The sequence below is a fragment of the Sphingomonas abietis genome, assembly GCF_027625475.1.
GTDB lineage: Bacteria > Pseudomonadota > Alphaproteobacteria > Sphingomonadales > Sphingomonadaceae > Solisphingomonas > Solisphingomonas abietis.
Window position 1 is genome coordinate 1,952,672 of sequence record NZ_CP115174.1, and the last position, 115,343, is coordinate 2,068,014.

The following is a 115,343-nucleotide window of genomic DNA, read 5'->3' on the forward strand; positions in this document are numbered from 1 at the left end:
AACAAGCGGGCTGCAAAGTTCCAACGCCCGCCCCACATCTCCGGTGACGCTGGCTTCGCTCGCTCGGGTGCGAATCGACAGCTGAGGCGTAGCCGACGTGGAGCCACGCGCGTTTTGCGTCTCGAGCCCAGCGCATCCGTGGAAGATCCACGGCAAGAGGCGGTGATTGTCTCCCGGACGCGGCTCGGGCCACCGATTTGGTGACGTTTGATCCAGACATCGCTGGACTGCCCGCACTTTCTTAAAAAGGGGAGTGTCGGCAATGACGCGGTGGAACCTGTCACCATCGCCTGGCCTTGTTGAAAGGCCAGTCGAGGCGATTGAACGGCTGTGCGATCCGGGGCAGTTCGCCTGGGAAATACTCAGACGGCGTCGGGACTATGAGGGGGAGCCGGTGACCACATGGCCTTTGCGCGGCGGTTCGGCACCGGTCGCGGTCGTCGAGGCGAACACGGGCAGAACTCCATGGGGATTGCGCTTTCGCGGAAGACCCGTCGCGGCCCGCCTGTTCAGCGAGGTTGTTCTGGGATGCCGATCATGATCCGCGTGTGATCCGGGCGCGGGCGGAGCCGACGCGCACCGACGACCGGTTCGCCTTCGATCTGCTGTCTCAGCCGGTGACGGCCACGCTGTTGATCGAGCCCGGGGGGGCCCAACAATTGCTCCTCGCCGAAGGCGTCCGTTCGATCCGGATTGCGCTGAACAGCGGCACCCTCCTCGAGGGGCCCGTCCGCCTCCACAACGATCTGCCGGGCGATGAACATTTGGACCGGCGTCTTCTTGCCCTTGGACGCTGGTCTGCATTCATGAAGCTCGGCCGCTTTCCCAGGCGGCTATATCCTTTGATGCGCCGAGGTAGGCGTTGGAACGATGTTGTTCGGACCGCCAATGCGATGGCGCGATATGCGTCCGCGATCGATGTCGCCGTTGATCTGATGGGACGCGACATCGTTGCGGCCGACTGGGATCACGAGTCCGACTATCTGCGCGCACGGACCCGCCGGCTCATGAATTCCACACGTCGGTTGGCTGGTGGCGGCTATCTCGATCTGTTGACAATGTAAAAGTTATTTTTTTGGAATAAATGCTCAATATTCCGTTTTGCGGCGCTTCATCAGTCGTGCGAGCATGTCCTGCATGCTGATCCGTCCTTTTCTTCCCTCGATCCAGCGCCTGATGAACTTGTCTCGATCCAAGCCCTTCGACTCGATGTCCTCGAAGATCTTCTTGAACGCTTCGATTAATAGAACGGGATCCAGATAAGCAATATCCACTCCGACTTTCTCGATGAAGTCCATGAAGGACATGATCATGATCATCGGAAATTTGGTGTCGGTGGTCTCGACGGCCAGTTCGAGCGACTGGAAGATCTCGCCGAGGATCAGGCCGAACGGGTCGCTATCGGTTGCTTCGGCGAACAGGAAGAGGCGGGGAAGAGACATCGGCCCGCGGCCAGATTCAAAATCTTCATAGGTCCGGGGCTTCATTCCCATCCGTTCCGCGAGCACTGCGGTCGTGAGAAGCCGTCGATTGCGGATCTCCTTCATCGCCTGCGGCAGGATCGTCGACCCCGCCCCGAATTCCAGCGTCGGATCCATCTACACGACCCCTGCGCAACCCCACTGAAAGGCGATGATCGGTAAAGCGGATCGAAGCCCTATAGGTACGATATAGGGCAGTCGTGATTGTCACCAACCCGTAACAAAGCCCGAATCGCATCCGGAGCGCGATTATCGTGGATGGCCCGCAGAATCCTTGCGGCAGTACCACGGGCACCGTGGGGTTCGCGGCCCTTTGGACGGCCAACACGTATTTGGGCGCGGCCCATGCGACCGAGATGCTGGACAGCTCTCAGAAACTGCAAAAGGTTGCGGTGGAGGAGGTGCACTCATGCCCGACGTGGACCATGTGAGATCGGCAGACCGGCTGTTCGAAAGGGTGCGTGAGCAGCTCGCTCAAGGGCGGTATCGTCCTGGTCAGCGCATCAATATCGCAGGCGGTGCCAGCGAATTCGGCACCAGCGCCACGCCGATGCGCGAAGCGCTATCGTACATGGTCGGTCGCGACATCATGCACGAGCGCCGTGGCGAGGGATTCTATCTTAATCTCCTCACCGCCAACGATATCGCCGTTCTCTACCAACTTCATAGGCGCTGCATAAATCTTATCCTGCGTAGCCCAATGCGGCTGGCACCGCCGCTACAGCCGATTGCGGCCGGCGGGATATGGTCTATTTTTGCCCACCTGGCGTCCCTTTGCGCCAACCGCGTTTTGTTCGATCTGCAGCGCTACCTCGATGATCGTCTTACCCTGACACGGCACGTCGAGAGGTCGCAGATTATCGGGATCGATGAGATGATAGCGGATCTATGCTGCGCCATCGACCACGTCGATAGGGTAAGCATGCGCCGAATATCGAACCAATTCCATCGGCAGTGCTTCGACAAAGTTAATGAGTTCATGCAGATAATAACAAGATGACTCTATATGACCAATATAGAACTCATATAGCTTGGATGTATCTCGAAGGCAGTTTCATATGCTCTAACCTCGTCGATTCGCGGCGAGGCTTATCGAGGAAGTGAGTCATGAAAAAGCGTAAGGACATCCAGCCCCGTATTGTCGTGCTCGGTTCGGCTCGCAAGCTGACCAAGGCGTCCGTCGCGGGGACGCGCGTCGAATCCAACATGATTTCGCTCTACAGCTGAAATCGACCGGCACCGGCTTCTGTCGGTGCCGGCTTCGTGCTGACGGATACGATCATGACATCGGCAGAACAGATGGGACCGGCTCACTCCGTGCAGCGGACGATCTATGCGGCACGCTCGGGAGATGGCTGGGTGTATCTCGATCTGGAGCAGGACGTGTACAGCTGTCTCTATCAGCCCGAGCCGGATCATGGCGGTTCGACTAATGGTGCGCCGCACCTTTTCGGGCCGAACCTGAGGGAGCCCCAAGCAGCCCGACGTGAGCAGGAGGGGGCAGTCAAGCTCGATTTGAAACCGCCGGCACCAGCTTGGCGAGATTTGGCCGGAGCCCCGATGCCATCGGTCTTCCTGCTCTTCCGGTTCTTGCGTACCTTGCCTATAGCTGCGTGGACGTTCCGAGGGCGTTCGGTGCGCCAACTCATCCAGCGCGTCAGGATGAAAGACGTCCGGCACCCGAGGTCGGCGCGCCACCATGAGATTAGCGCCGTTGTCCAGGCGTTCGAAACCTTGTGCCTGTTTCTGCCTTTTAGGCCACAATGCCTCTTCCGCTGCTATTTCCTTCTTCAGATCCTCGAACGCTACGGTCATACCGCCGATTGGGTATTCGGCGTGACACTGTTTCCGTTCGAAGCCCATTGCTGGTTAGCGCAGGGCGACGTGCTCATCGGGGAGGATGCGGCGCGGGCTGTTCAATATGAGCCGATCCTCATTTCACCGGCATCAGGGCTATGACATGCTTTGTTGCGGTTCGCTGGCAACCTGGCGAGCCAATGGCGGATTTGCGCGTGAGGCTTGTCCGAGGCCGACTCGCAGAGGATGCAAGAAGTTGGTCGATTCAAATCGACCAACCGGGATGGCTGGTGGCCGAACGAGGGCGAAGTGTCGGTCGACGTCAGCCAATGGCGGACGGCTTCACGATCGTCGGGTGCATATTCGAGCGGTCGAACGGGGCGGTGCAGGAAGCGGGAGTTTTCCCGGATCTTTCGGGAATGCGTGATTTTGAAAGACTGTGCCAGCACCTCGTCCATTCAGCCTGGGGCGCCTATGTCCTGCTGGGAAGGGGTAAGGAACGCCCGGGAGGCGTCGATGTATTCCGCGACCCGATCGGCATGCTGGATGCCTTCACCTGGCGGTCAGGCAGCGTCCGGCTGATTGGGTCGCATCCTGAACAATGGCTCGACATTTGCCCTGCCGATGACGTTGCCATCGATTGGCCCCGGATCGCGGAGCTGCTCGCGTTCCCCGGTTCGGTGGCGGAGGCGTCTGCGTTGCATGGCGTGGATGCGGTCCCCGCCGGCGTGCATATGCATATGGACACTTTTGGTGCGGGCCGCTCCCGCCGTTTCTGGTCTCCGGTTGATTATTGCCAGTCGCGTAGCGTGGATGCGTCGGCAGAGGCGCTAGCAGACGTGGTCGACAGTTGCGTCGGTCGCTGGCGAAGAAGTTACGATATGATCGCCAGCGAGGTGTCAGGTGGGCTCGATTCCGCGATCGTCGCGGCGAGTGGAGGCCGGAACGCGCCGCGCATCCAGGCAGCCTTCAACTTCTTTTCCGGCGACGCTGGCGGTGACGAGCGCTCTTATGCTCGCGCGGTATGCGAATATCTGAGCATCTCCCTGCGCGAGACGGAATGCGATGTTCGCGGCTTCAATGTCGACGACGTTTCTGACATGCCGATCGGCGTCCGCCCGGGTCTCGGAAGTGTCAGCCTGTTCCACGACCGTAAATTGGCGCGCGAGCTCTCCGAGTTTGGTGCTGACGCGATGCTGACGGGGCAGGGAGGAGATGCGGTCTTTTTCCAGCCGGCGACGCCCCTCGTGGCGTCCGATCAGGGCCTGACCCGCCTGCTGAGCTCTCCCACGACGCTCATGGATATCGCGCGCTGGACGCGTGTACCGGTCTGGCCATTGTTAAAGCAGGCCCTGAGAAGTGCCGCGGCCCATAAGGCATTTTCAGTTCCACCTAATGGGATGCCGGCGTGCATGCCCGTGAAGCCCGGCAAGCCTCATTACGACTGGTTATCAGGCGCTGAACATCTCCCCCCCGCTAAGCAGCTGCAGATCTGGGCGCTGATCAACAGTCGGGCGGCCTTTGGCCCGTCATGGTGTTCCAGCGTCGTTGAAGTCATCCATCCCTTGATGTCGCAGCCGCTCGTCGAACATGTCCTTGGGCTATCGACTCTTCAATTGACAGAGGGGCGCCGCAATCGTGGTCTTGCACGCCGTGCCTTCGCCGGGCGGCTTCCCCGAGTTGTGATCGACCGGACGGGAAAGGGGGCGCTCACCTTCCATTTCGGACGGCGGCTGGCGCGGAGCAGCCGCTTCCTGCGAAGTTTCCTGCTCGATGGTTTGCTGGCGGCGAAAGGTATAGTCGATCCTAATGCTCTTGAGGCGGTGTTGACGTCGCAGGCACTCATGCAATCCGATGTCTATTCCGAGCTCCTGACCATGATCCTGCTCGAACAATGGGTGCGCACCTGGCAGGCCCGACTTGAGGACATATCCTCGCGCTCGTGGGGATCATGCGGAAGCGCCGCTGATCGCGTGTCTCGTAGATGGGCATCGAACCAGTGAAAGGCTCGGTCGTAAAGATCGCGGATATTTCCCGGGCTTTGCACGACATGCCCTTCGCCCCAGTACGTCAGAAGTTCCGCGTCCTTGTCCTGGAGATAGAGCGCCGAGAACAATTCCTCCGCCTGCGGGACAGGCGTGACATCTCGGTCCCCAGCGACGATCATCATTGGTGTCTTGATCAGATTGGCATGGAAGATCGGGCTATTAGCGATGTAGCGGCCGGGATCAGACCACGGCGCTACGTGGAGCCCCGCTTGCCCGGTTTCCGACCATCCGGCCCAGGCAACCGCCGAAAGCCCGTATTCGGGATGAACTCGCGTGAACGGTGCAAAGGCGCCGCGCATGCTGGTTACGTCGTAGACACCGGAGGATGCGATGATCGCCTTGAAGCGATCCGTCTCGGTTGCCACGGTAGCGGCCGTAAAGCCGCCGAAACTATGGCCCCAAAGGCCCAGTCGATTGGTGTCGACCAGATCCAGCGTGGCGGTGGCATCGATCGCCGCCATGATCTGATCGGCAAACGGAAAGGCTTTTGTCGCGGATGAAGCGAGAATTGGCATGCTTGGAAGCAGCACCGCATAGCCATGGCCGACGAGCATTTGTGCATTGGCGTAGAGCCGCCCGCTGTCCGGGGCTTGGCTCGCTGGGGGCGTATTGCCGAAGACGTCTCCGGGGTAAGGGATGACGATCAACGGCGGCTTGATGCCGGCCACAGTCCGGGGCGGGAGATAGAGCCAACTCGTGAGCATCCTTCCGTCCGGCGTCTTATGGCGAACGGGGATCGTGCGGCCGGAATCGGTAACAGCAAGCCGTCTGTTGATCGTGAGAAGCGTGCGCATGCTGCCGTCAGCACGCGCATGCAGCAGGCGGGTGACGCCGTTCGGTTGCGTCTCGCGCAAGATGACGCTGGCTTGGGCAGCGCTAGCGACGACCGGCGTGGCGAGCAATGTCCCGGACAAGTCAAGGTCGCGGACGTGGCGTCCGCGTAGGACGACATGGAGATGATCGCCTTCCCGTTTCCATCCCCAGATGCCGCCCTGCCGACCGTCAAGATCGGCATGGACCTCGTCCATGCCCGTGAGCAGCGCGTGCGGCCCTTGCCCGCCAATTGTCCATGCCTCGCCACCGCCGATTGCCGTGGCGCCCCGCCGCCGATCGATGGCGATGTCGGGTAGGGCGCTCACGAAGCGCGGCGGAAGGGCCTTGCCGCGTCCGCCGACCTGATACCAGCCCGCATGATCGCCGTTCGTCCCCTGCGCATAGGCGTAGATAAGCGCATCGGCGCCAGACCAGCCGGTTCCTATCGCCTGCCAACCGCCTGCTACCCCCCTAACGATCGGCGTCAGCCCCGGCGTCGGGATCGCTCTTACGGACCGTTGCACAGGATCGGCCGACCAAAGCCTTCCAGTTGGCCATTCTTGCCCTTGCGCCCGAGCGAAAAAGGCGAGGGTTGATGACGTGGACCAGGTCAGCGAGGTCATGTTGACATCGCAGTCAGCACATGGTCGCCAGCTATGGCCTGCGAGGTCGAAGACGAGGAGACGCCGCCGTTCGATGTCGGTATCTACCGTGAGGCGTTGGCCTGGTCGGGGATGAATCGGGCTGGCAGTCTCGACAACCGCAACATGCTTCCCGTCGGGAGCCGGGTTGAGATCGGTGAACAGTCCTGTCGCGAGAGATGTGAGCCGGTCATCCAACGTATCGACCAGCACCAGGCTGTCGGGCACAGGGCGGGCGGTGAGGTCGAGGAAGTGGCCGCTTCCGACGAGCGTGACGGAGGGGTGCCCCGCACGCGTGTCGTCCCACCGTCGGGGAAGATCCGTTTCGGCGGCGCCATCAAATCGCAGATACCAGGGCAGTTGCCCTTTTGGAGCCGCGAGCAGGATGAGCTTACTGCCGGAGAGCCATGCGATGCTTTGATGATAAGGACTGTAGTCCGGCGCGACATCGAACCACCTCGTGCTGCCGCTTGCGATGTCCGTCACGCCCAGTTGCCATATTCCGGACTTTAGGCGCCCGATCGCAAGACGCTGGCCGTCGGGCGAGAAGCCGAGCGCGATCATCCCGCTCTGCTGGTCGTCAGACAGCAGCGGCTGGGCTTCATTCGGACGACCGAGATCGACCTTGAGAAGTCGTGTCCGCAATATCGCTGTTTGATATGGCGTATCGAAACGTGGTGCGTCCGCAACGGCGCCACTCCGCTCGATTACCAGCCAACGTCCCGTCGGATCGACCAGCGTCTGTCCGACCGCTTCGATGTGCAACAGATCTTCTATTCCAAAGGGACGCGTGGCGGCAGCCCTCGCGGCTCCCCAAGAGAGCGCTAGAGATAGGCAGGCCGACAATGCGGCCTTCTGAATTTTGTACGTCATGGGTTTTACCAGCGTTTGCTGAGCTGCAGGGCAATATACCGCCCCTGGGCGTCGGCGTTGGCGGCGTCATATCCTGCGCCCACGCGAGAATCGTAAAAGGGCGGAGCGCGATCGAACAAATTTTGCGCGGTCAGCGTGGCCGCAAAGCCCTTGAGCAAGCGGCTGTCCGACGTTGGCTGCCAGGAGAGGCTGAGGTCGAAGGTCGACCAGGATCCGATCCGGTTTCCGTCAAGATCGCGATAATGGTTCACATAATTCATGCCAAGCTGAGCGCCCAGGGCCCCTCTACTCCAACCGGCCGTCAGCCGGCCCTTGAGGTGCACGGGCTCGCCTGCCAGGTCGAGTTGATCGACGGAGGCGGATGTCGGCGTAAATTGCTGGCGGTAACGAAAAAGATAGCTGCCATTCGCGCCAAGATCGAAGTGGCTCGAGCCAAAGGCCAAGGCATAGCGCATGGTGAGATCAAGACCGCTGACATCCTCCTTGCCGGTGTTGACGTAGCGGGTGTCGACGACCGCACCTATCGCAGTTGCCGGATAGCTGTTGCCGGCAGTCGCAGCCGGGCTGGCGAGAAGGCTGGCTACATAGGCAAGGTCGGCGGCGCTGGTCGCGGGCGACACCCCCCTCACAAAAGGAGCGAGATCGCCATCGGTCAATGCTTCGGAAAATTGAGCGAGGGCCGGTGTGTCGATGCGGTGCTGGAACACCGTTCGAAAGACGGTCGCATTCAATTGAAAACCCGGAACGGCCTTTGGAGAGAAATCGATGCCGACGGTCCAGGAACGGGCGGTCTCCGGTTTGAGGGCCGGATTCCCGCCGGAGAGCTGGATAACCGGGACCAGCGCACCGTCGGCGCGTTCAAGTGTGGTCGTCGATATCGCTTCGCTCTCGTTCAGCTCCCGCAGATTGGGCGCGCGAAAAGACGTGCCGTAGGTTGCGCGCAGTGCCACCCCGCCGACGGGTGACCAGGTCAGTCCGAATTTCGGGTTCATCGTCGTGCCGAAATCGTCATAATGCTCGGCACGGACCGCAGCAGAAACATCGAGCGAACGAATGCCAGTCAGCGCGTTTCCAGCGCCGACCAGCGGAAGATGCAACTCCGCATAGGCGGCTTCGATAAAGCGGGATCCTCCAGTGCGCTGCAGAGGGTCGGGGAAGGCATCCTCGATGAAGTCGGTGCCGCTGGTCACAAACTGTTCCCGTCGAATATCGGCACCGGCGGCAAGTCTCACCATACCGCCGGGTAGCCGGAGCAGGGGGCCATCGGCTTGGATATTACCGCTATAGACGCGGCTGAAGATGCGGGTCACCGTATAGCCACTCCCTACGAACGACAGGATGGCCGCCGAATTGGATGACCCGTCGCCGTAGGGATTGAAGTAACCGTCGTTCGCCGTCGAGAACCCGGTTGAGGGGTCGTCGGGCGTCGTCCCCAGTGCTTCCGACAGGAAGGCGTCGTTGACGATATTATCGGTCCGCGCAAAATCGCGCTCTTGAGCCATTCCGCCATAGCCTCGAATTTGCCAGGTGTGACCGACGTCCGCTACGACGCTGCCGGATGTGGACAGAGCCTCGGCATAGCCGTGGTTGCGTGAGGCACCGAGCTCGCGACCGAAAGAATAGGCAAATAGATCGGATGAGGCGCCGTCGGGCGAGACGAACCAGGGATTCGCGGTAGTGATCGTTCCGATCGTCGCCGACGCGATGCTGGCGGCGTCGAAGGCACGGTGCGAGTAACGACCGTCGATCGAGAGGTGAATGTGATCGCTCAGGTCCTGTGACAGAACCCCATAGACGCTGTGGCGCTCCTGTCTGGGAGTGAGATCGACACCCTCACGGAAATTCTCAAGATTGACGACGCCGGCTTCGAAATCAGACGGAGACAGCGCCTTGCCGTTTTGGCCACCTGGAATCGCATAGACCGGGCCGAACGCCCCGGTGGCTGGATTTACCCCCAGGATGTTGCCGGGGAGGCTCAGATAATAGCGATGGTCGGTGCCGCCGAGCGACGTCAGATCGGCGGATCGAGCGAAACGTCGATCGGCCGAAGCGAGCGGCGTGCGTAGGTCATATTCGTAGGAGACCATGAAGCCGCCATTGCTCCACTGCTTGCCGATGGTCTGATCGATCTGCCATTCGCGGGCGCCTCCGTTGGTGACACTTCCGAACCGGGCTCGGGTCTCAGCGCCATCGAAATGATCCTTGAGGATAATGTTGACGACGCCGCCTACGGCATCGGAGCCATAGATTGCCGATGCGCCGTCCAGAAGTACTTCAACCCGGCCGACGGCACCTGTTGGGATACTTGAAACGTCGCTGAAGTCCCCCATCAGGCCGGAGCCGGCGAGACGATGACCGTTGACGAGGACCAACGTCGCATTGGCACCAAGCCCGCGCAGATTGACGCCGGTTGCCAGTGTTGCATTGGAGCCGGTGCCGTCGACGAACGCCAGCGCGCTTTGTTCTGTCGCGGTCCCGCCGAAATTGGCGGGCAGAGCGGCGAGCGCCTGTGCGACGGTACTGTAGCCGTTTCGCTCCATGTCTGCCTGCGTGAAGCTCTGGACAGGCGAGGCGCCATGGCCGCCGCCCCGGATATTGGAGCCGATCACGACGATCTCGTCCTCGACATGCGTCTCGCTTGTCTCGCCTGGCGAGCCGGGAGCGAAGACGATGGACGGGGTGGCGGCGCGGGTCTGCTGAATAGGTGGAGCGATCGTGGTACCGCCGCCGACGACGGGGAGGTGCGATATGGGTGTCACGGCATTGAGAATGAGCAGGTGCGGATTGAGGCGGCGCGATCGAAGGTTGGTCCCCCGGAGCAATATCTCCAACGCTTCGTCTGCCGTAAAGCGTCCGCGAAGTGTCGGGACCTCGCGATGCGCGACAATCTCCGCCGAATAGACGAGTTGCTGGCCGGTCATGGCGGCGTACGCGACAAGAGCATGCTGCAGGGTACCGCTATCGATCGAGAACGCGTAGATATGTGCCTGGGACGTAACTGCGCTGGCCATCACCGACGCTGGCAAGCTCGCTATTACCGCCATTGCAGAAAAAACGATCCGCCCGCCGTGGTTTCGCTTTGTAATTCGATCCGTGCCCATCGTTCTTGGTCCCCCAGACCTCGCCATGTCGGCGAAGGATGGAATGCCGCTGTCAGCATCCCTGCGTGGTGGAGCGGACGCGCCAGGGGGCCAGTAACCCTAAACGGAGTTAAAGATTTTTCTTCGGCGAGCTTTTTGCGGGTACGAACAGGCGCGTCGTGCCGTCCTCGAGCCGCTCGGCATGGAGGGGAAGTAGGGTGGTTACCGCCTCGACGAAACTGGACACATCGCCAGCCTCGAAGGATCCGCCGATCCTTTCTTCTGCATAGTCGGCGGCCTCAAGCCGAACGGGGTGAGCAGCGTAGCGGTTCACTTCGGCAATCGCCTCCCCGAGCGGCATGCCGTCGAGGACGATTCTCCCTTGGGTCCAGGCCGTGGCCTGCATTGTGTCGACCGCGCGGACTACCGGATGCTCTCCAGGTCTGACTGTCCATTGCTGCCCCGCGACGAGATGCGTCGGTGCTGCCCTGTCGATCTGGACCTGGACACCTCCCTGGACGAGCGTGACGGCAATGGTGGGACCCACATGCCGGACATCGAAACGTGTGCCGGTAGCGGTAACCGAAGCACCGTCGGCAGTGACCGAGAACGGGCGGGACGTGTTATGAGCCACGCTAAAAAAGGCCTGTCCCCGCGACAATTCCACGCGTCGGCGCGCGTGACCGAAGCGGACGAAAATCCTGGTGTCGGCGTCGAGCCTTACCTGCGAGCCGTCCGCCAATTCGATCAGGCGTCGCTCGCCAACGACCGTCTGGTAGGTTTGCCCGGAAAAGACGTTTCGCACGCTAAAGCTCCCGACGAGAAGCACGCACAGGCACAGTGCAACTACGGCGTAGCGGGTCCGGACGACGCCAAATCGCGGGCGGACCCTGCGGCGCTTCAAAGCAGCCCGGGTCTCGGCGATGATCCGCGGACTGTCTGCTATCTGCCCAACATCCTCCCAGAAGCGTTCGGCCTCGGCAAAAGCCGCCGCGTTGGCATCATCCCGGCGCCAGCGGAAGAAGCCCTCGAGCGTCGCCCGTGAAACGGGCAGCGTTCGAAGGCGCACGAGCCATTGTGCTGCTTGCGCGCGGGAGTCGCCGCTGAGATCCTCTTCGTCGCTTACCATCTGCCGCTTATCCCTGCAGCCTGGCCGTGCAATGCTCGACCGCTTTGCTGATCCGCCATTCAACGGTCTTAACCGAGATGCCAAGAAGCGCAGCGATGTCTTTGTGACTCTTACGCCCAAAACGGCTCAGCACGAAGGCCTCCCGATAGAGTTCCGGTATCCCGAGGACTAGCCGCTCCAGCTCGACCCGCGTCTCCTGTTCGCTGAGGCTGCGGCTGGGGTCAATTGGGGCGTCATGAGAGGCACCTGCGCGGTGCTTCGCGCGTACGGCGTCTCGGCGCCGCTGATCGCGGAAAAGGTTGAGCGCGATCCGGGAGAGAAGGGCTTTCGGGTGTTGGATGGCGCGCGCCGGCACGTCCATCAGGCGAAGATAGGTGTCTTGAACGATGTCCTCCGCTTCGGCGTTCTGCAGCCGGAGGCGGTGGCGAAGTACGCCGCGCAACCAGCCTGCGTGGCTGGCATAGAGCCCGTCGATGGTCGCAACATCGTCGTCTTCGGCGATTGCCGTCTGCCGTATCATGCCGTCCCATCCGGCCATCGCCGTGGCTCCTACGCCAAGGTAGGGACGATGGCATTGGCCAAATAGGAACGCCTATGCGCCCGGCGTCACGCTGCTTCATGCACCGCGGCCAAGCCAATGGGTCGCCCGACGCCGGATCGGCCGGAGGGCGGACATTTTTTGCATAGGGGATTCCACGCCCCTGCCGTCAGCCTTCCGACGGCATCATCAGGCTGTCGCATTCGCAGCGCGGAAGCAAGTCCGAAGATGAACGTAGGGGGCAGGATGGAAGGGGCGGGTGTTGGAATCCCTATGCAAGGAACCCGTTTATTCGGCCGGGCGCACATCAGCGCTGCCACGCCCCTTCCGACATTGAAGCCCGGCCTATTCGCGGCACCGTGATGACGGTAGCCGCGCGATCCCGGCCGAGCAATACGGCGACGATCATGTCACCTGCAGACGTTCCTCGCAGATGATCTTGGTCAGCCGCTGGAGCTCGTTAATCCGCTCGGTCAGCCAGTCCAGCTCCTCATCCGTGATCCTGTAGAAATCAAAATAGCGCGCTTTGATGTATGCGGCGCGGAGCAGTTCGTAGCAGCGTTTGGCGAACTTGGAATTCTGATTCCAGACACCCATGAGGCGGGAGTCGAGCTGCTCGCAGCGCTTTGAGAGGAAGTTGAGGCTGTGTGATTTCGGTTTGTAAAGCTTGAGGACGAGCAGCACGCAATAATAAGCCCGTTCTGTCGCTTGGTGTAGATTGAATGCGGCCTCATTGCGCCATTTGGCCTGCTCATTTGGATCATCGGCGCGCAAAGCTTCGCCGCGTTGGAACGAAGCTGTTCGGAGAGAGCGATCAATGCCTCCGAAATCATTCTGGTAATAGCGTTTTGCTTCTTCCCGCGCATCTTCGTCGGACAAGAGGAGAGGCTCGGCAAACGGATGGCCTGGCTGCTCGAACAGCGCGACGCCGTCCTTGACGATGTCGATGAAGAAATAGCGACCCCGGCGTAGCTGGTGGTTGATGTCGTCGATGGTATGCACAATGAGATTGAGGGGCTGTGGCCAGAAACGTCGGAGCAGCATTTCGACCATGCGGTCCTCGGCGGTGTTCCAGTATTCCGCCGCGTCGGTGAGATCCTCATGGTCCACGACAACCAGGATATCGTAATCGGAAAAATACCGACCGATGGGATCAACCACCTGCCTACCGCGCGCATACGAACCGAACAGAACAATCTTGAGGATGCGGCCATTGCGCAGATGCTCCGCCCGACGGTCTGCAGTGGCCTTGGCAAACTCCTCGCGGAGGATATCCACTGCTTGGACCAAATCGCGTCGCGCTCGGGCCGGTAGCCGGTCGATGCTGGATTTTGATGCGCTCATAGGCCGAGTCTTGCCGGCGTTGAGTAGAAACGCAAGCGTCAACGGACGCCTACAAGTTGCTCTGTGGACGATTGCTGCGACATTGGCGGCGATGACCTTGCTGTGGAAGGGTGCGAAGCGATCGGAGACATGGGTGTAGAACAGCACGCCCGGTTCGCTGGCATAGCGGGCGTTGTGGTCGGCGCGCGCCTCGCCCCGCCCGCCTGCACGAAAGAACTGCCCGTCCGATGACGAGGTGTCGCCCGGTCCCCATAGACGGCTGAGCGGATGGGCATGGTGATGGTCGACGATCGCGGCGAGCGCGCCGGCATAGGTCTCGTCACGGATATGCCATTCGGCGGTCCACAGCAGCCGGGCATGGGTCAGGCCACGCGAGCTTTCCGCCATGCGGGCAAGGCCGAGGTTGGTGCCATCGGCGAGGATCGCGCCCATCAGAGCGGGTCGCTCGCTCGCGGGAATTCCAGTGCGGGCATGGACGAAGCGTTCGGCAAAGCCGGTCCAGGCGGCGACCTCGGCGAGCAGGTCGGTGATACGGATGCGTGGCAGCAGCCCATAGAGGCGGGCCTTTAGTTCATCCGCTTCGTCCGGGGTGGAGCGCCGCAGCGGCGAGATGGTCAGGCGACCGTCCTCGATCGCGGCATCGGGCAGCGTGCCTTCGGCCGCGGCGCGCTCCACCTCGTCCATCCGCTGGCGAAGCCGATCCCGGTGGGCAGCGATCCATTCGGGTGCGCTCATATCGACCGCCAGGCCAAGCTGCCCTTCGGCGCGCATGATCGCGAAGGCCTGGGCCGGGAGAAGATAGTCGTCGAGGGTGCGATAGGCGCGGCTGCCATCCACCCAGATCGCGCCCGACGCGAGCCGGTCGCGCAGATGGACCAGCACCGCGATCTCCCATCCACGCCGGTTGAATACGCCATCCGATGAGAGGACGACCCGACGCCACTTGGGCTTGAGAAACGACATGGGCGCTTTGCGTGGCAGGATGGTGCGACCTTCGGCGTAGAACGAGCGCAGCAACTCAACGGCGCCGAGCAGCGGATCACCCGCGCGTGCGGTCCGGAAGCGGAACGCGGCGACGAAGGTCGGCAGGAAGCGGCGGACCGCCTGATAGCGCTCCACCACCTCGTCGAGACCGTCCTCACCAGGGCGGGTCAGTTCCTCCGCCGCGCGTACGCTCTGCTCGAGTGCCGGCCACCCGATCCGCTCATCGACCAGCGCCAGTGCATTGCTGCCTGTGCTCCGCGCATCGAGCAACGTCCGCCCGAGGCGGATATGCAGCCGGGCCGTGTCGCGGAACAGCCGGGCTTGGTCGATGAGGCGTTCCGACCGGGTGCGGTCGGCACGTCGGAACATGCCGCCCACTAGCTTCTCGACCATCAGGATGGCGGCGTCGGTCAACGCCACCTCCATCTCGATCGCGAAGGCGACGAGCGTGGCAAGGCGACGCCGGTTTTCGAGCCGGGTCAGGTGCTGGGCGGTCATGATCGCGGCCTCGCGCGCGATCACCGCATAGCGACTGGCATGGATGCGCCGCGCCCGTTCCGCCTCGATGCCGAGGCCACGGACATGATCGAGCCGTTCGACGATCGCCTTGAGGTTGCCGGCGCCGGGCGCTTCCGGCCAGTCGCGTATCCACGCCAGGAGCGAACGGGTGGGTGTTCCCCCGACCCGCAGCATGGCATCGAGCCGCTCGACCTGATCCGGCGTCAGGTCGCGGCCGAGCCGAGCGAACGCCTGCCGTCTGGCCTCCGCGCGGGCGACCAGCGCGATCCGTTCGAGCACGGCCGGCAGCGGCAGCACGACGCCCGCCCCGCGCAGCCGCTCGACCATGGCCGCGACGATGGCATCGCAGCGGTCGGTGGACGTCGCCACCTCGCTGGCGGTTGCGAAGACCGTCCCACGGTCCGCACGTTCGAAGGCGCGTAGGCCGAGCCGGCGCTCGATCGCGGCACGATGCTCGCGCAGCGTCGTGTCGCGCGCGGCATAGTCGGCAAAGGCGCCGGGTGCGCAGCCGATCTGGGCGGCCAGCACCGCGAGCATCGCCGCAGGCGGCACCTCACCGGGTTCGATCGCCCGGCCGGGATGGCGGAGGTAGCCGAGCTGCACCGCATAGCCGATCCGGTTGGCGGGACGCCTGCGTCGGAACACCTCGACCAAATCGTCGGCGCCGAGCGTGTACAGCCGCTCGATCGCGGCGGGGTCCGATGGCGGATCGAACAGCGCGGTGCGCTGTGCCGGCGACAGGATTTGCGCGACCATCTTGACCTGCTCCCCTTGCTGTCACACAACCACGTTGTGATGACGTTGACGCGACATAGTCGGAGTGACTGGTTAAGTGACAGCAAGGCGCCGCCTCGCGGCGATGCCATCAACTGTCACGTGGACGCACGTTAAAGTGACGGCGCTGATCGGCTATGCGCGGGTGTCGAAGGCGGACGGCAGCCAGGTCATCGACCTCCAGCGCGACGCGCTGGCGAAGGCCGGCGTCGATCTGGACCATCACCTCTATACTGACGCCGCATCGGGCAAGCGCGACGACCGGCCGGGACTGGATGCGTGCATCAAGGCGCTGCGGCATGGCGACACGCTGCTGGTATGGAAGCTCGACCGGTTGGGGCGCGACCTGCGCCACCTCGTCAACTTGGTCGGCGACCTGACGAAGCGCGGCATCGGGCTGAAGGTGCTCACCGGCGAAGGTGCCTCGATCGACACCACCACCGCTAACGGCCGGCTCGTCTTCGCGATCTTCGCCGGGCTGGCCGAGTTCGAGCGCGAACTGATCGTCGAGCGGACCAAGGCCGGCCTTGCGGCAGCGCGTGCCCGGGGACGAAGCGGCGGTCGCCCGTTCAAGATGACGCCTGCCAAGCTACGTCTTGCCCAGGCGGCGATGGGCAAGCCCGAAACCAAGGTCGCCGAGCTGTGTGCTGAACTCGGCATCACACGCCAGACGCTCTACCGCCACGTCACGCCCAAGGGCGATATCAGACCAGACGGCGAAAAGCTGCTGGCAAGGAAGCGATGATCTGCCATCACTGATGTTGCACGCTGCCGTTCGACACGATCCAGCCCGGCGAAAGCTTGAGGCTCCACCCGGCTCCGACATATTCACTGCCACGCGCGGTGCCGGGACCGGCGACCGATGCCGACTTCCAGTCCTTCGCGATCAGCACGCCCTGCTCCACCGTCAGTGTGCCCCATGCGTCGCGGATAGTGGCCGTCGGATAGACGGTGCCCGATGGCGGCAGCGCGAAGACGTTCTGCGGATTGAACTGGATCTGTATGTCGATCAGCGGCAGCCGCATGACCGGACCATCGATCAGCATGGTTCGCCAGTGCGCGGCCTGGCGGGCATGAGCATCCGCCTTTGCCGCTTCTTCCGACCGGATGCCGGCAAAGCCGTAACGATCGCGGACCGCCTCCACCGGGGGCAAGGCAACGTCACCAATGGCATGATGCAGCAAGGCCCCCAGATCGCTGTCCGGTCGCAAGCCGTTCCGCCACCCTGGAGACAGCCGGTCGAGCAACAAGCCATAGGCGGGACCGGACGCATAGGCGAAGCTGCGAACATAGCCATCGTGCCGGTCGTAATCGGCCAAGGCACCGATCGTCGAAGCCACGGCGTCCTTGCCGGCACCGAGGCGCTTGCCGGTATACTCGGCGATCCCTTCGTTGATTTCCAGCGCGTTCTCCCGGCCAGTCGCCTCCGTCGCCATACTGCGCCGGAGCGCGCGAAAGGCCAGCGCATCACGGATCGCCGTCCGTTGCGGCACGCCATCCGTTCGCAGTGCCTGAGCCAGCGCTCGCCATTCGAGACGCAGGAGCAGGCGCCCGTCGAGCGTGTCGAGGTGATCCGGCAAAGATGCCACGGGTGGGGGAAGGCGATCGGGCTGGATGCGGTGGAAAGCCTCGTGCATCAGCAAGGTATCGCGTTTGTCGCGATCCGAGGGGAGTGGCAGCAGAACCATCGTCCAGCGGGTGCCTGCCCAGTCGATCGCGGTGTTCGCCATGCCGATGTCCTGGGGCAGCGTTCCGATGAACATCGCGCCCGAGGGCCGGAGATCATGGCCGATCGTATTCCTGTCGGCGTAGATGGCTCGCGTCTCGCGATCGACCAGCATGATCGGCCCGCACAGGCTCTTGCCCCACAGTCGTCCGCCATCGCGATGGCACAGGACACGATATTCGGTGATGGCTTCACCTGCGGCCTTGGCTTGTTGGGTAAATAGAGGTTGCGTCGTTGCCGACGTGGTAAGGAAGCAACCCGCTATTCCGCCGATCGTCAGCCACAGACTGCGATGATGCTTGTTGGGCATTGCTTCCGATCCCTGCCTTTACTGCGAGGCGGGCTCTATGGCGGGCGAAGGTATCGCCTTCATGGCCTCTTTGTATCCTGGACAGCGTTCAGGACATGAACGCGATACGATCCATCGATAAGGGAAGGCATGGCGAGCAGTGTGGCGCGGATCATCGTAGTGGAGGACGACGACAGCGTGCGCGACGCGATCGTCGGCTATCTGTCGCGGCATGATTTCGACGTCACGGGCGTACCCGATGCGCGGAGCTTCGATGCGTTGGCGGACGGCACCCGTGCCGACCTTATCGTTCTCGATGTGATGCTGCCGGGAGAGGACGGACTGTCACTCTGCCGCAGATTACGCGATGCTGCTCCTCCCGTCCTGATGCTCAGCGCGCTGGGGGATACGACGGACCGTATCGTCGGGCTGGAGATCGGTGCGGCGGATTATCTGGCCAAACCATTTGATCCGCGCGAGTTGCTCGCCCGCATCCGCGCGATCCTCCGGCGCGAAGCCCCGCCGGTCACGCAACCGCCGCTGTCCTATCACTTCGACGGATGGCTGTTCGAGCCGGATATCGCACGCCTGATTGCGCCGGACGGCACGCCGGTATCGATGACGGCAGGCGAACTGCGGATGCTGCTCGCGTTCGTCCGGCACCCGGCGCAAGTTCTTAGTCGAGACAGGCTGCTCGATCTTACCCATGGCGCGGATGACGGTCCCTTCGACCGGGCGATCGATCTGGCGGTCAGCCGATTGCGACGGCGATTGTCGGATACGGGCGGGACGAGCCTGATCGAAACCGTACGTGGGCTCGGCTATCGATTTAGGGCCGCGGTTAGCCGTCGATGAAGTGGTCGCCATCTATCCTGGCCCAGGTCGCGACGTTGGCGCTCACCACCCTGGTGCTCGCATTCGCTCTGAGCCTGGGCATCGTATTGATGACACCTACCCCTGCGCCGGTGCGGATGACAGTTCGTGATGCGGCAAGTGTATTGGAGGGCAAGCGGAGCGGTGCCTTCGGTTTGACGATCCGGTCGGCACCGCCCACCCCGCCCCGGATCGTGGAGGTCGAGGCTTCACTGGCGCGGATGTTGCGCGTCCGCCCCGATAAGGTTCGCGCGCGCTGGCTCGACAGCGATGGCGCCGGCAAGGGAAAAGCGACAGGGCAAAGCGTCATTCTGGTCGGTAACCGGACGTTGCTCGTCGACAGCGGTGCCGGCGGGTTTCGGATGCGATATGGTGCCGATGTGCGGATCGGCCCCGATGTGGAAATGCCCGCGTTCGAAGCAGCCGTTCGGCAGGACGATGGCCGTTGGCGAACCGTCATCCCGACCGATCGGCAACTTGCGGCGTGGCGACTGCGGCTGTTTGTGGCGTTCGGCTTGACCCTGATGCTTTCCGCGGTGCTAGTATGGATCGCAGCACGTCGGCTGTCGATTCCAGTGCGCAATCTGGCGGAAAGCGCGGCGCGAAGCGACTTGATTAGCGAACCGCCGTTTCGAGACGAGGGTCCGGCCGAGATCAGAGCCGTCGCCGCAGCGATGAACGCCATGCACCAGCGCCTTGCCGATCAGGCGGAGGAACGCTTCCAGGCGTTCGCCGCTATCGCCCACGACCTCCGCACCCCGCTGACCGGACTGCGCATCCGCGCGGAACTCGTTCCGCTAGGCGAGCGCGAACGCATGATCCATGATCTCGACCGGATGGCGGCGATGATTGGCGAGGTGCTCGACTTCGCGCAGATCGATCGGCATCGCCTTTGTCCGAAACACACCGATCTTGTCGCCTTTCTCACCGCAATCCGGGATGACCGGCGTTCGCTGGACCAAGATGTCGATCTGGCCAGCCAACTCGATGACGGCTGCGCCATGGTAGACAAACCTCTTCTGTACCGCGCCCTCGACAACCTCATCGACAATGCCGTGCGCTATGCGGGGAATGCCATCCTGTCGGTCGAGGATCGAGACACGCAGGTGTGCATCCATGTCGATGATTCCGGGCCCGGCATCCCTCTGAACGACGTCGGTGACATCGTCGCACCGTTCAGGAGGCTCGAACCATCGCGAAGCCGCGTGACAGGTGGGGTAGGCCTCGGCTTGGCGATCGCGGATCGTATCGCCGTCGCGCATGGCGGCAGGCTGATATTGGACAATCGGCAACCGCATGGCCTCCGCGCCACGCTCAGTCTGCCGTCACGCCCTTTCGCTTAGCGTACGCTCGTGAAGATATTCTGCGATGACCCCTATTTGTCTGGCACGCGTGCTCCGCCGGAGCAGCGCCGCAGGATGATCCGGAAACTTGCTTCGTCTGACGACCCGAATCTCCGACAGCGGGCGCACGAAGCGCTCGACGCTATGCTTGAGGCCGTGCATTTTTCGACACCGCATGATTTCGATTTTGGGGCGCGGTCACGTGATTTCGGCTGGGAACCAAACTTTCAGAGCGACATCGTCGACTGGTACGTCCAGGCGGTGATCCTTGCCGTTGAGCTCAAGGACAGGATCGATGCGAAGGGCGCCATCGCGCATCACGCGCGCGGCCTTTGGTGGGCAGGCGGTTGTCAGGATGCGCTTGAAGCAGCGGCGCTTCGCTTTGCCGAGGATGGGGTCTGGCTGGACGGTTGGATCGCGTTCCGTACGGCATTGCGCTTCGACGGGCCGGGGATGCCAGAAGACGTCCGCGTTCAGCTCTCTCGAATCATCGATCGGCTCAAGCCGGTCGGATTGGTCGAGCGCGTTCACGCACTCGTCTTGGAACGATCGCAGGGAGGCTACAGCCTCGAAGATGGTGAGGAAGATGATGTCGACGACGTTGCCGACGGCTACCGCCGGATTGCCGAGGCAGCGATCAGCATCGGGGAGGAGGCGACGGGATCACCGGCAGAGCTGAAACGGCTGATCGACGAGATCTCGGTTTCGCCGCACGCGCCCCGCGCCTTCGAGTTCGGAAGGGGATTGGCCCGAGGGGCCAAAAAGCTAGACGAGATGTGGACGGTGCTGGCGAGCGCCTATTTCGGTGCTGATCCAGCCACAAGGAATTCCGTCATGTTGGGAGGGTTCCTGCAGGAAGCGTATCAGCGCGACCCCGTATTCGGGGCTGCTCTTCTCGACCGAGCGATTGAAGATCCGACACTCGGCCCGATGTTTCCTTATCTGCAGGCGAGAGCCGGCATTGAAGGCGCTGCCGTCACCAGACTACGTCGTGCCGCCGCTTTCGGTCTTCTCAACGGCCGTGCCTTCGAGGTCATCGGGGGCCATGCAGCGGCGGGTATCGATCCGGGGGATGTTTGTGCCCTCTTGGAGGATATCCTTCCCCTCCCAAGTGGTGCGGAGGCGGCGCTCGAGATCCTATATATGTGTCTCATCACGCGGCGGGATAAGCAGCTGCCGATCGATCCGAGGTTCATCGCGCTCGGGCGGACGCTGCTCGTCGAAATCGATTTTCGGGAGGAGAAGACGCGCAGACACGGTGCGGCCGTCCTCATCCGTGCGTGCCTCACTGGCGGCTATTCAGATGCTGCCGCAATCACGATTCGTGGGAATGTGTGTGCCGCGCTCGAGGCTGACAGCGGACTATATCGCCATCTGGGCGAGGTGATCGACAGTCTGTTTAAGGTTCGGCCGTTCATTGCGCTCGACATCTTTGTCTTAGGCGTACAAGCGTCGCAAAACCGCCTTTTGCGATCCTATGGCTTCGATAAACCCTCATTGGTCGGGAAGCTCGACGTCGACGTCCTGATCACCTGGGCCGACCGTGATCCCGAAATCCGCTACCATCTCGTTGGCCGCGGCACATCGATGTTCGAGACGGTGGCGGAGGAGGCGGGTCAGGAGATCATGCTCTCGGACCGTTTTCTAAGGCTTTTGTCCTGCGCTCCCGATAAACTCGCCTTCCTCGGTAATTTCACTAATCGCATGCATCCGCAGGGTTGGTCAGGATCTTTGGCGGATGTGCTGACCGCGCGAGTTAAGGCAGTGCAGCCTCTGAACGGGCACGACGACGCTTCGGTGCGCAAATGGGTGGCAGATCTGGAGGAGCCGATGGCGAGTTGGATCGCTGGTGAGAGGGGACGCGACCGGAGGCAAGAGGAAAGTTTCGAGTAGAGCGGGGTAATTGGCGACGTTGGCTATCACCCCTCCGCAAAGATATGGGCAAACCAATCACGCCTGGGCGGAGCGGAGGCCCCCATTCGCCGATCGACTGGATCAACATGATCGGCGTGCCGGCGATTTTGTTACCTGGCGGCTTCTATGCGGATGGGCTTCCGTTCGGCGTCGAGTTCAGCGCCCGGCCATGGCGCGGTGGGGATCTACTCTCCTGGGCGTACGACTACGAGCAGCGGACGAGGCATCGACGCCCGCCAGTGTTGATCGATCGGGAGACGCTGGGCTCCGCCAGTCAGCCGCTCGAACCAGCCGACGGCCCCGATCCGGGGGCGGGACGCCGACGCATACCGGCTTTCGATAAGCGCGTGACGCAGTTAGGGTGGCGACGGGTTCTACTAGGGGGTGCGCGTGACTGATTTTGGACAGATGCCTTTCGGAGCGGCTGAATTCGCAGAGAACCCGGAGCCGCGCTGCCCCTGTCTTCTCCTCCTCGACACGTCGATGTCGATGAGCGGCGCGAGGATCGACGAGCTCAACGCCGGTTTGGCGGCTTTCAAGGACGAGCTGGCGGGTGATACGCTGGCCGCCAAGCGGGTCGAGGTCGCGGTCGTCACCTTCGGGCCGGTTCAGGTCGTTTCGGACTTCACGACGGTGACGAGCTTCTATCCGCCCACGCTCCGTCCGGAAGGCATGACGCCGATGGGGGAGGCGATCCAGCAGGGCATCGAACTGCTTCGCCGGCGTAAGGCCGAGTACAAAGCCAACGGCATCTCCTACTACCGGCCCTGGATCTTCCTGATCACCGACGGCGCTCCGACGGACTCGGTCGTAGCGGCCACCGCCGCCATCGCTGCGGGCGAGGCATCGAAGGAGTTCATGTTCTACGCCGTCGGCGTCGAGGACGCGGACCTTGGCGCGCTCGGGAAGATGGTCACGCGCGCGCCCCTTAAGCTGCGCGGTCTGGCGTTCAAGGAGCTGTTCGCCTGGCTGTCCGCTTCGTTGAGCTCGATGTCGAAGTCCAATCCCGGAGACGCCGTGCCGCTGACCAATCCCACTGCTCCCGACGGTTGGGCGGTGGCTGGCTGACGGTGGCCAGCTGGGCGTGGGCGGGAGCGTCCTGCCGGGGCGTATCCCATGCGAAGGCGGGAACGAGGCGGCAGGACGCGTTCAGCGTCTTCGCCGTCCGGGACGGATCGACGCTTGTCGCGATCGTGTCCGACGGCGCGGGAAGCTCCAGCCATGGCGGGGAGGGGGCGTCCGTCATCTGCCGGACGTTCACGACCAGTCTTCGCAGCCATTTTGCAACGGTCGCGGAAATGCCGACCGATGACGATCTGTGGGGATGGCTCGATACGGCGCGTGACCGGATCGCGTCGTCCGCGGACCGTCTCGCGCTTCGGTTGCGCGACTTCGCCGCCACGGTCGTGATCACGGTGACGGACGGGAAGGACACGCTCGTCGCCCACGTCGGCGACGGCTCCTCCGTCGTCCGGTCGAGCGAGGCTGCGGATTGGAGGGTGACGAGCTGGCCCGCGCAGGGTCAGTACGCGGCCACGACTTTCTTCGTCACCGACGAGCCGGAGGTCCGGATGCGCATGGTCCGGTCCGACCATGCCATCGACGCCGTCGTCGCGTTCACCGACGGGATCGAGCGTCTTGCACTGGATTTCGCCAGCGAGACGCCGCACGTCCCGTTCTTCGCGAAGATTATAGTGCCCCTCGAGCAAAGCGGCGCCGTCGGTTCGGACCGTGACCTTTCGGAGAAGCTGGCGGCCTATCTGAACAGCGATGCGATCAATGCTCGCACCGATGACGACAAGACGCTGGTGCTCGCGGTCCTTCGATGAGCCCGCCTCCCCTCTTCGCCGGCAACCGGCCGATCCGGATCGGAGCTCGCATCGGGAAGGGGGGTGAGGGGGAGGTCTACGCGATCGAAGGCGTCGCTGGCCATGCGGTGAAATTCTACACGGTCGCGGACGTTCTCGATCGTCAGCCGAAGATCGTCGCGATGATCAGGGCGGGACTGGCCAGCGGGAGCGATCGCGTCGCCTACCCGAGCGAGGTGGTGTCGGACGCGAGGGGTATGTTCGCCGGCTTCGTCATGAAGCTGGTGAGCGGTCATCAGCCGATCCATCACCTGTATTCGACGGTCGACAGGAAGACGCATTTTCCGAGCGCGGACTACCGCTTCCTTGTCCGCACGGCGGTGAACGTCGCTCGCGCGCTCGCGGAGGTTCACGCCAGAGGCTGCGTGATCGGCGACATCAACCACAGCGGCATCCTCGTGTCCGATCGCGCCACGGTCGCGCTCATCGATGCCGACAGCTTCCAGCTGTCCGAAGGCGGAACGCAGTACCTCTGCGCCGTCGGAACGCAGGAATACACGCCGCCCGAACTCCAGGGCGCCAGTCTAACTGGTATCGTCCGAACGCCGAACCATGATGCCTTCGGGCTGGCGGTGATCCTCTTCCAGCTGCTGTTCATGGGTCGGCAGCCGTTCAGCGGTTCCTATCAGGCGGCCGGGGAAATGACGCTCGAGAAGGCGATCGCCGAATACCGGTTCGCCTATTCGTTGCAGCGGGCGGTCGGGATGCGCCCGCCACCCGCGACGCCGCTTCTGTCCGACTTCCCACCGCCCGTGGCGCAGGCGTTCGAGACCGCGTTCGATCGCGGCACCAAGAGGCCGACGGCGGTGGGATGGATCGGCGTCCTCGAAAAGCTCGAAACCCAACTGAGACGGTGCCCGGACAACGACCTGCACTACTATCCCGGATCGGCGGCCGCCTGTCCGTGGTGCAGAATGGAGCGCGCGAGCCCCGGCCTCATCCTCTTCCTTCCGCCGTTGCCGCCCCAATCCGCCGCGACCGCGACGTCAACGCCGGGCGTCTTCGACCTGCGTTCGGTCTGGGCGGCGATCGAGGCTGTGCAGCTGCCGCCCGCGACGCCGCCCGACCCGCTGCTACCCGACATGGACGCAGTGGCTTCGGACGCCGCGGTCGCGGCGGCAGGAACCGTGACGGCTCGAAAGGGCTGGGCGATAGTCGTCCTGGCGGGATCCGTCATCGGCACGGCCGTGGCCACGCCGGCTCTGATCGTCTGGCTCGGTCTCGGCCTCGTCGGGTTAATCATGCTGTTCGGGCGACCGAAGGCCGCCCGGGCGTTCCACGATCGGGCGCTTCAAGCAGACAGGCAGTGGACCCAGGCGCTCGCGGACTGGGAGCGGCGTTGCGGCGGACCCGAGCTCGCAGCGAACAAGAAGGCGCTTGGCGAGGCTCGCAGGCAGCTCGAGGCGCTGCCTGGCGAGCTCCGTGCGCAGCTCGCGAACTACGATGCGCACAGGCGGGACTTCCAGCTGCGATCCCATCTCGAGAACCACCGCGTCTCCGCGGCGAAGATACGGGGCGTCGGTCCGGGCCTGAAGGCGGCGCTCGCATCGTGGGGCATCGATAGCGCCCTCAATGTCAGCTATGCCGCCGTCATCCGCATCGACGGCTTCGGTCAGGCGAAAGCGACCGCGATGGACGCCTGGCGTCGGCAGGTCGAGGCGCGCTTCGTCTACGATCCGAGACCGAACGCCGCGGACACGCGCGAAAAGGACCGGATCAACCGCGAGGCCAATCACAAGGGGGCCCAGCTCCGGGAGAAGCTTGGGCGCGGGGCCAACGACCTCCGCGTGGCTTCGCAGACGGTCCTGATGCGGTGGAAGCTCGTCGACCAGCCGCTGGTGCGTGCGCAGGCGGAACGGCTGCAGGCGCTGGCCGACGACGACATCGTCAACCCGACCGTCGGTGCTCGCCTAAAGCGGATGAGTTCGCTGGCGTGGACGGTCCTGATCATGGCGATGATGGCGGCCGTTTTCGCCATGTCGAGGATCCAGATGCCCGTCCCGCATCCGGAGGCGCCCCCGGTGGCCGGGAGCACCCCGGAGCTTCCGGGCATGCAGCGGTTCGATCCTCCGAAAGGCTTCGTGGTGGCGCCGAAAGCCGGCATTCCGACCGTGAACGCGCGTGAGGCGCCAGATGGCGATGCGGTCGTGGAGAAGCTGAAGAAAGGCGCCTCCCTCCTCGCCATCGGTCGCTCCATCGCATCCGATGGCAGCGGATGGATCGCCTTCACAGGGTCGAACGGGACGACGGAATTCGTATCCGAGAAGGTCTTGCGGCCAGCGGATTCCGGCGCGGCGGACGCGGCCGGCGCGTGCGCCGGGAAGAGCGGCGTCGCGGCGATCCTCTGCATAGATCCGACCATTCGGAATCTCGACGATCAGCTAAACGACTCCTATCGCGAGATGCGTAGCCGGACGTCCGGCGACGAGCGTCGGCGACTTGTCGTTGGCGAACGCGACTGGCTTTCGCAGCGCGACGCGTGCGCGGGTTCACCGGACGCGGTCCGGTGTCTTGCGGAAGCGTATCGCAATCGTCTTGCGGAGCTTTCCGCGACGGCCGCTGTGCCCGCCCCCCGTCAGGGCGCCGCGACGCAGGCGCAGGATCCCGTGCCGGTCGTTGCCCCTCCGGCGGCCGGCGCACCCTCAGTCCAGGCGCCGCCGAGACCGAGGGGCGGTCCGGGAGGATGGATCACGCCGGACGACTACCCGCCGGGCGCCCTCCGTGCGGGCGAAGCCGGTCGCGTAACGTTCACCTTGCATGTGGAGCAGTCCGGTGCGGTCGATGGGTGCGACGTCGTCCAGTCTAGTGGCTTCGCAGATCTCGATCAGATGACCTGCCGACTCGTCCAGCGGCGCGCGCGGTTCGCGCCTGCCAGCGATCCGACAGGGCAGCCGATCGATGCGTCATGGACCAGCTCCGTGGATTGGAGGATTCCTGGCCAGTAGCTTACGATGCTGACGGACCGAAGCAACGACTCGGTATTGATCGCCACGGGATAGGGATCATCATACACCGTAACGCTTGTTGCCTCCGCTGGTGATGCAGTAGCGGCCTCCGCGAGGGCCGATGCACACACCTCCTCCGCCGCACGAGCAGCCGCTCGCCGACGTCCCGCGCGGGTGGTGAATGACTCGATGTCTGTGCAGGGCATAGCTGCGGGCGCCGGCCGCGCCGAGCGGGGCGGCGTTGCGCGCCAGACGGGGGCCATGTCCTCCGCTCGCCCGGGAATTGCCCTGGTAGGGTGTCGAGATCGGAGCGTCGGTTGATAGGAACCGGGACAGGGCCCAGCAGTCCGCTGTGCCGGGGCTGGAGACCTTGCTCCATACGCCGGAAGCGGCGCTCGCCGTCACGGCGGTGCCGCGTTCGAGCGTCCTGACGACGGACCCGCCGGAACCGGGCGCGGAACGGCAGTTCAACGAGAGTGTGTTGACAAAGGACGGCGCCTGGACCGCCTGCGGCGCCGTTCCCGGAGCGGTCCGGGGCGACGCGGAGTAGAGACCGACGGCACCGAGCACGATGACAGCCCCGATGCCGGCGATCCATCCCGCCCCGTTCGATTTCGTCTGCTGTCCAGCGACGGCTCCCGGCAGATGAGGCGCATGCGGCGTCAGCGTTGAATAGGACAGGCCGCTGCCCGGAATGCCGATCGTGGTGCGCGTGCCCCTCTTGCTCAGGTTCACGGTGGCCCCGTGGCCCCCGATACTGGTGCTCACGCCCGATTTGCTGAAGTTCAGGCGGACACCGGGAACGATGCTCATCGACTTTCGGAATCTGAACCCCACACTGTCGCCCCTCTGCGCTGCGGACATCCTGATGCATCAGGATGTCTTAATCCAGCGCTAGGTGGTGTGGACACTTACCGCAGCCACAGGGCGATGGCAGCGAGTGTGATGACGGCGCGGTAGTTTCGGGCCGTTTTCTCAAAGCGGGTGGCGACGCGCCTGAACTGCTTGAGCTTGGAAAAGCAGCATTCGACGAGATGGCGTTGAGCGTAGAGATGTTTGTCGAGCGGATGCTTGAACGTGCGGGAGGGGTTGTTCGGGATGACGGCCGTAGCGCCCTTGTCGGCGATGGTCTGGCGTAGGGCGTCGCTGTCGTAGGCGGTGTCGGCCATGACGATTTTGGCTGGCAGTCCGTCGACGAGGCCGGCCGCTTGCGGCGCATCTCCCTTTTGTCCTGCGGTCAGCGTGAACCGCACGGGACAGCCAAGTCCCCGGACGGCCATGTGGATCTTGGTGCTCAGGCCGCCGCGTGAACGGCCAATGGCCTGATCTTCAGACCCCCTTTTTTCGCCCCGGCAGCGTGCTGATGGGCGCGAACGACGGTGCTGTCGATGATCAGATATTCGAAGTCCGGGTCATCCGACATGGCCTCGAAGATCCGCCACCATACACCCTTCGCACTCCACCGGCTGAAGCGGCGAAACGCGCTGTTCCAGTCGCCGAACACCTCGGGGAGATCGCGCCAGGGCGACCCCGTCCGCACAATCCACAACACCGCCTCGACGAACATCCGGTTGTCGCGACCGGTCGACCCCTTCTGATCAGGCCGCCCGATGATCAGCGGAGCCATCCGCTCCCAGGCGCTGTCGCTCAACACCAGCCGATCCATCACACCCAATGCCGCCTCCTAAAAGCAGCCTTGAATCATGCTTCAACGCAAATGGGAATCCTTAGAGTCCACACCACCTAGAGGAGCGCGGACGCGGATGCGACGGGCCGCTCGTCCATTGGGTTTCGGCAACCTCAGACGTTTTACGTTCCGCGCAGGGATTTCTAGGATGTCCCACGAGCTTCCGGCAGCACCCGACCAACTCAAGACATTCAGCGTCGTTGATGCAAGCGTCGGCTTCTGCTGAAACCTGATGGGGTGGACGCCCCCCGACGGCATCGATGTGCCAAAGTGGAGGTGTTGATCACCACTTGAGGGAGGCGTCCGTGTCGCAAGCTAGCACAATCGGTCTGGATATCGCCAAGAGTTCGTTTCACGCGCATGGCGCCGACGAACGCGGAGAAGTGGTGTTCAGCCGCAAATTGACCCGCAGGAAGCTGCTCGACTTCTTCGCTGCTCAACCAGCCTGCCTTATCGCGATGGAGGCCTGTGGTGGCGCTCATCACTGGGCACGCGAACTGACGCAGCTTGGCCATGAGGTGCGGCTTATCCCGCCCGCGTATGTCAAACCGTTCGTGAAGCGACACAAGAACGATGCGGTCGATGCAGAGGCGATTTGTGAAGCGGTACAGCGACCCGGTATGCGCTTCGTCGCGATAAAGACGGAGGAGCAGCAAGCTGCTGGCATGGTTTTCCGGACCCGCGACTTACTGGTTCGTCAACGGACGCAGCTCATCAATGCCTTGCGCGGCCATCTGGCCGAGTACGGCTGGGTAGCGCCGCGCGGCAAGGCTCATATAGCTATGTTGGCCGACTTGCTCGATGAGGATGAAATGGCCTCATCCTTGCCAGAGGGGGCACGAGCCATGTTCAAGATCATGACCGATACGCTTGCCGAGCTCGGCGTTCGGATCGCAGACCTGGACAAGGAAATTGTCCGTCGTGCCCGCGAAGACGAAGTTGCGCGACGGTTGATGACGATTCCTGGGATCGGGCCGATCGCTGCTACCGCGATCGTGGCGCTGGCACCGCATGCCACCACGTTTAACAAGGGGCGGGACTTTGCTGCATGGCTGGGTCTAGCGCCCCTCCAGCACTCCACAGGAGGCAAGCAGAAGCTCGGTCGGATCTCGAAAATGGGTGAGCGAACTATCCGACGGCTGCTGATCATCGGCGGCAGCGCAGTCGTGAGGCAGGCAACAGTACATGGTGCGCCTGCAGGCTCGTGGCTCGAAGGGATGCTGGCGCGCAAACCTCGGATGCTCGTCTCGGTGGCGCTCGCCAACAAGATGGCGCGTACGGCCTGGGCACTCATGACCAGGCGAGAAGATTACAAAGCTCCGGTCGTCGCTGAAGCGTAAAGCTGCAGCGCAGGGCCAGAGGTCGTCGGAGACGTAGGCGGTCGAAGGAGGGTATGGCACAACAGTCGGTAGACGGGGTCGGAAAACCAGTGAACGGCGTGGCGCTAGCCAAGCGCGCAAACCCGATGTGGATCCGGTCCGCGAACTCCCATACAGGCCAGCAGCTCCAAGTTGCTCAACAGGCCGGACAGACGAGAGCACCTGACTACGTTGCCACACCTCATTTAACGCTTGCATCTTTAGGGGCGTCCACAGACGCCGTTCGGGTCGCTCAAATCAGCCCGTCGGCTGTGCGCCTCAAAAGCGGTCATTCCGGCGATCGACGCAGCTTACCAATAGCGGCCGGTCAGCTCGGGCGCAGAGAGGTGCCCAGCTAACCACCGAATGTGATGGGAAGCGCATGGGGAGGAGCCGCGTGAGCCAATCTGCCCCGCCGTCGCATCAGATTTGAACCCTGCTGAATGCACGTCACCCTACGGCTTTTCCGCACTATATAATTGCGGGCCCGATCATTGCGAGCAGCGATCCGCCGAACAAGGTCAGCTGCAAGCCGCTGGCGCTCGCGGAATCGGTCGCGGCTGCGGGCCGTGAGCACCCCGCTACCTTGCGGTAGCGAGGTGCACGTAATTCTCGCTAGCCGTCGAGATCCGCGTCGATCGCCGCATAGGCGCGAGATCGCAGACCATCCGGTCCCTCTTCGATCGTCGCGGTCGGGATCGTCTCGATCGCGAGGTTTGAGTTAGGCGGCCAGATAAAGGCGGTGCGGAACCGCTTGCGATACTCGATGCGGTAGCCACGATAGGTTTCATAGAACGACATTTTCGGTCTCCATTCTGAAGCGCGTCGGGATTTGACGCGGACTAAATTAGTCAGCGGGTTTCGTGCTCGGGCTTGCAGCCGATACGGCGGATGATCCGGACGCCCGTGGGCCGAAAATTGAAGAGGTATGCTGCCGTCGTGACTCGCGCAATTACGTCCGCTCGTCGATTCCAGGAGACGCTCCCGCAAGGCTACGCTGCGATCGTCACGCTCGTCCCCACCGGCCTCGATACCCAGGATCCGCTGCGCGAGCGCCATGACGATCGCTCGATCGATATCGACAATACCATGGGCTCGGTCTGGATCGATGTGGTGGATCCTGAGAACGATGCGGTGGTCGCCACGGCGGTCTTCGCCGCCGATGCACAGGCGGTGCGCTGCGATACCGTCGATGTGATGCTACCTTATCGCGAGAAAGGTGTCGCGACCGCCCTGTACAGAATTGCCAGCCGCGTCTTCGACGCGCCGGTGGTACCGAGCGGCCTGCTGTCGGACGAGGCCCAATTATTCTGGGGCGTGAAGACGCAGATCCGCTGGCCTTGATCGCGTGCGCATTATAGCCCAGTCGACCCGTGCCTTAGTCTGAAGCTGCGGCTAGAACCCCGATCATGCCACGCGACAACTTCCTGATGCCGGTCAAACGCGAACTTGCGCTGCGCTCTGCGCACTTCTGCTCGAACCCCTATTGCCTCAAGCTAACCGCCGGGCCCCGGCGCGGCTCCGAGCGCGGACTTGGCACCGGCCACGCCGCACATATCGGCGGCGCGGCACCGAACGGTCCGCGCTACGATCCAGGGCAGTCCGAGGCCGAGCGCGTCGCCGTCGAAAACGGCATCTGGCTTTGCCGCGAGTGCGGGGACATCGTCGACAAGGACGAGGAGGGGCATCCCGCCGAGCTGCTGCGCGCGTGGAAGCGCGATCACGAGGCGATGATCGCCGAGGTGCGGCAGCAAGGCTATTCGCGCAGCCTCGAGTTGCTCCGCTCGAACCAAGCCCAGCCCGGTCTCGCTCGCGACATTATCGCGCTTTTCGAGGACCGCCGGCTGTTCTGGGCACGGTTCGATGCCGAGTTCCCGGACCGGGTGCGGTTGTCGCTCGACAATCTGCGCCATGACCTGACCCGCCTGCGCGAACGTTGCGCCGCGGGCAGCCCGATCGACGTAGTGCTGGTCGCGCTCGGGCGGACAATCCGCCATTTCTTCGACGCGGTCGAACGCTTCGATCTCGTGACCTTGCGCTGCGATTCGAACGACCCGGACTGGCGGGCGTTCGAGACTGCACTGCGCGTGCTGCGCAAGGCGATCGGCTACCAGATCGCCGCGCTGGCCGACGCCTATCAAATTTCGTTGAGCGGCGAATTCGCCGACCAGCTTCCACGCTACGATGGTGGCGAGGTCGCCGAGGATGGGGAGGGCTAGCCTTGTCCGAACCCACTATTGACGGCCTCGACGATGACGAGGCGCTCCAGCTGATCGCCGAGCAGATCAACGCTGCTGGCGATCATGGCGATATGGCGCTGGCCTCCACTGGCCTGGCGCTGGCCGATGCACTTGAGGCGCGCGGCGTGCCGGGCGAGGATCTCGCCGTGCTCGACTATTTCCGGGCCAACGCCTGGGATGCTCGTTACCGGCAGCGCCTCGGCGACCGGGCACGCGTCTGGGACTGGGATCAGCCCGAAGTGCGCGAGCAGATTTTCTTGCTGCGCAAGGCGCTCAACAATCCGACTTTCGACACGCTGCACCCGATGTATCGCTGCCAGATCCTCACCAACCTCGCCAACCGGTTCGACAAGATCGGGCGGTTCGTCGAGGCGCAGGCGATCTGGACTCGCGCGCTCGGCATCGATCCCAATTTCTGGATGGCGCGCGCCAATCGCGGCAACGGTCTCATGTACTATGTCGGCGCGCTCTACGATCCCGGTCACCAGAGCGTGCTGGCACTTCATGCCCACCACGATCTCACCGACGCCGTCGAGCAGATTTCCCGTTTTCCCGAATTGGGCGACGTTCGCCTGGCGCCGCAATTCGCCAGCCATGCGGGGCAGATAGCGAGCCACTTCGACCTCGAGGCCGTTCGCACGCATCACGATCCGGAAGGCTGGAGCCTAGGCGAGACGCCCGAGGAGCAGAGCTATCGCCGCTGGTCCCTGCAGCGCGTGCTGTTCCTCAACCCACTCAATGATGTCGAGCGCAAACCCGTCGCCGCTCAGGACATACTCGGGCTTCCCAGCTTCACGCTCGATCTCGATTCACCCCCGATCGTCATCGGCATGGCCAATGAGCTGAAGCAGGGCTTCGCTTCGGCGCGCTGGCTTCTCTACGAAGGCACGCACAGCGATGCCGTGCATTTTTCCGACCGGGACGTGCTCCTCTTCAACACCCTCGATTACCCAGCCCATGGCCTGTCGGTCGAGAAAGTAAAACTCGCCTTCCGCATGGCTTATTCGACCCTCGACAAGATCGCCTATTTCCTCAACTTCTACTTCGAGCTCGGCATCCCCGAGAAGAAGGTGAGCTTCCGCACGATCTGGCGCGAAAAGGAGAATGCGCCGGTTCGCGATGTGTTCGTACAGTCGGAGAATTGGCCGTGGCGCGGGCTGTTCTGGCTCGGCAAGGACCTGTTCGACGAGGATATGCGCGAGACTACCGAGCCCGATGCACGGGCGCTTGCCGAATTGCGGAATCATCTCGAGCACAAATATGTGAAAGTCCACGACATGGGCCCGCCGCGCGGAAGCCCGGGCGATCCATTCTTCGACAGCCTGGCCCATGCGATATCGCGGACCGATCTCGAGCAGCGCACGCTCAAGCTGCTCCAGCTGGTCCGCGCGGCGCTCATCTATCTGCTCCTCGGCATGCACCGCAACGAGCGCGCGCGGGCGAAGGGCAGGACCGGGCGCCTTGGCGCCATGCCCCTCGATGCGTGGCGAGACGAGTGGAAGCGCTGATCCGGGGCTGATCCGGCGCGCGGTCGGCCGCGTCGCGCTTGCCTCGTATTCTAGTTTTCCGCCGCTTGCGTGTCTTACACTGGTGGCACGGTGGGAGAGGGTGGCGCAGTAGCTGTGCCACCCCGGCGCCGTGGACGTGCGCGGAAGCGAAACGATCCCTATATTCTTGCGGATGCCAAAACCGTCCGCCTCATCCGCCGCCGTGTGTCAGCGACCCCGAAGAAGAAGAAGCCGGTGAAGCGTGCGGTTCCCTATGCCGAGGTTGCGGCGGCGCTGCTCAGCTTGCCGGCAACGCGAGAAGGATTCGAAGGTCTGACGGCAACGTTGATCGATGCCGCGACCGGCGGGACCCTGCGACTGCTTGCCTCGGGCGACCAACTGGGCGTCGACGGTATTGCCGATCCGGTGGGGCCGGGGCCGCGCCGTGCGATGCAGTCCAAGAGCTACAAGGCCTCAACCTCACTCGACCGCAACGGATTGGTCGGCGAAATGGCATCCGCACATGAGGCCTGGCCCGGCATAGACTGCTGGATTCTCGTGTCGACCAAGAGCCTGCAAGGAACTGCCGCGCGAACGGTGCGCAACTTCGCCGAGACCCTCGGCTGGGGCTTCGTCGCGCTCGACTGGAGCGAGATCGCGCCGGGCTTCCCACGGCTGGCGACGCTTTGCGCAGCCTATCCGGATCACGCCAGCGCATGGGGAGAGATGGCCGCGGTGCGAGCCTCTCTTGACGCAATCGCGGCCGCGCCGGGCTTCAGTGCCGCTCGCGACAAGGTGCTCGCAGAGCTGCGCGCTACGGATACCGGCTTTGTTGCGGCACGCGAAAATGCCGTCTCCGATCTGAACCGACTTTTTGCCGATGCGGAGGCCGCGCGTGCGATCGTCGGTCCGTCTCCCGCCTTGCTCGTCTCGGCACCGCCGGTACCGCGCATCGCGCTTCGCGCATCGGTCGCGACCTGGTGGTCGACCGACTCGCAGGCTGCGGTGCTGCTCGGGCTCGAAGGCATGGGCAAGACCTGGGGCGCGCTGGACGCGTTGCGCGCCCTTGCCCTCGCCGAACATGGACCGCTCCCGATCGTGATCGGCGCGGCTGCCGCTGTCTTGGCGGCCAATGGTCTCGACGCGGTGATCGCCGCGCTGGGGCGGATCGGAGAGGAGGCGGGGCTCAGGGTAGCGGACCCGCCGCGCTTCTGGCGCCGCCGCCTGACGCTCTGGGGGGAGGGCGCTGGTGAAGCGGGTCAGCCGCGGCTGCTCGTGCTGGTCGATGGGCTCGACGAAATTGCCCCATTCGATTGGCCGGCCTGGCTGGCACCCCTGCGCGTTGCCGAGCGCACCGGCCTGATCCGCCTGATCCTGACGTGCCGCGACGACGAATGGCGGCATCGTGTCGCACCCGGTCTTGCGCCCGCACCCTCAGTGCTGCCCGTCGGCCGCTTTTCTACGGCCGAACGTGACGCCTATCTGCGCTCGCGTGACGTCGATCCGGGCCTCGTCTCGGCGGTGGTGCTCGCCGCAGCGCTCCATCCGCGCACGGCATTTCACCTGACCCGTCTCGCCGACGAGATCGGCGATCTCACCCGGATCACCCGCGAGCAGCTGTTGCTGCGCGACTTCCAGAATCTTTGTCTGGTGAAAGGCGGCCCGGCGACGCCCGCTGTGTTCGAGGGGCTGGTGCGCGAGATGGCGACCCAGGCGCAGGCCGCCGCACTACGTCAGCAGGCCTATAGCGTCACTAGCGGCACGGTGCTCGACACAGCTGCCGAGCTGAGTGGCGACACGCGCGACCGCATGCGGCGCGTCTTGGGCGATCTCGTGTCCGGCGCGTGGCTTGAGCGCGACGCCGACGATCCCACCCGATTCGGTTTCACCGATCGCGGGCTTCCAGATGCCGTCGGCCTAGCCCTGGCCCGGCTTATCCGCCGGCTCGATGTTCCTGCGGCGCTCGCCGAAATCGACCGGTTCCTCGAGCCCTGGGGGGCAGATGACCTGGTGGAAAAGGTTCTGCGCACTTGCGCGACTGCGCTGATCGTCGACCCGCAAGTGCCCGATGCGCTTTGCACGGCGGTGCTCGAGCGCTGGCACGCCCATCCCATGCATGGCAATGGGGGTCAGGATTTCTGGCGACGCCTCCACATTTTCCGTCCGACAATCTTCCTCGATGTGTGCGAGCGCCAGGCGCTTCGCGGTGACTGGCTGCTCGCCTGGGGCGTCGCCTGCCTTTGGGAAGATCACCCGCGCATGCGCCTGATGATCGCTGCGCGCTTGCATGCCTGGCTCACCCCTATTCCCGTGCCGGAGGTGCAGTCAGCGAGCCGGCCGCAGGATAGCGATACGCTCAATCGCACTCGCGCGCGGCAGCTGCGCCGGCTCCGCGCGCTTGATCGCCGCCTGCCCGGGGTCTGGGAAGCGCGGATCGGCAGGCCGGCATCCGAGGTTCCGGAAGGGCTGGGCCGCCTCGCCGCCCGCGTGATCGGCTATCTCCCACGCCTTCCCTTCGTGTCGATCCTGCGGGACTGGGCGCTCCACTGCGCCGCGGCCGGGCGGCAGATCCATGTCCATGAGGTCGAAGCCCTGCTGCGCGACGATCACGCCGAGGACGCCGAAGCTGTCTTTGTCGCGGTTCGCGCCGTCGCCGAGGCGCTCGCCAGCGAGGGCAGAGATGTTGCGCGCACGGCGGCGGCGCTGCTGCTGCGCTGCGCCGGTGATCCTGACGATGCCGCGCGCGCGGAAGCGTGGCTGCCGGCAGCGCCCGCTCGGGTAAGGCGCTATGCCATCGAGCGGATGTCCGACGACGCGGGGCCGGTACTGGTGCGCGGGCATGATCGGATGCTGCGCCCGCTGCAGCTGATCGAGGCGCTAACCGGGGAGGTTGGCGATCCTGCGGTGACGCTGTCCGAACCTCTCGCCGACGCGCTGCAAGCTGCCGTCGACACCCTTGTTCCAGCTGATATGGTCGAACTCTTCTCGCAGGATGGACGCCCCGCGACCGTATTGCTGCGCTGGCATCCGGAGCGGTTCTTCACGCTGTGGCGGGCCTATCTCCTTAACCAGCCCGTGCCGGAGGACGATCATGATCGGGCCGACTATCGCCGCATAGCACAGGGCGCGTTGCCTATCCTCACGGAGGCGGAGCGGGCGGCGCTCGCCGCTCGGCTGGAGGCGAGCGCCGCGCCGGACGGCACCGGGCGCGGCGCGGCCACCGCCCTTCGTATGACGCACGCGCCGCTTGCCGATCAGATCGCGCTGCTGATCGTCACACCGCTCGCGCAGTGGCCCGCCGCCTACCGCTACCTGCTCGACCCGCCCGCCAGCGATGAGCGCGAGCAGCTAATCGCTCAGCTGGATTTCACCGCCGAGCCGGATCTCCTGCGTCGCAACCTGATACTCGCAGTCGCGCTGATCGAGCGGTTCGGCCAAATCATGGTGTCCCGCGACTGGAGCGGCGCTTTTACCCTCGCCGATCCCGATGCGCAGCGCGACGCCTTGCGCATCGCCCATTATGCTGGCGGGGAGGCCGCGGCAGAGGCTTTTGCGCCGCTCGGGCAAAACTCCGCCAACGCCGCCAATCCGGTCCTCGGCTTCGAGATCAGCGGCCTGCTCTCCAATCTGGGCGATGCTGCGCTTCGTCCGAACCTGGCGCGCCTCGATGCCGAGACGCTCAGCCATGTCTATCTTGGGCGCCCCGCCCTCTGCGACGAGGTGCTGCCGCTCTGGCGCGCCTGGATGGTCGATCGCATCGCGGTCCCGCGCAGGTCCCACGGCTTCGGCGCCGACCGGGCCTATTATGTCGACCGTGACGAAGCCTATGCTGCCTATGTCGTCGCCGAGCCGGACCAGGCTACCGCGCTGCTACGCGGAGCATGGGACGACGCCAAGACCCGCCAGAATATCGTCTTCGACCATGGCGGCGGCCCGACCTGGCCGCTGCTACAGGCGCTTGCGCCCTCCCATCCAGATCTCGTCAAGGAAATCTGGCGCGGCGTCGCAGGCGAAGGCGGGGTCATGTGGGCGACCGACGATCAGGCTTTTCCGGCCAAGCTGCCCGCAGGTACCATGTTCGATGACGTACGCGCCGAGATGCTGGACCGCCCGACCAAGGACGGCCGGCTGTTCGACATGGTGCGCGCGCTAGAGCGAGGCGGCCACCTGGACTTCCTGATCGGCTGGATCGAGCGCGGGCTTGCGGCTGTGTTGCCGGCGACACGGGCGCGGGTGATCACCGTCGCCGGATTCCTCGACGCCAGCGATGCCGCGGTTGCGCTATGGGACGGGCCACTTGCAGCGCGGCCGGCGGCCGGCTGGCTCGCCGATGTATATGACGTATCAGCCAAATGGTTCAGCTGCGCGCGGGTCGCGCGGCACTGGTATCTCGTTATGCGCGAGGCAACGACCGAGCCGGAGGCGCTTCGCGCGTTCTGGCTGCTCAACCGCGTCGCGGATACCCGGATGTGGCTCTTCAGCCGCCAGGAACCGTACAAGGTCCCGCACGACAGCTTCCGCGCGCAGTGGCTCGATTTCTTCCGCGATGGCGTGAAGGCGGCGCGCGAGGCACCGGCCAAGGAGATCGCCCAGAGCTATTTTCATGGTCCTTCGCTCGGCGACGTCATCGACGCCCACTGAGCAGCGCGTGCGTTTAGCCGCCGGTGGAGGCCGGTTCTGGTTCGACCGGCGCCGCCGCAGAGGGGAAATCGGCGAGATGATAGCCCCGAGCGGCCCTGGGACTTGGTCGCGCAAGGTCGGTGCGAGCTGTCCGTCCCGCACCGTGTCGCGCTCTGGTATGGCGGGTTCACCAGTACCGCGCCGATCATCGAACTGGCGGGCTGGATTGCGGGGACGACACGCTGCTGGGTAGCGTGTCAGCGTCCTGATCTGGCCGGGCTATTGGCGTTGGTCTGTCGGGTCAGACGGCCGGCTTGGCGGCGCTGTCCGGTGTACCCGCGACGCCTTGTGGCTTGTGGAGCGCGCTGGCCATCCGCTCCGAATAGGCGATCGCCAGCTCGCGCTGGCCGAGCATCTTGAGCTGTTCAACGTCCTTGGCGTTGGACATGAATTCGAGCAGCTTCTCGCGAGGGGTATGCTGATAGGTCTCGAACAGCCAGTCGCACCAGTCGACGAAGCTCTCGCACTTGCCGCCGGGCTTCAGCACCTCGCCGAAATAGGTGTCGGGATATTGGGAATATTCCGCCAGCTCTTTGGGGCTTAGCGCGTCGGCTGCGATGATGTGACGGCCATCGTCGAGCTCGAAGGCGCCGTGCATTGTGCCGGATCTGGGATCGACGCTGGCATTGTAGAAGCGCCCCGCCTGTAGCGCGCCATTTTCGTCCGATATGGCGTAGCGCTCGCCGAACTTCAGCCGAGGCGGCCCGCCGCCGGGGGTGAGCGTGCTTGGCAGCTCGCCGTCGAAGGTGGCGGGGATCTGATAATGCGTCTTCATCGACTCGATCAGCGCTGTCATCGGCGCATGCTTGGCGCGCGCCGCCATCACGCCGGCAAAGCCCTGGTAGCGGACATCGGGCCCGAAATCCGGGATGCGATAACCGGCGGCGAGCGCCTGGATATTGCCGCCGGTCCCGGCAAGGTCGTTATGGAAGGCGTGATTGGTGACGAACACATAGGCTGGCGGCAGCGGCGCGCCGTCCTTGTCGGTCGCGCCTTCATTGTCGCGGATCTGCTTGAGCGCGGCGGCCGGCCAGCCCTCCAGGGTGCCGCTGGCCTTGAGCTGGTCGGACACGTTGATCTCGATCATTACAACGCGGGTATGTGCCGCGGCCTTGCTGAGCGCCTTGGCGAGCTTGGCCCCGACGCGCAGGCGCTTGACCTCGTCGACTGGGCCATCGGGCGCCTCGAGATGGGCGGTGTGGACGCGTGATTTTACTTCGACTGAGAATTGCTCGCCGGTTTTCGGCCAGGTCGCGACGAACTCGACGCTGGAATGCGATTTGGGCTTGGTCTCCTCATAGCTGAGCGTGAAGCCGGCCTTGAGGAACGCGGCGGCGGCATAGGTCTCGAACAGCGCGCCGATGAACGCATCGTCTCGCGTGCCTCTGAGCCGCTGTAGATAGATGTCGGCCATCGCCTGGCCGTCGCCATGATGCGCGATCAGGTAGATATTATAGGCGAGGTTGAGGAAGGCCTGGATTGCGCCGGTCATTGGCCCACTGGTAACGCCGTCCGGATTGGTGAACGGCTTGGCATCGGCAACGGCCTGCGCGTACCATCGCAGGATCTGGTGTCGCTGCTCGACCGGCTTGGCCTGCTCGGCATTCGACCAGTCGGCGCCGAGGCTGCCGAGCAGATAGTCGCGCAGGAAGTCGTGGAACGTCACCCACTTCCGCGAATGGTACAGACGCTTGCCGACGACCACCACCCGTTCGCCGCTGACCGGGGCAGATAGGATCGGGCGCCCTAACCCTTGCTGTTGCAGCCGACGCGTCCGCAATCCCTCCGCCTGGCGTCGCGCGCGATCGATAGCGGCGATGTCGAACGGGGATGCGCGGTCCGTCGGCGCGTTGCGCGGATCGCCGCAACACTTCTTGTATTTCTTGCCGCCGTTGCACGGACAAGGCTTGTTTCGGCCGATCCCCGCCATGATACCAATATCGAAACGATCGCGCCGATTATCAAGCGGTGCGCGAGGATAGAAGGGCGGTGCCGGCAACTCGGGCATCTTGCCCGCCTTGTTGGAAGGACTGGCTTTTTGGGACTGCAGATGCCCGCGCAGTGGCGCTTTCGCTCGCCCGGCCCGATCGACATGCAGGCGATGAACGCGTTCAATTCACTGGTCCACACCATCGCCAGCCAGAGCGAATCCTCCTGGGGCATCTTCGAGCTGTTCAAGTCGAAGTTCGGCGGGAGCGGCTGGAGCTCAAGTGAGAGCTGGGCGATCGGCGACCTGCACAGCCTTATGGCAGCGTCGGCGGACAACGCGCCCGCCTTCATCGCGGCATTCTGGGACGGTTGCGAGGAGGTGCGTGGCCAGTATCCCGAGGTCGGCTTGCCCGATGTCGATATCGTCAACGGCATTCTGTTCGACCACGGCGTGCCCTACGAGATCCGCCCGCCCGAGCTGCTGCCGCGCAACCCCCAGACGCCGATCCCGGTCCAGGCGCCGGAGAAGTCGATCGGCGAGTGCGCGGTCGAGCTGATCCACGCCTCGCTCGACCAAGCCGACCGGCTGTTGCTCGAGCAGCGCCCGCGCCAGGCCGTGCAGGAGATCCTCTGGCTCCTTGAGACCGTGTCGACCGCGTTCCAGGGGATCGACACCGGGACCGGCACGGTCGCGGGCAAATATTTCAACGACATCATCCGGGACTTGCGCGCCAAGCACCCCGGCCGCACGCTGGCCGAGGCGCTGGGCTGGATGACCAAGATGCACGGCTTCCTGTCCTCGCCCCCCGGCGGCGGCGTACGGCATGGCACCCAGCTCGCCGCCGATGTCTCGCCGACGCTCAAAGAGGCGCATCTCTATTGCAACCTGACCCGCAGCTATATCGGCTATCTGCTCGCCGAGATCGCCGACTTGAACAGCGCATAGGCCGAACCACTGCGGAAGCAGCCTGGTTGCGCCATATCGGCGATCCCATACGCTGATCGAAGCGTTACGGCTCGCGACGCGGGAGATGCCGACGCTCTATGACCGGCAACCCGCAATTGCCTGGCCCCAGGCCACTGACTAGACAGGTTGCGATGGCACGGATCAACCTCAAGAAATTCATCGCCGAGCATTACAAGGGTGGCGTCACCGCCCGGGACGTCATTCGCGAAGGCGTGACCAATTCGATCCATGCCGGTGCCGATGCCATCACCGTAGATCTGTGGTTCGATCGCCAGCCCGGGCTGTTCGGCGACGAAGTGCGCAATGTCCTCGAGAAGATCACAATCACCGATGATGGCGAAGGCTTCACCCAGGACAATCTCAATTATTTCGATGAGATCTGTACCGGTCACAAGGACGATATCGGCGGCAAGGGAGTGGGCCGGCTGGCTTTCCTGAAATATGCCAACCGCGTCGAGGTCCGCAGCCAGCTGGCGAACGAGCTAGTCGAATTTCGCTACACGCCGGATTTCACCCTAGACGACGTCCAGCGGACCGCTTCGGCGGGTCGCCGGGAAACGACGATCACCATCTCGGAGCTCAAGGAGAAGATCAACACCCAGGTCACCAAGCTCGTCAATGCGATGTGCGACGATCTCCGGCTGCTGTTGTTCCTCAAGAAGCAGGCCGGGCGGACCATAGCGATCCGGTTCACGCACAACAGCAAGCAGCCGTTTCCCGACGACTTCACCTTCTCTGGCGAGGCGATCGAGGCGCAAAAGACGCGCTCGTTCGAGCTGCAGGGCGAGACCTTCGACTGCTATCTGTTCCGCGACGAGGCGCCGCGCCGGGGCATTGTCGCGATGCTTTGCGCCGACGAACTGTGCGTCGAGGAATATCAGATCAGCAAACGTTTCGACATCTGCCGCTATCTCATCTCGATCACCTCGACCTATCTCAACCGAAGCTCGAATATCGAGCGGCAGAAGCTTGAAATCCCCAAATCCGATGCCGATGCCGACATGGCTTCGCCGATCAGCCGGGAAGCGCTGATGCCCTGCATCCGTGCGGAATGCCTGGCGATGATCAACGAGGCGGCGGAAGGCGATATCGAGGCGTTCAAGCTCGCGAACGTCGACAAGCTCCGTAAATATTACCCATTCATCCAGATCGAGTCGCTCAGCGGCGAAGCCGCGATGCTCGATGCCGACGAGATCGTGCGCACCTACCGCGCACAGCAGGCGCGGCGCGAAGACCAGCTTGTGGAAGCGCTGGAGGAAGGCCGCAGCGTTGCTTTCGACGACATCTCGCATCTCGCGAGTGACGACCTGGCGCGCTTCATCGTCCACCGCGCGCTGGTCATCGACTCGCTTGCCAAGATGCCGCGCGATTCGGCCGAGGACGTCCTGCACAACGCCATCCTGCGCAAGCACAGCGATGGCAGCGACATCCGCGAGAACAATGTCTGGCTCGTGGACGACAAGTTCCTGTCCTACAGCAACATCTACAGCGACGAGACGCTGGCGCGGATCGTTCGCGAGGTCGGGGTCGAGACCGAGTCGAAGCAGCGGCGCAAGCCGGACGTTGCCGCGTTCTTCTCCAAGGATAACGAGGGCCGCCCGAACAAGCTCGTCATCATCGAGTTCAAGAAGCCAGGCGCTGACATCTTCGAGAACAACAAGGCGTTGGTGCAGTGCCGGCTCTACGCGAGCGAGCTTGTCGATCGCATCGCCACCGTGCGGGAGGTGTTCGCTTTTTCCGTCGTCGAGATCGACGACGAATTTTACAAGGATATGAAGCGCACCGGCTTCAAAGACGTGTTCTCGCTTAGCGAGCGCGTGGTCTATGACGATTTCGTCATCGGCGCCTCGGACGATATCCCGCTGCACCTCTATGTGATGCCGGCCGCCTCGCTTATAACGGATGCCAAGGCGCGCAACCGCGTATTTGAGGAAGTGCTGCGGTTCAGCATGGACAAGGAAATGCCGGCCACGGGCGGGTCGAGGTCGAGACGTTCGTGCGAGACGGACTCGCAGCTGTGATGGAAGAGCCGGATATTCGCCATGCGCCAGAGCACCGTTCCCTCTGGTCTAGATGGGCGGAATAGTTTTCAGTCGCGATGCCGCGATCGAACATCGGCATTGTCCATTTTGAACAATCGCAATCCTGACAGCGGACAGTCTGGTAACGGCCCGATCCCTGTCTTTCTGTGATCTCGTTCGGATGGGCGCCGGAAGTCAGCTGCTGGCGAAACCTGCCGTTCGAAGCGCCACTTGGTAAGGGCAGGAATGTCCCACTTGGCGACCATCGGGTATCGGCAACGTCGATCATCGTCAGCAACGTGACCAGGGCGCTCGTCGCGAGGATACTATGGAATCACTCCGTTACGGATACGAACCAAGTCCGATAATGGTCGTTCTGATAAGTGCCTGAGCGACAGGATAGGCGGTCTCTGGGACTTTGCGGTCATTCTCTGGCCGCCGTCGAAAGGGCGGCTTACAGTCGAACACCGGACGTTCTAAAAGAAAGCAGATGACTGCAGGAAGCGGGAGGGACGGTCCGGTTAGGGCCAGGCCACGTGACGTGACGTGACGTGACGCTACGTATCGCATAAGCACGATAATCTATTGAGAATCACTACTGCGGCTGACGAATGACTCCTGATATTGATTTTTCGAAAATTCGTGCGGAACACGGCGATCAGAGAGAGGGCTTCGAAGAATTCTCCGCCCAGATTTTCCATCGTTACGCCGTAGCTGCGGGCTCGCGATACGAGCGGTATCGCGGCGCAGGTGGCGATGGCGGCGTCGAGGCGATCTGGCGCCTCCCCAGCGGGAAAGTCATAGGCCTTCAATCAAAATATTTCCTGCCATTGAAGGCAGGGCATCTCGCGCAACTCGAGAAATCGCTCGACACCGCGCTCGACAATCATACCGATCTCGAAACTTATATCGTCACCCTGCCATTCGATCCCACACCAACGATCAAGGCGCGTTCCGGCGAAGGCCAGGCGGAGAAGCTCGAGACCTGGCGGAAAAGCCTGATCGATCGTGCCGCCAGGCGCGGCGCGACGATAACGGTCGAGTGGTGGCATGAGAGCGAGTTGAAGTCGCGGCTTCTGGGAATGGACAATTCCGACGGCCGGATATTGTACTGGTTCGGCTCGTTAAACGTGAACATGGCGACGCTTGAGAGCGCCGCGACCGTAGCCGAAGGCGTTGCCGGGCCTCGATATTCGCCCCTTCTTCGGGTCGGAAACGACGCCGGTAATACGATCAAGGCCTTCGGACTCGATCCGGGTTGGCCAGCGGTGCATGAGGGCTGGGGTGCGCGGTTGCGCAAGGCAGTTGGTGTCTGGAATGCTTTGTCACCCAAAGCGCATCCAGGTCAGTCTGCGCAGTTATTGGCGGCCTTGAGGGATGCGAACCTTCGCTTTGCCGCTGTCGAGGATCTTTCCTTTAAAGAAGCCGACCGCGCAGCGCTGCAAAAGCTCGCCAGTCAAACGCTTCCTATAGTCCAGTCCCTCGAAGACGCGGTCAAAGACGCATTCGACAGCACGCACGGCGAGGAAAACGACAACATCCGTTGGCGGCAATGGCAGGCCGCCTTTCAGGCTGCATTCCCTGCGGCGGATCTCGATCGCGCTCGCGATGCTTGCACGCTCCTTCGCGACGTCCTCTCATTTGCAGAGAGCCCAGCTGCGATCGCGGCCGGAGCAGGCACCCTGCTCATGCGGGGGCCTGCCGGTATCGGAAAAACACACACTACGATCGATGCCACCAAAGGACGGATTGCTGCCAGACGCGGCGCGTTGGCCGTACTCGGGCAGGAAATAACGTACGGCCAAAACCTGTGGAGCGTGGTGGCAAGCAAGCTGGGCATCGGCCCGACGGCGAGCAAGTCCGAGATTCTCGGCGTGTTGGCCGCGTTCGCCGAAGGCACCGGTGCGCCGTTCCTGCTCTGTGTCGATGCAATCAACGAGACCCCTGATCGTCAGCAATGGCGATCCTGGCTCCCCCAGCTCAAGGCCGATATCGCAGGGCAGCCGATCAAGCTGCTCCTCACCTGCCGGGACATCTTCATCGAGGATACGCTTGGCGCTGCAGCCGACGACCTGCCCAGCTTTACGCATGCGGGCTTTGCCGGCCGCGAATATGACGCTGCATACGCCTTTGCGGCATTCTACAAGGTTGGCCCGCCCGCCGAAGTCGTCGCGCAACCCGAGTTCGCCAATCCGCTGTTCCTGCATCTGGTCTGCCGGGCGGCGGTGACTATGAAGTGGGATCGCATTCCAGGTGGCCAGATCAGCCTCACCAAGCTGATTGCGGCAATCCTCGACGGCGCGAACAGGAAGGCGGCCGAGCTGCTCGACTTCGACGTCCGCATCGAGAATCCGGTGAATGACGGCGCCCTGGCCCTTGCTCAGGCAATGGGACAGAGAGGCGTGCGCCTTTTGCCGTTGGCTGATGCCCAGACGATTCTGGCGGGCGTTCGGCCATCGCAGGGCGCGTCGAGATCCTTACTCAGGGCGATGGAAGAGGCCGATCTGGTATCGGTCGCGTCCGACAGTGGCGCCTCTTTCCTGCGGTTCGCCTTTGAGCGTCTGGGCGATGTGTTGATCGCGCAATCAAGCATCGCTGACCAGAACAAGGCGGCCGTGTGCGCACGGTTCCTTTCGGGAGACTTGGCGGCGCTCGTGGCGACGCCCGACACGGTGTCCGAGTATGCAGGCCTCATCCAGGCCTATTCGATCGTCCTGCCCGAACTGCACGGCATCGAGATCGCCGACCTGCTCAGCGGAACTGCGACCCACCTGGAAGTGACGATGCTGGCACTGGACGTACTCGCCTGGCGGGATCTCGCCAGTTTCACCTGCACGAACTGGGTGCTGCACCACAGAAGGTTCGTCGATCTTATCGAGGTTCTCGACAAAGTACTCGCGGTCACAGCGGTGCCCGGGCATCCGGTAAATGCAGAGTGGCTGGACTCGCGGCTCCGGAGCTATCAGCAACTCGACCGGGACGCCATGTGGACCTCGGCGCTGAAGCAGGCCTGGGAGCAAGGGGGGGCGGGCCACCAGCTCGTCAGTATCGCGCGGGGTCAGGACCTTTCGCACCTGTCGACGGAATCCGCCGTTCTTCTCGGCATTGCCTTGGCCTGGTTCACCGCCAGTGCCGACCTGCTCATTCGCGATGAGGCGTCCCAGGCGCTGACACGCCTCATGGTCGCACAGCCGATATCGGGCGAGTTGCTCGACTACTTCATCCTGTGCGACGATGATTTCATTCGCGAGCGCGTGCTGAATTCGGCGTATGGCGCAGGCCTGCTGAAGCAGGATCCGGCCTATTGGGGCGAGATCGCCGACATCGTGTTCGACAGCTTCTTCGCTTCGGGCATGCCGCCCGAGAATGTGCTGCTCAGGGATCTGGGGCGGCTCATCGTCGAGGAGGGCATCGCGGCAGGCACCATCGCGAGCACACCGGTTCTAGCATCTGTGCAGCCACCCTATGCAAGCGCGTGGCCGCTTCAATTCACATTTCCGGATTGGCCGGCGCTTGATGCCACGCATCCCGACCTGCCGGCGAACCTGAAACTGGGGCAACAGTCGTGGCAGCCTGACTTCGCGGGCTACGTCGTCAAGCCTGCCGCCAAGGATTTCGGCCTTGCTGCCGCCGGACTGACGCTTGCGCACCTGAACCAGTGGATCGTCGAGCAGATCCTGACTCTTGGCTATGATGGCCCGAGCAAGTTCGCGCTTGCGTATGACTGGAAGCTCATCGAGGAACATGGCCAGGAACGCGGCGTACCCAATCGCCATCGGCGCGTTAGCAAGAAGTATCAGTGGATATTCCTGGCGCGGCTACTGGGTCGGCTCCACGATCACGTCCCCCATAATCCGCCCTCATGGGGAACGCCTCGAAACCCTAGCGATTTGCAGGCAGTCGAGCTTCGCACGCTCGATCCGACCGACTTGTCGGAAGATCGCACGGCGCCCGTCCCAGGTGTAAACACCTCCGATTTTTTCATCGCGCCGATCGTCCGGCCGGAGGCACGCAACCCCAGGGATTGGGCGGCCGAACTGTTCATTGACCGGGACATCGAACTGGTTGGCGAGAAGTGGCTGCTGCTGGCCGGCTATCAGATTTGGCGATATCAAGACGAGGTGAGCAAGCGTTATTTGATCGCACCCCGGCGCGTGGCGGCGATGCTAGTTCCCGATAGCGAGATGGCCGCGCTAAAGAGGTCCTTCACCTCGTCCATTCCAGACGCGGACATTCCCGAACTCCGCAAGTTATACCAAGGCGAATTCCTTGGAAGTGTCGCCCTGCGTACACATTCTAGCCAATGGGGGCTCGACGGCAAGTTCGGCATCCCAGCATCTGTGATCGTCAGTCACTTCGATGACTCAGAGACTCCGGCACATTCGCTCTGGGTACCGGCTTCGGACCTTATCACCCATAATATGGCCAAGTGGGACGGTGCGCGTAGCTGGATGGATGCATCCGGCGAGGTGATTGCGGCACAGATCGGCCACGGCGATGATGTCGCGCTGGTTTTCGACAAGGCGAGATTGCTAGCATATCTGACGGCGACGCAGTCTCGGATCGTATGGGTCTTGTTCGAGGAACGGCATGCTGCGATCGCATCCGAGCCTTTTGCTTCCAACGACCTGCGTCAAGCATGGTCTTGGAGCGGTAAAAGGCTAGCCAAGCTCGCCGAAGAACAGGAGGACTTCATTGAGCTGGGCAAGGCCGAGGACACGAACAACGTAACGGATGACGATGGTTAGGCTGGCGGGGCGATCTTGCGTTGCGAATGACTGGTTTTGTCTGTCCTAGACGTTGCTGCTTCGTCATAGGAGCGGCTTATGTTGGTCGCTAGCGGGCATAGCCTTGGTGCCTTCGTCTGTCAGCCAAGCCTTGTGCGATAGGCGTGGTACCGTAACCCCGAGTTTTTGCGATCAAGATCCGCGGGGGCAGAATGGCGGTTGTGGGATGAAGCGCCGAATAAAAAGATTGCACGAATTTGTCGAGTTGGGGTGCGAGAAAAGTCTCGACCGCAAGAACTGATTCGGATTTGCCAGGCATATCCGTGTGCGAAGTCATGTGCGGAAACGTATCTCGAGCGTGCTTGAGCGTATGTAAAGGCCGTAACGCTTTCCCCCCGAGCATCCGATCATTGCACCGAGACGCATCGCCTTCGCGGTGCGTAATTCGGGATGCGGCGCATGACACCCACCAAGCTTCTCATCGGCCAGATCTTCGTCGTCTTCTCAGTCGTGTTGCTCGGCGTTTGGGCGGCGACACAATGGGCGGCGTCGATGCTCGGCTATCAGGCCGAGCTGGGCAGTCCCTGGTATGTCGTGTTTGGCATGCCGGTCTACCGGCCGTGGCAGCTGTTCGGTTGGTGGTACCATTATGATGCTTATGCGCGCACTGTCTTCGACAAGGCCGGCGCGCTTGCGGCGGCGAGCGGATTCCTCGGCTGCGCGGCTGCCATCGTCGGTTCGCTGTGGCGTGCGCGTCAAAACAGCCAGGTCACCACCTATGGTTCCTCGCGCTGGGCCTCGCGGCGCGAGATCGTCGGTGCCGGATTGTTGGGCGACGCCGGCGTCTTCCTCGGCAAGCTCGGCCGCAACTATCTGCGTCACGACGGCCCCGAGCACGTCATGGCCTTCGCGCCGACCCGTTCGGGCAAAGGTGTCGGTCTGGTGGTACCGACGCTGTTGTCGTGGACAGGCAGCGCCGTGGTGCACGATATCAAGGGTGAGAACTGGACGCTGACGGCAGGTTGGCGGCAGCGCTTCTCGCATTGCCTGCTGTTCAACCCGACGGATCCGCGTTCGGCGCGTTACAACCCGCTGCTCGAAGTCCGCAAAGGACCCGACGAGGTCCGCGATGTGCAGAATATCGCCGACATCCTCGTCGATCCCGAAGGTGCGCTCGAACGCCGTTCGCATTGGGAAAAAACCAGCCACAGCCTGCTCGTCGGCGCGATCCTCCACGTGCTCTATGCCGAAGAGGAAAAGACGCTGGCGCGGGTCGCCACCTTCCTTTCGGATCCCCAACGGAGCTTCGCTCATACGCTGCGGCGAATGATGGAGACCAACCATCTGGGGACGCCGGAGCAGCCGCAGGTCCATCCGGTCATTGCCAGCGCCGCGCGCGAGGTTCTGAACAAGAGCGAAAACGAGCGCTCCGGCGTGCTGTCCACCGCCATGTCCTTCCTCGGCCTCTACCGTGATCCCACGGTGGCGCTCACGACTGCGGCCTGCGACTGGCGGATCGCCGATCTCGTCGACGGACCAGTGCCGGTGTCGCTCTACCTGGTCATCCCGCCGTCCGACATTTCCCGGACGAAGCCGCTGGTCCGCCTTGTGCTGAACCAGATCGGTCGCCGTCTCACCGAACGACTGGAAGGCGATCCAGGCAAGAGCCGCAAGCACCAGCTCCTCATGATGCTCGACGAATTCCCGGCGCTGGGACGGCTCGATTTTTTCGAGACCGCGCTCGCCTTCATGGCCGGCTATGGCATCCGCGCTTTCCTCATCGCCCAGTCACTGAACCAGATCAGCAAGGCTTATGGCGAGAACAACGCCATCCTCGACAATTGCCATGTTCGGGTGGCGTTCTCCTCGAACGACGAGCGAACGGCCAAGCGCATCTCCGATGCGCTCGGTACCGCTACCGAGTTGCGCGCCCAGCGCAATTATGCCGGGCACAGGCTCGCCCCCTGGCTCAGCCATGTCATGGTCAGTCGACAGGAAACCGCGCGGCCGCTGTTGACGCCAGGCGAAGTGATGCAGTTGCCGCCGGCTGACGAGCTGGTCCTCGTCTCGGGGCTGGCGCCAATACGCGCGCGCAAGCTGCGCTATTACGAAGATCGCAATTTCACGTCGCGGGTGCTGCCGCCACCCAGCCTCGACAGTGACGATGGCACTTATGCCGATCGTCCCGACCCGCGGCCCGATGACTGGGGCGGCGAGATGCGGCAACCCAATTTCCAACTCGCCGCGCAAGCTGGTGAAGAACAGGCTGTTACGCCTGAAGACGAGGGCGGTCTTCAGCAGCAGCGTCATCCAGGCCTTGAGGAAGAACAGGCGAAAGCCGCGTCCGAACCGGAACAGGCGGCAACGCCAGACAATGATGATGATGGCGATTCCACCGCCGATCAGCGGGCCATGGACCAAGCACGCGGGCTCGGCGCGATTGCACGGGCTCGGGCGATGAACAGCGGCGTCGAACAGGACCAAGCCGACCCTGACCACGATCCGCTGCCGAGCTTCTGAGGACGATCCGATGAAACCCCGCCATCATGTCTATCTCGACGACGAAATCAGCGGCCAGCTCGACGCGCTGGCGGCGCATCCGGGCACGTCCAAATCGGCGATCGTCGCGGATGCGCTGCGCTCCCATTTCCGTCGCCGCGGCATGCGCGAAGTCGATGACCTGCTTAAGATTCGTCTCGATCGCATCTCAACGGATCAGCGCCGCGCCGCCCGCGACATGGAGGTGCTGCTGGAAAGCCTGTCTCTGTTCATCCGCTACCAGTTCAGTCTGACCGCCCAGATCCCCGAACCCGATGCTGCGGCTCGGGCAATCGGACGGGACCGGTTTGAAAAATTCATCGATCAGGTCGGTCGTCACATAGCGAATGGCGATCGCCGCGCAGCCAACCCGGCCGGGGAGAGCGCGCGATGAGCGGCCCGGAGCATCCCGAATCCCGCAACCGCCGACGCGCCATGTTGCGTACTGCGATGGGACCGGCAATCGGCGCGGCGCTCGCCGACTCCCGCGTGATCGAGATCATGGTCAATCCGGACGGCGCGCTGTGTCTCGACCTGTTCGGCGAGGGGCGGGTGGATACGGGCATCCGGATGGCACCGGCCGAGGTCGAGCGGATCATCCGACTGGTGGCAAGCCATGTCCGCATCGAAGTTCATACCGGGCAGCCGATCGTCTCGGCCGAGCTCCCCGAAAGCGGCGAACGGTTCGAAGGGGTGCTCCCACCCGTTTCCCCTGCACCCTGTTTCGCGATCCGCAAGCCCGCGGCGCGCATCCACACGCTGCTCGACTATGTCGCCGATGGCATCATGACCGCGGATGTCGCGCGGCTGCTATCGATCGCGGTAGTCGAGCGCCGGAACATCGTGGTCGCGGGCGGCACATCGTCGGGCAAGACCACGCTCGCCAACGCGCTGCTCGCCGAGATGGCGCATCTCGGCGAGCGTGTGGTCCTGATCGAGGACACCCGCGAGCTTCAATGCGCGGCGCCCGACACGGTGGCGCTGCGCACCAAAGCCGGCGTTGCCGGCATGGCCGACCTCGTTCGCTCGACGCTGCGGCTGCGGCCCGACCGGATCATCGTCGGCGAGGTGCGGGGCGGCGAGGCGCTCGACATGCTCAAGGCCTGGAACACTGGCCATCCTGGCGGCATCGCCACCGTCCACGCCAATTCCGCCCGCTCCGCGCTCTACCGGATCGAGCAGCTTGTCGCCGAGAGCATCGTCACGGTGCCCCGCCGCCTCATCGCGGATGCGATCGACATGGTGGTGTTCATCACCGGACGTGGCTCCCGAAGACGCGTCGAGACCTTGCTGTCCGTCACCGGCCTCGATGCGGACGGCGACTACGCCGTCGCCGATCTCGAACTTCCCACACCCTCGAATGGAGAATGACCATGCGTGTTGTACCTCATGCCCTTCATCCGGTCCGTGCGCTCGCATTTCTCGCTGGCGGGGCGCTCATGATCCCCACGAGTGCCTTTGCAGCTGGCACCGGCATGCCGTGGGAGCAGCCGCTCCAGCAAATTCTGGACAGCGTGCAGGGGCCGGTCGCCAAAATTGTCGCGGTCCTCATCATTGTCAGCACCGGCCTGGCGCTCGCCTTCGGCGAAACGTCTGGTGGATTCCGCAAGCTGATCCAGATCGTCTTCGGCCTCTCGATCGCCTTCGCCGCGTCGAGCTTCTTTCTGAGCTTCTTCAGCTTCGGTGGCGGGGCGCTGGTCGCATGACGGGCGCCCCTCCCATTGGCGACAATCCTGTCGCAGGCTTCGAGGTGCCGCTGCACCGCGCGTTGACCGAACCGATCCTGCTCGGGGGCGCTCCGCACGGCATCGCGATCATCAACGGCACGCTCGCCGCGGCAATGGGACTTGGCCTCCAGCAATGGATCGCCGGCGTATTGCTCTGGGTCGCCGGCCACAGCTTGGCGGTGTTTGCCGCCAAACGGGATCCTGACTTCGCACCCGTCGTCGTCCGTCACCTCCGGCACAAGGTGTGGCTGTCATGTTGAACCTGACAGAATACCGGCCCAACGCGGACCGGCTTGCCGACCATCTGCCTTGGGCCGCGCTGATCGCGCCCGGCACCGTCCTCAACAAGGACGGCGGCTTTCAGCGCACTCTTCGGTTCCGCGGGTCTGACCTTGAATCCGCGACCGAGGCCGAGCTGGTGTCGGTTTGCGCACGTGCCAACAACGTCCTTCGACGGCTCGGTAGCGGCTGGGCGCTGTTCTTCGATGCCGAGCGGATCGAGGCGCTCGGCTATCCGGACAGCGATTTCCCCGATCCCGCCTCCTGGTTGGTCGATCAGGAAAGGGCTGGCCATTTCGACGGCCGCCGGGGCCGTCACTTCGAGAGCCATTATCATCTGACACTCTTCTATCTCCCGCCCGTCGATCAGGTAGCGCGGGCGGAACGGGCCCTGTGGGACCGTGAAGACGACGGTCAGGCGCGTGACTGGCGACAGGAACTGCGCGCCTTCATCACCGAGACCGACCGGGTGCTGGATCTGCTCTCCGGCCTCTTGCCCGAAGTCCGCGCGCTCGACGATGCCGCCACGCTGACCTACCTGCACGCTATCGTCTCGACACGCCGGCATGATGTTGCCGTGCCCGAAACCCCGATGTATCTCGACGGGCTGCTGGTCGACACTGCGCTGTCCGGCGGTATCGAGCCGATGCTGGGCGACCGGCATCTGCGCACCGTCACGATCCTGGGATTTCCGAACGCGACGCGCCCCGGCATCCTCGACGCGCTCAATCATCAGGATTTCGCCTATCGCTGGTCAACGCGCTTTATCGCACTCGACAAGACGGCGGCGAACAAGGCGCTGACGAAGATCCGGCGCCAATGGTTCAACAAGAGGAAGTCGATCGCGCAGCTGATGCGCGAGGTGATGATGAACGAGGCGGTGCCGCTGACCGACAGCGATGCCGACAACAAGGTCGCCGATGCGGACCTCGCGCTCCAGGCGCTCGGCGGCGACCATGTGGCGTTCGGTTATCTGACCACGACAATCACGGTGTCGGACGAGGACCGGACAGCGGCCGACGAGAAGGTTCGCATCGTCGAGCGCATCGTCAACGGCCTCGGCTTCACCTGCATCCGCGAAAGTGTGAACGCCGTGGAGGCGTGGCTGGGAAGCCTGCCTGGTCATGTCTATGCCAATGTACGCCAGCCGCTGGTACACACGCTCAACCTTGCGCACCTGATACCGCTGTCGAGCGTATGGGCTGGCCCGGCTCGCAACGCCCATCTCGACGGGCCGCCGCTTCTCTACGCGGAAACCTCTGGATCGACGCCGTTCCGGCTATCCATCCATGTCGGCGACGTCGGTCATATGATCGTGGTCGGCCCCACAGGGGCGGGCAAGTCAGTGTTCCTAGCGTTGCTCGCGCTGCAGTTCCGGCGCTATCCCGACAGCCAGATCACCATCTTCGACAAGGGTTTCTCGGCGCGAGCCGGCGTGCTGGCCATGGGCGGTACCCATCATCCGCTTGGGTCGGACGATGGCGAAGCGCTCGCGTTTCAACCGCTGCGCACGATCGATGACGATGTCGAGCGGGCCTGGGCATCGGAATGGATCGCTAGCCTCTTCGCCCACGAAGGCGTGGCTGTCACGCCGGAGGTCAAGGAGGCGTTGTGGTCGGCGCTCACCAGCCTGGCCAGCGCGCCACCACGGGAACGGACGCTAACCGGGCTGTCGATGCTGCTCCAGTCTAATGCGCTCAAGGCGGCGCTGATGCCGTGGACGCTGGAGGGGCCGTTCGGCCGGCTGCTGGACGCCGCCGAAAACCGCCTCGCGCTCGGCGACGTCCAATGTTTCGAAACCGAGGCGCTGATGCGCACACCCGGCGTCGTGCTGCCGGTGCTGACCTACCTCTTCCATAGGCTGGAAGAGCGGTTCGATGGACGCCCGACGCTGCTCATCCTCGACGAGGCCTGGGTGTTCCTCGACCATCCGCTGTTCGCGGCGCGCATTCGCGAATGGCTGAAGGTGCTGCGCAAGAAGAACGTCAGCGTGGTGTTCGCAACGCAGAGCCTCGCGGACATCGCCGATAGTTCGATCGCGCCCGCGATCATCGAGAGCTGTCCGCAGCGTATCTTCCTTCCCAACGAGCGGGCGCTCGAGCCGCAGGGAAGGGTGGCCTATGAGCGGTTCGGCTTGAACGCCCGGCAGATCGAGCTGATCGCGCGCGCGACACCGAAGCGGCATTATTATCTTCAGTCCTTCCGGGGAAACCGGCTGTTTGACTTGGCCATGGGGCCGATCGCGCTTGCGCTGTGCGGCGCCTCCGATCCGGCCAGCCAGAGGCTCATCGATGAGATGCTCGCGGTCGAAGGGCGCGATGGCTTCGCCGCGGCCTTCCTGCGCGCCCGTGGTCTTACGTGGGCCGCCGATCTCCTCCGCGATTTTCCGAACGCCATTCCCGTCCATTCCCTCCAGCAGGAGCTTCCGCTATGAAACCGCGCACCATCATGGCGGCCTTTGCTGCCGTCTCGCTGTTCACTGCCATGCCAGTTCGGGCGCAGTTCGGCGGGATCGTCTTCGATCCGCACAATTATGCGCAGAATGTGCTGACCGCGGCGCGGTCGCTTCAGCAGATCACCAACCAGATCCAGTCGCTCCAGAACCAGGCGACGATGCTGGAGAACATGGCGAAGAATCTCAGCCACCTGAATTTCTCCTCGCTGAGTGCCATCACCAACGATCTTCAGCAGATCAGCAATCTGATGAACCAGGCCCAGCGGATCGGCTTCCAGGTCCAGTCGGCGCAGACGTCATTCCAACAGCATTTCATGCCGACCTATGGTGCTGGCACCACGATCCCGCAGATCGCCACCGACGCGCATACCCGCTGGCAGGATGCGATGAGCGGCTATGGCCAGGCGATGACGGTCCAGTCTCAGATCGTCCAGACCGTGCAGTCCGACAGCACGAAACTCACCGCCCTCGTCAGCGCCTCGCAGGGTGCCACCGGCAGCTTGCAGGTCGCCCAGGCCGCCAACCAGCTCATGGCGCTGTCGATCAAGCAGCAGCTCCAGATCCAGAATCTGGCCGCGGCACAGGGGCGGGCGGACGCGCTGGAGAAGGCGCGCACCGCAGCAGATGAGAATGCCGCCCGGACCGCCTTCACGCAGTTCATCGGCACCGGCAACGCCTACAGCCCCCAATAGAGGGCGCGCCGGTCAACCCCAAGACGGAGTCAGTCGATGCGTATCTTCTTTAGCAGGAGCAACTCCCATGGCTAATGGGGTAGGCGCCGACCTCAACGTCATCGATCAGTTCATGACGACCTTTACCCGCTATATCGACAGCGGGTTCGGGCTGCTTGGGCCGGACGTCGGCTTTCTCACAACGGTGCTGATCGGGATCGACATCACCATTGCCGGCCTGTGGTGGGCGATGGACGGCGACAGCGACATCCTTGCCCGCCTGCTCCGCAAGGTGCTCTATGTCGGCAGCTTCGCGCTGATCCTCAATAATTTCCAGCATCTCAGCGAGATCATCTTCCAGTCCTTCGCGGGGCTTGGGCTTCATGCCAGCGCGAGCAGCCTCACCGCGGCCGACCTCCTCAAGCCCGGCAAACTGGCGGGCGTCGGCTTCACGGCCGCCTGGCCTTTGTTGCAGCAGGCCAATTCTTCCGTGGGTCTGAGCCTTTCCAGCCTCGCCACCGCAGCGATCCTGCTCATCGCGTGGCTGATCGTCGTGCTCGCCTTCTTCATCCTCGCCGTGCAGCTCTTCATCACGATCCTCGAATTCAAGCTGACCAGCCTCGCCGGCTTCACGCTGGTGCCCTTCGCGCTGTGGAACAAGACGTCGTTCCTTGCCGAGCGCGTACTGGGCAATGTCATCTCGTCCGGCATCAAGGTCATGGTGCTTGCCGTCATCGTCGGCATCGGATCGAGCTTCTTCTCCGATTTCACGTCGGCGCTGCAGGGCCAAGCGCCCGATACTGGCCACGCCATGTCGCTGGTATTGGCATCGCTCGCATTGCTCGGGCTCGGCATCTTCGGTCCCGCGATCGCGACCGGCCTCGTGTCCGGCGCGCCGCAGCTCGGTGCCGGCGCCGCAATCGGCACGGCAGCGGGCGCCGCGGTCGCGACGGGCGGCGCCGCATTTCTAGGCGCGCGTGCCGCCATGGTCGCAGCATCGGGCGGCATGGCCGCGATCCGCGCGGGCACTGCGATGGGCTCCGCTGCATCGAGCGCCTACCGGCTCGGGCAGGAGACGTCGGGCAGCACCGGCGTCGGCGCAGGTCTCGGCGGCATCGCGACCGCCGCCCGCGGCGCTACGCGTGAGGCAGCCCGCTCGGCGGCGGAACGCTTCACGGGACCGATCCGAGCGAGTGCCGAGACGGGTCGGGACTCCGCATGGCGCGCGGGTTCTCGGCATGCCCCATCGGCCGCCGATCCGGTGAGCGCTCCAACCGGTGCTGACGCACACACTGCCGCGTCCGGATCAGACGGCGCTCCCGGCTGGGCGCGCAAGCTGCGGACCGAACAGGCGGCGCGGCAGCACCGCCACACAGCGATCCAGACGGTGAAGGAAGGCGACCGTCCCGGTGCCGCTGCCAACCCCGACCTCAGCCACAAGGAGGACTGATCGATGAGTGTCTTCAAACGGAGCCTCCAACGTTACGGACAAACGCCCGAGCCCGAGACCCCCTACAGCCGAGCGGGCCAGCTCTGGGACGAACGCATCGGGTCGGCTCGCGTGCAGGCGCGCAACTGGCGACTGATGGCCTTTGGTTGCCTGGCCATCTCTGGAGGGCTCGCCGTCGGCAACGTTTGGCAGTCACTGCAAAGCCGGGTCACTCCCTATGTCGTCGAAGTGGACAAGCTGGGCGAGGCGAGGGGTGTCGCGCCGGCCCTCCAGAATTATCAGCCGAGCGATGGGGAGATCGCCTGGTATCTCGGCCGCTTCATCACCGACATCCGCTCGGTCTCGACCGACCCGGTGCTGGTCAAGCGCAACTGGCTCGAAGCCTATGACTTCGCGACCGAACGGGCGGGCCTTTTCCTCAACGACTATGCGCGCTCGACCAATCCATTCGCGGCGATCGGCGAGCATAGCGTCTCGGTCCAGATCACCAGTGTCGTGCGTGCGTCCGACACCAGCTTCCAGGTCAAATGGACCGAGAGCGCCTATGATCGCGGCAGCCTTGCCGGCACAACGCACTGGACCGCGATCCTGACGCTGACGGTACGACCTCCGAAAACGGCGGACGCGCTGCGCAGGAACCCACTCGGCATCTTCGTCAATGCGATCGACTGGTCGCGCGAGCTGGATCCGCCATCGGCGGTTTCGGCCAGTCAGTCCGCATCAACCCCCGCGCCGGCGCAATCCTCTTCCCCGTCGGTGACGCCGATAGCGGCCCAGCCTGCACAGATGTTCGCGGATCCCAGTGAGAACCCGGTCCCAGACGAGATGGGTCCGGTCGCAAACGAAGGAGGCAATATCCAATGATACGCCATCTTATCCTGTCGCCGGCCGTGTCCGCGCTGGCGCTCACCGCCTGTGCGGGCAAGTCCCGGCCACCCGTGATCAGCTACGATCCGGCCAGCTTCCATGTCGCCAAGCGGGAAGCCGAGCCGCCCACGCCGGTCCGGATCGTTACGATCCCTCAGCCGCTCCCGCTGCCAGGTCAGCTTCAGCCGCCACCCTCTGTAAGATCCGATGTCAGGCCTCCGACCGTCCGCGTGGAGGCCGCCAACAAAGCGGCTACGCGGGAACCCAGCGCAGCCGGCTATGTCAACGCCGTACAAATCTATCCGTGGAGCGACGGCGCTCTTTACCGGCTCTACACGGCCCCCGAGCGGGTAAGCGACATTGCGCTCCAGCCCGGAGAGCAGTTGGTCGCGGTCTCGGCCGGCGACACCGTGCGGTGGGTGATCGGTGACACCGCGAGCGGGACGGGCGAGGGTAAGCAGTCGCATGTGCTGGTCAAGCCGTTCGCCCCGGACCTCCACACCAACATGGTCATCACCACCGATCGGCGCACCTATCATCTGGCGCTCGACAGCACCGATGCGACCGCAATGGCGGCCGTCTCCTGGACCTATCCACAGGACCAGCTCGTCGCGCTCCAGCGACAGAACGCGCAAGCCGACGCGGCGAAGCCAGCGGCGATCGGCATCGATCTCGACGATCTCCACTTCCGCTACGCGATCACTGGCGACAATCCGGCCTGGCGGCCGGTCCGCGCCTGGGATGATGGCAGCAAGGTCTACATCGAATTTCCTGACCGGCTCGACCAGGGCGAGGCACCCCCCTTGTTCGTCGTTGGGCCGCTCGGTGATAGCGAGCTCGTCAATTACCGGGTGAGTGGTAATCATTATATCGTCGATCGGCTGTTTGCCGCCGCCGAGTTGCGGCTTGGCGAGAAGCCGCAGCAGGTCGTTCGCATTTCGCGTACCGATAGCGAGACCGCCGATCGGAGGCGGCCATGAACGAGGACAAAGCCACCGCCCCGGCTTCCCCGCCATCGCAAGCAGCCGCCAAGCCGCCGCGCAAGGCGCTCCCGGAGACTCTGGCGCTGCGGGGCACACCGCGTCGGGTCGTCCGCTTCAAGCGTAGCGTCATCATCGGCGGGGCCGCGACCGGCGCGATGGTCATCAGTGGCGTCGCCTGGTTGGCGTTCAGCCACCATCCGCTTCATGTTGCCCTGCCCGTCGACCGGCAGGAGAGCGATCGACAAACGCCGGCCGACGCCGTCGCCAATTTGCCAGGCGACTATAGCAAGGTGCCGCAATTGGGGCCGCCGCTACCTGGCGATCTTGGCCGCCCGATCCTGGAACGCCGGCGGGAGATGACCGGGCAGGGTGTATCCTCGGTGCAGACACTCGAGCAGCAACGCGAAGAGGCGGAACGCCAGCGTGTCGCCCAGCAGGCGGCACAGGCGCGGGAAGCCGGCGTGATGGTGCAGTCGTCGGCGCGGCCGGCGACGTTAGGCGCTGGGAGTGCCGATACGGGTGCCGCAGCCGCGACAACGACGCCAACCGATCAAGGTGAAAAGCTCCCGGTCGATCCTGAGCACGACCAGAATGGTCAGCAGCGCAAACTCGATTTCGTGAGCCACAACACCAGCGACAGCATCTATGACGCGCATAGTTTGCAGACGCCGGCGTCACCTTATGAGGTGATGGCCGGCAGCATCATCGCCGCCAGCCTGATCACCGGCCTAGACTCTGACCTGCCCGGTGCCGTCATCGCACAGGTTACCGAGAATGTGTTCGACACGGTGACGGGCCGCATCCTGCTTATCCCGCAAGGATCTCGGTTGATCGGCAATTACGACAGTGTCGTCGCCTTTGGACAGAAGCGGGCCCTGCTAGTCTGGCAGCGGATCATCCTGCCCGACGGGTCTTCGATCCAGATCGACAGCCTGCCTGCAACCGATGTCGGCGGTTATGCAGGGCTTCAGGACAAGGTGGATTTCCACACTTGGCAATTGCTCAAGGGCGTCGCGATGTCGACGCTGCTCGGGATCGGCACGCAGATCAGCATCGGCAGCGATCGCAGCGACCTGATCCGGGCGATCCGAGAGTCCAGCCAGCAGTCCGCGTCGGAAGCCGGCCAGCAGATCGTCAGCAAGCAGCTGAATGTCCAGCCAACCCTCAAGGTTCGGCCCGGATGGCCGCTGCGTGTGATCGTTCACAAGGACCTGGTGCTCCGGGCGTGGAGCGGCGTGGCGAAAGGAGACACCTCATGGCAGAATTGAAACTGGCGCGGCTTCCCGACCGTACCCCGGTCAAGATTTCGATCACGGTGACGCCCGATCTCGATGCCGCGCTTCGCGATTATCTGGCGATCTATCGCAGCACCTACGCGGACAGCGCGACGACGATTGCCGACCTCATCCCGGCGATGCTCGAAGCCTTCCTTGGAAGTGACAAGGCGTTCGCCAAAGCGCGGAAGTCGCATGGCGGGGAGGGGTGAGCCATGTCGTTCGCCGCCGGCTCCTCCGTACTTTTGCCGCCCCGCCAGCGTTTGCTTTTCCGACACGCTGCGGACGAGTGCCCTCAGTTCGACGGGAACCGGCGTAACGGGGCGATCTCGCTTACGTGGCGAGAGATGGCATGAGTTCGCGCGATCATCCCGGAGACAGTGCCGATCCGGCCAACGACAATGGGACCGCGGACAGCGCGCCAGCCGATCCACGCATCCTGCGCATTGCGGCTGCGATCGGGCGACAGATCGCGCGCGAGCAGATCCGGTTGTGCCGCTCGGTGAACGACAATGACAGGTCCACGCCGGAATGACGCCACGGCCGTTTCGATCGACGAGGGCATTATCGGTGCCATAGTTTTACTTGCAGAGCGGCACGGCAGATGCTATTATAGACAATATCACTACAAATGGAATGCTTGCCATGGAACAGGCCATCTCGGCAGCCGACGCCAACCGGAATTTCTCCGCCATCTTGCGCGCGGTGCGCGATGGCAACAGTTATGTCGTCACCAGCCACGGCAAGCCCGTTGCACGGATCCTCCCGACCGGCCGGCATGAAACGATCGGGTCCGCTGCGCGGAGTCTGCTTCTCGACCGGCTTGCCGGACAGTCCGTCGTCGACGTCGGACGCTGGTCTCGCGACGAACTCTATGAGGACGAGCAGGGGTGAAGCTCGCGCTCGATACCAATATCCTCGCCTATGCGGAGGGTGTGAATGGGGCTGAGCGGCACGAGCAGGCGATGGCCTTGATCGCGCGCATTCCCAACGATGCCGGCGTGATACCGGCGCAGGCGCTCGGCGAGCTTTTCAATGTGCTCGTCCGCAAGGCCGGGCGTACCAGGGCGTCGGCACGAGATTCACTTTTGGCATGGCGGGATGCGTTCCCCGCGGTGGAAACATCGGCGGATATCGTGATGCTCGCAGCCGATCTCGCGGCCGATCACAAACTCGGCATCTGGGACTCCGTGATCCTGGCGACCGCCTCGCAGGCGGGATGCCGGCTGCTGCTGTCGGAGGACATGCAGGACGGTTTCACCTGGGGCGGCGTTACCGTCACCAATCCATTCTCGTCCACCCGTTCACCCATGCTCGAGGCTCTGCTGGGAGATTAGTCATGACCGCCGTCGCCCTTTACGCCCGCTATTCGTCGGATCAGCAGAGTGCATCCTCGATCGAGGATCAGTTCAGCATCTGCCGGGATCAGGCGGCGCGTGAGCGGTGGCGCGTGGTCGAGACCTACCAGGATGCCGCCATCTCCGGCGCCAGCGTGACGCTCCGCCCAGGCGTACAAGCGCTGTTACGGGATGCCCAGGCCGGCAAGTTCGGAGTGATCCTCGCCGAGGCGCTCGATCGCGTGTCGCGCGATCAGGCCGACGTCGCGACACTCTACAAACATCTTCAGTTCGCCGGCGTGAAGTTGGTGACGCTGGCCGAAGGCGAGATATCCGAGCTGCATGTCGGTCTGAAGGGCACCATGAATGCGCTCTTCTTAAGGGATCTCGCGAAGAAGACCCATCGCGGCCTGCGTGGCCGCGTCGAGAAGGGAAAGGCGGGGGGCGGCCTCTGCTATGGCTATGATGTCGTAAAGCGGCTCGATAGCGAGGGCGAGCCGGTTCGGGGCGAGCGCCGGGTCAACGAGGCCGAGGCGCTTGTCGTCCGCCGTATCTTCCGCGAGTTCGCGTCGGGCAAGAGCCCCCGCGGGATCGCCGGCGATCTGAACCGCGCGGGCATTCCGGGGCCGTTCGGCAACCAATGGTGCGACACCACGGTGCGCGGCCACGTCTCCCGTGGCACCGGTATCATCAACAATGAATTGTATGCGGGTGTGCTGGTCTGGAATCGCCAGCGCTTCATCAAGAACCCCACCAGCGGAAAGCGCGTCGCCCGGCTGAACCCGGAGGCCGAGTGGATCAGGACCGAAGTGCCCGATCTGCGTATCGTCGATGATGCGCTATGGCAGGCCGTGCGAGTCCGGCAATCGGAGCTGGCGTCAAAATATCAGGCAACGACGCTCGGCGTTCTCGCGGCGCGCGAGAAGATGTTGCACGAGCTTCGGCGCCCCGTCTTCCTCTTCTCCGGTCTGCTCGAATGCGGCTGTTGTGGTGGACAATACGGCATCGTCGTCAACGACCGTTATGGTTGTCGCAGCCATCATCGGCGTGGGACGTGTCGCAATGCCCGGACGATCCGGCGCGAGCAGATCGAGCGCCGTGCGCTCGTCGGGATCGCGGAACGGTTGGTGTCGGCGGAAGCCGTGCGGGAGGCGGTCGCTTCCTATGTCGACACGATCAATCAGCAGAATCGGGATCGCCGCGCCCAGGCCGAACTGGATCGGCGTGCGCTGGACAAGATCGAGCGGGGGATCGGCGGTCTTATGGCCGCGATCGAGGACGGCATGTATCAGCCTGCGATGAAGGCAAGGATGGCTGACCTCGAGCGGCAGAAGGGTGAGATTCTCGTAAGGCTGGGGGAGACGCCGGCCGATCTGCCGGATATCCATCCTAACATAGCGGAGATCTACCGGCGGAAGGTCGCTCGGTTCACGGAGTCAGTGGATGATCCCGATCTGCGCGCCGACATCGCGTCGGACGTTCGCTCGCTGGTCGGCCGGATCATTCTGAAGCCCGGTGAAAAGCGCGGCCACATCGAAGCAACATTATGCGGCGAGCTGATGGGCATCCTGGATTTCGCAAGGGATGGTAAGCCGCCGCCTGGCGGCGGAGTTATACCGAAGGTGGCTGCGGGTCCCCGCAACCACTGAACGCATAACCCCCGGCTCACCAGAGCCGGGGGTTTTCGTTTGTCCGGGCGCCAGCCGGCCAACCCACTCCAGAATCGCGCCGAATTCGCCGTGCAGCATGGCGTTGATCTCGCCGCGCTTCGCGCCGGGGGTGAGGATGACGCGTTCGATAAGCGCCCGGATCGCGTCTGCCGCTTCCGCCCGCTCGGTCGGTTGATTGAGCGCCTCAGCGAGACGCTCGACTTTCTTGCGGTAGACCTCGGCTATGTTGGGCAGGATGTCCGGCGTGTCGAACGGCGCTGCTGCCATCCGTGCGCGGATGGCGTCTTCTTCCGTCTCCAATCTGCGCAGTTCTTCGGCGACGGCGCGCGAGCCGAGCCCTTCGCCGATCATGTCGAGGTTGGACCGGATCGCTTTCAGCACCTTGGCGAGTTCAACTTTGTCGGTCGCGCTCGCCACACGACGTGCGTGGTTGAGGCGGTTGGTTTCCTCGACATAGGCTTTGACGGCTTCGGCTGCCGTATCCGGGGCCATGAGCCGTTCGCGCAGGCCATCGAGCACACGGGCCTCCAGCGTCTCACGGGAGATGCTATGGCCGTTGGCGCAGCTCTTGGTGTCGACATGGTTGGAGCAGGCGAAGCGCCCCTTGAGGCGGAGCGCGTAGGGACCACCGCAGATGCCGCAGGTCACCAGACCCGACAGCAGCGACTTCGGGCGATGCGTGCTGTTGAGGCGGTTGCGGCTCGAGCGCGTGCCCTCCATGGCGTCGGCAAACTGGATGGAGAGCGCCTGTTGACGGGTCTTCACCGCCTCCCACAGCCCCTCATCGACGATGCGGAGGTCCGGCACGTCGGCGATGATCCATTCGGATTCGGGATTGATGCGCGACACGCGCTTGCCGGTGCGCGGGTCCTTCACATAGCGCTGCCGGTTCCAGACCAGTCGGCCGACATAGAGTTCGTTGTTGAGGAAGCCGGTGCCACGCTTGGCATGGCCGCGCAGAGTAGTCGCGGTCCAAAGCTTGCCGTCGATGCCGCGCACGCCGTCTGCATTGAGCCGCTCAATGATGGCCTGCGGGCTCATGCCGTTTGCGAAATCACGGAACACCCGACGCACGATAGCGGCCTCGCCCTCGTTGATGGTCCGCTCGCCGCGGACCGGCTCACCGTTGCCGTCGAGCCGCTTCACCACGTCATAGCCGTAGCAGAGGCCACCGCCGGCCTTGCCCTTCTCGACGCGGCCGCGCAGGCCGCGATGCGTCTTCTTTGCCAGATCCTTCAGGAACAGCGCGTTCATCGTGCCCTTGAGGCCGACATGGAGTTCGCTGATTTCGCCTTCGGCGAGGGTGACGATGCGAACCCCGGCAAACTGAAGATGCTTGTAGAGCGTGGCGACGTCGGCTTGATCGCGTGAGATGCGATCCAATGCCTCCGCCAGCACGACTTCGAACCTGCCGGCGTGAGAATCCTGCAGAAGCGCCTGAATGCCGGGACGCAGCGTCACGCTCGCTCCGGAGAGCGCCGCGTCCTTGTACGAGCCGACCACCTGCCAGCCCTCTCGCGCCGCCTGTTCGCGGCAGATCCGCATCTGGTCGTCGATCGACGACGCGCTCTGCTGGTCCGAGGAGTAACGGGCGTACAAGGCTGCGCGGGTCATCGGGCGTCTCCGTCTAGGTCATACCTTGCGAATGGGGCCGGGATAGTCGCCGACATGCTCGTCGGCCGTGAGCAGGATAATACCCTCGACCATCGCCTGGGCAATAAGGAGACGGTCGAAGGGATCACGGTGGATCGGCGGCAAGCCGTCCACCGAGACGGCATGCTCGCTGGTGATCGGAAGCTCTTCATAGCCATTGTCGAGCAACCCACGGCGCAGGAGTCGGGGATCGACCTTGAAGTCGTCCCGACCGAGCCCGCGCTTGATCGCGATTTCCCAGATGCTCGCCACGCTGAATAGCAGCGTGTTCTCGACGTCCTCGATCAGGTCGCGTGCCGCCGCCGGAAGCTTGTCTGGTGCAGATGCGGCCCAGAGCAACAAGTGGGTATCGACGAGCAGTTTCACGCGTCACCGCCGAAAAGAGCGTCGATCTCCCCATCGCCGATGCGATCGAAATCGTCGGGCACCTGGACCTGGCCGCTCATGAAGCCCAGGCGGCGCACCTGGCTGCCGGTCGGCGCGCCGATCGGCGTCACCTTCACCATCGGCTTGCCGGCCTTGGCGATGATGAAAGACTCGCCCCGCGATGCGCGCTCGATGAGGCGCGACAAATGGGTCTTGGCCTCGTGGATATTGACCGTCTGCATCACCCGCTCCATCGGACTAAGATGAGTTAGTCTATCACGATCTGTCCTCGATCTCAAACGCGATCGAGCCCTATGGGCCATTGTCGTTGTCGGCGCGTCCGGGCTTAAATGACTCACGGGCGATCTGGCGGCCGATCAGTCGGGCGATACGGGCCAGAGCAGCGTCGATCTTCGCGCTGTCGATCGACGCTGGCGGACTGTCGTTCGTGGCGACAAGCCGGCTAGGCGGGGCTGTCTCATCCCTTTCCATGGCGGGCGCCTCCGCCCGACTCCATCGTGTCGTTGGCGACCTCGTAGAAATAGGGATTGGCGAGCCATTCTCCGACCGCGGCTTCTCGCCAACCCACGCAGCGCGTGCTGATGGTAATCTGGCGGGGGAAGGTTCCCGCCTCCAACTTTCGATAGAGCGTCGATCGGGTAAGTCCTGTTCGGTCGAGGACTGTCGGAAGGCGAAGGATACGATGCGGCTGATCTGACATAAGCACTCCTGCGGGCAAGAGGGTGGTCAACTAGCAATGGGGATTTTGATTCGAGCCGCAAGAGTACCGAAAACAGTGCCAAATCGCGGTGTCGTCCGCAGAAGTGTCTAGGCGTCCACCTGCGTGTCATTGATGGCGGAAATATTTTTCGTGCTGCTAAAACTCTCCGCTAGGGCGGCTTCGCGCCAAGTCCGGTCGTAGACTTGGGTTGAGAGCATTCGTTTTTTCTGAAAGTCCGCTTTTCGGTCTCCCATGTCGGAAGAGCCGTCGCGGCTCCTCCGACGAGATCATACGGGGGCGGGCCCCTCATTGTCCGAGGAAAGCACGCAGCGCGCCATGCAGCCAAGGATAGAAATCTTCGGCGCGGCCGCTCAGCCTAGATTTCAGGTCGCGTGTCTGCTCGTCCGCAAGCACCTCAAGCGCGCCGGATGCAATGCCGTCATAGGCTTGGGCGACGACGATGGCCGGACTAGTCTTGGGCACATCGAAATGGGCCGCCATCGGCGTGTCGATCATGCCGACCAATAGACCCATCACATGGGTGCCCTGGGCTTCCAGCGCGAAGCGTAGTCCGTTCGTCGCGGACCAGGCCGCAGCCTTCGACGCGGCATAGACCGTCGGGAGGCTGACCCAGACGGAGGACGAAAGGATATTGACCAATGTGCCGCCGCCATTGGCTGCCAGGATCGGCGCGAAAGCGTTGGCAACGCGCAGTGTCCCGAAGAAATTGGTCTCGAAAATGCGATGGGCCTCGTCTTCCGGCCCAAAGAGGGTGTCACCCGTCGGCGCGATCGCGGCGTTGTTGATGAGCAGATCGACGTCGGGCGCCGCTACGGCGGCCTGTGCGACCGCGTCCGCATCGATGATGTCCAACGATAGCGGTTCGACGCGCGCGTCGGACCAGTCCCGCGGTTTGCGCGCCGCCGCATAAACCTTTGACGCACCGCGTTCGAGCGCTTGCAGCACGAATTGCTCACCCAGCCCGCCATTGGCGCCCGTGACCAAGACGGTACGACCGCCGAGCGAGAGGGGCGGCTTGCTATCGGGTGCGTTCATGATCTACTCCGAATCAAAGTGGGGGGTGGCCCCGTATTTATCCGGGGAGAATCCCCACATCGTCAAGGTTGAATCCATGGGTGTCGATCTTAGTGCCCCGCCTTCACGTCCCATGCGGGCGGATGCTCGCCGCAACCGCGAGGCCATTTTGGCTGCGGCGCGTGGTGCCTTTGCCTCGGAGGGAGTTCTCGCCTCGCTTGATGGGATCGCGATCAAGGCTGGCGTAGGAAACGCGACGCTCTACCGTAACTTCCCGACGCGCGAGGATTTGCTGGCGGCAGTGATGGAAGCCGATCTTGCCGACGCGCAGGCTCATGCGGCGACCTTGCTGCGCGACCATCCGCCGCGCGAGGCACTGGCCGAATGGCTGATCTGGCTCACTTGGCACCTGCGTATTTGGCACGATCTGCCGCAGTGCGTAGCCGAAGCTCAGACAGCGACCGGCGCATCCAAGAATCCTGCGGTATCCCTTCTTGTCGAGGAAACCGCCAATCTGGTTGAGCGCGCGCGCGCCGCAGGCATGGCGCTCAATGCAGTTTCCGCTAATGAGGTGTTCGAACTGATCACGGCGCTGTCATGGGCTGTGGACCGTTTCGGTGATGACGAGACCGCAGCGCGTCGGCGGGTTGAGCTGGCGACAGTAGGAATTTTCACCTGACGGCGCTGGCGGTTGGTTTTCTGCCTTTCGGGAGTGCGTCCAATGCCGGCCGTTCCGAAAGCTATCAGGCGGCTTCTATAGCTGCCCTTAGTTCATTCGCTTGCGATCGTCATTCGGCGCGCAGATGAGGGCGATAAGCGCTGCGTGATCGATGTCACGCCGGACCGCTCCGAGCCGCGACGTCCCCGCCTGCCCCGCTAGCAGCGTCGCCCGCGGCCTGCGCCGGAGCGGTCCTTCGACCATTCCGACGATTGACTCTCTCGCAGGCAGCAAGCGATTGATGCCATGCGTCGGTGGGGACCGACCAACCTATGGGGGTTTCATGAAGACGATGTTGGCGCTGGTCGCCGCTGCGACGCTAGCGAACCAGGCCGCCGCGGCCGATTTGATCCTGTATCCGGTGCAAACCGGATCGGAGACCATCCGCTATCGCACGGGCATTCCGACGCTGAACATCGAGACATCGAGCGGATCGGTGACCGTCACGCCGCTGCCGCTCGATCATAATCACGCAACGTTTGGGGTCGCGGTCTACAACAAGGGCGACAACTCGGTGAACTTCGGCATCGAGAATGTCACCGCGTCCATCGGAACCCAGACTCTGCCGGTGCTGAGCCGTGAGGAACTGCAAAAGCGCGCGAAGAGCCGGGCTGCCTGGTCAATGGTTGGCCTCGCCGTGCTCTCAGGCGTGGCCGCGGCTGCTGTGTCGACCGCGCACACCACCGATCACTCCTACGGCAACGTGCGGACGCCGCATGGCACCTACTCATGGTCAGCAAGCTATCGCGACAACTCGATCGGCGCGGCGGCGGCCGGTGCCACCATCGCTGCGGGGACGGCGGGGATCATCGGTATTCAGAACCGACTCGACTACACCCTCGGAACGCTGGCGACCGACATTGTCCAAACGACGACTATCGACCCCGATAACACCTATGGCGGCATCGTTGTGGTCGAGAAGCCGTCGGGCATGGGACTACCCTACGACGTCACGCTCACGATGCACTTCAACGGGACGGATTATCCGTTCACGTTCCGCATGACTGAGCAGGGCAAGAACAAGCCGCCTGCGTTCACCGATGCCGCGCTCGGCAACCGTCCGCGGCTACAGCAAGCGACGGCAGCGCCCGCGGGACCAATCGCAGCGCCCGCAAGCAAGCCCGCGTCGTAGCCTCAGTCGGTCGCGGTTTCCGGCAGTCGACCACCGCCGGCTGCGTCGAGTTCGTAGGGAAAGCACTTGCGTCCAACCATGCGCGTCCACTTTGCCGCAGCCTTCTTGTTCATGGGATGCCGGTAGTGAATTCCAATATTCCGATTGCCGTCGACATCCGTGATGTCAAAATAGAGCGTCGGATGTCCCATAAAGATCGAGTTGGGATACTTGATAGTTTCGATGGAAAGTCCGCCCGTGCCGATCGGCTCCGTTTTAACGACCATCGACCCCATCTTCTTCTCAATACACGAAATGAGCACATCGCCTGACTGAGCCGACGGGATGTTGAGCCCCGTTTCGTGCGGCGGCGGCGCGTCGGCTGACAGGACCGCTCCAGCAACGATTGCAAATGCTACGATTTTCTTCATGACCCCTCCCTGCGCCGGATCCCCATCCGGCCTCCCTGTTCTGGCTGATAGCATTATCAGCCGTCAATCGCCGGAATCTTGCTGGCAGCTTAGGCTCATGCCAGCACTGTCCGGGGCAGAGGGATCGCAGGTGGCACCATGAAGGAACCAGCCGGATTGATGGATCGCCTGCGCGATGGTCGTCCAAGCGCCGCCGACCTTGCGTTCGTCGAACATCGGCTCAGCACAGCCACTAGTCACAGCGAGATCAAGGTGCTTGATCGATTGAAGGCGCGGATCCGCGAAACGATGCAGAGAAGCACGGACGGCGGACGACCGCGGTGAAACACCGGCTGATGAAGCGATGGATCCAATTCGCGTCGGTTGCTTTAGCCTTTATCGCCTTCTGGACGGCATGGCTCTCGCTCACAGGTTTGGTGGCGATCATTCATGGCGATTGCTGGGTAGGGCAGTCCGGTCATCCAAACATTATCCGCGCGTGCATTAAGCAGAAGCAGGCGCTGATAGGCATGACATTGCTCATCGACGTAGCCGTCTATGCCGGAGGTCTAAGGTTAACCCGGAGAAGCCGTCCCTAGCTGCGGGCTTGCTATCGTCGCTCTCTCTGCCACGCCTTCAAAGCCAGCTCGATACGCCACCGTGGTGCGAACAGGTCCCCTGATGGTGCTCGCTGAAGCTCCACGATCCATCACCACATCGGGCGCTAGCGCCAGTCGGCCGGTTTGACGAACGCACGGGGCGGTGCACCCGGTGGCCGCTTACATTGGTGTAATAGGCGTCGCCGTAGCCATAAGACGCGACGCTATGACTCCGCCGCGCCATCGAGCCGGTGGCCGGGACGAGCGCCACAACGAGCGCAACCGCGGTCAGCAATTTCTTCATTATGCCCCCCTATCTGACGAAGCCTAAGCTCTCGGCGGCTTCAGCGTCAAACCCGCCGCAATCTTACGTTCCGGCCGAGCCAGTCGCCCCCACCACCACTGCCACGGTTGCCGCTGGCGCGACCGATGAGCAGAAGGCGCGCGAGCGGACGTCCGAGAGCCTTTCGAATAATGACCTGAACTGGTCGAGTGTCGCCGATATGAGCCAGCGGGGGCAAGGGCAGCAGTGCGCCCATTGCCGTCGTTGCCGCGCCCCGTGGTGCGTCCTAACTGCTGACCGTCTGCTTCACACCCATTGGCCGCACGACAACGGCTTCGGCATGATCAAACTTGGTGGATACCGGACTGACAGTTTTGGAACGCCCGCCTAGAATAAGCGGTCGTTCGTTCGGACGCATACGGCCCGAGTCGGCCATCTGCGCCGAGGTGTTGCGCTGGCTCAACCCATCGAAGAAGAATAGTTGAAGCGGCGCTGAAGTCGTAAGTTCTGACGGTTCAAGCGGCGATCACGCTCTCGGCGGACGCCTGCGCCGCCTCGACTGTGCGCATGACCGGGCCTTCGCGGCTCCAGCTTTCGAAGACTATGGTCATCATGCGCTCATCTGGTCGCACCGGCCGCAGCTTGCGCTGGAGCAGGCCGACGAGCCGCTCCTCGTGCGTGGAGACGATGATCTGCCGGTGGGCGCGGAAGCGCCGCATTACGTCGACAAGCCCCAGCAGGTTGATCGAGTCCAGGCTCTGCAGGGGGTCGTCGAGGATTGTCACGCCTAACCGGAGACTGGGGAGGGCGAGGTTCATGGCGAGGAAGAGAGACACTGCGAACGAGTTCATCTGCGAGCTGGACAGCAGCGGACCGGCGTCATGAGAGGGCGCGCCGGCGTCGGGATCTGCGATGCCCACGTCCAGCTTGCCGTGACCACGCTCCATTCCGGCGACGATCTGCGTCACGCGGAAGGTGGGATGCGGGTCGATGCGGCTGTAGATCCTCTGGAACAGCGGAGCGATCTGGGTGATCTGCCTGGCCGTTACCGCCAGCGAAGCGTCCCGCAGGCCATCGATGATCTTGCCGGAAAGGACCTTTGTGGCCTCCTCGCCGGCGATCCGGCTGTTCGCCGCATCCAGCCGTCCAGTGACCTGCACGCGTTCCGCGGCGAGTTCTTCCCGCTGGCGCTGCTCGCCCAGCCGCAGAACCTGCAGGGAGAGGCGCTCGCCATCGGCGATCAGCCCGGCCATGATCTCAAGCGTCTCTGCGATCGCGCCTGCGCGCTCGCGCAGGGCAGCGGCGGCGTCACTGGTGCCGTCTATCCCGAGATCCGAAAGTCTGGCCGTCATTATCGAGCGCCGAGCCTCTCGCTCGCGTACATCGTTTTCCAGGCGCCTTAGATCTTCCCGAACGAGGTTCAGCAGGACCTGGACCGCGCCGCGCTCTTCGGTCAGTGGGGCCAGCCGGTCGGTAACGCCGGTCTGGGCGACGTCCGATACGGCTTCGATGAGCGCGTGCAGATGCGCGATCGTATGTCCGACGTCGTGGGTCTGTTGGCACACGGGGCAGTGGTCGCCGAGGTCCTGAAGGGCAAGCCTCGCCATTGTCGCTGCGCGTTGCGCGCGATCGGCTGCCTCGACCTGCGCCTGACGTTCCACGGCAAGCCGGGCGTTTTCCGTTCGGATGGCCTTCTCAGCGGCGTCCAGCTGCCCGATGAGATCGGCCTCATCTCGACGCAGCTTCTCGACGCCCAAGTCGGATGTCTCGACGACAGAGAGTTCGGGAAGCTGCTCGACGAGGCTGCGGGTCGTGCCGAGATCGCGTTCGAGCCTGTTGCGCTCGGCCTCCAGCGTCTTGATGAAGCGATCCAGCCGGGCAGGTGTCGTCGGCGCGCCGTCGGGACCGAACCTGGCCTCGCCCAGTAGCGCGACTGCCCTCTGGAAGAGTGCACTCGAGGCCTGGCGCGCATCGTCGCTTGCGACGGTGCCCCCGTCGGACAGGCGGGTGATGTGTTCATCGATCTGCGCGACCCGCAACGCCAACGGTTCCACCTCGTCCCGTCGGAACGTGGTGGTACTTGCCGACCAGGACCGCCGGCTCTTCTCGAGGGCAGCTTGGAGTTCGATCACCGCACCCGCGCCGATCACCTCGCTGACGAGGGCGAAACGCTCCGCCGCGCTGTCGTCGTCGATGAACTGGCGGACGAGATCCTGTTGGAGGTAGACCCCGCGCGTGAGCACGCGATTCAGTGCGTCCCGGGCGCCGACCCGATCCTTCAGGTGAGGGAGGAGCAGGTTGCAGAGCTGCTGTACGGCAGCCGCCTGCTCGTAATCCCCATCGCCGATCCGAAGCCGCACGAAGTCGTCCGACCCGCCGTCCGTCGCACGCGTCAGAACGACGTCGCCATCCTCGCCGGACATGGTCAGTTCGACGCGCGCACGTCCTTCGCGTGCATACATCGAGACGGGCGTGCCACGGTTTGAGAAACGCGCGATCGTGCCGGCCAGCGCCCAGAGGATGGCGTCCAGGAGCGAGGTCTTGCCGACGCCGTTGGGCCCCTGGAGGAGGATGACGTCGGCGTCGAGATCGATCGTCGCCTGACGGCCGAACGCCCTGAACCCCTCGATCGTGATCGACTTGAGTCTCATCGTCCGCCGCCGCTTTCGTGAAGCCGCTCCAGCGGCGGTTCGCCATCGCGGTACGCATCGACGACGATCTTCAGCTTGGCTCGATCGACCGTCTTGGCCATGAGTTCCGGCAACGCGTCGAGGACGTCCTCCAGGGCCGCCAGGTCGCCCGGCAGCTCGAGCGGGAGCAGAAGGTCCAACACGCGCGCGACGTCGGCGCTGGTCCGGAGCCTTCCGCCCGTCGCGACGATCTTGCGCACCCTGGAGGTATCGCGCTCGATCCGGTCCGCGTCGAGGCGGTCTGCGGGCTCCCCGGCGCACAGGAGGACAAGGTAGCCGTCCCAGGCCTTTGGGGCGGAGCGGGAGAGGCGGCGCGCCAGCAGGTCGACGAGGTCGGCCTGAGCTTCGGCCCAGTCCCTTTCGACCTGTTGCCAGGTCTCGAATGCCACGACGGAGACCACGCTGTAGGCGTCCTCGGCCAACAGGGCCTGGTCCCCGAGCCTCTTCATGTCCGTCATGTCGCGCACGACGCGGTAGCCGTTGAGCGAAAGGGTCTCGCTGGCCAATGCGATCATCGACGAGGCGGACAGCGAGGAGCCGTCAAGCGACATTCAACAGCCCTCCGATTCGATCGATGTAGTGAGGATCGTTGGCCGAAACCAGCAGCGGGCCGACGAGGCCGCCGATGATGTCGTCTGGCTCTTCGTCCGCAATGAGATCGATGTGATCGAAGGCCGGGGCGGCGTCGATCAGGCCCCCGATCAGCACGATGTCGACCGGCATGGGTGAATTGTCGGCAATGGCGGCGCAGATCGTCTTTGCGCGGGTCTCGACGGCGGCCATGCGCCGAACGCCACGACCAGAGGCGAGCACGAGCTGTGCGACCGGCTGGCCGTCTCGCCGCAGCGTCCAGGTCCCGGCGGGTGTCGGTTCCGCATCGAGGCCGAAGTTTTCGGCGGCGCGAACCAGCCGGAGCATTGGCTCAGAGATGAATTCGTCGTCGTGATCGGAGTGTGGCCGGTAGAGCTTGTCGCAGTCCAGATCGGCGAACGCGCGCATCTTGCCGAGCGTTAGCAGCGAATGGCCACCGAGCTTGGCGGCCATGCCGGCGAACCGCTGGAGGTCATCCTCGTTGTGATCGTTCTCCGACAGGAGGGCGTGGCCGTTATACGAAAGCGCGTCGACCTGGCGGGCGGCGATGCGCTCCGCAAGCCTCGTGACCACGGCGTCCCAGGATCCCTGGATGTAGCGCTGTGCGGCTATGCCGAGTTGAGCCGCGAAGCCGCTCTGGGCGAAGGGGACGACGTCTGCTTGGTAGAGAGCCTTGTTACCTCCGAGAGCGCCTTGGATCATCGCCATCGTCGCCGTGAGGACGGGAGCCGCCGATCCGAGGCCGGCGAAGAGGACGGTCGGCGCCGCCAGGACTTGCTGGGCTACGACTTGATGCCATTGACCGATCCACTCGCCGTCCATGACCTCCGTCCGGAGGACGAGCTGGTCGGGGGCGCTGTTCGCGTTCCCGTGAAGTTGAACCAGCGCCGCACGGATGGGCACCGGCTCGTTCACAGTTGCCACTGTTGCGATCGCCACACCGAGTTCGGCAGCGGCGTTCTGGACTGCGAGATCGAAGTTCAGTGACAGGACGTGGCTGATGGCGCCTTCGGCCATCAGTGCCACCAGCAGCTTGTAACCGGGATTGGGCTTGGCAAGCCGCATTCGGGTAATCGGGAAGCATTGGACCAGTTCGGCTTGGCTGTTGCCGCACAGCTGGAAGACGAGCGTGGCCAATGCAGCCAAATCACTGGGATCTTGGCATTGGTTCGCCTGAAGGCGGCCGTTCAGCACCAGTTGGTGCTCGACATCCCGCGACAGCTCTCCGGCGAGCGGGATACTTGTCGGGGCGCCCCTCGAACAGCCGGCACCGATCACGAGCGCGACCTGTCCGCCGCCGGGGGCGGACAGACTTTGCAGCAGTTCTGCCGGTACTGTGGCCAAGGAAAATCCGGAAAGATGGGGACGACGACTTCGTAGCGTTGTCCGGCGCGGTGTGCATCCTGAATTTTGCCCGAACTCCTTCCGACTGTTTGCCGCTCCGATCCTCGTCTCCTCCAATCAGATCGATGCCCGGAAACATTACCGCTCAGCAAAAGACGGTCGATCCGGAGCCCCGCGTCCCGCACGTACGACGGGGTGGAGCATCAAGCCACCAGGCGGTCGCGTTGCAAAAAGCTGGCTCCGTTCATGAATGAATGGTCGAAGTCGAGGAACCGCAATTGGCCGGCGAGCGGCAGGAAGTGGGTCATCACGTCAGCGGCAGGCATCATTGGCACTGTCGCGAAGCACATCGCCAGCGAAGGCGCGAACGGCCGCTATCCTGAATCGCCCTGGCAAGAGCAGTCAGCCAGCAATCGGCCAGGTCCGGTCATCGGAACCCGCGCTAAGGCCGGTCGCTATTCGTCTTTCAGTGCGCCATCCAGCAGGCGCCGGACGGCCTCTGCGCGAGACGGTAAATCCGCCTGCTTCCGACGCCAATTGTCCACCCGCGCGAGCAAGCTAGGCTCGGCAGAGAAAATGAAGCGGACGGATTTCAATTCCACTGACATAACTGATGTCAGCCATATCAGACCGGCATTGACGAACAATAGATAGCACTGATATCAGTGATGCGACCAAGGGGAAGGGTTAGGCTCCTTCCCCCCGGTCTGACCGCAACCACCTTCTGAGAGGTGACTCGGCTATGAAAACTCTATTGGCCGGCGAGCGCCGGGCCAACCCCATGCGCGCGGCTACTGGTGGGGTGCTTTGGAGTCTTGGCGCTACGCGAACCAGACCTGAGTCTGAAATGCTCAGCCGGACGCGCTCTTTCGAGAGGGGGCGGCGATGATCGAGCCGCAGATCCTTTACGACGAGATCTACAGTTCCGGACTGGTGATGGCGCGCGTCGGTCATCTGGATCGGAGCAAGCGAGAGGATATCGAGCGGATCACGCGGATCATTCGGGAAGGCTTCGACGGTGCGGGTGTGCTGCACCCGAAACCCCGAATTACCCGGATCATGCTGGTCGGTCCCTACGCCCGTCGACTGTGGAGTGGGGAGGGGGAGGCCATCGCTGTTCCGGCCTATGATTTTTGGATCATCATCAGCGATCGGCTTTTGACCCACAAGCGACTGTGGCAGGCGACCGAAGTACGCATCGCGCGTGAACTGGGCGGCCGTTGCACGGTAAGCCTGTCGCTCAACTCGGACGCAGGCTTCAAGGCAGGGAAGCGAAAAGGCGACGAGTATGTCTGTGGCAGGCTGAATTGCTCGATCACGCTATACCATGCCAAGCGCGATGACCCGCTGACAGGACGCGGAACAGGGAAAGCCGTCTGGACCGAAGCGCTGATGCGGTTCGATGCTGCCGAAGCGGCATTCCTGCCGGCCTCCATGGCCTTTCGAGATGCGGAACGGGCCTATTATGCGATCCGCGCCGAGCGCGGCAGCGGTCTGTCTAACGAGGACGACGAGGCACTCCATCGATCGACCGGTCTCGATATCGCGATCATCGACGAGCAGCGTCTCGGAGCCGCGCGGCACGAAGCGGTGATGGAACTGCTGCACACGCCGGCACCGGACCTTGCCGCCATCATCCGCAAGCTCGAACTGGTCCGCGACGAAGGAGACGGCGACGACCATGTCATCGTCTCGATCCTCGCCGACGTGCGGTGGATCGCCCGGCGCATTGCTCGCTGTGGTAGGCCGTCATGAGCGAAGCGGCGGCACCGACGCTCGCAGCGTTGACCGAGCGGCACCGGACCATGGCGCGCATCGGCCATCTTGTCCGACGCAAGCAGGTCGAGATCGAGCGAGCCGTGCGCTTGCTCCGTGCCCATTTCATCGACCGCCGACCACGCGCGCCGAAATGCGGCACCCTGCACCGGATCATGCTGGTCGGCCCGTTTGCGCAACCGGGAAGCAAGCCGGACCGCGAGACCGGCGAGATCAACGCTTATGATCTGTGGGCCTTCGTCGACCATCCCGAGTACAGAGGCCGAAACCGCCATTGGGGCCTTGCCCGCCGCGTGGTTGCGTCGAGCCTGCGTGGTCGAGCTACCGTCGTGCTTTCCGTGTTCACGCTCGACGAAATCGATCGCTTGCGTGCTGCGGGCAATCGCTTCCTCACCGATCAATATGACGATGGCGTCGTCCTCTACGATCGCGCGGACGCTGGGTCGGAGGAGGCAAGGAAATGACAGTCTCCGATGAGCGAAATTCGCATGATGTGGAGCCTCCTCCCGTCGAGCCGGAGACGCTCGCTCGGATCGTCGCGGCACTTGATACCTTGCCGCGGCTCACCCGCGCCGTCTTCCTGATCCATCGGCTCGACGATCTTCCGTACGAGGACGTTGGCTGGCGATGCGGGATCGGCGTCGACGAGGTGACGCTACGGATGGCGGATGCCATTTACGCTGTGCATTGGGCGGTCGACGGCCGTATCTCGCGGATCGGAGATTTTCGCCGCCATCTCATTCCTTGGCGCTCGGCTTGGATGCGATGGCGAATGCGGCGGTTCGATCGGCGTCTTGGTCTATGATCGCTTTGGCGCATCTGCTTCGAACGCCCGGCCGCCTCGCCGCCGCCACAGCAGCATCGCTGCATCTCGATCCTTGCTACGCAGGCGCGCCGCGATATCGAGCAATGCGCCATAGAGCAGCGCGCGATCGTCGCCCGTCAGTTCGACCAGTTCAGCCTTGGCGACGAGCCCGCCCAGTTCGATCAGCTGCCGGGTGCGGGCGCGACGCTGCATCACCCATTCCCGCCTGTCGTCGCACGCACGCTGCCCCTCAATTCTGCGGCGCGCTGCCGTCGAGCGCGCGCATGCCGTCTGGCACGCGATCATCGTTGTCAGCTGGCTGGCGGGACGCGCGCTGAAAATGGGCCGCGCCCCGCTGGCGCCAGACCTCCGCCGTCTTCGCGTCCGCATCTTTCAGGCCGAGTAGCGCACCGGCGAGTTGTTCGGGCGACAAGGCACCCGCGCCACAGGCGATCACCAGCTCGCCGAGTTGGATGATCCGACGATGTTTGAGTCGCCGGGCTTTGTCGTCGAGTGCCTTCAGCTCGGAGTCGTAGTCGCGAATTTTTCGCATCGATCATCCTCCATAGCGGCCGAGAGGATAGTCTATTTATTGAGTGCCTCGATCAGCGTAAATGGAGTGGGACAGTATAGGACGAACCGGTCCCGAAATTGATGAAATCATTTGAGGGCGCGCTTATACGTCGTGCCGACGTCGCTTCTGAGGTGTAGGTGGATTGCCGTCATGGCGATCTACCACTTCAGCGTCAAAGTCATCAGCCGTGCAGCCGGCCGCAGCGCTGTCGCGGCGGCCGCCTATCGCTCCGCCTCGCGGCTGCACGACCAGCGCCTCGACCGCAACCATGACTTCTCGAACAAGGCCGGCGTCGTCCACTCGGAGGTGCTGCTGCCGGACGGCGCGCCCGAGCACTATGCCGACCGCGAAAAGCTGTGGAACGACGTCGAGGCGTTCGAGAAGCGCAAGGATGCCCAGCTGTCGCGCGAGGTCGAGTTCGCCATCCCGCGCGAGATGAACCAGACCGACGGCATCGCGCTCGCCCGCGACTTCGTCCGCTCCGAATTCGTCGACCGCGGCATGATCGCCGACCTCAACGTGCATTGGGATGTCGGTGCCGACGGCAATCCCAAACCACACGCCCATGTCATGCTGACGATGCGCGAGGTGGGCGAGGATGGCTTCGGGCAGAAGGTCCGCGACTGGAACCGTACCGAAAATGTCGAGCTGTGGCGCGAACGCTGGGCCGATCATGTCAACACGCGACTGGCCGAGCTCGATATCGACGCGCGGGTCGATCATCGCTCTCTGGAAGCGCAAGGCATCGAGCTCGAGCCTCAGCACAAAATTGGTCCCGCCGCGTCACGCAAGGCCGAACGTGGCCTCGAATCCGAACGGATCGAGGAGCATGCCGAGATCGCCCGCCGCAATGGCGAGCGCATCATCGACAATCCGCGTGTCGCACTCGACGCGATCACGCATGGCCAGGCCACCTTCACCACCCGCGACATCGCCGTGTTCGTCCACAGGCATAGTGACGGCAAGGAGCAGTATGACGCGGCGATGAGCGCGGTGCGCCGCTCTCCCGAACTGGTTGAGCTCGGCCGGGACGGAAAGGGCGAGGACCGCTGCACGTCGCGTGAGATGATCGAAGCCGAGCAGCGGCTTCAGCGCGCCGCCGCGTTGATGGCGGAGCACAAGCGGCATCGTGTGTCGGATGCCGACCGCTCCGCCGCGCTGGCCCGTGCGGCGGAGCGTGATCTGCTGCTTTCGGGCGAGCAGCGTGCGGCGTTCGAGCATGTCATTGATGCCGACGGTCTGGGTGTCGTCGTCGGTTATGCCGGCACTGGCAAGAGCGCGATGCTCGGCGTCGCTCGCGACGCCTGGGAGCATGCCGGCTTCGAGGTGCGCGGCGCCGCCTTGTCCGGCATTGCAGCCGAGAATCTGGAGAACGGCTCCGGCATCGTATCACGTACCATTGCCAGCCTCGAACATGGCTGGGCGCAGGGCAGAGGCCTGCTGACCGCGCATGACGTGCTGGTGATCGACGAAGCCGGCATGGTCGGCACGCGCCAGATGGAGCGCGTGCTGTCCCATGCCGCCGATGTCGGTGCCAAGGTCGTGCTCGTCGGCGATCCGCAACAGTTGCAGTCGATCGAGGCGGGTGCGGCCTTCCGCGCAATCCATGAGCGACACGGCGGTGTCGAGATCACCGATGTTCGACGCCAACGTGTCGATTGGCAGCGTGATGCCACCCGTCATCTCGCCACCGGTCGTACGGGCGAAGCGATCGGCGCCTATGCCGAGCGTGGCGCCGTCCACGCCGCCGAGACGCGCGAGCAGGCGCGCGATGATCTGGTCGAGCGCTGGGATCGCGAACGGCAGGCGCATCCGGGCGACAGCCGCATCATTCTCACCCACACCAATGCCGAGGTCCGCGACCTCAACGAGGCGGTGCGGAGCCGGCTTCGCGATGCCGGAGAGCTGGGCGACGAGGTCGCGGTCAAGGTCGAGCGCGGCGAGCGGCATTTTGCCTCCGGCGACCGGATCATGTTCCTGCGCAACGAGCGCAGCCTGGAGGTGAAGAACGGCACGCTCGGCACGATCGAAAAGGTCAGTGAGGGGCACATGGCTGTGCGAACCGATGATGGCCGCTCCGTGTCGTTCGACATCAAGGATTATGCCGAGATCGATCATGGCTATGCCGCCACCATCCACAAGGCGCAGGGCATGACTGTCGATCGGGTGCACGTGCTGGCGACGCCGGGTTTGGATAGCCATGGCGCCTACGTCGCGCTGTCTCGCCATCGCGACGGGGTCGAGCTTCATTATGGCCGTGACGACTTCGCCGATCAGGGGCGGCTGGCCCGTACGCTGTCACGCGATCGCGCCAAGGACATGGCGAGCGACTATGATCGCGCCGGTCCAGCCGAGCAATTTGCCGAACGGCGCGGGATCACGATCCGCGAGCGTGTGGCCGAGATCGTGCGTAATGCGCCTGAGAAGGTCCGTGGCTTGTTCGACGGCTTGCGCCTGCCCAATATCGATCAGTCTCGCCCTGCGGACATCGAGCGGAGCAACCAGCCGCCCGAGCAGACGCGCGGGATCTTCGCCAACTTCCGGCCGGCCGTTCCCGCCATCGATCCGGTGCGGGCGGCGGAAGCAGAGGCGGAGAGGGGGCGGCGGGTCGTTATCGAGCGTCATGCCCGTGCTGTCTCCGCCATGTGGAAGATGGAAGACCAGGGGCTCCCGGTGCTTCCACACCAGCAGGTCGAATTCGGCAAAGCCCGCGAAGCGCTGGGCGTCGTAGGCAAGCATGCTGTCCGGGACATCGAGCAGGCCTACGTCCGCGATCCGGCGCTGGTCCAGGAGGCGGCTACTGGCCGCGTGCAGCGCGCGCTTCAGGCGATGCGCCTGGAAGCCGAGATCCGCGCCGATCCCGAACGCCGCGCCGACCGCTTTGTCGAGACCTGGCGCAAGCTCGATCGGCAGCGCCACGCCGATTACACCAGGGGTGACAACGATGCGATGCGCCACACCCGCGACCGCATGGGCGCGATGGCCAGGAGCCTCGAGCGCGACCCGCAGGTGGAGTCGATCCTGCGCAATCGCCGGCAGGCACTCGGGATCGAGATCGAGACCGGTCGCCGGCTGTCGCACGATCTCGCGAGCAGCGTGGGTATCGGACTGGGCCGGGGGCGCGGGATAGGTTTGTAGGAGGAAGGACCATGGAGAACGCACGGCATCAGGACAGTCAGGTCGATCCGGCGACGGCGGCTTTCTCGCGCCTGGAAAGCGAGGTGGGCGAGGTCCACAAGCTGGTCGCCGCAAACGATCAGAGCACGACGCTCGGCGAGATCAGCGTCAGTCTCGAAAAGATGCGCAAAGCCGTCGAGGACATAACTCGCCACCCCGCGCTGGGGCTCTCGCCCGAAGCTATGTCGTCGCGGATTGTCGCTGCCGGTGAGACGGCGCGGAAGGCCGATAGCGCGAAGATCGCACAGGCGAGAGATCGGATCGATCGGGCCGCGCGAAACATGGAGGCGCTCGTCGGCACGGCGGCGACGATCCGGGAACAACGACGGCGGCTGGTCTGGGGCTGTGGCGGCAGCCTGGTCGCCGGGATGTTGCTTTGGTCCGTGCTGCCCGGCGTGATCTCGCGGAGCATGCCCGAAAGCTGGCATCTTCCCGAGCGCATGGCAGCGCGGGCGATGAGCGCGCCTTCCATGTGGCAGGCGGGAACGCAGCTTATGGAGGTCGGCAGTCCGCCCGCATGGGCCGGGTTGGAAAATGCCGCCACGATCTTGAGGGACAACCGGAAGGCGATCGAACAATGTCGGATCGATGCGCGGCAGAAGCAGAAGCGGATCTCATGCCGCATCCGGATCAACGCCGCGGCGTAACGTCTTCCGGAACGAGGAAATGCACAAAGTCGCCATTCGCGGCCACAGAGGCAATGACCTCTCCTTTCAGTTGAGAGCGTTTCTTACGCGATCGTTCGGTAGGACACGTGCTTATTAGATTGGTGGTCCGCGATCGGCCGGCTTTCGAAAAGGGGGCCTGGGTTAACCGCGGCTGGCGAAAGTTTCGAAAACGATAGCTATGTCGGCCACCATGTGAGGGGAGAGATTATCCGATCATTACGCCTTTCCAGCTCCGGGGCTTCCGGGTCGGTGTCGCCGTTACCTTCGGCGCTCGGTAAGGTCGTGCATTGGGATCGTCGATCAGCTTTCGGAGCTTCTCACGCCCCCTGGCAACACGACTTTTGAATGTCCCTTCCGGGATCGCGAGCTCCGTCGCGGCTTCATCGATCGACACACCCTTGGCGGCGAGTATCACCGCATCACGTTGATCGGGGCTTAACTGGTCGAGAGCCCACTGAACGTCGCGCAGCTCAAGCGCGAAATCCTGAACGCCGTCGGCGCCTGGCATTCGATCGAAGGCCTCATCCGGCAGATCGGCGTGGAACCGGTCCCGCCGATGGCTCGACAGGAAGCTGTTGCGCATGATTACCCGGCTCCAGGCACCGAAGTTGCTGTCGGTTTGAAAACGGAGCCGAGCCGACCAGCATCGCAACATCGTCTCCTGGACAAGGTCATCTGCATCAGCGGCGTTTCCAGCCAAACGCCGTGCATAGGACCTGAGCGAACCCCCATGCCGCTCGAGGTTCTCAGCGAAGCCGGTGTCGGCGTCAGCAGCTATGCCGAGGCGTTCGTGATACATGGTTCAGTTATTACCTCTTACAGGGGGCGCCTCATACGCCCGCTTCCTTGCAGGGGGATGAATTTACAATCCGGATGAGAGGAAGCATTGAGGCAGATAGGTGATGACGCTTGCTCGGCGCTGCGACCGCCCTCAGGCCGGCGCTTACCGCCCCATCCCTCCGCTGCGATCGTCCAGTTTAGCTGGAAGTCGAACGCCCACACCTTGGCGAGCTTAACAAATCAAAAATTAGTCGGGGCGTACGAATTTCGGTCCGGTTGCTGCGCTGCGGCCAGCCAGTGCTGCGCTGGCACAAAAGGTTGGGCCGGAAACTCGTCTCTCACCCATTCGACGATAGCGCGGCATCTATTTTGGTGATGGGCTGTATCAGCACCTTGTAGGCTTCTGCCGCGATGATGGCGGATGCCGAGATGCCAGCCACAGCGATGAAGGCGAACTGGATCGCGGACGACAGCTGTCGGCTGCGTTCCAGTTGTCGCGCGACATCCCGGTCCGTGTCGGCGCGAGATTTGCTCCTGCGTTCGGGATTCGCGGTGGTTTCCGGTTTGGCCGCCGGTCGGGCAAGCCTCGGTTCGTTGAGCAGCGCGTCGATCTCGATGCGATCCTGAGCCCGGACTCCGAACAGGCGATCCTTTCGCCACACCACGCGTCCGATAACGATCTGCGATCCGCGCCGTAGATCCACGTAGGTGCCTGGTGCCGGTGGGTTTTCGGATTCGAGGAGAAGACCGCGCGACGAGACGTTGCGGATACACGCGTCCATCCATTCGGCGCCAGACCGCATCCGCGATGGGATGTGCACCGGTCTTCGCGTTTCGCGCGGTCGGAACTTCGTTTGAAAGATCTCCAGCACGGTCCGAACCCCCTTATCGGCGGCACATCCAGACCGCGACGGTTCGAGTAGCCCCTCGGTGACCTGTCATTCATTTCGCAGCATCAATGCACGAACGGGAAAAGCGTACTGCCGACTGGCGGGCGGGCAGGGCGGCGAGAAGGCAAATCCCGCCGCCCCACATCAGCGTCAGAACTGGTAGCCGACGCCAGCCGCGCCACCGGCGCGGCCCTGGGTGTCGTAGGTGGCGCTGAGTTTCACCACCGTGTGGCTGTCGTTCATTGCTTTCGACAGGCCGAGTGCGAAAGCGGACTGGCCCTGATACGTGCCGCCCGCCATCGCGACCATGCCTTTGCCCGCCTCATAGGCCTGCGGCAGGCCTGCCGCCGCAAGCGCGCCTGCGGTGCCGGCATAGCTGTCGCGGCGCACCTTTCGCAGATCGTAGTTGATCGCTGCGAAGCGTTGGTCGGTGTAGCTATTGGCCTGTGTCACCGCGCTGTTGATCCCGCTGTTGAGCTGGGCGAGGTTGACCGCATCGGTCGGCGAGGTGCCGGCAGCGACATTGTGCACCGCGACGGGAGCGCTCGGCGTATCATCACCACCCGTACTGCCGAGCGTCACATCGGTATGGCTGGCATTGTCGTACTGGACGGAATTCTGGCCAAGCGCGAGCGCGGTGTTCGCCGTCGTCTGGGCCGTCGTTACCGCCTGGTTCGTAGTGTAAAGCTGTCCGCCGTTCACCGCCTCGGTCGATCCAGCTGCAACCGTACCGTCGGCGACGTTGGCAATGGTTACGGGCGCTGCCAGATTGCCGCCGGCAAGGGTGACCGTATTGGTACGATTGCCATTGGCGTCCGTGTCGTAGGAGACCGCATTCACCGCGGTCAGCGCAAGGGCATAAACCTGGCCGCCGTTGACCGCATCGGTCGACCCCGCCGAGATCGAGCCGTTGCCGACATTGTGGAGACCGACGGAGCCTGCGGCAGCACCAACCAGTGTCAGATCGTTGGTACGCGTGCCACCATTCGGCGTCGTCGGATCGTCTGGGTTCGAATATTGGACCGGACCGGCGCTGCCGTTGGCGACGCTGTTGGAGAGGTTGGTGATCGCCGTCGTATTGTTGGCGACGTTGACGTTCGTCGCATAGAGCTGCGATCCGTTGACCGCGTCGGTCGAGGTGGCCGAGACCGTTCCCGCCTTGACGTTGGTGACGGTCGTACCGCCGGCGCCTCCCAGCGTGACCGTCGACTTGTCGGTGCCGTCGTACTGGACGGCCGTCGATCCAAGCGCTGCCACCTGATCGGCGACACCGGTCAGCTGGGCGACGTTCACCGCATCCGTCGGTGCGGACCCGGCGGCGACGTTGGTGATCTGGCGTTCCTCGCCCGCGGCTCCGACCGAGAGCTCGCCCGCCGACGTCTGCGGGGCGGCAAGACCAACGGCGGTATAACCGACATTCGCACCGCGCGCTGCCGTGGAGCCGGTACCGAGTGCCACGCTGTTGGCGGCAGATGCGTTGGCTTCCGGTCCGATCGCCATGCTGTTGTCTGCCGAGACCACCGAGTCGCCGAGCGTCGACTGAACATGGAAGTAGCGGATACCGGCACCGCCGTTGACCGCGCCATCGACCGCATTGAAGGCGGCCTGGACGCTGCCGTAGGTTGCACCGCCATAGGTCAGACTGGTCGTCAGGCTGTTGGTGGTCGGATCATAGGCGGTGCCACCACCGATTGCACCTGCGACGCCGTTACCGAGCGCGACCAGCTGTCCGCCATTGACCGCGTCCGTCGAGCCGGCTGCTAGCGTTCCCGCTGCCACGTTACCCAACGCGACCGGTGCTGCGCCTGCTCCGCCAAGCGTCACCCGGGTGCGGGTCGCGTCGTCATACTGGACGGCAAGGCCACCGAGCGTGCCGACCTGGCTGCTCAGCGTATAGAGCTGGCCACCGTTGACCGCGTCGGTCGAGCCTGCAGCCACGGTCCCGTCGCGGACGTCGTGGAGACCGACCGGAGCTGCGGTCGCGCCAACGAGCGTGAGGTCGTTGGTGGGCGTGCCACCATTGGGCACCGTCGGCGTTGCGGAGTTCGAATAGCGGACAGTGCCGACCGAGCCGTTCTGGATATTGCTGGTCAGGTTGGTGATCGCGTTCATGTTGTTGGTGACGTTGCCATTGGTCGCGAACAACTGGCTTCCGTTCACGGCATCCGTAGAGGTGGCGGCGAGGGCGCCGGGCGCGACATTGGTGATCGTCGTTCCGCCGGCACCGGCCAATGTCACGTTGTTCTTTGCCGCGCTGTCATAAAAGACGGCAGTATCCGCTACGTCGCCTACCTGTGCGGCTACGCCGTCGAGTTGCGCGACGTTCACGGCATCCGTCGGCGCCGAACCTGCCGCGACGTTGGTGATCTGGCGCTCCGCACCAGCCGCGCCGACCGAGACCTCTCCGAACGACGTCTGCGGCGTGGCGAGGCCGGTTGCCGTGTAGGTCGGAGATGCCCCGCGATTAGCGACGCTGTTGGAACCCAGCGCAACGCTGTTAGCGGCTGTCACCTGTGCGCCTGTACCCAATGCCGTTGCGTCGGCCGCATTCTCACCGACGCTTGCGCCTGAACCGAATGCAATCGAATTGGCCGAGGTGGCAGCTGTTGCGGCCGCATTGCCGAAGGCAATCGAGTTGGCCTCGCCAGCGCTCGCCTGCTGCCCATTGGTGCCGAGGCCGGTGATGCGGTTGCCGCCGATGGCAATGCCGCCCTCCGTATTAAGGCCCAGGCTGTCGGCTTGGAGGTCGCAGCGGTCGTCCGGACCGACGACCGTGCCGTTGGCATTGAGGACCTGAAGCGTGATTGGATCCCCGGCAGCCGCGCCATCCAGTAATGTCGTCGTGTTGATGTTGAGACCGAGAACACCGAGGAGTGGATTCACCGCGGTCTGGATCGGATCGACAATGCCATTGATCACGGGCGTAATGATGCCCGTTACCGCCGATCTCGGCAGGCTTACGCCCGAGCAGGCGCTAACCAGATTGGGCGTTGTCGCCGCCTGGGCATGGGCCTGGGAGGCGAGACAGGCCGTGGCCATCAGGATGGCGATGGCGGATATGCTGCGCTTGGTAGCATGCGCTCTGTTGGCGGCACTCCCTGCGCAAGATTCGGCGATGAAGTCAGTGCTGTGCCCTTGAGTGACCAAAACCATATCAACTCTCCCGTTGAGAGTGGATACTTCGCTGCCTTGGCGAACGTCTTGTGGGCCGCGAAGCAATATCACCCTGTTGAGCCTCTTTGACTCGTAGGAAAGCTGCGCCGGAATGGTTTACGGAATGTTACCAGAAGGAATTAAAATGGCGTTACTAGCTGAAATGCAACCGAAAAATCCAACCTACTTGGCGTTTTAAACATCAATGCGACTAAACTCTAATAGCGGTGCGACAAGTGCTGCTCTGTGTTGCATTGCAATAATCCCGTATTCGTTCCGCTCAGGCTGCTGTCCTCCGCCAGGAAATGTTTGCCAAACCAGGAAGCCTCCTGACCCGCAGGCTCTCGCAAACGCAAACAGCGGATGAGGGGCCGGGATGACGTGTCCGCCAGGATCGCCGCGCTTTTTAGATCTATCTTCGCAAACAAGCCGCAAGCGGGAGATCTAAGTTGGCGAGTGTCGATCCGAGGAAGAGCGACGTCCATATGCAAGCGAAGGAAATCGAGATTCTCATCCGAGAAGAATATCAACGGATGGAGAGGGGCGTCTGAAACACGATCAGCGCCTCTTTCGAACTGCAGTGATGCCTTCGAGAAGTCCGTTGTAAAAAATCGTGGCCAGAACAAGATATGTTTGTTGCGCCAAGTGTGCTGTCGAATGGGCGAGTCGCCGGTTCAGATCGCTATTACCCAAGAGCTTGGCAGAAACGCAGTCGCGTGCGTAGTCATGACGTTTTATTAATCGATTGCACGCCAATCTTCGTCGATTCGGGCGTCAGACCCAGCGGCAGGCAGGAGGCAACGTTGGCATGGACATGTCACTTGATACCGAAGGCCGGGATCCCACCGACCCCCGCCCGGCGGTGGGGATCCGACAGGATTGTCTGCCATTCCCGCCGTCCTCGGCCGAGGCGAGCGGGATTGAGACGGCCGGGATGCCGATCCGCGATCCCTTGCCCTGCTGGCGCAGAATGAAGAGCGCTACCGCTATACCATTGCGCTCAGCCCGCTCATTGCCTGGACGGCCGATGCGATCGGCGGCCTCCTCGAAGTCGATGAACGTGGTCTGGAGCTTACCGGCCTGAGCTTCGATCGGCTCCGGGGTGGCAGCTTCCTGGCGGTGGTGCACCCCGACGACCGGGGTGTCCAATCGGGCCGCATTCTACATGGGATTGGGAGAGGCCATAGCATCGGCCGCGCAACGGCAATCGGAGGTAGCGCTACTGCTGTTCGATCTCGATAACTTCAAGCAGATCAACGACCAGTTCGGTCACGATGTTGGCGACGCGGTGCGGATCTGGCTCTTTACCGCGCGAAGGCTGCGGGAAGGGGGCGGGTCGAGTTCTTCACGCCCACGTTCCGTGAAGTGGCGGTCGCGCGCCGCGCTTTCGAGCAGCAGTTGCGTCTCGCATTCGAGCGCGATGAGTTCGAGCTCTATTACCAGCCCCAGGTCGCGACGGGGACCAATGCGCTGACCGGTGCCGAGGCGCTCATCCGCTGGAACCATCCTGACAGGGGTCTGCTGACACCGGCATCGTTCATCGATGTATTGAGCGAGAAGCCTTCCGCAATTGCCGTCGGCGAGTGGGTGCTGCGGACCGCCTGCCGGCAGGCCGCCGAATGGCGCAAGTGGGTCCCGGGTTTCCGGATCGGCGTGAACCTGTTCGAAGCGCAGTTCAGCACGGGGCGCCTCCTGTCTGCGGTGCGCCAGACCCTTGCGGAGTGCGGCCTGCCGCCGGAAGCACTCGAGCTCGAGATCGTCGAGAATATTCTCCTGCGTAACGACAAGAAGACCCTCCGGCTGCTTCAGGAACTGCGCAAGCTCGGGGTCGGGCTGGCGTTCGACGACTATGGGACCGGCTTTGCCTCGCTCAGTCTTCTCAAGCGCTATTCTGTCTCGCGTCTCAAGATCGATCGCTCCTTCATCCGCGACGTCACCACCGATCCCGAGGACGCCGCCGTGGTGAAAGCCATTCTCTATCTGGGCAAGGCCTTCGGCGTCGATGTGATCGCCGAAGGTGTCGAGACGCTGACGCCGTGGGAGTTCCTCAATCGCAATAAATGCGCTGAGGCACAGGGCCATCTCTTCGGAGCCGCGATGAGTGCCGCGGACTTCACGTTGAACCCGCGAGTCGCGATCCGGCCGTTGCGAGATCCGTCGGCGGCGGACGAAAGCCCCGCCCTCCCGTCGGAAGATCATATCGCCGGAGGGCAGGGGACAGACCGAAGGCGAGCCCGGCGAGCGACTCGTCTGGGCTGACCATATCGCAACTCGGCTGCAAGGGCCGGCAGTCTGCCTTGCTGATCATCGTCTCCGTTTAAAGGCGCGGCCTCAATGGGCGGCTCGCGCGTTGGTTGAAGATGACCCACGTCTGCGTAGCCTCGTGAACCCGCCGGCTTTCCTCGCGCCGAGGCGGAGAAGGCTTGTCCGTTTTGGGATCGGGTTGGTCGGAACGATCCTTGTAGCCCTGCCGATATGCTTCCTTCTGCTTTTATGGATGATCGATCGCGGTTGGCTCGATCGTCCGATCGCCGGCTGGGCGTCGCACAAACTCGGGCACGTCGTTCAATTCGACTCGCTGGACGCCCACCTCCTGTCTGCTGACCCCTGGTTCGCCGTGCGCCACCTCACAATCTATGGGCCGAAATGGGCGTTGGGCAGCAGGCTTGCGCAGGTCGACGCGCTCGAAGCCCATCTCGAGTTACGTCCACTGCTTTGGGGCGAGGTGCGGATTCCCACCCTGATCCTGGAGCACCCTCGACTTCGTCTGATCCGCCTTCGCGATGGGCGCAATAACTGGACCATGCGCGGAACCTCGCCGAGCCGGCCTCCCTTCGCGGTGCTCGCTGGCACCCGTACGTTCAGGATCAAGGACGGCGAACTGTCTTTCGCCGATAATAACCGGGATGTTCGTTTTACCGGTACCTTCTCTCAAGACGGCCGCCCGTCACTACCGTTCGCACTTCGGGGAAGAGGCCAGGTGCGAGAAGGCGAGTTCGAACTTGCAGCGCGTGGTGGCCCCCTTCACGGCGCCTCCGTGAGGCGACCCTACCCATTCGTCGCGCATCTGGCCGACGGCCGGCTCAGTCTCGATGCAAAGGGCACGAGCGGCCAGCCCTTCGATCTTGTCCGCTATGATCTCGCAATCGCGTCCCGGGGCCCGAACCTTGCCGACCTTGCCTATCTGTTCGACCTGAAAACGCCCAACTCGGCACCGTTCTCGCTGACCACGCATGCGAAGGCGAACGGCCCGCTGGTGAGCTTCGGCGATCTGACTGGACGGACGGGCAAGAGCGATTTCACCGGCTGGATCCGTTCCGATCAGACTACGCCACGCCATAAGGTGACGGCGCACTTACGATCGAGCCACTGGAGCCGGGAAGACGTGGAGGCATGGCTGTCTCCGGTGCCCCCGAGGGCCATCGCACGCAGCACGTCCGGGCGATTGCTCGTGAAGCCGCGAGGGCCCTGGATCCTGTCGGACGAACCCTTTCCGGTCGATCAGCTTCGGGCAGTGGATTCTGTGTCGCGCATCCAAATCGGTTCGGTCGATGGCTACGCCGTTCCGCTGAAAGCAGTGAAGGCGGAAATAGCGCTCGATCACGGCAGGCTGGCTATCACGAAGCTGAGCGCCAACGTGCAGGGTGGCACGCTCTCCGGCAACGTCCGACTGGATGCCAGCCGAGCCAACCCGATCCTTCAGGTCAAGGCAGACGTTCATGCCATCGATCTGAGCCGGATTTCGACGCCGGCATCATTGCGCATGGGCGGTCTGCTGGATCTGCGGATTCACATGCGAGGCGCCGGCCGCTCCGTCCATTCCGCCGCCGCCGCGGCGTCAGGGGGCGGCGCGATACGAGTAACCGGCGGGCGGCTGCCTCGACCGGCGGCCTTCCTGCTCGGCGGCGATGCTCTTCGCGCGGTTGGAACCTTCGGGCGGAAGAACGATCCCCTGTCGCTGGATTGTGCGCGCGCGACGTTCGCGGGTTCCGGGAGCAAAATGAACGTCGAGGATTTCGCGATTGTCACGCCCGAGGGTTTCACTGCGGGACAGGGCTGGCTAGATTTGGCGACGGAACGCTTCTCGCTCACGCTGAGGGGGCAGCCTGCCCATCGACGCCTTTTCCAGGTTGCAATGCCGGTGTCGCTGCATGGATCGCTCGCCCGGCCATCCGCCAGTCTCTTGCCTGCGCGCAATGCCGAGAAACTCGGCTTGAAAGGCAAACTCGGCGTAGCTCTCTCCCCGCTCGCAGCGATACTTCCGTTGGGCAAAGCCCCACCAGCCAGCATAGGCTGTCGATGAGCGTGGCGACAGATCCTGTCCTGCCGACCGTAGTTGGCGCCGCCCACGATGGAGGGCGGTAACCTCATGAAGTGCCGCCGAGACGAAGGCGCGGACAGACTGCGGTCCGCGTCAATGGTTGGCGGCGTGGGCAAGGCGATAGCGGGCGCTCTGCCGCACTCGTCTCGTGGCGTTCGAGCGTCCTGCCGCTTTCGGGAAGGTCTGAGAGAACGCCGCTATCATCGAGGCATCAAGCGGTTTGCTGAACAGGAAGCCCTGAAAATGGGTGCATCCGAGACGGACGAGTTCTTCCATCTGCTCGTGTGTCTCGACGCCTTCGGCGACAATGCCCATCCCGAGATCACGCCCCAGGCCGATCACGGCTTTGATGATCGCTTTGGACGATTGGGAAGAGGCGATGTTGGACACGAAGGACCTGTCGATCTTGACCTTGTCGAACCTGAAGCGCTCGAAATAGCTCAGGGACGAGTAGCCAACGCCAAAGTCATCCATGAGGATCTGGATTCCGAGGGACCGCAGCCGCTCGAGCTCGATAAATGTTCGCTCGACGTCGCGTATAACGAGGCCTTCCGTCACTTCGAGCTGAAGGCGCTCGGCCGCCAGACCTGTCTGATCCAGAATCTCTCCTATCGTCGCGGAGAGCCTGCCCGCCTGTATCTGGAGAGGCGACAGGTTCACAGCAACACGGATGTGGGCGGGCCAGGTCAGTGCATCCGTGCATGCCCGGCGAAGCAGATGTTCACCCAGTTGCCCGATGAAGCCGCATTCCTCTGCAAGAGGGATGAACACGTCAGGCCCGATTTGACCTCGCGTTGGATGTGCCCAGCGTGCGAGCGCCTCCACGCTGGAGATCTGGCCGTTCTCGGCGGCGAGGATGGGCTGATAGACGAGGTTGATCTCGTTGGCGGACATCGCCGCGCGCAGGTCGGCTTCGAGTGCCTGTCGGTCACGTGCCTGCGCGTCCATGTCGCGGCTGAAGGTGCACACCGTGCCACGGCCCTCCGCCTTGGCGCGATACAGCGCCAGATCAACGCAATGGCGAAGCTCGCGCAACGTGGTGGCGTCGTCGGGGGCCGCCGCCATTCCGACGCTACCACCGATATAAGCCGTGGCGCGGTCGGTGACGAAGGGGTGGGCGAGGCTGGCAACGACGGCCTGTGCTACCGATCCGGCCCGAAGTTCGGGGTTTTTGGTCATGAGGATGACGGCGAATTCGTCTCCTCCGACCCGTGCCACGATGTCGCTCGGCTCCACCAGGGCTCGCAGGCGATCACCGACCTGGGCAAGCACCTCGTCTCCCAGCAGATGCCCGAACTGGTCATTGACCGCCTTGAAGCGGTCGAGGTCGATGCCGAGGAGGACGATCGGCACGCCAGCTTCGATCAACCGCTTGAGCCGGTCCATGAAGTTGCCGCGGTTGAGCAGGCCGGTGACCGTGTCAAAATGCGCCAACCGCATGATCTCGGCTTCGGCCTTGCGGACGTGCGTCATGTCTTCCGACATGCCGAGGATGTACTGCCGGCTGCGGGTAGGGCCATCCACGACGATCCTGCGGGTGCGGAGATGAACCGCTGTCCCGTCATCGCGAACGAATATGCTTTCGAAGCTGCGTGGGATCGCGGCGATGAACGCTTCGGTGTCGCGACGTTCGTAGGCATCGCCATATTCGGGGAAGAGCTCCTTGTCGGTATGCCCGACGAGCTCGTCTGCCGTCAGTCCGATGAGATCTTCCCCGGCCCGGTTGACCAGAAGATATTTGCGGGTGATCGCATCCTTGACGAAGAGCATGGCAGGCAGGTTGGCGATAATCGCATCGAGGAACTCTCGTTCGTGCCTTCGTTCGTGCTCCAACTGCCGGCGTTGGCTGACATCGCGGACGATGGCGGCAAAGTCGCCGGCCGTTTTCCCGTCTCTCCACCGGGTAAGCGACAGTTCGACGGGAAATTCCTCTCCGTCTGCACCGACCGCACCGAGCTCGACGGTACTGCCGGCCAACGCCTCGAACAAGGAAAGAACGGAGGTTCCTGATCTATCGTCGCCTGGCGGCTGCGGCACGATCTTCCTGAAGGAGCGGCCGAGCATGACGTCGGCACCATAGCCGAACATCGTTTCCGCGCCGCGCGACCAGAAGGTGATACGACCTTCGTCGTTGACGCACAGCACGGCATCGGCGGTCGTCTGCACCACCCGGGCTGCAATCTGTCCCATGCGCCGTTCCGCGTGGCTCTCCAGCAGACGTGTGGCGATCTTCGCGAGATCGATCAGAAGAGCGCGCTGCGCCTCGGTGAGACCAAAACGGGGCGCGGGGTCGAATGCGCATAGGGTTCCAGCGCAATGTCCGGATGCGAGAACAAGGGGAAAGCCTGCGTAGAAGCGGATCCCCCCGACGCATGTCACGAGCGGATTGGCGCTGAACCGCTCGTCGTTCAATGCATCAGGTACGATGAGCACCTCAGATGCAGCCGCTGCGTGAATGCAGAATGATATCTCGCGCGGAGTTTTGGCAAAGGGAATGCCGTGTCGCGCCTTGAACCACTGCCGACTGTCGTCGATCAATGTGACCGCGGCACTTTCGACGCCAAGCACCATGGCCGCCAGGCGCGCGATGTCGTCGAACTCAGCGTCCGGCGGCGTGTCGAATATGCCGAGCTTCGCGAGCGCGACACTTCGCTCGCGTTCGGCAGCGGCATCGAAAGGCGAAGCGGGATCGAACATCGGCCGAGCGTAAGGGAGGACCATTGCGAAAGGGTTGACGCCGCGTCGCCTGGTCCGAAGCATTTGTGCTGCGGAAGAAACCGGTCGGTAAGGCGGCCGCGTCGTAGAGACGTTTCGTCCTGCACCTGGGTGCGGCGGATCCGGAACTTGAACCGTCATTCCGATCGCGCTCGATCACCCGATCGTGTCGGGTATCCACCGCCACCTCTCACTGCGCCGTACAGCTTCGCCCTCGATTCTTCGAATGTCGTCGTTTTTTCGCTATCGAGTGCGCCTTTCACCTCAACGGAACTCAAGTCGAAGCAGATGCGATTTCGTCAACTTGCCTACCGGCGAGGTGCATCCGCCGAGAAGGGTACTACTCGATTCGGGTCCATGTCTGGCTTCGGCAGCCGACGCGGCCGATGAGGCAGCCCGTTCCGGTCAATGTATTGTCGTCTATGACCTTGATCGTTCCCGAAAATGTCCTGTCGATGTCGGGCACATAGACCTCGCCGCGCCACTCACCTCGACTGTTCTTGTGAAAATTCCGGAAGAGCTGAAGGCCGATAATGTCGGCGGTTCCGCCCTTGCGTGCGTCCATTCTGGCCTTGTCGTTAGCCCATATGACAGTCCCGCACATGCTCGCGCCGCAGTGATCCGAGCGAACATGGACGCTATCCTGCGGGTTGCGCCAGATCCCCATCGAGCGGTCCACGGGGGTGCCGGTGATCGCGGGCGATGCGAGCGCCTGCGCGGTTCCGATGAGGATGGCGAAGATCGGCAGCTGCTTTCTCATGGGCGGTCTCCGGATTGCGTCGATGGCCGTACCCGGCCTCGCCTGGGTAAGCGAAAGGACAGATAACCGGAAACGAGACGGCGGCACAGGCGAGGCGGAATGCGTGGCGACAAGCCTCCGCCCCCTTGCCGGCGCGCAGAACGACCGTATGAGCCGGTCGTTACCGCTTACCGTAAACCACGGGCGGAGCAGATCCCTGCACGAAGAATCTAATTGCCGAGCATATTGCGAATCCGCGTTGCGAGCGCCTCCATTGCGAACGGCTTGGTGATCATCTCCATACCCGGTTCGAGGAAGCCCGAGGCGAGTGCTGCGTTTTCGGCGTAGCCGGTCATGAACAGTATCTTGAGACCTGGCCTGACCGCGCGCGCGCCATCCGCAACCTGACGTCCATTCAGCCCCGGCAAACCAATGTCGGTGATGAGCAGGTCGATGCGGCGTTTGGAGCGCAGGATGTCCAACCCCTTGGGACCATCGACCGCCTCGATCGCGGCGTACCCAAGTTCGCGCAACTCCTCGACGATCAGGCCTCGGACGACGGTGTCGTCCTCCACGACGAGGACCACTTCGCCGGCGTCGGCCTGGTGGGCATCGGTGAGCTCGGGCGGCGCTTCCTCCTCTTCGGACTTGCCCTGGAAGCGCGGCAGGTACAGCTTGAACGTCGTGCCGCTCCCGACCTCCGAATAGATTTTCGCATAGCCTTCGGATTGCTGGGCAAAGCCGTAGATCATGGAAAGACCGAGTCCCGTGCCCTGGCCGATCGGCTTGGTCGTGAAGAAGGGCTCGAAGGCCTTGGCGATGGTGTCCTTGTCCATGCCGGTTCCCGTGTCCGTTACGCAGACGCAGACATATTGGCCGGGCTTCACGCCCCGCTGCCGTGCTGCGTAAGCGCTGTCGAGATGGGCGTTGCATGTCTCGATCGTCAGCTTTCCGCCGTCTGGCATAGCGTCGCGGGCATTGATGACCAGATTGAGGATTGCGCTTTCGAGCTGGTTCGGATCGCAGCGGGTCACCCATAGACCGCCAGCGAGTACGAGCTCGAGCTCGATCCGCTCGCCGATCGTCCGCCGCAGCAAATCCTCCATCGACGCAACGAGCTGATTCGCGCGCACCGGCTTGGGATCGAGCGGCTGACGGCGGGAGAAAGCGAGCAGACGATGGGTCAGCGCCGCAGCGCGATTGGCTGCGGTCGACGCGCCGGCGATGAATCGATCGAGGTCATCGAGCTTCCCCTGCGCGACGCGTCGCTGAACAATCTCGAGGCTGCCGGTGATGCCCTGCAGCAGATTGTTGAAATCATGCGCGATGCCGCCGGTGAGCTGGCCTACCGCTTCCATCTTTTGCGATTGGCGCAGCGCCGCTTCCGCCTCGGCGAGCGCGACTGCCGCCTCGGCTTCGGCTGTCACATCGCGTCCAAAACCGTAGAACGTGCCGTTCTCGGGGACGATGGTCCACTGCACCTGGCGTTGCTGACCATTCTTTGAAAGCAGCGTCGTACGGTGTTCGACGTGGGGCGCGCTTTCCGAGAGGGTACGTAGGCGCTCGGTCCAATCCTCCTGATCCTCCACCAGGAAGTCGGTGCTACGTTTGCCGATCGTCTCCGATCGGCTCCAACCGAGTACCCTGGTCCAAGTCGGATTGATGTCGGTGATACGCCCGTCACTGTCCGCCACTATCTTCAAGACCGGCGACAGGTTCCAGACCCGCTCGCGGTCTTTGGCGAGTTCGCGCTGTTCGGTGATATCCCGGCCGACGGCATGGATACGCGCCGCATCGGGAACGGCGTTCCAGGCGAGCAGGCGATATTCGCCGGCCCTGGTGCGAAAGCGATTTTCGAACGCCAGCGTCGTCCCACCATTCTCGAGGCTGGCAACCTCCTGTCCCGTCCTGTCGATGTCGTCCGGGTGGATGAACTCCGAGAGCTTTCGGCCTATCATCTCTGCCTCGTCCCATCCGAGCAGCCGCTTGGCGGTCGGATTGACTGCCGTGATCTCGGCATCGAACGTGCATACCAACATCAGGTCGCGTGAGATCGTCCATAGCCGATCCCGGTCGGTCGTACTTTCATCCTGGCTCACTTTTCGCTCGTGGATGTCGGTGTTGGTGCCAACCCAGCGCAGGATGTTGCCGTCGTCGTCGCGAATGGGGAGCGCGCGCACGAGATGCCAGCGATACGCGCCGTCCTCGCGTCGAATGCGGAATTCCGTCTCATAGCCATTGCCGCTTGCCAGCGCCGTCGCCCATTGCCCGGTTGCCAGTTCCGCGTCGTCCGGATGGACGAGCGTGGCCCAGCCATGGCCACGCAGATCGTCCTGCTGCGCACCGCTGTACGCAAGTGCCTCGTCGTTGAACCAGTCGAGCTGTCCGTCCGGCGGTGCCGTCCAGATATGATTGGGCAGCAACTGCGCGAAGGTGCGAAACTGCTCGGCGTTTGCAGCTATCGCCGCCTGTGCTCGGGTTTCCTCGGTCACATCGACTCCTGACGCAAAGATGCCGGTGACTGTGCCGTCGTCATCGGTAAGCGGCTGGTAGACGAAGTCGACATAGCGGTCGACCGCCTCGCCGCCGGACTCCGGCTGGACCCGGAACAGCGCACCATCGGCGCGAAACGCGTCGCCGTTTTCGCGTACGCGATCGAGGAGCTTGAGAAAACCCTGCTCCGCTGATCCTGGCGGTGCTTCGGCAACGGTGCGCCCGATATGCCGTGCTTACCGACCACCTCCAGGAATGCCGGGTTGACCGTCGTGATCCGGTGCTCGGGCGTTTCGAGCGATGCAATGAAGCTCGGACTGTTTTCTACCATTTGCAGCAGCCGGCGACGCTCGTCCCGCATGCGGCGATCTGCCAGGACTGCGGTCGTCGTCTCAGCGGCGACGGAAACCACGCCCAGGACCATATCCGCGTCATCGACGACAGGAGGATATCCGAGGTCAGCCGACGCCTGCGCGGCATGCTGCGGCGTACGTGCGTCAGCTCCTGGTCCTTGAACGAGAGCATACCATGCTCATGGTAGACCTTCTGCAAGACGTTTGCGTTGAAGTAGCGACTTCGGACCGATCCTCGAGAACGCCGGTGCCCAAGGATCGAAGGATGTCGATCGCTCGCAAACGGCCCGATAGTGTCGTGCGAGAGCATGACGCCTTCCTCGCCGACAATGTCACGATAGGGGTCGGCGAACGAAGGACCGCCCACGTCGCGTCCGGCCATCGTTCGCTCGGGCCGAGGTTCGTCGCTGCCCAATCGAAGCGCGCGATACGCTCACCCAGCTCCCCGCCGCCAGCGAGGAACCATCTACGCTCGCATACGGCGTGCCTGTCATCCGAACCATCCCTTGTTCTGTTTCGTAATCCGGATTGCTATTTGCGCGATTGAGCGGCCTTTTGAAGCGCATGGGCGAGCCCGTCCGCTGTGTAGGGCTTTTGCAGCAGGTCGAAGCCATGCGTTCCTTCAGCCGCCAGCACGTGGCTGTATCCGCTGGTCAGCACCACCGGCAACTTCGGATATTTCTCTCGCAGCGCTTCCGCAAGCTCGATGCCGGACATGCCCGGCATCACCACATCGGTGAACACGATGTCGAATTTGCCAGGATTTGCTTCGACGAGCGCGAGCGCCTCCTGCGCGCTGGACACCCATAGGGCGGTGTAGCCGAGATCGCCGATCAGCTGTGCCGCGAATTCGCCCACGAGCTGATTGTCTTCAACCAGCAACACATCCTGGCCGGATCCTGTAGCCGTTACGGCTGTCGGTGTCGTCTCGGCCGGCGCAGCGGACGCTTTTTGCTTGTCCTCCGCATGCGGCAGGTAGAGCGTGAAAACGGCGCCCCGTCCTGGCGCGCTGTCGATCGCGATCTCGCCGCCCGATTGTTTGGCGAAGCCGAACACCTGGCTCAGCCCGAGCCCGGTGCCGCGCCCGACTTCCTTGGTGGTGAAGAAGGGTTCGAAGATTCGCGGAAGGTCGTCGTGGGCTATGCCGGCACCTGTATCGCGCACCGACACTGCCACGAACCGCCCGGCAACTGCACCATGGCCGCGGGTCGGCGGGACGCAAGCGCGCTCCTCGACGGTGATCGTCAACGTGCCCTCACCATCCATCGCATCGCGGGCATTCACTGCCATGTTCAGCATGGCCGTATCGAACTGGACCGGGTCGGCTTCGATCAGGCAGGACTCGCAGCGTACATCCAGGTCGATGGTGACCCGCGCCCCGGACACCGTCTGCAGCACGTTCCCGGTCTCCCCCAGGCGTTTGACGACGTCGAATGCCTCGGCCTTCAGGGGCTGGCGACGTGCGAAGGCGAGCAGCTGGTTGGTGAGTTTGGCCGCTCGTTCGGCAGTCTCGGCGATCGAACTCATGTAGCGCTCGCGCTTTTCGTCACTCAGGTTGGGGCGACGCAGCAAATCGACGCTGCCGAGGATCACCGTCAGCAAATTGTTGAAGTCGTGCGCCACGCCGCCGGTCAGCTGACCGATCGCTTCCATTTTCTGGCTCTGCCGCAGCGCCTCTTCGATGCGCTCACGTTCCTCTACTTCGGACTGGAGTGCGCGATGGGATTCCTCGAGCGCGGCCGATCGGTTGGTCACTGCATGTTCGAGCGACAGGTTAAGCCCTTCCAGCATGGCGCGCGCCTTCGCCTCGTTCTCGACGTCTATGCAGGTGCCAATCCAGCGCAGGACGCGTCCGTCATCGCCCGCTTCGGGAATGCCGCGGCACGCAAAGCAGCGATACGATCCGTCGTGTGCTGCAACCAGGAATGTCTGCTCGAAAGACCTGCCGGTCCGGATCGATTCCTTCCAGGCGTCGTGGGTCCGGCTGCGATGATCGGGATGCACCACCTCGAGCCAACCATCGCCGAGCAGATCTGAATGGGCTCGGCCGGTGTAATCCTGATATCGCGCATTGGTCTGGACGTAATGGCCATCGGTATCAGCCTCGAAGACGAAACCTGGCAGCGCGTCCATCAAACTCGCCAGCCTCCGTTCGGCCTCGCGCTCGTGCGTGCGGTCTCGAACGATCTTGACGAAACCGGGTGAGCCCTTGCGCCGCATCAACAAGCCCGAGCCCCAGAAGCGGCTGCCATCGGCGCGCATGTGTGTTCGCTCGTTCAGCGCGCGGCCTTCGCGTCGCGCCCGCTGGATCTCGTGCTCGGGCGAGCCCGCCGCCTGATCTTCCTTTGTAAAGAAGAGGCGGCCATGCTGACCGATCGCCTCCTCTGCCGACCAGCCGAGGACATGTTCCGCGCCGCTATTCCAACTCGTGATGAGGCCTTCGGGATCGAGCGTTATGATCGCGAAATCCGTCGAGCTGTCGATGATGTCTTGCGCCAGGCTGGGGTCGGTCATGAAAACGGAGCGCCTCGAAAAATCGTCATGAAAGCCTAATCCGGGAAGGCGGCGGGTGTTCCGAATTTCTCCGTCAGCGGCAGCAGGTCAGGTTTAGCCTCGCTGGCAACGCACAGCCGTACCGTCCCGCAAAATGGACCGGATGATGCGGGGCTAACTCACTTCGGCACTTCGATGTCGTCGCGAGGCGGTGCATCGACAAGGCCACCGAGGGCACAAGGTTTATCTCGGACGACCGCAGGTGCATCATCGTTCGCCGAGCTCGCGACGGATTTGCTCTTCCTCGAGGTCGAGTTCCGTCGTGAGGCCAAGGGCTGCGTCTTCGTCGAAATCGTTTTGGCTGCCTGCGATCCTGGCGCGTGACGCCTCTACGGCGGAAAGGCGCAACTGAAGCTCCCGCGTCCGGCGCTCTGCCTCGGTCGGGGAGCCATCTTCCAGCTGTGCCGCCTGGTCGGTCCGGTCCTGGTATTCCGCGATAAGATCCTTCGCGATTTCGCCGCGCTCGGGATCATCGAGATGATCTTGCATGGAGGCAAGCGCCGCTTCCGAGACGTGACGTCGCATCGCCATTCGCGACTGGTCGACGCCGTCCGTGTCTGGCTCGGTGACGCCCAGAAGGCGGGTCAGTGGGCCGAGTGTCGTACCCTGAAGCACCAACGTTGCCAGAATGGCGCAAAATGCGAGGAAGATGATGATGTCGCGGCCGGGGAAGCGCACGGGCAATGCGAGCGCTGCTGCGAGACTGACGACACCGCGCATGCCAGCCCAGGAGATCGCGATCAAATGGTTCGCCGGCGGCGCGGGATCGCGGGCCTTCAGGGCAGGGGAGAGAAGCCGCGGTATCCACGTAACGGGCATGATCCAGAGGAAACGCCCGAGGATCAGCGTGAGCGAGACCGACGCCGCCAGGATCGTGAGGTGCCACGGGTGATAATGGCCCAGGCGTCCGACGATGCCGCGGAGCTGCATGCCGATCAGCATGAACACCAGGCTCGTCAGCACGAATTCGAGAAACGCCCAGACCGACTCCGACGCAAGGCGCGTCTGCGCGGTAAAGACGTGATGCTGGCCGCGCAGGACGAATCCGCAGGCCACGACGCCGAGGACTCCCGAAGCATGCACCGCCTCCGCTGCAAAATAGGCGGCGTAACTGGCCAGCACGCTCAACGCGATGTCGTGCACCGTCTCGTCGAGCCTGGCAAAGATCAGCATGGCCAATCGTCCCACGACATAGCCGGTCATCCCGCCGCCGAGCGCTGAAAGCACGAAAGTCAGGGCGCTCTGTCCGAGGTCGAAGCTGCCCGCCAGCGTTGCACCCACGGCGAACCGGTATAGGACCAGTGCCGCGGCATCGTTCAGGAGGCTTTCGCCCTCGAGTACGGTCGTTATCCATTTCGGCGGACGGAGACTGCGAAGCACCGCGGTCGCAGCGACGGCGTCGGGCGGCGCGACGATGGCCCCCAAGGCGATGACCGCGCCCCACGGCAGATCGGGGATCAGCAACTTCGCGATCAAAGCAACCGCGATTGCCGTGAACAGCACGGCACCAAGGGCCAGCAGCAGGATCGGCCGCAGGTTTGTCCGGAACGCCGGCCAGTCGGTGCGATATGCACTGAGCTGCAGGAGAGGCGGCAGGAATAGCGCGAGGGCCAGCTCGGGCTCGAATTCGATTCGCCGCAGGCCGGGAACGAACGCGACCGTCATTCCGCCGAGGACGAGCGCGACCGCGAATGGCAAATGGAGCCGCTTGGCCAGGAGCGCCAGCGCCAGGCAGAGAGCGAGCAAGCCGATTATGAGTGTGAATGTAGCCATTCGGGGCGGCCAATCCGGAAAGCAGGGCGGGGGCAGGCAGATCCGCCGACCCCGCCCTGCGGTCCTTCCGGATACCGGTCAGCCCTTCAGGTTGTCCGGGACCTTCCCGCCATTCTCGGCGAGCTTCTGCATGACCGCCTTGTGGAGGGCAATGTTCTCTTCCGCTGTCCCGTCCGCACCGACATGCACGTTGAGCTCGCCGGCCAGTTCCTTTCGGGCGCCAAGGCTCGAGTCCATGTCGAGCAGCTTGAGCAGATCGACGATGGAGTTCTGCCAGTCGAGGCTCTCTCCCTTCGTGGACGCGATCTGCGTGAGTACGGCCTCCACATCGACGGGAGCGGCCGCCGGAGCCGGAGCCGGCGCAACAGCAGCTGAGGCTGCAGCGAGCGCGGCGGGTGCGGCAGCCGGCGTCGCAGCCGGCGAGACGGGCGCAGCCGCTGCCGCCGGCGCTGCCTGGCCGTGATGAAAGATCTTGTTCATGATCGTGCCGAAGATGCTCATGTTCGTTCCTTCGATGTGAAGCGCGCAAACGCGGTGGTCTTATCGTCATCGTCGTTGTGTCGCCAACGACGGGTGGGTTTTGTCAGGGGAGTCCGAAGCCCTTTTCGACGCTCGCGAACAATCCGCCGAGCCCGCCGCCGCCCTCGGCGGATGCGCGGTGCGTGAGGAAGGCGATCGCGGCGATCGACGCGAGCTGGGGAAGCACGGCCTTGACCTTGTCCACGCCGATTCCGGTCTGCGCGCTGGCGTCGCCAGCGACCGATCGGCTGACGTCCTTCGAACCGAAAATGGATGCGAGCACGCTATTGCCGTGCTCTGCGGCTTCCTCCGTTCCCGGGGGCGGGGGAGCGGATGCGGTCGGCGTGCCGTCCAGGCCGCCATTGTCGGCATGCTCGGCGAGTTTCGGCGCAAGGGCGGGTGCCACGCTTGCGATCACGCTTTGAAGCTGTTCGGGTGACAGACCGACGCGGGCCCCGATCTGCTGAAGTGCGCCCGGCGTCGCCGATGTTTCGATCATATCCAGTAGTGACATGTGAGGTCCCTGCATATGCGGCCGTAGAGCCGCGACTGAACACCGAGCGCGTCGCGCAGCGTCTTGTTCCAGCGGGATAAGGTCAGTCGGCCCTTCCTCACGTCAAATGTTGGGCTCTCCAAACACCCGTCCTGTCGATCCGGAAACTTCCGGACACCCGCAAGGCAGCTATTTTGGAATCCGCGAAGACGATGCGCCGCCGCGTGTAACGATTGGCCGCGTCGGCGACTTCTGACAGGCGCTCGCCGTCACAGTCCAGCAAGGCCTGCGGCCAGCGCTCGTCGACGGTTGCGGTGGGACTGGGCGGTCATGGCCCGGCGAAGAAGAGGAGCTGCTGACCTAGTGCCAGACGGGCCTTCAGCGGTCGCGTGTCGGCGGCCTCGACGTCGACCACGCCTCGCAGCAATCGGACCGCGACCGATCGATTGGCCTCGAGATCGACGTCGAAGCGCGCCCGCCCGGCGAGAAGCCGGAGCGACCTTCGGGTCTCCGTGATGTGGACCGCGACGCGGCTGCCGATGTGAGCGTTGCCGCCGATCCGTCGGACAGTCGCCAGCTACGGATTTGCCCGGTCCGGGTTAGGAGGGTCGTTTCCTGCGGCGCGGGTGGCATCGCAGTAGTTGAGGCCGTGACCGGCGTCCTCGCCTCCTTGCCGCCCTGAAGCCACGCAGACATCGGCAGCGCCGGCGCGATCGCCATAGCGAGCACGGCGCTGATGATGGTGACGCGGTTTGGGGTGGACGTCGAACTGCTGTGCTAACTCGGCCAGCGTCTTCTCGCCCTTTACCGCGGCCAACGCCACTTTCGCTTTGGATGACGGACTATGAGTCCGCGCGGTCGCTTGCTCATCATGCCTCCTGTGCGCAGCCATTCTGGCCGCCTTCAGGCCGATAATCCACTCACCCCCGCTGTGCAGTTTCTCCAGGCCACCTCTCAATCGCGGTGCTGACCGTCATCGGCCGATCGCTCCGTGCGATTCGCGCCGCACCGGCCGGGCGATGAGGGCATGGATGAGCTGCGGCCGTCCGAGTGAACGGCGGCCGCAGCTCCTCAAAAGCAGGCCGTCGGCAATTGGGAAGTCTCGGGGATGCGACCCGCGTTGGCGCCCCGCCGCCTGGCTATTATCTAATTCGAGAATGATCCGTTCCGGCCAGCTCTCGTCATAGAGCATCGATCGATCGATGCGGTGGTTACGGTTTGGAGATCAAATAACCGCGACCAACGAATGTCGGTTTCGGCCAAATCCAGTCCCCGCAACCACCTACGGTATAACTCGCTCGTTATACCGATCTAAAATCCGAGGGCCTCAGATAACGTCCTGCGGCTCTTGGACTTTTTGGCGATTTTCCAAATCGCGGAGGGGGCTCGCCGTATTCTCCGGCTCAGTCCGGCCGGGACCGTCCCGCTGGCTCCGCCGCCGAGCCCTATAGCATCCCGTAGAGAGCTGATCTAGCAACACGCCATGTTGCCGGAGATCACCGATGCCGTCCTGACGCGCGCCATCGCAACACCACGGATGGTGAGCGCAGGTCTGGACTATTGGAGACGCGGACTCGTTGTCGGGTCGAGCGTCGATCTCGAGAGCGGAATCATACGGGCATCGGTCAAAGGCAGCGAGCCGAAGCCCTATTGAACCGCGCCGGGTTTGCCGGAGGCTCCAACTCCTGAGAAGGTGGAGCCTGTATGAGCAAGACGACGAACAAATTTGCGCCTGAGGTCCGCGAGCGGGCGGTGCGGATGGTTGTCGATCACGAGCGCGATTATCCCTCTCGCTGGGCGGCGGTGGTTTCGATCGCGGGAAAGATCGGCTGCGTTCCGCAGACGCTTCATGAGTGGGTGAAGAAGGCCGAGGTCGACAGCGGCAAGCGGGCGGGCGTCCCGACAGAGGTTGCCGACAAGGTGAAGGCGTTGGAGCGCGAGGTCCGCGAACTGCGACAGGCCAACGAGATCCTGCGCAAGGCGTCAGCGTATTTTGCTCAGGCGGAGCTCGACCGCCCGTTCCGGCGATGATCGCCTTCATTGACGATCACCGCGATGCCTATGGGGTCGAGCCGATCTGCCGCGTTCTGCCGATCGCCCCATCCACCTATCACGAGCGCGTCGCGCAGCGACAGGATCCAACACGCCTATCGGCGCGGGCGCAGCGGGATGTCGCCCTGAAGCCGGAGATCGCGCGCGTGTTCGCCGAGAACTTCGCGGTCTACGGCGTGCGCAAGGTCTGGCGGCAGATGATGCGGGAAGGCTTTCCGGTCGCCCGCTGTACTGTCGCGCGGTTGATGCGAGAGATGGGCTTGGCAGGAGTGATCCGGGGCAAGCCGGTGCGCACGACCATCAGCGACAAAGCGGCGCCGTGCCCACTCGATCACGTCAACCGCCGGTTCTACGCGCCGGCGCCGAACATGCTGTGGGTGTCGGACTTCACCTATGTCGCGACCTGGGCGGGGTTCGTCTACGTCGCCTTCGTCATCGACACCTATGCCAGGCGGATCGTCGGCTGGCGGGCCAGCAGGACGGCGCATGCCAGCTTCGTTCTCGATGCCTTGGAGCAGGCGCTTCATGATCGCCGGCCGGCTCATCGGGGCGGCCTCATCCATCATAGCGACCGCGGGTCGCAATACGTGTCCATCAAGTACACCGAGCGCCTTGCCGAAGCCGGGATCGAGCCGTCGGTCGGCAGTGTCGGAGACAGCTACGACAACGCTTTGGCCGAGACGATCAACGGCCTCTACAAGGCCGAAGTGATCCATAGGCGTGGGCCGTGGCGCAGTTTCGAAGCCGTCGAATACGCCACGCTCGAATGGGTCGACTGGTTCAACCATCGTCGGCTGCTGGAGCCTATCGGCAACATCCCGCCTGCCGAAGCCGAAGATCAATATTATGCTGCCGCAGACACCATCGATATGGCAGCGTGACTCACAACCCAACGCCTCCGGTAAACCCGGGGCGGTTCACTATCAGGTAGAAGTGCGCTTCGGCGCGAGAGGTGCGGTCGCGACGATGCAGCTGTCCGGTCGGCGCGAGATGCAAGCATGCGGCCGCCGCATTATTCGCTGTGCGGCTGAGCGAGGCGAGCGGCACCTATGCTCACAAGCCTCCTACCTCCATGTCTCTGAGATCTGCTGGAACTCTTCCACCACCATTATCAGTGGAGCCTCTCCCGCCGATCCTGTCGCAATGGGCGACAGCGATGCGCCCGCCAGCCGAGCGCGCGAGCAGAGATGGTGACCTATGGCGGGCATTATCGCTATGGGAGCAAGAGCCGTGTGGATTGCGCAGTCGCGTGCCTCCTGTTCGATTATGCCGGCACGACGATCGATGCGACAATGGCCGAGCAAACGATGCTGGTCCGCGATGACGAAGGGCTCGTCCGTTTCACGCGGGATCCCGATGGCGAGCTGGAAGCGATGGGGCGACTGCTCCATACTGGGCTGATTCCGCTGATCGAGTTCGAGGATGTCGAGCCCACGCCGCGCCAGGATTGGGACCATGCGCCGGACATGCCTGCCACTGCAGCGGACTTCACGTCCTTTCTGCTCCATGATGCGGAAGAGTAGCGAGGTGAAGGATGGCGCATTGATGTCGCACCGGACTTCCCGCTTCGGGTCGTCGCGGCCGATGCGGACAGCCTGTCGGTAGACGTCGAGCCGTCCGGCATCGACTGGTTCGATATCGCTTTGGGCGCGACGATCGACGGGGAACGGGTCGATCTCGTGCCCGCGCTCCGCCGGTTGCTCGCGACCATCGACCTGGCGGAGCTCGACATTCTGGAGCATGAGCTTACCGAAGCTGGCGACATTCTGCCGATCGCGCTCGGCGATGGCAGAGTGGTAACGGTCGAAGCGACTCGTGTCCTGCCGATGCTGCGTGGCCTGCTGCTGCTGGCCGCGAACGACCCGGCATCGGCGACGTCGAGGGGGAGGCCAGGCTTCTCCCGGCTCGATCTCGGATTGCTGGCCGAGATCGAATCGTCGACCGGCGGCCTGCCCTGGAGCGGTATCGAGCCGCTACGCCGCCTTGCGCGCAACCTGAGCCAGCTTCGCTTCGATCCAACTCGGCTTCCCGCAAGTTTCGGCGCCACCTTGCGGCCCTATCAGCAGACCGGGCTCGACTGGCTCCAGGCGCTGGCACCCGCTGGCCTGGGCGGCCTGCTCGCAGACGACATGGGCTTGGGCAAGACGGTTCAAGCGCTGGCGCATATCGCGGTGCAAAAGGCGGGGGGCAACCTCGAAAAACCGATCCTGATCGTCGCACCGACGTCGGTGCTGCCCAACTGGCAGGCAGAGATATCGCGGTTTATGCCGACGCTGTCCGCTTTGGTGCTTCATGGTCCCGATCGCCATGGGCGCCATGAAGACATCACGGCCCACAATATCGTCCTGACGAGTTATCCGCTGCTTGTGCGCGATCAGGCAGCGCTCGCAAACGAGCAGTTGGGCTCGTCCTGTTCGACGAAGCCCATATGCTCAAGAACCCGCAGACCGCCGGGCACGCCGCCGCCAGGGCGCTCGTTTCCGATCGCAAGGTGGCGCTGACTGGCACGCCGGTGGAGAACAGGCTCACCGACGCGTGGGCGCTCTTCGATCTGGTCCTGCCGGGATTGCTTGGCAATCAGCGTGCCTTCGTTCGTGACTATCGCAATCCGATCGAGAAGCATGGGGATGCTGAAGCGAAGGCGCGCCTCGCGCGCAAGCTCAAACCCTTCCTGCTGCGTCGGACCAAGGATGCGGTCGCCGTCGATCTGCCGGCCAAATCCATCGTTCCGCTCACCATCACACTCGGTGCGGCGCAGATGGAGCTGCACGAAAGCCAGCGTGGACTGGTCGGACGCCCCCCCCAGCTCCCGCCAGCCTTCCTTGTCGCTTGTGAGCTACCACATTGCTATTTTCGCGGGCTAAACATCCTGGCAGGATTGAAGACTATTGCCGAATCTGCATGGTCCACATCCTCAGCCAAATCCGGAAGAATTCGACGATGATGATTGAACGATCGGCAGTGGGGCCAGTTCGCCTTCCGACAGACGCCTATTGTCGAGAGGCGTGGAACGCAGTCTGTCGGTCCCAAGCCGTGGTAGAATTCGATCCGCACGGCGAGATCACCTGGGCCAACGATGTGTTCCTTGGCTTGGTTGGATATGAACTCGCAAAGCTTCGCGGCCAGCATCACCGCATTCTATGCGACTCTCGCTATTGTCAGTCGGAGGAATATGACGACTTCTGGCGGCGTTTGCGTTCCGGGGCCTTTGATCAAGGGATTTATCCGCGAGCGCGGCGGGATACGACCGAGATCTGGTTGCAAGCAACCTATAGTCCGATGTTCAAGGATGGGGCTGTCTATCGCATTCTCAAAATCGCAACTGACGTAACCCAGAAGGTCGCGCTTGAGAGAGCTGTCGAGCGGCGGGAGGGCGACCTGCGATCTACTCTTGCCGACCTCGGGGCGGTAGTCGCGACCATCTCGACCATTGCATTACAAACAGATCTTCTGGCTCTGAACGCCACCATCGAAGCAGCGCGCGCTGGCGATGCTGGCCGTGGATTCGCCGTCGTAGCGGCGGAAATCAAGAAGCTCGCCAGCGACACGCAGGCGGCCACGAAAAGCGCCTTGCGTATGGCGGACGGCCATCGCCGGGATGTTGGCCTCGCTTACTCCTCACCCTCGCCATAAAATCTGGCTCTGCCCCCCGCCTTGGCACGATAAAGAGCTTTGTCCGCCGAAAGCATGAGATCCTGAACATTATCAATGCCGGCGATGCGGCCTGAGACGCCGATGCTCACGCTTATGATGCCGGCCGGAGCCTGTCGATGTTCCAGCTGCTCATCCTGAAGCAGGCCAAGCAGACGCGTCGCGCAAGACGTGGCACCTGACATGTCGGTATCAGGCAGAAGGAGCGCGAATTCCTCGCCGCCAAGCCGCGCTGCCTGATCGGCGTCGCGACGCGCGGCCGCAGCGATCAGATCAGCGATCTGGCGCAGCGCCTTGTCGCCGGCAACATGCCCATAATAATCGTTATAGGCCTTGAAGTGATCGACATCGATCATGAGCACCGACAGCGGGCTCCCTGTGCGGCTTGCCCGCCGCCATTCCCGTTCGAGCGCGGCGTCGAACGACCGGCGATTGGAAAGCCCGGTCAATGCATCCGTGGCTGCCAGCCCCGCCAATTCCGCTTCGACGTGTTCCCGGCGTAGCAATTCTCGCTGGAACAGCATGGCCAGTGCGATGACACCCGCACACAAAGCCAGAGTCGCAAAAATGGGTGGCAATGCGCGGTGCCACCATGGCTTCAAAATGGCATCGGTTGAGACGGCGACGTCGACGATCAGGGGAAAGCTTCCTGCCCGGTCGAACGTATAAAGCCTCTGCTCTCCGTCAACGGCTGACCGCCCTACGAAGGATCCGCGGACATCGCGCTTGATGCGCTCGAACGTTGGGGTTCCGGCGATATTATGGTCCGCGCCAGCCCGGATCGCGGGATTCCGCGCAAGGACGGTACCGTCGAGGGCAAAGATGTTAATGGCGCCTTTTGCGCCTGGGCTGACCATCTCGACCGTGGGCTGCAATGCCTTCAGCGGCATAGTGACGGCCACGATGCCCGCGAATAGACCGTCATGATCGACCCGCCTGCTCAATACGACGGTCTCGCTACCGTTAAGAAACCGGCTCAGCAGCGGCGCGCTCAGATACGGCGTGTCGTCGTCGTGCAATCGCCAATATCGGAAATAGCTCCGGTCGGAGAAGTCGGCTCCAGGCGAGATCGTGCCGCTCGACTCCGCGGCGAGGTGCCCGTGCACGTCCAGCACGAAGACGCGGTCGACGTAAGGCGATGCGCGCCCTTTGCCGAACAGAATGAACTGGCGGACATCGCGCGGGTAGGCAGCAAGATCCGTAAGCGCCAAGCCCGCCCGCGCGTTCTGGATTGCCCGATCTGCCAATCCCACGTTGGTGGCGACGGAACGCGCAAGCGCTGCTACCAGATTGCGCGATGATGCGCCTGCTTCATACCACGCGTCCTCGAGCGCCTGCCACAGTCCGAACCCAACCAGCAGCAGCATCGCCAACGCGATGACGAGCGAGAGGATGTTCAGCCGGTGGATCAGGCTCGGAGCGGTAAGAGGTGGCACGTTGATCTTTCGGTAACCAGTGCTGGTCGATGAAAGGCCTCACTGAGCGTGTCAAATGGTTAACGCACAAGCATGTGCTCTCAACGCAAAGAGGTGGCATCCCTGATGACCCTGCGATGTCGTCGAACAGGCTTGTCGATCCTGAGCTTGCTTGCAGCCAGTGGCTGCGGTCACGCTGCGCGAGACGAAACCTATTTTATGGAGCATCCGAACGAAGCCCGATCGGTGCGAGCGGACTGTGATCGGCACCGGATCAGCGGTGCCGCGTGCGAAGCCGCCTCTGCCGCCTTGCTATCGATTGCCGACAATCAAGTCCGCCCCGACCCCGATCCGCCTCGGTAGCCCTACTGATATAGGAGACGCCCGATGAACGGCTCAGCATTCGAGCAGGTTCCGAAAGCGGGCGGTGCGCGAGCGATCGGAAAGCATTAGACTTTGGTCTAGCCGGGATTATTCGCCCGGCGCTCAATCCGTGGTGGCGATCGTGGCCTAAGTCGCTGATCTAGAATAGAGAAAGGGTGCTGAAGCCATCCCTCTGCTCCGGACAGAAAGTGCCACGACCGCCATGGCCGACGATAGTGGGTTCACCTTCAACTTCCCAGCCATTCGTGGGCGGAAAATCACCGCCGCGTTCGACGGCGGCCGCCTGACGTCGGACGGCGGCGTTCTGCTGCTCGCGCAGGCCGAGCGGCGGCTGGGGATCGCGGATCGGCTCGCCGCCTGTATCGCCGACCCCCGCGATCAGAACCGCGTCATCCACCGCGTCACCGACATCCTGCGTGCCCGCATCTTGGCGATCTCCTGCGGCTATGAGGATGTCGACGATCTCGACACGTTGCGCCACGACCCCGGCTTCAAACTTGCGCTCGGCAAGCTGCCAGGTGACCCGCTCGGACTGGCAAGCCAGCCGACTATGAGCCGGTGGGAGAACGCTCCGACCACCCGCGAGTTGGTCCGGCTGACCGGCGCACCGGTCGATCTCTACTGCGCGAGCTATCCCGTGCCGCCGGCGGTGGTGACGCTCGACATCGATGATACCGTCGACGTCGTGCACGGCGCGCAGCAGCTCTCATTCTGGAATGGGCATTACGGCGAGCGTTGTTTCCTGCCGATCCATGTCTACGATACCGCGACCGGGCGCCCGGTCGCGATGTTGCTGCGGACCGGCAAGACCCCGTCGGGCAAGGAAGTCGCGCGCCACATCCGCCGGCTCGTGCGGCGCATCCGTCGCCATTGGCCCGATACGCGGATCACGCTACGCGGCGACGGCCATTACGGCCGGCCGGAGCCGATGGCTTGGTGCGAAGCAAACGGCATCGACTATATCTTCGGCCTGCCCGGCAACCGTACGCTCCACGCCGATCCGGTCGTCCGCGAGGGCGATGCCTGCGCCACCGACCGGGCGCTGCAAGGGCTGGTCGAACTGCGCCGCTATGCCGAGACGCGCTATGCCGCCAAGACCTGGGGCGCGACCAAGCGCCGTGTGATCGCGCGCATCGAGGCGAGCAGCCTCGGCCTCGACATCCGCCTCGTCGTCACCTCGCTCGCCGAGGGCAGCGCCGAACGGATCTACGATACGCTCTACTGCGCCCGCGGGCAGGCCGAGAATTTGATCAAGCTCCACAAAACTCAGCTGAAGAGCGATCGCACCTCCTGCCGCTCGGCCAACGCCAACCAGATGCGCATCATCCTCCACACTGCCGCCTACTGGCTGATGTGGACCGTGCGCCGTGCCATGCCGGCGACCGCTGCGCTGCGCACCGCCGAGTTCGCCACCATCCGCCTACGGTTGCTCAAGGTCGCCGCGCGCGTCATCGAAACCGCCAGCCGCATCCGCATCGCCTTCGCCAGCGCCTGCCCCGATGCCGCGATCTTCCGCTCGGTCGCGCTCAGCCTGCGAGCCACTGGCCCCTGAACAACGCGGCAGTGGGCCGCCAAACGAACCCCGCGCTTCAACCCTACCAAGCCTCGATAACCCGCGATGAAACAGGCGCTCGGCATCCCCGCGCCCCGTCGGCACCAGCTATCATGTCGCCCCGGTCACCATCTCGCGGTGACGTGCTGGTGAATAGGTCGGGCTAAGAGCGGGGTTCTGTCAGCAGCAAGCTTTGGTCACGCGAACGCGGTAAGCAGACCGCCCTTCTGCGGGAGGCCAACCTGTCGCGCTGTCACCGTCCCATCGTTAGCCTGAGCGGATGATGGGACGCCCCTGAAAAACCTCCGTCCGCAGCGCGGGCATGCGAACCTCGGATCGACCGGCCAAAGCATTTCCGGCCCGCTGCCGCGGCGACCGCCACGTGTCTTCTCCGGCCTTGAGCCGTCGGCAGCAGCGCAGCGCCGAGCAGGTACAGGGCGTGAGTGTTCCGCGTGACGTGCGGCTGGGGACCAGCCACGCCCCTACCAAATATCCGGAGTTCTACTGATAGGACGCATTTCGTCATGTGTTAGTTCAGCCGCGTGCTGGATTCGGCCTCGCGGGCGGCTTCGGCATCCTCAACGGCATACGACGCGAATTCCATTTCGCCTGCTGGGGAGCCGGACCGGGAATCGAGGCAGCCGCATCAATTTAAGAACGAAGCCGTCGCGGGAGACTTTGGTGGCTTCGTTTCGTGTGGGGAATGTAACGATGGAATGTGCGCGAGTGTGTGAAATGTGCGCGGTGCAGGAAGAGGCTCTGTGCGGCAGTTTGGAGAGGCGGGGTCTGTCTGATCTCAATCGGATCGGCCGTCTGCGCCGAGTCGAACGGGGCGAGACCATCGCCTGGGCGGGCGAGGAGAGCCGCAATTGCGCCAACATCCTCTCTGGTCTTTTCAAGCTCTCCGCCTCTACCGCCGATGGACGCGAGCAGACCGTCGGCTTGCTCTATCCGGCCGATTTCGTCGGCCGCCCCTATGCCCCACGCACCGATTACAACGTTACGGCGCTGAGCGAGGCTGAGATCTGCGTCTTCCCGCGACCCGCGTTCGAGGAGACGCTGGAGAGCGACAGTGCCCTAGAGCGCGAGTTTCTGCGTCGCACGTTGACAGCACTTGACGAAGCGCGGAGCCGTCAGCTGATGCTAGCCCGTCAGACCGCGGAGCAACGGATCGCGCGCTTCCTGCTCGACATGGCGAAAAAGATGGGCGGCGCCCGGCCCACGCCCGGCGGCCCGCGGACGTTCGACCTGCCGCTGTCACGCGGCGCTATCGCCGACGTGCTCGGCCTTACCATCGAGACAGTGAGCCGGCAGATGACGAAGCTGAAGGCTGCCCGCATCATTGCCCTGCCGGGCGGCCGGGCCGTCACGATCATTCGCGAGGCGGAACTGAGGGGATTAACGGCTGAGTGATAGGCGTCAGTCGCTGCAACGACGGCCGAAGCTCTCTCCACCGGAAGGGCGAGCCCATCCGCAGTGAGACGCTCACCCGCGAACCGGAGGACGGCGAGTTCTTTCAAGGGGTCCCCATGGCGGCAAGACTGGAAGAGGCAGCGCGGCATGCAGCCGGGGGTCTTGAGTGGTCGCCGGCATGGCGCCGGGCACCAGAGCATCCGCAACGTCCCGGCCTTGGACGAAGCCGTAGGCGGGCCGGACCCGTCTCTTCCGGAGCATGGCACGTTCGAGATGCATCGGACCGTTCCCAGATGTCATGCGCGGATAGGCACCGAAACGGAACGTGCCGGTTCCGATCGTCACCGTTTCCTCTCGGCCCGGATCAGCAAACTCTTCGCGTGGTCGTGCCGCTCGGAGGCGGAGCGCAGGTCGGCGTGGCCGAGCGGCGGCAGCGGCCCAATACGGACGCACCTACGGAGCTTTCCCGATTGCCCGGTGTGGCTGCTGGCGCGTATGCCCGCCCCTGAAGGAACGCCAATGATCCAAAATGACACAGACGCTGTTTCCCTCAAAAATCTGGAAGCACGGATGCGGGAAGTCGACAATTCCGATGAACCGGCCAAGGAAACCCTCTTCATCTCGGAAATCATAGCGAAGTCTCGGGCGCCTCATGATGACAAGAGCGTCTTACCTTCGGCAAGCGAACAAAAGCGAAATGCACCCGCCGCGCTGTCAGTGGGGAACGATCGATATCGCGCCCTGTTGGAGGCCCTGGACGACGGCTTCTGCATTATCGAGTTCATAGACGGTCCGCATGGTCCGCTCAGCGACTATGTGCATGTCGAAGCGAATTCCGGCTATGAGCGGCATACCGGCATATCCGGCATCGTCGGCAAGCGGCTGCGCGAGATTGTAGGAGCCGAGGCCGAAGGGTGGCTTGCGATCTACAGTAGCGTCCTCAGGACAGGTGAGCCCGTACGTTTCGAAAGGGAATTCATCGCGGCGGGCCGGCCAATCGAGGTGTCCGCAGTGCGCCTCGGTTCTGCCGAAGCACGTCAGGTCGCAGTGTTGTTTCGCGACATCGGTTCTCGAGTGCGCGCAGAGGAAGCCCTGCGCGTCAGCGAAGCTATCGCAGTGGAGAACATGCAGCGGGTCCAGCTCGCCCTGTCCGCAGGTGCGATCATCGGGACTTGGTTCTGGGATCTTCCAACCGACAGGTTCAGGGTCGACGAAGCCTTCGCACGTACGTTTGGTCTTGATCCAGCGCTCGGGCGCGACGGCCTGAGCCTCGAGCAAGTCATATCAACCGTGCATCCCGACGATAAAGCGGGAGTTGTCCGCGCGATCGACGAGGCTATCACTCGCGGGGGCGCATATGCGCACCAATATCGCGTTCGCCGCTCAGATGGCTGGTATTACTGGATAGAGGCCAATGGCAAGGTCGAGCTCGGTCCGGACGGGAACGGCCTCAACTTCCCCGGTGTCCTTCTGAACATTCAGGAACGTCGAGAAGTGGAAGCGGAGCGTGACAGGGCGCTGATCGAACTGAGAGCGTTTAACGAAACGCTGGAAGATCGCGTCGCCGAGCGGACGGCCCAGCTCTTGGAAACGGAAGAGCAATTGCGTCAATCGCAGAAAATGGAGGCTGTCGGTCAGCTTACCGGAGGCGTAGCGCACGATTTCAACAACTTCCTGACCGTGATCCGAGGCTCGGTCGATCTGCTCCGTCGGCCGGATATTCCGGAAAGCCGGCGCAACCGCTACATTGAAGCAATCGCCGATACAGCGGATCGTGCCGCAAAACTCACGAGCCAATTGCTGTCTTTCGCACGTCGTCAGACGCTGAAGCCCGTAAAATTCAGCGTGGGAGCCAACCTCGGCGCCATTCGCGACATGATGGCAACGTTAGCAGGTCCGATGATCGATATAGTCATCGAACCGCCGCTGGAGAGTTGTTTCACCGAGGCCGACGCAAACCAGTTCGATACCGCAATCTTCAACATCGTTGCCAATGCCCGCGATGCGATGGCCGGTGCCGGCCAGCTAACAGTGCGCGTTACTGGTACCGACGGGATTCCGGCGGTCCGATCCCATCCGGCCAGACACGGTCATTTCGTGTGTATATCGCTATCAGACACGGGTTGCGGCATCTCTCCCCGCCAGTTGGAGCGCGTCTTCGAGCCGTTTTATACGACCAAGCCAGTGGGGCATGGAACGGGGTTGGGATTGAGTCATGTGTTCGGCTTCGTCAAGCAATCCGGAGGC

The 115,343-nt window shown here is 63.5% G+C and carries 90 protein-coding genes, 4 pseudogenes and 1 other annotated feature (1 of these 95 cut by a window edge); of the genes and pseudogenes, 55 read left to right on the plus strand and 39 right to left on the minus strand.

Annotation, left to right across the window (positions count from 1 at the left end; all coding sequences use genetic code 11):
- Positions 1 to 262: 262 nt before the first annotated feature.
- The gene (locus tag PBT88_RS21180; RefSeq protein ID WP_407696535.1) at positions 263 to 541 is read left to right on the plus strand and encodes a transcriptional regulator domain-containing protein; all 279 of its coding nucleotides are present in this window, start codon (positions 263 to 265) and stop codon (positions 539 to 541) included.
- The gene (locus tag PBT88_RS09465; protein ID WP_270078928.1) at positions 519 to 1,064 is read left to right on the plus strand and encodes a DNA -binding domain-containing protein; all 546 of its coding nucleotides are present in this window, start codon (positions 519 to 521) and stop codon (positions 1,062 to 1,064) included. The genes PBT88_RS21180 and PBT88_RS09465 overlap by 23 nt, the downstream gene beginning before the upstream one ends.
- A gap of 24 nt (positions 1,065 to 1,088) precedes the next feature.
- Here PBT88_RS09465 and PBT88_RS09470 read toward each other — a convergent pair whose 3' ends face one another.
- The gene (locus tag PBT88_RS09470; RefSeq protein ID WP_270078929.1) at positions 1,089 to 1,598 is read right to left on the minus strand and encodes a helix-turn-helix domain-containing protein; all 510 of its coding nucleotides are present in this window, start codon (positions 1,596 to 1,598) and stop codon (positions 1,089 to 1,091) included.
- Between the two features lie 292 nt (positions 1,599 to 1,890).
- Here PBT88_RS09470 and PBT88_RS09475 point away from each other — a divergent pair, with 292 nt between their 5' ends.
- The 3 genes from PBT88_RS09475 to PBT88_RS21070 all read left to right on the plus strand — a co-directional run bounded on the left by PBT88_RS09475 (position 1,891) and on the right by PBT88_RS21070 (position 5,281).
- Positions 1,891 to 2,481, plus strand: coding sequence for a GntR family transcriptional regulator (locus PBT88_RS09475; RefSeq protein WP_270078930.1), 591 nt, complete (start codon positions 1,891 to 1,893; stop codon positions 2,479 to 2,481).
- Positions 2,482 to 2,762: 281 nt separating this feature from the next.
- Complete coding sequence (locus PBT88_RS09480) at positions 2,763 to 3,440, plus strand: lasso peptide biosynthesis B2 protein (protein ID WP_270078931.1); 678 nt, start codon at positions 2,763 to 2,765, stop codon at positions 3,438 to 3,440.
- A 167-nt stretch (positions 3,441 to 3,607) separates the two neighbouring features.
- Complete coding sequence (locus PBT88_RS21070; RefSeq protein WP_326521578.1) at positions 3,608 to 5,281, plus strand: asparagine synthase C-terminal domain-containing protein; 1,674 nt, start codon at positions 3,608 to 3,610, stop codon at positions 5,279 to 5,281.
- A gap of 35 nt (positions 5,282 to 5,316) precedes the next feature.
- On the opposite strand, the pseudogene PBT88_RS09490 reads toward PBT88_RS21070, so the two are convergent.
- The 5 genes and pseudogenes from PBT88_RS09490 to PBT88_RS09510 all read right to left on the minus strand — a co-directional run.
- Positions 5,317 to 7,653 (minus strand): annotated as a pseudogene (locus PBT88_RS09490) (alpha/beta hydrolase family protein); the annotation flags it as partial.
- Between the two features lie 5 nt (positions 7,654 to 7,658).
- Complete coding sequence (locus tag PBT88_RS09495; RefSeq protein WP_270078933.1) at positions 7,659 to 10,754, minus strand: TonB-dependent receptor; 3,096 nt, start codon at positions 10,752 to 10,754, stop codon at positions 7,659 to 7,661.
- Between the two features lie 109 nt (positions 10,755 to 10,863).
- On the minus strand, positions 10,864 to 11,862 hold the full coding sequence (locus PBT88_RS09500) for a FecR family protein (RefSeq protein ID WP_270078934.1): 999 nt from the start codon (positions 11,860 to 11,862) through the stop codon (positions 10,864 to 10,866).
- Between the two features lie 7 nt (positions 11,863 to 11,869).
- Positions 11,870 to 12,400 (minus strand): RNA polymerase sigma factor, encoded by a 531-nt coding sequence (locus tag PBT88_RS09505; protein WP_270078935.1) that lies wholly within the window; start codon positions 12,398 to 12,400, stop codon positions 11,870 to 11,872.
- A 405-nt stretch (positions 12,401 to 12,805) separates the two neighbouring features.
- Complete coding sequence (locus PBT88_RS09510; protein ID WP_270078936.1) at positions 12,806 to 16,003, minus strand: Tn3 family transposase; 3,198 nt, start codon at positions 16,001 to 16,003, stop codon at positions 12,806 to 12,808.
- A 103-nt stretch (positions 16,004 to 16,106) separates the two neighbouring features.
- Between PBT88_RS09510 and PBT88_RS09515 the strand changes: the two genes are divergently transcribed.
- Positions 16,107 to 16,766, plus strand: a complete 660-nt coding sequence (locus tag PBT88_RS09515) for a recombinase family protein (RefSeq protein WP_270079221.1) — start codon at positions 16,107 to 16,109, stop codon at positions 16,764 to 16,766.
- A gap of 7 nt (positions 16,767 to 16,773) precedes the next feature.
- Here PBT88_RS09515 and PBT88_RS09520 read toward each other — a convergent pair whose 3' ends face one another.
- Positions 16,774 to 18,057, minus strand: coding sequence for a hypothetical protein (locus PBT88_RS09520; RefSeq protein ID WP_270078937.1), 1,284 nt, complete (start codon positions 18,055 to 18,057; stop codon positions 16,774 to 16,776).
- 141 nt (positions 18,058 to 18,198) lie between these two features.
- On the opposite strand from PBT88_RS09520, the gene PBT88_RS09525 reads away from it, so the two are divergent.
- The 6 genes from PBT88_RS09525 (at position 18,199) to PBT88_RS09550 (ending at position 26,979) form a co-directional block, all read left to right on the plus strand.
- Complete coding sequence (locus tag PBT88_RS09525; RefSeq protein WP_270078938.1) at positions 18,199 to 18,891, plus strand: response regulator; 693 nt, start codon at positions 18,199 to 18,201, stop codon at positions 18,889 to 18,891.
- Between the two features lie 35 nt (positions 18,892 to 18,926).
- Complete coding sequence (locus tag PBT88_RS09530; protein ID WP_270078939.1) at positions 18,927 to 20,252, plus strand: sensor histidine kinase; 1,326 nt, start codon at positions 18,927 to 18,929, stop codon at positions 20,250 to 20,252.
- Positions 20,253 to 20,261: 9 nt separating this feature from the next.
- Entirely contained in the window at positions 20,262 to 22,145 is a 1,884-nt protein-coding gene (locus PBT88_RS09535; RefSeq protein ID WP_270078940.1) for a hypothetical protein, read from the plus strand.
- A gap of 411 nt (positions 22,146 to 22,556) precedes the next feature.
- A complete protein-coding gene (locus PBT88_RS09540; protein ID WP_270078941.1) occupies positions 22,557 to 23,234 on the plus strand; it encodes a vWA domain-containing protein in 678 nt (225 codons plus the stop codon).
- Positions 23,235 to 23,236: 2 nt separating this feature from the next.
- Entirely contained in the window at positions 23,237 to 23,995 is a 759-nt protein-coding gene (locus PBT88_RS09545) for a PP2C family serine/threonine-protein phosphatase (protein ID WP_270078942.1), read from the plus strand.
- Positions 23,992 to 26,979, plus strand: a complete 2,988-nt coding sequence (locus tag PBT88_RS09550) for a TonB family protein (RefSeq protein ID WP_270078943.1) — start codon at positions 23,992 to 23,994, stop codon at positions 26,977 to 26,979. The genes PBT88_RS09545 and PBT88_RS09550 overlap by 4 nt, the downstream gene beginning before the upstream one ends.
- A gap of 60 nt (positions 26,980 to 27,039) precedes the next feature.
- On the opposite strand, the gene PBT88_RS09555 is transcribed toward PBT88_RS09550, so the two are convergent.
- Together PBT88_RS09555 and PBT88_RS09560 are read right to left on the minus strand one after the other, a co-directional pair.
- A complete protein-coding gene (locus PBT88_RS09555; RefSeq protein WP_270078944.1) occupies positions 27,040 to 27,792 on the minus strand; it encodes a DUF4236 domain-containing protein in 753 nt (250 codons plus the stop codon).
- A gap of 98 nt (positions 27,793 to 27,890) precedes the next feature.
- A protein-coding gene (locus PBT88_RS09560; protein WP_407696530.1) for an IS5 family transposase occupies positions 27,891 to 28,654 on the minus strand; the annotation gives its coding sequence in 2 pieces (ribosomal slippage) (positions 27,891 to 28,316 and positions 28,319 to 28,654; 762 coding nt in all).
- A gap of 317 nt (positions 28,655 to 28,971) precedes the next feature.
- Between PBT88_RS09560 and PBT88_RS09565 the strand changes: the two genes are divergently transcribed.
- A complete protein-coding gene (locus PBT88_RS09565; protein ID WP_270078945.1) occupies positions 28,972 to 30,006 on the plus strand; it encodes an IS110 family RNA-guided transposase in 1,035 nt (344 codons plus the stop codon).
- A gap of 633 nt (positions 30,007 to 30,639) precedes the next feature.
- Here PBT88_RS09565 and PBT88_RS09570 read toward each other — a convergent pair.
- Complete coding sequence (locus PBT88_RS09570) at positions 30,640 to 30,825, minus strand: hypothetical protein (RefSeq protein ID WP_270078946.1); 186 nt, start codon at positions 30,823 to 30,825, stop codon at positions 30,640 to 30,642.
- Positions 30,826 to 30,915: 90 nt separating this feature from the next.
- On the opposite strand from PBT88_RS09570, the gene PBT88_RS09575 reads away from it, so the two are divergent.
- From PBT88_RS09575 to PBT88_RS09590, 4 genes are all read left to right on the plus strand, one after another.
- The gene (locus PBT88_RS09575; RefSeq protein WP_270078947.1) at positions 30,916 to 31,368 is read left to right on the plus strand and encodes a hypothetical protein; all 453 of its coding nucleotides are present in this window, start codon (positions 30,916 to 30,918) and stop codon (positions 31,366 to 31,368) included.
- Positions 31,369 to 31,433: 65 nt separating this feature from the next.
- A complete protein-coding gene (locus tag PBT88_RS09580) occupies positions 31,434 to 32,243 on the plus strand; it encodes a hypothetical protein (RefSeq protein WP_270078948.1) in 810 nt (269 codons plus the stop codon).
- 2 nt (positions 32,244 to 32,245) lie between these two features.
- Positions 32,246 to 33,772: an LA2681 family HEPN domain-containing protein gene (locus tag PBT88_RS09585; RefSeq protein WP_270078949.1), complete on the plus strand. Its 1,527-nt coding sequence runs from the start codon at positions 32,246 to 32,248 to the stop codon at positions 33,770 to 33,772.
- Positions 33,773 to 33,976: 204 nt separating this feature from the next.
- Positions 33,977 to 38,392: a hypothetical protein gene (locus PBT88_RS09590; RefSeq protein ID WP_270078950.1), complete on the plus strand. Its 4,416-nt coding sequence runs from the start codon at positions 33,977 to 33,979 to the stop codon at positions 38,390 to 38,392.
- A 280-nt stretch (positions 38,393 to 38,672) separates the two neighbouring features.
- Here PBT88_RS09590 and PBT88_RS09595 read toward each other — a convergent pair whose 3' ends face one another.
- Together PBT88_RS09595 and PBT88_RS21185 are read right to left on the minus strand one after the other, a co-directional pair.
- The gene (locus PBT88_RS09595) at positions 38,673 to 40,136 is read right to left on the minus strand and encodes a hypothetical protein (protein WP_270078951.1); all 1,464 of its coding nucleotides are present in this window, start codon (positions 40,134 to 40,136) and stop codon (positions 38,673 to 38,675) included.
- 180 nt (positions 40,137 to 40,316) lie between these two features.
- A pseudogene (locus PBT88_RS21185) lies at positions 40,317 to 40,439 on the minus strand (hypothetical protein); the annotation flags it as partial.
- Positions 40,440 to 40,532: 93 nt separating this feature from the next.
- Between PBT88_RS21185 and PBT88_RS09600 the strand changes: the two are divergent.
- The 19 genes from PBT88_RS09600 to PBT88_RS09690 all read left to right on the plus strand — a co-directional run bounded on the left by PBT88_RS09600 (position 40,533) and on the right by PBT88_RS09690 (position 63,305).
- A complete protein-coding gene (locus PBT88_RS09600; RefSeq protein WP_407696536.1) occupies positions 40,533 to 41,306 on the plus strand; it encodes a hypothetical protein in 774 nt (257 codons plus the stop codon).
- Between the two features lie 152 nt (positions 41,307 to 41,458).
- Complete coding sequence (locus PBT88_RS09605; RefSeq protein ID WP_270078953.1) at positions 41,459 to 43,348, plus strand: ATP-binding protein; 1,890 nt, start codon at positions 41,459 to 41,461, stop codon at positions 43,346 to 43,348.
- A gap of 611 nt (positions 43,349 to 43,959) precedes the next feature.
- Positions 43,960 to 48,096, plus strand: coding sequence for a hypothetical protein (locus PBT88_RS09610; protein ID WP_270078954.1), 4,137 nt, complete (start codon positions 43,960 to 43,962; stop codon positions 48,094 to 48,096).
- A 438-nt stretch (positions 48,097 to 48,534) separates the two neighbouring features.
- Positions 48,535 to 50,595: a conjugal transfer protein TraG gene (locus PBT88_RS09615; RefSeq protein ID WP_270078955.1), complete on the plus strand. Its 2,061-nt coding sequence runs from the start codon at positions 48,535 to 48,537 to the stop codon at positions 50,593 to 50,595.
- A gap of 10 nt (positions 50,596 to 50,605) precedes the next feature.
- Positions 50,606 to 51,007 carry a ribbon-helix-helix domain-containing protein gene (locus PBT88_RS09620; RefSeq protein WP_270078956.1) on the plus strand — a complete coding sequence of 134 codons (402 nt, stop codon included), beginning with the start codon at positions 50,606 to 50,608 and terminating at the stop codon, positions 51,005 to 51,007.
- Positions 51,004 to 51,984 carry a P-type conjugative transfer ATPase TrbB gene (gene trbB / locus PBT88_RS09625; protein WP_270078957.1) on the plus strand — a complete coding sequence of 327 codons (981 nt, stop codon included), beginning with the start codon at positions 51,004 to 51,006 and terminating at the stop codon, positions 51,982 to 51,984. The genes PBT88_RS09620 and trbB overlap by 4 nt, the downstream gene beginning before the upstream one ends.
- A gap of 68 nt (positions 51,985 to 52,052) precedes the next feature.
- Positions 52,053 to 52,319: a TrbC/VirB2 family protein gene (locus tag PBT88_RS09630; protein ID WP_270079222.1), complete on the plus strand. Its 267-nt coding sequence runs from the start codon at positions 52,053 to 52,055 to the stop codon at positions 52,317 to 52,319.
- Entirely contained in the window at positions 52,316 to 52,600 is a 285-nt protein-coding gene (locus PBT88_RS09635; RefSeq protein WP_270078958.1) for a VirB3 family type IV secretion system protein, read from the plus strand. Before PBT88_RS09630 ends, PBT88_RS09635 begins: the two co-directional genes overlap by 4 nt.
- A complete protein-coding gene (gene trbE / locus PBT88_RS09640; RefSeq protein WP_270078959.1) occupies positions 52,594 to 55,053 on the plus strand; it encodes a conjugal transfer protein TrbE in 2,460 nt (819 codons plus the stop codon). Before PBT88_RS09635 ends, trbE begins: the two co-directional genes overlap by 7 nt.
- Positions 55,050 to 55,766: a P-type conjugative transfer protein TrbJ gene (gene trbJ, locus PBT88_RS09645; protein WP_270078960.1), complete on the plus strand. Its 717-nt coding sequence runs from the start codon at positions 55,050 to 55,052 to the stop codon at positions 55,764 to 55,766. Before trbE ends, trbJ begins: the two co-directional genes overlap by 4 nt.
- Before the next feature lie 67 nt (positions 55,767 to 55,833).
- Positions 55,834 to 57,195: a P-type conjugative transfer protein TrbL gene (gene trbL / locus PBT88_RS09650; protein WP_270078961.1), complete on the plus strand. Its 1,362-nt coding sequence runs from the start codon at positions 55,834 to 55,836 to the stop codon at positions 57,193 to 57,195.
- A 3-nt stretch (positions 57,196 to 57,198) separates the two neighbouring features.
- Entirely contained in the window at positions 57,199 to 58,059 is an 861-nt protein-coding gene (trbF, locus tag PBT88_RS09655; RefSeq protein ID WP_270078962.1) for a conjugal transfer protein TrbF, read from the plus strand.
- Positions 58,056 to 59,042, plus strand: a complete 987-nt coding sequence (trbG, locus tag PBT88_RS09660) for a P-type conjugative transfer protein TrbG (RefSeq protein WP_270078963.1) — start codon at positions 58,056 to 58,058, stop codon at positions 59,040 to 59,042. Before trbF ends, trbG begins: the two co-directional genes overlap by 4 nt.
- A 359-nt stretch (positions 59,043 to 59,401) precedes the next feature.
- A complete protein-coding gene (locus PBT88_RS09665; RefSeq protein ID WP_326521579.1) occupies positions 59,402 to 60,313 on the plus strand; it encodes a TrbI/VirB10 family protein in 912 nt (303 codons plus the stop codon).
- Positions 60,301 to 60,531, plus strand: a complete 231-nt coding sequence (locus PBT88_RS09670; protein WP_270078965.1) for a DUF2274 domain-containing protein — start codon at positions 60,301 to 60,303, stop codon at positions 60,529 to 60,531. Before PBT88_RS09665 ends, PBT88_RS09670 begins: the two co-directional genes overlap by 13 nt.
- Positions 60,532 to 60,671: 140 nt before the next feature.
- A complete protein-coding gene (locus tag PBT88_RS09675) occupies positions 60,672 to 60,854 on the plus strand; it encodes a hypothetical protein (RefSeq protein WP_270078966.1) in 183 nt (60 codons plus the stop codon).
- Positions 60,855 to 60,964: 110 nt separating this feature from the next.
- Positions 60,965 to 61,213 carry a type II toxin-antitoxin system Phd/YefM family antitoxin gene (locus tag PBT88_RS09680; RefSeq protein WP_270078967.1) on the plus strand — a complete coding sequence of 83 codons (249 nt, stop codon included), beginning with the start codon at positions 60,965 to 60,967 and terminating at the stop codon, positions 61,211 to 61,213.
- A complete protein-coding gene (locus PBT88_RS09685) occupies positions 61,210 to 61,656 on the plus strand; it encodes a PIN domain-containing protein (protein WP_270078968.1) in 447 nt (148 codons plus the stop codon). The genes PBT88_RS09680 and PBT88_RS09685 overlap by 4 nt, the downstream gene beginning before the upstream one ends.
- The gene (locus PBT88_RS09690) at positions 61,539 to 63,305 is read left to right on the plus strand and encodes a recombinase family protein (RefSeq protein ID WP_270078969.1); all 1,767 of its coding nucleotides are present in this window, start codon (positions 61,539 to 61,541) and stop codon (positions 63,303 to 63,305) included. Before PBT88_RS09685 ends, PBT88_RS09690 begins: the two co-directional genes overlap by 118 nt.
- Here the strand turns inward: PBT88_RS09690 and PBT88_RS09695 are convergent.
- From PBT88_RS09695 to PBT88_RS09715, 5 genes are all read right to left on the minus strand, one after another.
- Positions 63,201 to 64,940, minus strand: a complete 1,740-nt coding sequence (locus PBT88_RS09695; RefSeq protein WP_270078970.1) for a recombinase family protein — start codon at positions 64,938 to 64,940, stop codon at positions 63,201 to 63,203. The two genes, PBT88_RS09690 and PBT88_RS09695, sit on opposite strands and share 105 nt — an antisense overlap.
- Before the next feature lie 18 nt (positions 64,941 to 64,958).
- Positions 64,959 to 65,345: a type II toxin-antitoxin system VapC family toxin gene (locus tag PBT88_RS09700; protein ID WP_270078971.1), complete on the minus strand. Its 387-nt coding sequence runs from the start codon at positions 65,343 to 65,345 to the stop codon at positions 64,959 to 64,961.
- On the minus strand, positions 65,342 to 65,587 hold the full coding sequence (locus PBT88_RS09705; protein ID WP_270078972.1) for a type II toxin-antitoxin system Phd/YefM family antitoxin: 246 nt from the start codon (positions 65,585 to 65,587) through the stop codon (positions 65,342 to 65,344). Before PBT88_RS09705 ends, PBT88_RS09700 begins: the two co-directional genes overlap by 4 nt.
- A 236-nt stretch (positions 65,588 to 65,823) precedes the next feature.
- On the minus strand, positions 65,824 to 66,066 hold the full coding sequence (locus tag PBT88_RS09710; protein ID WP_270078973.1) for a helix-turn-helix transcriptional regulator: 243 nt from the start codon (positions 66,064 to 66,066) through the stop codon (positions 65,824 to 65,826).
- A 306-nt stretch (positions 66,067 to 66,372) separates the two neighbouring features.
- Positions 66,373 to 67,071, minus strand: coding sequence for an SDR family oxidoreductase (locus PBT88_RS09715; RefSeq protein WP_270078974.1), 699 nt, complete (start codon positions 67,069 to 67,071; stop codon positions 66,373 to 66,375).
- Here PBT88_RS09715 and PBT88_RS09720 point away from each other — a divergent pair.
- Together PBT88_RS09720 and PBT88_RS09725 are read left to right on the plus strand one after the other, a co-directional pair.
- On the plus strand, positions 67,064 to 67,780 hold the full coding sequence (locus tag PBT88_RS09720) for a TetR/AcrR family transcriptional regulator (RefSeq protein WP_270078975.1): 717 nt from the start codon (positions 67,064 to 67,066) through the stop codon (positions 67,778 to 67,780). The genes PBT88_RS09715 and PBT88_RS09720 overlap by 8 nt on opposite strands.
- Positions 67,781 to 68,102: 322 nt before the next feature.
- Positions 68,103 to 68,951 carry a hypothetical protein gene (locus PBT88_RS09725; protein ID WP_270078976.1) on the plus strand — a complete coding sequence of 283 codons (849 nt, stop codon included), beginning with the start codon at positions 68,103 to 68,105 and terminating at the stop codon, positions 68,949 to 68,951.
- Positions 68,952 to 68,953: 2 nt separating this feature from the next.
- Here the strand turns inward: PBT88_RS09725 and PBT88_RS09730 are convergent, their stop codons facing one another.
- From PBT88_RS09730 to PBT88_RS09750, 6 genes are all read right to left on the minus strand, one after another.
- The gene (locus PBT88_RS09730) at positions 68,954 to 69,361 is read right to left on the minus strand and encodes a hypothetical protein (protein WP_270078977.1); all 408 of its coding nucleotides are present in this window, start codon (positions 69,359 to 69,361) and stop codon (positions 68,954 to 68,956) included.
- Positions 69,362 to 69,424: 63 nt separating this feature from the next.
- The gene (locus PBT88_RS09735) at positions 69,425 to 69,577 is read right to left on the minus strand and encodes a hypothetical protein (protein WP_270078978.1); all 153 of its coding nucleotides are present in this window, start codon (positions 69,575 to 69,577) and stop codon (positions 69,425 to 69,427) included.
- Between the two features lie 399 nt (positions 69,578 to 69,976).
- The gene (locus tag PBT88_RS21190; protein WP_407696537.1) at positions 69,977 to 70,243 is read right to left on the minus strand and encodes a DUF3761 domain-containing protein; all 267 of its coding nucleotides are present in this window, start codon (positions 70,241 to 70,243) and stop codon (positions 69,977 to 69,979) included.
- A gap of 494 nt (positions 70,244 to 70,737) precedes the next feature.
- Entirely contained in the window at positions 70,738 to 72,873 is a 2,136-nt protein-coding gene (locus tag PBT88_RS09740) for an AAA family ATPase (RefSeq protein ID WP_270078979.1), read from the minus strand.
- On the minus strand, positions 72,870 to 73,463 hold the full coding sequence (locus tag PBT88_RS09745) for a hypothetical protein (protein WP_270078980.1): 594 nt from the start codon (positions 73,461 to 73,463) through the stop codon (positions 72,870 to 72,872). The genes PBT88_RS09740 and PBT88_RS09745 overlap by 4 nt, the downstream gene beginning before the upstream one ends.
- Entirely contained in the window at positions 73,453 to 74,847 is a 1,395-nt protein-coding gene (locus tag PBT88_RS09750; protein WP_270078981.1) for a hypothetical protein, read from the minus strand. Before PBT88_RS09750 ends, PBT88_RS09745 begins: the two co-directional genes overlap by 11 nt.
- 885 nt (positions 74,848 to 75,732) lie before the next feature.
- On the opposite strand from PBT88_RS09750, the gene PBT88_RS09755 reads away from it, so the two are divergent.
- The 3 genes from PBT88_RS09755 to PBT88_RS09765 are packed head-to-tail and all read left to right on the plus strand — an operon-like array spanning position 75,733 to position 77,428.
- Complete coding sequence (locus tag PBT88_RS09755; RefSeq protein WP_270078982.1) at positions 75,733 to 76,602, plus strand: hypothetical protein; 870 nt, start codon at positions 75,733 to 75,735, stop codon at positions 76,600 to 76,602.
- The gene (locus tag PBT88_RS09760; RefSeq protein WP_270078983.1) at positions 76,599 to 77,087 is read left to right on the plus strand and encodes a hypothetical protein; all 489 of its coding nucleotides are present in this window, start codon (positions 76,599 to 76,601) and stop codon (positions 77,085 to 77,087) included. Before PBT88_RS09755 ends, PBT88_RS09760 begins: the two co-directional genes overlap by 4 nt.
- Positions 77,084 to 77,428, plus strand: coding sequence for a sigma factor-like helix-turn-helix DNA-binding protein (locus PBT88_RS09765; RefSeq protein ID WP_270078984.1), 345 nt, complete (start codon positions 77,084 to 77,086; stop codon positions 77,426 to 77,428). Before PBT88_RS09760 ends, PBT88_RS09765 begins: the two co-directional genes overlap by 4 nt.
- On the opposite strand, the gene PBT88_RS09770 is transcribed toward PBT88_RS09765, so the two are convergent.
- Both PBT88_RS09770 and PBT88_RS09775 read right to left on the minus strand, forming a co-directional pair.
- Positions 77,423 to 77,641: a conjugal transfer protein TraD gene (locus PBT88_RS09770; protein WP_270078985.1), complete on the minus strand. Its 219-nt coding sequence runs from the start codon at positions 77,639 to 77,641 to the stop codon at positions 77,423 to 77,425. The genes PBT88_RS09765 and PBT88_RS09770 overlap by 6 nt on opposite strands.
- 37 nt (positions 77,642 to 77,678) lie before the next feature.
- On the minus strand, positions 77,679 to 77,981 hold the full coding sequence (locus tag PBT88_RS09775) for a conjugal transfer protein TraD (protein ID WP_270078986.1): 303 nt from the start codon (positions 77,979 to 77,981) through the stop codon (positions 77,679 to 77,681).
- Between the two features lie 171 nt (positions 77,982 to 78,152).
- On the opposite strand from PBT88_RS09775, the gene traA reads away from it, so the two are divergent.
- Complete coding sequence (gene traA, locus PBT88_RS09780) at positions 78,153 to 81,140, plus strand: Ti-type conjugative transfer relaxase TraA (protein WP_270079223.1); 2,988 nt, start codon at positions 78,153 to 78,155, stop codon at positions 81,138 to 81,140.
- An 11-nt stretch (positions 81,141 to 81,151) separates the two neighbouring features.
- Positions 81,152 to 81,826: a DUF6118 family protein gene (locus PBT88_RS09785; RefSeq protein ID WP_270078987.1), complete on the plus strand. Its 675-nt coding sequence runs from the start codon at positions 81,152 to 81,154 to the stop codon at positions 81,824 to 81,826.
- Between the two features lie 226 nt (positions 81,827 to 82,052).
- Here the strand turns inward: PBT88_RS09785 and PBT88_RS09790 are convergent, their stop codons facing one another.
- The 3 genes from PBT88_RS09790 to PBT88_RS09800 form a co-directional block, all read right to left on the minus strand.
- Entirely contained in the window at positions 82,053 to 82,646 is a 594-nt protein-coding gene (locus tag PBT88_RS09790; RefSeq protein ID WP_270078988.1) for an RNA polymerase sigma factor, read from the minus strand.
- Between the two features lie 319 nt (positions 82,647 to 82,965).
- Complete coding sequence (locus tag PBT88_RS09795; RefSeq protein WP_270078989.1) at positions 82,966 to 83,499, minus strand: PilZ domain-containing protein; 534 nt, start codon at positions 83,497 to 83,499, stop codon at positions 82,966 to 82,968.
- A 168-nt stretch (positions 83,500 to 83,667) separates the two neighbouring features.
- Positions 83,668 to 86,670 (minus strand): YadA family autotransporter adhesin, encoded by a 3,003-nt coding sequence (locus PBT88_RS09800; RefSeq protein WP_270078990.1) that lies wholly within the window; start codon positions 86,668 to 86,670, stop codon positions 83,668 to 83,670.
- Positions 86,671 to 87,681: 1,011 nt separating this feature from the next.
- On the opposite strand from PBT88_RS09800, the gene PBT88_RS21195 reads away from it, so the two are divergent.
- From PBT88_RS21195 to PBT88_RS09820, 4 genes are all read left to right on the plus strand, one after another.
- On the plus strand, positions 87,682 to 87,912 hold the full coding sequence (locus tag PBT88_RS21195) for a PAS domain-containing protein (protein ID WP_407696560.1): 231 nt from the start codon (positions 87,682 to 87,684) through the stop codon (positions 87,910 to 87,912).
- A complete protein-coding gene (locus PBT88_RS09810; protein WP_270078992.1) occupies positions 87,836 to 88,144 on the plus strand; it encodes a diguanylate cyclase in 309 nt (102 codons plus the stop codon). The genes PBT88_RS21195 and PBT88_RS09810 overlap by 77 nt, the downstream gene beginning before the upstream one ends.
- Complete coding sequence (locus PBT88_RS09815) at positions 88,036 to 88,929, plus strand: putative bifunctional diguanylate cyclase/phosphodiesterase (RefSeq protein ID WP_270078993.1); 894 nt, start codon at positions 88,036 to 88,038, stop codon at positions 88,927 to 88,929. The genes PBT88_RS09810 and PBT88_RS09815 overlap by 109 nt, the downstream gene beginning before the upstream one ends.
- A gap of 238 nt (positions 88,930 to 89,167) precedes the next feature.
- Positions 89,168 to 90,973, plus strand: a complete 1,806-nt coding sequence (locus tag PBT88_RS09820; protein ID WP_270078994.1) for an AsmA family protein — start codon at positions 89,168 to 89,170, stop codon at positions 90,971 to 90,973.
- A 111-nt stretch (positions 90,974 to 91,084) separates the two neighbouring features.
- Here the strand turns inward: PBT88_RS09820 and PBT88_RS09825 are convergent, their stop codons facing one another.
- The 10 genes and pseudogenes from PBT88_RS09825 to PBT88_RS09860 all read right to left on the minus strand — a co-directional run bounded on the left by PBT88_RS09825 (position 91,085) and on the right by PBT88_RS09860 (position 103,821).
- On the minus strand, positions 91,085 to 93,688 hold the full coding sequence (locus PBT88_RS09825) for a sensor domain-containing phosphodiesterase (RefSeq protein ID WP_270078995.1): 2,604 nt from the start codon (positions 93,686 to 93,688) through the stop codon (positions 91,085 to 91,087).
- A 358-nt stretch (positions 93,689 to 94,046) separates the two neighbouring features.
- Positions 94,047 to 94,466 (minus strand): DUF2147 domain-containing protein, encoded by a 420-nt coding sequence (locus tag PBT88_RS09830; protein ID WP_270078996.1) that lies wholly within the window; start codon positions 94,464 to 94,466, stop codon positions 94,047 to 94,049.
- A gap of 209 nt (positions 94,467 to 94,675) precedes the next feature.
- Positions 94,676 to 96,937 carry a PAS domain S-box protein gene (locus PBT88_RS09835; protein WP_407696538.1) on the minus strand — a complete coding sequence of 754 codons (2,262 nt, stop codon included), beginning with the start codon at positions 96,935 to 96,937 and terminating at the stop codon, positions 94,676 to 94,678.
- A 45-nt stretch (positions 96,938 to 96,982) separates the two neighbouring features.
- Positions 96,983 to 97,165: pseudogene (locus PBT88_RS21200) on the minus strand (histidine kinase); the annotation flags it as partial.
- A 657-nt stretch (positions 97,166 to 97,822) separates the two neighbouring features.
- The gene (locus PBT88_RS09840) at positions 97,823 to 99,805 is read right to left on the minus strand and encodes a hybrid sensor histidine kinase/response regulator (protein WP_270078997.1); all 1,983 of its coding nucleotides are present in this window, start codon (positions 99,803 to 99,805) and stop codon (positions 97,823 to 97,825) included.
- A 246-nt stretch (positions 99,806 to 100,051) separates the two neighbouring features.
- Entirely contained in the window at positions 100,052 to 101,590 is a 1,539-nt protein-coding gene (locus tag PBT88_RS09845) for a Na+/H+ antiporter (protein ID WP_270078998.1), read from the minus strand.
- A gap of 105 nt (positions 101,591 to 101,695) precedes the next feature.
- Complete coding sequence (locus tag PBT88_RS09850; RefSeq protein WP_270078999.1) at positions 101,696 to 102,118, minus strand: DUF3597 domain-containing protein; 423 nt, start codon at positions 102,116 to 102,118, stop codon at positions 101,696 to 101,698.
- 82 nt (positions 102,119 to 102,200) lie between these two features.
- On the minus strand, positions 102,201 to 102,665 hold the full coding sequence (locus PBT88_RS09855) for a DUF937 domain-containing protein (RefSeq protein ID WP_407696539.1): 465 nt from the start codon (positions 102,663 to 102,665) through the stop codon (positions 102,201 to 102,203).
- 718 nt (positions 102,666 to 103,383) lie between these two features.
- Positions 103,384 to 103,499: pseudogene (locus PBT88_RS21205) on the minus strand (IS3 family transposase); the annotation flags it as partial.
- A gap of 103 nt (positions 103,500 to 103,602) precedes the next feature.
- The gene (locus tag PBT88_RS09860) at positions 103,603 to 103,821 is read right to left on the minus strand and encodes a hypothetical protein (protein WP_270079001.1); all 219 of its coding nucleotides are present in this window, start codon (positions 103,819 to 103,821) and stop codon (positions 103,603 to 103,605) included.
- Between the two features lie 512 nt (positions 103,822 to 104,333).
- On the opposite strand from PBT88_RS09860, the gene PBT88_RS09865 reads away from it, so the two are divergent.
- The 5 genes from PBT88_RS09865 to PBT88_RS09885 all read left to right on the plus strand — a co-directional run bounded on the left by PBT88_RS09865 (position 104,334) and on the right by PBT88_RS09885 (position 108,314).
- Positions 104,334 to 105,562, plus strand: a protein-coding gene (locus PBT88_RS09865) for an IS3 family transposase (protein WP_270077083.1) whose coding sequence is annotated in 2 segments (ribosomal slippage) — positions 104,334 to 104,622 and positions 104,622 to 105,562 — 1,230 coding nt in all. Because the reading frame shifts where the segments join, the coding sequence is not laid out codon by codon here.
- Positions 104,615 to 104,731 (plus strand) — a sequence feature (AL1L pseudoknot). Its footprint overlaps the gene before it by 117 nt.
- Before the next feature lie 306 nt (positions 105,563 to 105,868).
- Entirely contained in the window at positions 105,869 to 106,204 is a 336-nt protein-coding gene (locus PBT88_RS09870; protein ID WP_270079002.1) for a hypothetical protein, read from the plus strand.
- A gap of 120 nt (positions 106,205 to 106,324) precedes the next feature.
- Positions 106,325 to 107,182: an SNF2-related protein gene (locus PBT88_RS09875; RefSeq protein WP_270079003.1), complete on the plus strand. Its 858-nt coding sequence runs from the start codon at positions 106,325 to 106,327 to the stop codon at positions 107,180 to 107,182.
- A complete protein-coding gene (locus tag PBT88_RS09880; RefSeq protein ID WP_270079004.1) occupies positions 107,110 to 107,625 on the plus strand; it encodes an SNF2-related protein in 516 nt (171 codons plus the stop codon). The genes PBT88_RS09875 and PBT88_RS09880 overlap by 73 nt, the downstream gene beginning before the upstream one ends.
- Positions 107,583 to 108,314 (plus strand): methyl-accepting chemotaxis protein, encoded by a 732-nt coding sequence (locus tag PBT88_RS09885; protein ID WP_407696540.1) that lies wholly within the window; start codon positions 107,583 to 107,585, stop codon positions 108,312 to 108,314. Before PBT88_RS09880 ends, PBT88_RS09885 begins: the two co-directional genes overlap by 43 nt.
- On the opposite strand, the gene PBT88_RS09890 is transcribed toward PBT88_RS09885, so the two are convergent.
- Entirely contained in the window at positions 108,293 to 109,699 is a 1,407-nt protein-coding gene (locus PBT88_RS09890) for a GGDEF domain-containing protein (protein ID WP_270079005.1), read from the minus strand. The two genes, PBT88_RS09885 and PBT88_RS09890, sit on opposite strands and share 22 nt — an antisense overlap.
- Before the next feature lie 634 nt (positions 109,700 to 110,333).
- Here PBT88_RS09890 and PBT88_RS09895 point away from each other — a divergent pair.
- The 3 genes from PBT88_RS09895 to PBT88_RS09905 form a co-directional block, all read left to right on the plus strand.
- Positions 110,334 to 111,683, plus strand: a complete 1,350-nt coding sequence (locus tag PBT88_RS09895) for an IS1380 family transposase (RefSeq protein ID WP_270079006.1) — start codon at positions 110,334 to 110,336, stop codon at positions 111,681 to 111,683.
- Positions 111,684 to 112,418: 735 nt separating this feature from the next.
- Entirely contained in the window at positions 112,419 to 113,096 is a 678-nt protein-coding gene (locus tag PBT88_RS09900; protein WP_270079007.1) for a Crp/Fnr family transcriptional regulator, read from the plus strand.
- A gap of 519 nt (positions 113,097 to 113,615) precedes the next feature.
- Positions 113,616 to 115,343, plus strand: the 5' portion of a protein-coding gene (locus PBT88_RS09905; RefSeq protein WP_270079008.1) for an ATP-binding protein. It continues 492 nt past the right edge of the window; the window shows 1,728 of its 2,220 coding nt (coding positions 1–1,728); it begins with the start codon at positions 113,616 to 113,618; its stop codon lies beyond the right edge, outside the window.

Excerpts from the sequence above, each read along its gene's own strand:
- PBT88_RS21180 (WP_407696535.1), top strand. The coding sequence starts at position 263 with ATGACGCGGTGGAACCTGTCACCATCGCCTGGCCTTGTTGAAAGGCCA.
- PBT88_RS09470 (WP_270078929.1), bottom strand. The coding sequence starts at position 1,598 with ATGGATCCGACGCTGGAATTCGGGGCGGGGTCGACGATCCTGCCGCAG.
- PBT88_RS09475 (WP_270078930.1), top strand. The coding sequence starts at position 1,891 with ATGCCCGACGTGGACCATGTGAGATCGGCAGACCGGCTGTTCGAAAGG.
- PBT88_RS09480 (WP_270078931.1), top strand. The coding sequence starts at position 2,763 with ATGACATCGGCAGAACAGATGGGACCGGCTCACTCCGTGCAGCGGACG.
- PBT88_RS21070 (WP_326521578.1), top strand. The coding sequence starts at position 3,608 with ATGGCGGACGGCTTCACGATCGTCGGGTGCATATTCGAGCGGTCGAAC.
- PBT88_RS09495 (WP_270078933.1), bottom strand. The coding sequence starts at position 10,754 with ATGGGCACGGATCGAATTACAAAGCGAAACCACGGCGGGCGGATCGTT.
- PBT88_RS09500 (WP_270078934.1), bottom strand. The coding sequence starts at position 11,862 with ATGGTAAGCGACGAAGAGGATCTCAGCGGCGACTCCCGCGCGCAAGCA.
- PBT88_RS09505 (WP_270078935.1), bottom strand. The coding sequence starts at position 12,400 with ATGGCCGGATGGGACGGCATGATACGGCAGACGGCAATCGCCGAAGAC.
- PBT88_RS09510 (WP_270078936.1), bottom strand. The coding sequence starts at position 16,003 with ATGGTCGCGCAAATCCTGTCGCCGGCACAGCGCACCGCGCTGTTCGAT.
- PBT88_RS09515 (WP_270079221.1), top strand. The coding sequence starts at position 16,107 with ATGCCATCAACTGTCACGTGGACGCACGTTAAAGTGACGGCGCTGATC.
- PBT88_RS09520 (WP_270078937.1), bottom strand. The coding sequence starts at position 18,057 with ATGCCCAACAAGCATCATCGCAGTCTGTGGCTGACGATCGGCGGAATA.
- PBT88_RS09550 (WP_270078943.1), top strand. The coding sequence starts at position 23,992 with ATGAGCCCGCCTCCCCTCTTCGCCGGCAACCGGCCGATCCGGATCGGA.
- PBT88_RS09555 (WP_270078944.1), bottom strand. The coding sequence starts at position 27,792 with ATGAGCATCGTTCCCGGTGTCCGCCTGAACTTCAGCAAATCGGGCGTG.
- PBT88_RS09570 (WP_270078946.1), bottom strand. The coding sequence starts at position 30,825 with ATGTCGTTCTATGAAACCTATCGTGGCTACCGCATCGAGTATCGCAAG.
- PBT88_RS09575 (WP_270078947.1), top strand. The coding sequence starts at position 30,916 with ATGATCCGGACGCCCGTGGGCCGAAAATTGAAGAGGTATGCTGCCGTC.
- PBT88_RS09580 (WP_270078948.1), top strand. The coding sequence starts at position 31,434 with ATGCCACGCGACAACTTCCTGATGCCGGTCAAACGCGAACTTGCGCTG.
- PBT88_RS09600 (WP_407696536.1), top strand. The coding sequence starts at position 40,533 with ATGAACGCGTTCAATTCACTGGTCCACACCATCGCCAGCCAGAGCGAA.
- PBT88_RS09605 (WP_270078953.1), top strand. The coding sequence starts at position 41,459 with ATGGCACGGATCAACCTCAAGAAATTCATCGCCGAGCATTACAAGGGT.
- PBT88_RS09610 (WP_270078954.1), top strand. The coding sequence starts at position 43,960 with ATGACTCCTGATATTGATTTTTCGAAAATTCGTGCGGAACACGGCGAT.
- PBT88_RS09615 (WP_270078955.1), top strand. The coding sequence starts at position 48,535 with ATGACACCCACCAAGCTTCTCATCGGCCAGATCTTCGTCGTCTTCTCA.
- PBT88_RS09620 (WP_270078956.1), top strand. The coding sequence starts at position 50,606 with ATGAAACCCCGCCATCATGTCTATCTCGACGACGAAATCAGCGGCCAG.
- trbB (WP_270078957.1), top strand. The coding sequence starts at position 51,004 with ATGAGCGGCCCGGAGCATCCCGAATCCCGCAACCGCCGACGCGCCATG.
- PBT88_RS09630 (WP_270079222.1), top strand. The coding sequence starts at position 52,053 with ATGATCCCCACGAGTGCCTTTGCAGCTGGCACCGGCATGCCGTGGGAG.
- PBT88_RS09635 (WP_270078958.1), top strand. The coding sequence starts at position 52,316 with ATGACGGGCGCCCCTCCCATTGGCGACAATCCTGTCGCAGGCTTCGAG.
- trbE (WP_270078959.1), top strand. The coding sequence starts at position 52,594 with ATGTTGAACCTGACAGAATACCGGCCCAACGCGGACCGGCTTGCCGAC.
- trbJ (WP_270078960.1), top strand. The coding sequence starts at position 55,050 with ATGAAACCGCGCACCATCATGGCGGCCTTTGCTGCCGTCTCGCTGTTC.
- trbL (WP_270078961.1), top strand. The coding sequence starts at position 55,834 with ATGGCTAATGGGGTAGGCGCCGACCTCAACGTCATCGATCAGTTCATG.
- trbF (WP_270078962.1), top strand. The coding sequence starts at position 57,199 with ATGAGTGTCTTCAAACGGAGCCTCCAACGTTACGGACAAACGCCCGAG.
- trbG (WP_270078963.1), top strand. The coding sequence starts at position 58,056 with ATGATACGCCATCTTATCCTGTCGCCGGCCGTGTCCGCGCTGGCGCTC.
- PBT88_RS09665 (WP_326521579.1), top strand. The coding sequence starts at position 59,402 with ATGACCGGGCAGGGTGTATCCTCGGTGCAGACACTCGAGCAGCAACGC.
- PBT88_RS09670 (WP_270078965.1), top strand. The coding sequence starts at position 60,301 with ATGGCAGAATTGAAACTGGCGCGGCTTCCCGACCGTACCCCGGTCAAG.
- PBT88_RS09675 (WP_270078966.1), top strand. The coding sequence starts at position 60,672 with ATGAGTTCGCGCGATCATCCCGGAGACAGTGCCGATCCGGCCAACGAC.
- PBT88_RS09680 (WP_270078967.1), top strand. The coding sequence starts at position 60,965 with ATGGAACAGGCCATCTCGGCAGCCGACGCCAACCGGAATTTCTCCGCC.
- PBT88_RS09690 (WP_270078969.1), top strand. The coding sequence starts at position 61,539 with ATGCCGGCTGCTGCTGTCGGAGGACATGCAGGACGGTTTCACCTGGGG.
- PBT88_RS09695 (WP_270078970.1), bottom strand. The coding sequence starts at position 64,940 with ATGACCCGCGCAGCCTTGTACGCCCGTTACTCCTCGGACCAGCAGAGC.
- PBT88_RS09705 (WP_270078972.1), bottom strand. The coding sequence starts at position 65,587 with ATGCAGACGGTCAATATCCACGAGGCCAAGACCCATTTGTCGCGCCTC.
- PBT88_RS09710 (WP_270078973.1), bottom strand. The coding sequence starts at position 66,066 with ATGTCAGATCAGCCGCATCGTATCCTTCGCCTTCCGACAGTCCTCGAC.
- PBT88_RS09725 (WP_270078976.1), top strand. The coding sequence starts at position 68,103 with ATGAAGACGATGTTGGCGCTGGTCGCCGCTGCGACGCTAGCGAACCAG.
- PBT88_RS09730 (WP_270078977.1), bottom strand. The coding sequence starts at position 69,361 with ATGAAGAAAATCGTAGCATTTGCAATCGTTGCTGGAGCGGTCCTGTCA.
- PBT88_RS09735 (WP_270078978.1), bottom strand. The coding sequence starts at position 69,577 with ATGTTCGACGAACGCAAGGTCGGCGGCGCTTGGACGACCATCGCGCAG.
- PBT88_RS21190 (WP_407696537.1), bottom strand. The coding sequence starts at position 70,243 with ATGAAGAAATTGCTGACCGCGGTTGCGCTCGTTGTGGCGCTCGTCCCG.
- PBT88_RS09740 (WP_270078979.1), bottom strand. The coding sequence starts at position 72,873 with ATGAGACTCAAGTCGATCACGATCGAGGGGTTCAGGGCGTTCGGCCGT.
- PBT88_RS09745 (WP_270078980.1), bottom strand. The coding sequence starts at position 73,463 with ATGTCGCTTGACGGCTCCTCGCTGTCCGCCTCGTCGATGATCGCATTG.
- PBT88_RS09755 (WP_270078982.1), top strand. The coding sequence starts at position 75,733 with ATGATCGAGCCGCAGATCCTTTACGACGAGATCTACAGTTCCGGACTG.
- PBT88_RS09760 (WP_270078983.1), top strand. The coding sequence starts at position 76,599 with ATGAGCGAAGCGGCGGCACCGACGCTCGCAGCGTTGACCGAGCGGCAC.
- PBT88_RS09765 (WP_270078984.1), top strand. The coding sequence starts at position 77,084 with ATGACAGTCTCCGATGAGCGAAATTCGCATGATGTGGAGCCTCCTCCC.
- PBT88_RS09770 (WP_270078985.1), bottom strand. The coding sequence starts at position 77,641 with ATGCAGCGTCGCGCCCGCACCCGGCAGCTGATCGAACTGGGCGGGCTC.
- PBT88_RS09775 (WP_270078986.1), bottom strand. The coding sequence starts at position 77,981 with ATGCGAAAAATTCGCGACTACGACTCCGAGCTGAAGGCACTCGACGAC.
- traA (WP_270079223.1), top strand. The coding sequence starts at position 78,153 with ATGGCGATCTACCACTTCAGCGTCAAAGTCATCAGCCGTGCAGCCGGC.
- PBT88_RS09785 (WP_270078987.1), top strand. The coding sequence starts at position 81,152 with ATGGAGAACGCACGGCATCAGGACAGTCAGGTCGATCCGGCGACGGCG.
- PBT88_RS09790 (WP_270078988.1), bottom strand. The coding sequence starts at position 82,646 with ATGTATCACGAACGCCTCGGCATAGCTGCTGACGCCGACACCGGCTTC.
- PBT88_RS09800 (WP_270078990.1), bottom strand. The coding sequence starts at position 86,670 with ATGGTTTTGGTCACTCAAGGGCACAGCACTGACTTCATCGCCGAATCT.
- PBT88_RS09810 (WP_270078992.1), top strand. The coding sequence starts at position 87,836 with ATGGGATTGGGAGAGGCCATAGCATCGGCCGCGCAACGGCAATCGGAG.
- PBT88_RS09820 (WP_270078994.1), top strand. The coding sequence starts at position 89,168 with ATGATCGATCGCGGTTGGCTCGATCGTCCGATCGCCGGCTGGGCGTCG.
- PBT88_RS09825 (WP_270078995.1), bottom strand. The coding sequence starts at position 93,688 with ATGTTCGATCCCGCTTCGCCTTTCGATGCCGCTGCCGAACGCGAGCGA.
- PBT88_RS09830 (WP_270078996.1), bottom strand. The coding sequence starts at position 94,466 with ATGAGAAAGCAGCTGCCGATCTTCGCCATCCTCATCGGAACCGCGCAG.
- PBT88_RS09840 (WP_270078997.1), bottom strand. The coding sequence starts at position 99,805 with ATGACCGACCCCAGCCTGGCGCAAGACATCATCGACAGCTCGACGGAT.
- PBT88_RS09850 (WP_270078999.1), bottom strand. The coding sequence starts at position 102,118 with ATGAGCATCTTCGGCACGATCATGAACAAGATCTTTCATCACGGCCAG.
- PBT88_RS09855 (WP_407696539.1), bottom strand. The coding sequence starts at position 102,665 with ATGCAGGGACCTCACATGTCACTACTGGATATGATCGAAACATCGGCG.
- PBT88_RS09860 (WP_270079001.1), bottom strand. The coding sequence starts at position 103,821 with ATGCTCTATGACGAGAGCTGGCCGGAACGGATCATTCTCGAATTAGAT.
- PBT88_RS09870 (WP_270079002.1), top strand. The coding sequence starts at position 105,869 with ATGGTGACCTATGGCGGGCATTATCGCTATGGGAGCAAGAGCCGTGTG.
- PBT88_RS09880 (WP_270079004.1), top strand. The coding sequence starts at position 107,110 with ATGCTCAAGAACCCGCAGACCGCCGGGCACGCCGCCGCCAGGGCGCTC.
- PBT88_RS09885 (WP_407696540.1), top strand. The coding sequence starts at position 107,583 with ATGGTCCACATCCTCAGCCAAATCCGGAAGAATTCGACGATGATGATT.
- PBT88_RS09890 (WP_270079005.1), bottom strand. The coding sequence starts at position 109,699 with ATGCTGCTGCTGGTTGGGTTCGGACTGTGGCAGGCGCTCGAGGACGCG.
- PBT88_RS09895 (WP_270079006.1), top strand. The coding sequence starts at position 110,334 with ATGGCCGACGATAGTGGGTTCACCTTCAACTTCCCAGCCATTCGTGGG.
- PBT88_RS09900 (WP_270079007.1), top strand. The coding sequence starts at position 112,419 with ATGTGCGCGGTGCAGGAAGAGGCTCTGTGCGGCAGTTTGGAGAGGCGG.